We start from the raw sequence: 114473 nt of genomic DNA, 5'->3' as shown, positions 1-114473 counted from the left end.
ATCAGGGGCGGCCGAGCGCGTCCGCGGCGCCGTACCCGTTGGGCAGCACCGGTTCCGCACCGGCCGCGGGTGTGCGGTCGAGCTCTTCGAGCAGGTGCTTGCCTATCCGCTCGTCCTCCGGCAGCGGGATCGGGTACTCGCCGTCGAAGCACGCCGAGCACAGCCGGTTGCGCGGCTGCTCGGTAGCCGCGACCAGCCCGTCCAGCGACACGTGGCCGAGGGTGTCCGCGCCGATCGAGCGGCGCACCCCGTCCATGTCCAGGCCGTTGGCGATCAGCTCGGCGCGCGAGGCGAAGTCGATCCCGTAGAAGCACGGCCACTTCACCGGCGGCGAGGCGATCCGCACGTGCACCTCCACCGCACCGGCCTCGCGCAGCATGCGGACCAGGGCGCGCTGGGTGTTGCCGCGCACGATCGAGTCGTCCACCACCACCAGGCGCTTGCCGCGGATGACCTCGCGCAGCGGGTTGAGCTTGAGTCGGATGCCGAGCTGGCGGATGGTCTGCGAGGGCTGGATGAACGTCCGACCCACGTAGGCGTTCTTGACCAGGCCGTTCCCGTACGGGATGCCGGATCCCTGCGCGTAACCGATCGCCGCCGGCGTACCGGACTCGGGCACCGGGATGACCAGGTCCGCGTCCACCCCGTGCTCCTCGGCGAGCCTGCGCCCGATCTCCACGCGGGTGCTGTGCACCGAGCGCCCGGCGATCGCGGTGTCCGGCCGGGCGAGGTAGACGTACTCGAAGATGCAGCCCTTGGGCTCGGGGCTGGCGAAGTGCTGCGAGCGCAGACCCTCGTCGTCGATGGCCAGCAGCTCACCCGGCTCGACCTCGCGCACGAACGACGCGCCGACGATGTCCAGCGCCGCGGTCTCGCTGGCCACGACCCAGCCGCGCTCCAGCCTGCCCAGCACCAGCGGGCGCACCCCGTGCGGATCGCGGACCGCGTAGAGCGTCTTCTCATCGCTGAAGGTCATGGAGAACGCGCCGCGCAGCGTGGGGAACAGCTCCATCGCGGCCTGCTCCAGGCCCTTGTCCTCCGCGGCCGCGGCGAGCAGCCCGGTGACCAGGTCGGAGTCGCTGGTGGCGCGGTCGCAGCCGTTGGCGGGCGACGAGGCGTTCGCGGCGACGGTGTCCACCCCGCCGGACTCCACCCGCTCGCGCAGCTCGGCGGTGTTGACCAGGTTGCCGTTGTGCCCGAGGGCCAGACCGGTGCCCGCCGCGGTGGTGCGGAACGTCGGCTGGGCGTTCTCCCAGGTCCCGCCGCCGGTGGTGGAGTAGCGGCAGTGGCCGACACCGACCCGTCCCTGCAGCGAGGCCAGCGTCTGCTCGCCGAAGACCTGGCTGACCAGGCCGAGATCCTTGTACACCACCACGTGCGATCCGTCGCCCACCGCGATCCCGGCGGCTTCCTGGCCGCGGTGCTGCAGCGCGTAGAGCCCGTAGAAGGTCAGCTTCGCGACCTCTTCGCCCGGCGCCCACACGCCGAACACACCGCATTCCTCGTGGGGGACGTCCTGTTCGATCTCGTCGGCGGCGGCGGTGGGTGCCTCGAACGGATCCACCTGCGTTGTTGCCTTGCCCGGACGGTCGGTGACCACCGAAAACTCCCTGAGGGACGGAGTCGGACTTACACCTCAGTGTAAACAGCCGGACCGGGCCGGGGGACCATCAGTGCGGTGTCGGCCGTCTCACCGCCGGGGTGCCGACCGCGGAACGCGAGGTCAGAGCTTCAGCAGCGGCAGCCGGTCGGACACCTCGGCCGCCCGCGAGCCGGACGCCGCCAGCCGCCCCGCGCGCACGGCGGACTCCCAGTCGAGCTCCCCGGTCGCCAGCAGCAGCCAGGTGCGCGGATCGGTCTCCACCACGTTCGGCGGGGTTCCCCGGGTGTGCCGGGGCCCGGCCACGCACTGCACGGCCGCGTGCGGCGGGACCCGCACCTCCACGCTGCTGCCCGGCGCCACCTGCTCCAAGGTGCGCAGGCTCAGCCGCACGGCGGCGGCCAGCTCGGCGCGCGCGGGTTCCGCGGCGGAGCCGCTCAGCCAGGGCTGCACGGCCTCGACCGCGGTGCGGAGCTCAGCGGGGTCGACGCGGCGGCGGCTGGGCATGCGGGCAGCGTAGAACGTGCTCGCGCAGCGGCGGCAGCCGCTCGCGCGCGACCCGCGGCGGCTCACAGCCAGCCGAGCTTGACCGCCTGCATGCCCGCCTGGAATCGGGTCTCCACCCCGAGCCGCGCGATGAGCTCGCGGACCCTGCGGTGCGCGGTGCGCGCGCTGAAGCCCATCAACCTGCCGATCGTGTCGTCGGTGGCCCCGGAGGCCAGCAGGGACAGGATCCAGCGCTCCTCCTCGGTGGGCTGCAGCTCGTTGCCGTCCAGGTCCTGGTCGGCGGTGAACGGCGCGGCGAAGCGCCACAGGTCCTCGAAGATCCGGGCGATCGCGGCCAGCATCGCCGAGCTGCGGATCACCACCGCGCTCTCCACCGAGTGCTCGCTGGCGGTCAGCGGCAGCAGGCCGACCTCGCCGTCGACGACGATGAGCTTGGTCGGCGCCACGTGGATCACCCGAGCCTGCTCGCCCAGCGCGACGAGTTTCGTGGTGATGTCCAGCTGCGGCGGGCGCGCGAGAGCCGCGCGGTCGTAGAGCACCTGGTAGCGCACGCCTTCGGCGAGCTTGCGCGATTCCAGCGAATCCAGCGGCCCGGTGGTCACGTACGGCGGTTTCGCCACGCCCTGCACCAGGTGCGCAGCCGAGCGCTGCAGTTCGAACGCGGCCCATCCGACGCGCTTGGCACCGTGCACGACCTGCAGCACGCCGCCGCGGTCCGATCGGGCGCGGGCTGCTCGGGCGACGGACGCGACCGCCTCCCGGGCCTCGGCCTGCGCCTGCGCGGAGCGCTCGGCCGCCGATCGGGCGGCCGCGGTGTCCGCGTCCCGCTGTCCCGCGGGATCCGGCGGCTGTGTCAGTTCCTCGGTGTATCCGGGTAGCACAGCTGCACCCCTCCTCGACATGTCCGCGCCCCCTGCTGCGGTCGCAGCGCCGGGCTGCGGACATCGACACCCCCGATTCCGGCAAGGTATCCAGCGGCGGATGCCGCCGGAACCGTCTTTCGAAGGATGCTCCGAACCGGCCCCCGATTGACGCCGTTCGGCGGCACCCCGCAGCCACCCGTTCGCACCACCGGAACGCCCGCGGGCCCTCCCCGAGAACAGGAAGGGCCCGCGGCGCTGCGGTCGGTTGCGGTTACAGGTCGCCGATCTGCAGCAGGTCCGGCGTGGTGTCCTGCGGGGCGTCCTGGATGACGCCCGCTGCGGCCTTCTCCTGCAGACCGCTGATCACGTCGGCCGGGGCGGCTCCGGAGTTGGCCTCCAGGAACAGCGCGCCCACACCCGCGACGTGCGGGCTGGCCATCGAGGTGCCGCTCATGGCCTCGGTCCCGTCACCGGGCACCGTGGAGACGATGTCCTCGCCCGGCGCGTACCCGTCCACGAGGGGCCCGAAGTTGCTGAACTCGGAGTTGTTGTCCTGCTCGCCGGAAGCCGCGGTCGTGTACACGCCCTCGGCGCTGGCCGGCGAGACATTGGCCGCGTCCTGGCTCTCGTTGCCCGCCGCCACGGCGAGGAACACACCGCTGTCGACGAGCGAGGTGGCCGCCTCGTCCAGCGCCGGGTCCTTCGGGCCGCCCAGCGACATGTTGGCCACGGCGTTGTCCGGAGCGTTCTGCGCCACCCAGTCCATGCCCTGGATGATCTGCTCGGTGGTGCCGCTGCCCTGGTCGTCGAGCACCTTCACGCCGACCAGCTGCGCGCCCTTGGCCACGCCGTAGGTGTCGCTGCCGATGGTGCCGGCGACGTGCGTGCCGTGACCGTGGCCGTCCTCGCCGTTGCCGCCGGTGGCGTCGAACCCGGACTCGGCGCGCCCGCCGAAGTCCGCCACCGCCGGGTCGATGCCGGTGTCCAGGATGTACGCGGTGACGCCCTGGCCGCTGCCCGCCGGCTGGTAGGCGCCGTCCAGCGGCAGCTGGGGCTGGTCGAGGCGGTCCAGGCCCCAGGAGCCGACCTCCTTGCCGCTCGGCGGCTCGACCTGGATGGAGTAGCTCTGCGAGACGTTCTGCACCTTGCCGCTGGAGCGGACCTCGTGCAGCTGCTGCGGGTTCAGCTTGGCGGAGAAGCCGTTGATGGTGTCGGTGTAGACGTGCCGGGCCTGCACACCGAGCTCCTCGGCCATCCCTTCGGCGGCGATGCCGTCCTCCAGGTTGACGATGAACGTGTCGGCCTCAGCGGCCTTGGCGTGCCCCGGATGCATCGTCAGCGGGGCGAGTTCCCCGTCGGACTGCGCACCGGCCGGGGCGGCGGCGAAGACCAGAGCGGCGGTGGCGACGCCCGCTCCGGTGCCGTAGAGCAGCTTCCTCATGTGTCCCCTCCTTTTTCAACGCCCGGGTGGGGCCGGACGAAGGTGGTTCCGACCGGAACGTAACCAGGGAGAACACACGTCCGGGTGAGGTTGGCGATTTGTTGCCACACAATCGGACGGAGGGGTGAACACATTCCCATCTCTCGGCCGCCCAACGGCAATGACCAGGGAAAACCGGGATATCCGCGAACCGGCTGCCGAGGTGGGGAATTTTCCGACGCTCGGCGGCGCGGGGGTTATCGGCGCATTGCCGGACAACGCGGATTCGGTTCGGGCGGCGCGCGGGCGTCATCGATGCGGCGCCGGGACGGCGCGGCGGCGCTTCCTACTCGGCGCGGGCCGGGATCCAGCGCCGCAGCCGCAGTCGGACCTGCTCGACGTACTCGGGCTCGATCTCGGCGACCTCGTCCATCGACTCCGCCCCGTCCGGGGCGAGACCGTAGGCCATCCCGTAGTAGAGGTACAGGGCCTTCTCCTGCTCCAGCAGCAGATCCCCCTGCTCCAGGTCCACCCGCGGGGCCAGCCGGACGGCGTCCTTGCCCACGGCCACGGTCAGCGTGTCCCCGTCGAAGGCCGCGCCCTCCAGCGGGACGAAACTCTCGTTGGTCCCGAAGAGTCCGGTTTGGACGGTGATCCAGGCGGGCTGCTCGCTGGCCTCGTCCAGGAACAGCTGACCGACCATGCCGATCCGCTGCCCATCGGGGTCGAAGACCTCGCAGCCGAACATCCGCAACGCTTCCCGCTGACCGATCATCGCCGCCTCCCCACCCGACTCGCCCCCGCCAGTCTGCCCCTCCCCGGGCGCCGATAGCACCTCGGAACGGCTGGTTCCGCGGTGACCGTGCCATGAACCCGCCGTGCCGGCCTGGCACCCTGAACCGGACGCACCCGCCGACCGGGCCCGGTAGCCGCCGGGCCGCGACCGACCTCTGGAGCTCCGCGATGTCGCAGCCCGACGAGCAGTCCGCACCGCCGATCACCGAGCAGATGCGCGAGTACGCCCGGCAGAACCCGAACTCCTGGCTCTACATCGTCGACCCGGGCTACGAGCAGGAAGGCGAGGAAGTCCCGCCGGAAGGCGTGATCGGCGCGTACCGCATCGACGAGAACGGCGAGCTGGACGAGGATTTCCAGGCCAACGGCGGCTACCAGCCCTCCGAGCTGACCAGCAGCGCACCGGAACCGGTGAACGAGCTCGAACACGTGCTCAACCGGATCGCCGCCGGGGAGCAGTCCGAATCGGAGCTCCCCGGGGCCGTGCTGGACGCCGAGCTGCTGCTGTACTCCCCGAGCGAGGACGACGACACGGTCTACGCCGCGGAGATGTCCGACGGCAGCGAGCTCGTCCCCGCCTGCACATCCGCAGGCCGGGTGCCCACGGACTGGCCGGGTTACCGCGCCGTGCCCGGCCGCGACCTCCCCGGGCTGCTCGGCGGCTACGACCTGGGCATCAACCTCACCGACCCGGTGCAGGCGGTCATCCCGCACAGCGTGCTCGCCGAGGCCGCGGGCGGCGGCAGCAGCAGCTGACCGCCCGGCTGGCCGGTCCGGGGCCGCATCCCTAACCTCGGCGGGGTGAGCCGCGCCGAGCCTTCCGGCGGCCCCGGCCGCATCGAGGACTACGCCCTGCTGTCCGACCTGCGCACCGCCGCGCTGATCGGCACCGACGGGTCGGTCGACTGGCTGTGCCTGCCGCGGTTCGACGCGCCCTCCTGCTTCTGCCGGCTACTCGGGGACGAGCGGGACGGGCACTGGCGCATCGCTCCGGCCGGCCGGGTCGAATCGGTGCGCAGGCGCTACCGGGACGACTCGCTGGTGCTGGAGACCGACTTCCGCACCGCCACCGGCACGCTGCGCCTCATCGACCACCTGCCCCCGCGGGAGCGTCCCGGCGCCGCGGAACCGTGCCTGGTGCGGATCGCGGAGTGCCTGGACGGCACCGTCGACCTGCGGATGCGCTGGGTGATCCGCTTCGCCTACGCGGATGCGGTGCCCTGGGTGCGCCGGGTCCGGGACACCTCGCCGGTGCTCGACGAGTACCTGCTGGCCGTCGCCGGTCCGCACAGCGCGGTGCTGCGCGGCGACGTGCTGCCCCGGCCCGCCGCGGACGAGCGCGCGCACCTGCTCGACCACCCGATGCGGGCCGGGCAACGGCTGCGCTGGGTGATGCAGTGGTCACCGGACTCGCGGAACCTGCCCGGACCGGTGGATCCGGAGGGCGAGACCACCGCGAGCACCGAGTTCTGGCGGGACTGGGCGCAGCGGATCGACTGGGAGGGACCGCACCGGCACGCGGTCCGCCGGTCGCTGACCGTGCTCAAAGGACTCACCTACGCGCCCACCGGCGGGATCGTGGCCGCGCCGTCCTGCTCGCTGCCGGAGGCGCTGCCCGGCGACCGCAACTGGGACTACCGCTACTGCTGGCTGCGCGATGCGACCCTCGTGCTGCTGGCCATGGACAACTTCGGGTGCTCGCAGGAGGCCGCCGAGTGGCGCGACTGGCTGCTGCGCGCCGTGGCGGGCGATCCGGCCGACCTGCAGCCGATGTACGGCATCGGCGGCGAGCGGCACCTGGTCGAATGGGAGGCGGACTGGCTGCCCGGCTACCAGGGCGTGCGGCCGGTGCGCATCGGTAACGCCGCCTACCGCCAGCTGCAGATGGACGTGTTCGGCGAAGTGCTCGACGTGCTGCACCTGGCCCGGGAACGCGGTCTGCCGGAGAGCGAGGACGGCTGGGCGATGCAGCGCGGGATGCTCGCGCACCTGGAACGCATCCGGCACCGGCCGGACCGGGGGCTGTGGGAGGTGCGCGGGCCCGAGCAGTACTTCACCCACTCGCGGCTGATGGTCTGGGTGGCCTTCGACCGCGCGGTGCGCGCCGCCGAGGAGGACGGACTGCCCGGGCCGGTCGAGCGGTGGCGGGAGCTGCGCGACGAGATGCGCGCCGAGATCCTGGAGCACGGCTACGACCAGCGACTCGGCGCGTTCACCCAGTACTACGGGTCGTCGACGCTGGATGCCGCCGCGCTGCGCATCCCGCTGGTGGGGTTCCTGCCCGGGCACGACGAGCGGGTGCTGGGCACGATCCGCGCGGTGCAGCGGGACCTGCAGCACGACCGGGTGCTGGTGGACCGCTACTCGACCGGGGAGGGCAGCAGCGATCTGGACGGGCAGACCGGCGCCGAGGGATCCTTCCTGGCCTGCTCGTTCTGGATGGTCGACGCCCTGGCACTGGCCGGGCGGGCGGAGGAGGCCGAGCGGATGTTCGGCGAGCTCGTGGAGCTGACCAACGACGTGGGGCTGCTGGCCGAGGAATACGACGTGCGCTGCGGGCGGTTCACCGGCAACTTCCCGCAGGCGTTCAGCCACCTGGCGCTGGTCAACTCGGCGGCGGTGCTCTACGGCGGCCGCACCCGGTGGGAGCGCAGCCGCCGCTGACCCCTCAGCCGGGCACGCCGCCGATGATGAGCTCGTGCACCGCCTCCGGCGGCCCCGGTCGGGCGAACAGGTAGCCCTGCGCGGTCTCGCACCCGGTCTCGGCGATCCGCCGCGCCTGCGCGCGCGTTTCCACCCCTTCGGCCGTGACGGTGAGCCCCAGCGCGTGCGCCAGGTCGACCAGGGTGCGCACGATCCGCGCGTCCACCGGATCCTCCCGGTCGGCCTCACGCAGGCCCTCGACGAAGGACCCCGCGATCTTGAGCTCGTGCACCGGGAGGTGCCGCAGGTAGGCGAGGTTGGAGTACCCGGTGCCGAAGTCATCGATGGCGATGCGCACCCCCATCCGGGAGAGCTCGCGCAGCGATTCCAGCGGCTCGTCGGCGGTACCCATGATCGCGCTCTCGGTCAGCTCCAGCTGCAGCTTGGCCGGGTCGAGCCCGGTCTCGTCCAGGATCGCGGCCACATCGGACACCAGGTTCGGGTCGCGGGATTGGCGCACCGCCAGGTTCACGCTCACGAACGGGGCGTCCGCGCCGAGCTCGCGCGCCCACCGCCTGCCCTGCAGGCACGCCTGCCGCAGCACCCAACGGCCCAGCGGCACGATCAGCCCGGTCTCCTCGGCCAGACCGATGAACCGGTCCGGACCGAGCCGCCCCAGCTCGGGATGCGCCCAGCGGACCAGCGCCTCGACCCCGACGACGTCGTTCCTGCGCATGCCCACCAGCGGCTGGTAGTCGACGTAGAACTCGCCGCGTTCCAGCGCCGCGGGCAGCTGCGCGGACAGCCGGAGGCGGGCCACCTCGGTCGCGTTGCGGTCCGGGTCGAACATCGCCCAGCGGCGCTTGCCGTCGGCCTTGGCCCAGTACAGCGTCACGTCCGCATCGCGCATCAGCTCGCCGGCCGTCTGCCCGCGCACGGTGCGCTCCACGATGCCGATGCTGGCCGATACCGACAGCTCCTGGCCGCTGATCCGGATCGGCTGGTCCAGCGCGTCGAACACGGTCTCGGCGACCTCGGTGGCCTGCTGCACGCCCGCCGAGTTCTGCAGCAGGATGACGAACTCGTCGCCGCCCATCCGCGCCACCAGGCGGTCGTCGCCGTGCACCGCGACCGCGAGCCGCTTGGCCACGGTGACCAGCAGTTCGTCTCCCACGTGGTGGCCGAGGCTGTCGTTGATCACCTTGAACCCGTCCAGGTCCATGTAGCACAGCGCCACCCGCTCGTCCGGGGCGTGCCCGCGCAGCACCGAGGTCAGCCGCTCCAGGAACAGCGCCCGGTTCGGCAAGCCGGTCAGCGGGTCGTGCATGGCCTGGTGCCGCAGCCGCTCCTGCAGCATCCGCCGGTCGGTGACGTCCTCGATCATCACCGCCTGGTACAGGGGCAGCCCGTCCTCGCCGCGCACCAGGGACACGATCATCTCGGTCCAGACCGTGCCGCCGTCCGGCCTGCTGAACTGCTTCTCCACCCGGTACTGGTCGCGTTCCCCGCGCACCAGCTCCTGGTACATCCGCCAGAGCCCGTCGGTGTCCTCCGGGTGCATCAGATCGGGCACGCTCATCCGGCGCAGCTCGTCGGCGGGCCGGTCCAGGATCCGGCGCAGCGAATCGTTGACCTCCAGGATGCGCCCGTCCATCCCGGCGATGCCGATGCCGATCGCGGCCTCGGAGAAGATCGCGCGGAACCGCGCCTCGCTGGTGCGCAGCGCGTGCTCCACCGCATCCCGGGCGTCGAGCACCGCCTGCCGGATGGCTTCTTGCTCGTCGAGCGTGCGCTTGCGGGCGGCCTGGACGAATCCGGAGCACAGCGCGCCCTGCAGCGCCGCGACCCGGCGGCGCCAGACCGGCGTCTCGTCCAGTTCCAGCAGCCGGAGCAGTTCGGCGCCGATCAGGTCGGCGGTGCGCGCCAGGGACTCCGCGCTGGTGAAGTGCACCCCGACCAGATCAGCGCCCACCGCGCGGGCGGCCGCCGCGTCGAACGGGTCGCCGAGCAGCGCATCCACCAGCCGGTCGGTGTACCCGGACAGCCGGCCTTCGACTTCCGCACTGGTCATCGGCACGTAACTGGTGCCGAGCAGGGTCTGCGCCCACGCCGCGGCGAACCGGCGACGAGCGGCCCGGCTCACCTCGGCGGGCGCGTCGGGAGCGCTGGGCACCGGCGCTGTCCAGCCAGTCATCCCTGGGGCGCCCTCCACTCGTCGTCGGCTGGGCCTTCCGACCGGAGCATACGACCGCCGCAGTCCGGTGGTCGAACGGCGCGCGCCGAACGGCGAGCGGGTATCCCTGCTCCTCGATCCGGACGAACCGGCCCCGCGGCGATGATCATCCGGGCATGCTCGGGGCATGGGTGAACGCAAGCTCGGCCTGACCGTCACGATCACGATCGCCGTGCTGGTGCTGTTCGGGGTCAGCGCCGGCCTGCTGGCGCTGGACCCGCGGGTCACCGGCGCCGACGCGCTGCGCACCGGCGGGCTCGCGGCCGGATCCGTGGTGGCGCTGTACGCGCTGTGGCTCAACGACCGGCGCCGCCGGATCGACGAGCAGCGCCAGGAGGTCGAGCAGCTGCGCCAGGACCTGGAGACCCGCCGCACCGACCTGGACCGCGACCGGATCGCCGACGAGCGGTTCGCCCGCGCGGTGGAACTGCTCGGGTACGAGGCCGACCAGGTGCGGGTGGGCGCGCTGCACGCCCTGGCCGGGCTGGGGCGCAGCCATCCGGACCACACGCAGACCGTGCTCGACGTGCTCTGCTCCTACCTGCGCCGCCCGTTCCTGCACCCCCGGTACGCGGCCGATCCGACGGACGAGTCCTGGAGCAGGCGGGAGACGCACGAGGCCGAGCGCAAGCTGCAGGTGCGGCTCACCGCGCAGCGCCTGGTCGCCGACCTGCTGCCCGCCGCGGACGACGAGCGGGCTCCCGCCTACGACTTGGACCTGACCGGCGCGACCCTGGAGTACTTCGAGCTCACCGACCGCAAGGTCGGCGCGCTGACGCTGCGCTACGGCCGGCTGTTCAGCAGCACCAACGTCAGCCGCAGCCGGTTCACCGGCCCCGTTTGGCTGACCGGCACCACCGCGGGCAACGGGCGGATGCGCGGCAGGTTCCGCTGCGATGACGCGGTGTTCGAGGATCGCGGGTGGTTCAGCGGTTTCGAGGTCGTCGGCCGGACCAGCTTCGAGGGCACGCGGTTCCAGGGGCCGGTCAAGTTCGCCGGCGGGCGGTTCGGCGCCGAGTTCTTCGCGGTGCGGACCTCGTTCGGCGCGTGGACCGACTTCCGCTCGGCGGAGCTGACCACCGCCGACTTCACCGGTGCGACCTTCGGCGGGGAGGTGCTGCGCGCGGACCTGCGCGGCCCGGTGAACGGCGAGCTCCCGCCGGAGCTGGCCGGGACGCCGGCGCCGGGGGCGGACCGCGGATAGCGGCCCGCCCTCGCGGACCGGCTCAGCCGAACAGGGCGGGCAGCGTGCCCTCCCACGCCTCGCGCAGCTCGGTCAGCGGGATCTCGGCGACGTCCTGGATGTCCAGGCTCTGCGACCCCGCGTCGGCGACACCGACCTTCGTGCACGGCAGGCCGCGCGCCGAGCACATGTCGGTGAACCGCAGCTCCTCGGACCGCGGGACGGATACCAGCACCCGGCCCGCCGACTCGGCGAACAGCCACACGAACGGATCGGCGTCCTCGGGCAGCACCACCCGGGCGCCGCACTCGCCGATCAGCGCGGTCTCCACCAGGGCCTGCGCCAGCCCGCCCTCGGCCAGGTCGTGCGCGGCCGCGATCATCCCGTCCCGAGAACCGGCGACCAGCACCTCGGCGAGCTCCTTCTCCCGGGCCAGGTCCACCTGCGGCGGGGTGCCGCCGAGGTGGTCGTGCACCAGGCGGGCCCACTCGGAGCCGCCGAACTCCTCGCGCGTCTCGCCGAGCAGCAGCAGCGTCTCGCCGCCTTCCCCGCCGATGCCGGACGGGATGCGCCGGGTGACGTCGTCGATGGTGCCCAGCACGCCGACCACCGGGGTCGGCAGGATCGCCTTCGCGCCCGTGGAGTTGTAGAAGCTGACGTTGCCACCGGTGACCGGGATGCCCAGTTCACGGCAGCCGTCCGCCAGCCCGCGCACCGCCTGCTGGAACTGCCACATCACGCCGGGGTCCTCCGGCGAGCCGAAGTTCAGGCAGTTGGTGACCGCCGCCGGGGACGCCCCGGTGACCGCCACGTTCCGGTACGCCTCGGCCAGCGCCAGCTGCGCCCCGGTGTAGGGGTCCAGCCGGGTGTAGCGGGCGTTGCAGTCGGTGGACACGGCGATACCGCGGCCGGTCTCCTCGTCCACCCGCAGCATGCCGCCGTCGGCGGGCTGGGCCAGCACCGTGTTGCCCCGCACGTAGTGGTCGTACTGGCTGGTCACCCATTCCCGGGAGCACAGGTTCGGCGAGGCCGCCATGCGCAGCAGCGTGTCCCGCAGCTCGTCCGGGGAGTCCGGACGGGTCAGCGTGTTCGGGTTGTCCGCCGAGATCAGGTCCTGCTCGGCGGGGCGCTCCACCGGGCGCTGGTAGACGGGCCCCTCGTGCGCGACCGTGCGCGGAGGGACGTCGACCACCAGCTCGTCGTTCCAGCGGATCTCCAGGTTCTCGCCGTCGGTGACCTCACCGATGACCGTCGCGGTGACGTCCCACCGGCGGCACACCTCCATGAACGCGTCCACCCGGGACGGTTCGACCACCGCGCACATCCGCTCCTGCGACTCGCTGGACAGGATCTCGGCCGGATTCATCCCCTCGGCGCGCAGCGGGACCCGGTCCAGGTCGACCCGCATGCCGCCGTCCCCGGCCGACGCGAGCTCCGAGGTGGCGCAGGACAACCCGGCACCGCCCAGGTCCTGGATACCCACGACCAGACCGTCCCGGTACAGCTCCAGGCAGCACTCGATGAGCACCTTCTCGGCGAACGGGTCGCCGACCTGCACGCTGGGCAGCTTCTTGCGGCCCGCACCGGAATCCGCGTCCTCCGCGGAATCGAACGTCTCCGAGGCCAGCACGGACACCCCGCCGATGCCGTCCAACCCGGTGCGCGCGCCGAAGAGCACGATCTTGTTGCCCGCCCCGGAGGCATGCGCCAGGTGCAGGTCCTCGGACTTCAGCACGCCCACGCACATCGCGTTGACCAGCGGGTTGCCTGCGTAGGACTCGTCGAAGACGACCTCGCCGCCGATGTTGGGCAGGCCCAGGCAGTTCCCGTAGCCGCCGACCCCGGCGACGATCCCGGGCAGCACCCGGGCGGTGTCCGGGGCCTCGGCCGGACCGAACCGCAGCGGGTCGGCGACCGCGACCGGGCGCGCACCCATCGCCATGATGTCCCGGACGATCCCGCCCACACCGGTGGCCGCGCCCTGGTAGGGCTCCACGTAGGACGGATGGTTGTGGCTCTCCAGCTTGAAGGTGACCGCCCAGCCGTCGCCGATGTCCACGACGCCGGCGTTCTCGCCGATGCCGGCGAGCATCTTGGCGCGCATCTCGTCGCTGGTGGTCTCGCCGAAGTACTTCAGGTGCGCCTTCGACGACTTGTAGGAGCAGTGCTCGCTCCACATGACCGAGTACATGGCCAGCTCGGCCTCGGTGGGCCTGCGGCCGAGGATCTCCCGGATCCGCGCGTACTCGTCGTCCTTGAGCCCCAGCTCCCGGTGCGGCTGATCGATGTCCGGGGTGGACGCGGCGTGCTCGACGCTGTCCACTTTGTCCACGTTGCTCACGCTGCCACCAGTTCATCCAGGACGGACAGGAACAGGCCGAGACCGTCGTCGGTGGGACCGGTCAACGGGTCGATCGCGTGCTCGGGGTGCGGCATCATGCCCGCGACCCGCCCGCGCGCGTCGGTGATCCCGGCGATGTCGCGGCGGGATCCGTTCGGGTTGCCGCCGACGTAGCGCAGCAGCACCCGGCCCTCGCCCTCCAGCTCGTCGAGCACCGCGTCCTCGGCGACGTAGTTGCCCTCGCCGTGCTTGATCGGCACGAGCAGCTCGGCACCGGCGTCGTAGCGCGTCGTCCAGGCGCTGGTGTTGTTGTCCACCCGCAGCCACTGGTCGCGGCAGACGTAGTGCAGACCCTCGTTGCGGGTGAGCACCCCGGGCAGCAGACCGGCCTCGCAGAGCACCTGGAAGCCGTTGCACACGCCGAGCACCGGCATGCCCTTGCCCGCGGCGTCGACGACCTCGGCCATCACCGGGGCGAACTTGGCGATCGCGCCGCAGCGCAGGTAGTCGCCGTAGGAGAAGCCACCGGGCACGACGACCGCGTCGACCCCGCGCAGGTCGGCGTCCCCGTGCCACAGGGACACCGGTTCGGCCCCGGAGCGGCGCACCGCGCGCTGCGCGTCAACGTCATCGAGAGTGCCGGGGAAGGTGATGACCCCGATCCGGGCGCTCATGAGTCCACCCGGCGCACGGACCAGTCTTCGATGACCGGGTTGGCCAGCAGTGTCTGGGCGATCCTGGCGAGCTGCTCGTCGTCGACCGAGTCGTCGACCTCCAGCTCGAAGCGCTTGCCCTGCCGGACCTCGGCGATCCCCTCGAAACCGAGCCGCGGCAGCGCACCGGCCACCGCCTGCCCCTGCGGGTCGAGGATCTCCTGCTTGGGCATGACGTCGACTACAACTCGGGCCACGGGCGCTGCCCCCGGTTTCCGTGCAGATCCGCCGACCCGCGAAGGCCGAACGGATGGCCAGCAGTACTGCCAGAGCGTAACTGACCTGGGCGTTCACCCGTCCGTGCAGGGTCGGCGCGGTGCGGCGTAGCTCACGCCGCACCGGCAGGACGCGCACCCGCCGCAGCAGGTGCGCCTCTACGCTCGGCGCAGGCCCACCGAAGGAGGAGAACTGTGCAGCTGACCCATTTCGGGCACTCCTGCGTGCTCGTGGAGACCGGTTCGGCGCGACTGCTGCTCGACCCGGGCACCTTCGCGACCGGGTTCGAGGACGTACGCGAGCTGGACGCGGTGCTGATCACGCACCAGCACCCCGACCACCTCGACGTCGAGCGGCTGCCCGCGCTGCTGGCCGCCAACCCGGGCGCGCAGCTGATCACCGATCCCGGCTCGGCCGGCACGCTGGCCGGCACCGGACCGGAGCCCACCGTCGTCCGGCCCGGGGACGCGTTCGAGGTGGCCGGCGGGGCGGTCGACGTGGTCGGCGGGGCGCACGCGGTCATCCACCCGGACATCCCGGTCATCGACAACATCGGGTTCGTCATCGACGGCGGGGCGTTCTACCACCCCGGGGACTCGTTCTTCGTGCCCGAGCAGCGCATCGACGTGCTCGGCCTGCCCACCGGAGCGCCCTGGCTGAAGCTGTCCGAGGCGGTCGACTTCCTGCGTGCCGTGCACCCGCGCACCGCGGTGCCGATCCACGAGGCGGTGCTGGCGATCCCGCAGATGCACTATCGGATGTTCGAGCAGCTCGGCCCGCAGAACACCGGGATCGAGGTCCTCGCCCGGAGCACGCCGAGCACGCCCTGACCCCCGGCGGCGGCCCGCCGGGGAAACGCCGTCCCCGGCCGGTCCGCGGCAGCCCGGTCAGTCGTCCCAGCGGTCGTCGCCGTCGTTGCGGTCGTCGCCGTCGTTGCGGTCGTCGCCGGCGTTGCGGTCGTCGCCGTCGTTGCGGTCGTCGCCGGCGTTGCGGTCGTCGCCGTCGTTGCGGTCGTCGCCGTCGTTGCGGTCGTCGCGGTCATCGTCGTGCCGGTCATCGTCGTGCCGGTCATCGCGGTCGTCGTCGTGCCGGTCGTCCGCGCCGGCGGGCTTCGGGCTGCCGTCCGGCAGCAGCGGGCAGTCGTCGTCGTACCAATCCCGGTCATCGCCGTCCGGGTGGAACCAGTCGTCGTCCACACACCCGGGCTGCTGCAGCAGGGCTTCCGGCGGCTGCTGCGGGTACTCCCCGCTGCCCGCCCCTCCGGTCGCCGCGGCTGCCTGCCGCGGCTGCTCCTGCGGCGTTCCGATGTCGTTGGCCAGCGCCGCACCGGCACCGCCGACCGCGACCAGGCCGGCCACCGAGGCCGCCACGATCCAGAGCCGTCCGCCGTTCGACGTGATTCCCGTTCGCATGTCCCTCGCCTCTCGCCGTTTCCGCCGTTGCGAGAACCACTCTCCCGAGCGGCGCTGAGGCGGGCCTGAACCCCGGATGACAGGATCTTCACCTCGTCGGACCGCGGTGCGCGGGCCGGCCGGGCGGTGCCCCGGTCGGACTCACCCGCCGCGCGGGGCGATCCAGTCCGCGAAGCGCAGGCCGGTGATCCGCTCGTACGCCTCCACGTAGCGGTCCCGGGTGGCGCGCACGACGTGCTCGGGCAGGTCCGGCGGCGGCGCGTTCCCGGCGCGTTCCCAACCGGACTCGGCCGAGGTCAGCCAGTCGCGCACGTACTGCTTGTCGAACGAGGGCTGCACCTGGCCCGGGCGGTAGCCCTCCAGCGGCCAGAACCGGGACGAGTCCGGGGTCAGCACCTCGTCGCCCAGCACCGCGGTGCCGTCGGCGGTGGCGCCGAACTCCAGCTTGGTGTCGGCCAGGATCACGCCCCGCCCGCGGGCGTGCTCGGCGGCGCGCCGGTAGACCTGCAACGTCAGGTCGCGCAGTTCGGCGGCGCGCGCGGGACCCACTTCGCCCTCCACCTCGGCATAGCTGACGTTCTCGTCGTGCTCGCCGAGCTCGGCCTTGGTGGCCGGGGTGAAGATCGGCTCCGGGAGCTGGGACGCCTCCACCAGGCCGTCCGGCAGCCGCACCCCGCAGACCGCGCCGGTGCTCCGGTAATCGGCCAGGCCGGATCCGGTGAGGTAGCCGCGCGCCACGCACTCCACCGGCATCATGGCCAGCCGCCGGACCAGCAGCGCCCGGCCGCGGACCTCGTCCGGGATGCGCGGGTCGTCCGCGGCGACCAGGTGGTTGGGCACCAGATCGGCCAGCAGGTCGAACCAGTACACGCTCATCGCGGTCAGCACCCGCCCCTTGTCCGGGATGGGCGTGGCCAGCACGTGGTCGTAGGCGGAGATGCGGTCCGAGGCCACGAGCAGCAGGTGCTCGTCGTCGACCGCGTGCAGCTGGCGGACCTTGCCCGCAGCGATCCGGGGGTAATCGGCGAGTGCAACCACACCCGGATTCTGCTGCACGCCGGGTCGCGCGCCCGCACCTGGTCCACCCGGGTGGTATGACCGGGGGAGGCGTCCGGACGAGCACAGGAGACGATCGTGTCCGATACCTTCACCGACTGGCTGCGCAAGCGCAGCGAGCCCGACTGGACCGCGGCGACCAGCCACCCGTTCACCGATGCGCTGCTGGCCGGGCGGCTGCCCGCCGACGCGATGCGCGGCTACCTGGTGCAGGACTACCAGTTCGTCGACTCGTTCCTGGCACTGCTGGGCTCCGCGCTGGCCAAGGCGGACCGCTACGCGTCCCGGCTGGAGATCTCGAACAGCATCGCGGTGGTGACCAGCTCGGAGAACACCTACTTCCAGCGGGCTTTCGAGGCCCTTGAGGTGTCCGCGGCCGACCGCAAGCACCCGCGGTTGGACCCGTCCACAGTGGAGTTCCGTTCGCTGATGGACGACACCAACGCCAACGGCAGCTACCCGGACGTGCTGGCGGTGCTGGTCGTGGCCGAGTGGAGCTACCTGGAGTGGGCGATGGGCGCCCCGGAGCGGCTGCCCGAGGACTCCATCGCCGCGGAATGGATCACCCTGCACAACAACCCGCAGTTCCAGCGCTGGGTGGGTTGGCTGCGCGGCGAGCTGGACCGGGTCGGCGCCGAGCTCGACGAGCGCGACCAAGCGCGGTGCCTGCGGCTTTTCCAGCACGCCACCCGCTGCGAACGGGACTTCTTCGCCGCGCACTGGCCGGGCTGAACGGCCTGGTGCGGGGCGCTCGCGGCAGAGCGCCCCGCACGCGGGCACGCGTCCGGGCGGCGCGGTGGTGGGCCCGCTCGCGGCGGGCGCGCCCGGGTCCCGGACCGGTCCGGCTCGCGCCGGTGGTCAGAGGATGTCGCCGGGCCGGTACTCGGCGGCCCGCGGATAGCGGGCGGCGACCTCGTCGATACGAGCCACGACCGCGCGCACCTGGTCGGCGGCGGCCCCGGTGAACGAAAGCCGGTCGGCGAGCAGCTCGTCCAGCTCCGCGCGCCGCAGCGGCAGCCGCTCGTCGGCGGCGAGCCGGTCCAGCAGGTCGTTGCGCTCGGCGCCGCGCTCCCGCATGTCCAGCGCCACGGCGACCGCGTTCTCCTTGATCGCCTCGTGCGCGGTCTCCCGGCCGACGCCGGATCGCACCGCAGCCATGAGCACCTTGGTCGTGGCCAGGAACGGCAGGTAGCGGTCGAGCTCGCGGGCGACCACGGCGGGGAAGACGCCGAACTCGTCCAGCACGGTCAGCAGCGTCTCCAGCAGCCCGTCCAGCGCGAAGAACGCGTCCGGCAGCGCCACCCGGCGCACCACCGAGCAGGAGACATCGCCCTCGTTCCACTGGTCCCCGGCCAGCTCACCGGTCATCGACACGTAGCCGCGCAGCACGACGGCCAGCCCGTTGACCCGCTCGCAGGAGCGGGTGTTCATCTTGTGCGGCATCGCGCTGGACCCCACCTGACCGGGCTTGAAGCCCTCGGTGACCAGCTCGTTGCCCGCCATCAGCCGGATCGTGCGGGCCAGGTTGGACGGCGCCGAGGCCAGCTGGGCCAGCGCCGTGACCACCTCGAAGTCCAGCGACCGCGGGTAGACCTGGCCGACGCTGGTCAGCGCCTGCGCGAACCCCAGGTGCTCGGCCACCCGGCGCTCCAGTTCGGCGAGCTTGTCCGCGTCGCCGCCGAACAGGTCCAGTTCGTCCTGCGCAGTGCCGACCGGGCCCTTGATGCCGCGCAGCGGGTAGCGCTGCAACAGCTCCTCCACCCGGCGCACGGCGACCAGCAGTTCGTCGGCGGCGGTGGCGAACCGCTTGCCGAGCGTGGTGGCCTGGGCCGCGACATTGTGCGAGCGGCCTGCCATGACCAGCTCCGCGTTGTCCGCGGCGAGCCTGCCCAGCCGGGTCAGCACCGCCACGGCCCGGTCGCGCACCAGTTCCAGGCTGCGCCGCACCTGCAGCTGCTCGACGTTCTCGGTGAGATCGCGCGAGGTCATGCCCTTGTGGATCTGCTCGTGCCCGGCGAGCGCGTTGAACTCCTCGATGCGCGCCTTGACGTCGTGCCGGGTGGCGCGTTCCCGCTCCGCGATGGAGTCCAGGTCCACCCGCTCCAGCACCGCCTCGTAGTCGGCGAGCGCACGCTCGGGGACCTCGATGCCGAGGTCGGCCTGCGCGCGCAGCACCGCCAGCCAGAGCTTGCGCTCCAGGACGATCTTGTGCTGCGGCGACCAGAGCTCGACGAGTTCCGGGGAGGCGTACCGGCCTGCCAGGACGTTCGGAATGCTGGGCTTGGCGCTCACGAGTGCTCAGGATACGTCGGCCGCGCCTGCGCACCGCTGCGCGGGGGCGGGCTGGACCGGACCCGGCCGGGCGACCTACTGTTGATCCGCACCCGGCGGCGACCGGGCCCACGACTACGCGGAAGCGGGTAGCCGGACGGATGTTCCACGACGAAGACCTGTTCTGGATCGTCGGGCTCGGTACCGATCGCAGGCACGCCACCACCATCCGGCCGGGGGCGGTCTACGCGGGCCAGTGGGTGCCCGCGCTGTGCAGCGCGCAGTTGAAGATCCCGCAGCCCACGCCCAGCGGCCGCGAACCGGGCTCGACCTCGGTCCGGACGCTGTGCGAGGACTGCCTGCAGCAGGCGCAGAACGGCGACTACACCGAGGTCAGCTGGGACTTCTGAGCCGTTCGGCGTCGGAGGATTCGGGGCCGAGCTGGGCGCGCAGCATCCCGCGGGCGGCGCCGCGCGGATCCGGCCGGCTCTCGATGAGCGCGTTCACCACGGCCCCGTCGACCAGCGCGATCAGTTCCGCCAGCCGGTCGGCGGACACCGGGGCGCCGCTGCGGCTGAGGATCTCGGCCACCAGCCCGTGCGTCTCGCCCGCCAGGTCGCGCATCAGCGGCGCCAGGTACGGGCGGCGCGGTGAACCGACGAACCGCTCGTAGCGCAGCAGCACCGACTGCACGCCGCCGTCGCGCGAGCTCGGCCCGAGCAGCAGATCCAGGATCAGCTCGACGATCGCCTCCGTGCTGCGCACCTGGTCGGTGAGCTCGTCCAGCCGTGCGCGGGCCGCGGCCAGCTCACCCCGGGCTTCGTGCTCCACCGCCGCGGCGAGCAGGTCGTCCAGCGAGGAGAAGTAGTAGGTCGTGGAGGCCAGCGGCAGCCCCGCCCGCTCGGCGACCGCGCGGTGGCGCACGGCCTCGAACCCGCCCTCGGTCAGCAGCCCGGCGGCGGCCGCCACGAGTGCCTGCCTGCGCCGCTCGCCTTTGGGGGTGCTGGCCGTCGTCATGCCATCCGATCCTATTCGCCCGGTCCCGCCGGGGACGGGACCTCAGTGCCCGCCGGTGGCCAGGTTGAGCCCGATGACACCCGCGATGATCAGCGTGATGGACACGACCTTGGCCACGGAGACGCCATCCCCGAGCCACACCATCCCGATGACCGCGGTCAGCGCGGCCCCGATCCCGGTCCACACCGCGTAGGCGGGTCCCGCGGGCAGCTCGCGCATGGCCCAGGCCAGGCCGGCGAAGCTGAACGCCGCGAGCACCAGGAACCACAGCGTCGGCACGAGCCGGCTGAAGCCCTCGGAGAGCTTCAGCGATACGGCCCAGCCCGCTTCCAGCACGCCGGAGATCATCAGCACGATCCAGGCCATGGCGGCCCCCTTTCCCTCGGTCCGGATTTCTAGTACCAACGTACCAATTTTTTGGTACGGACGTACCGATCTGGTGCCGAAGAACACCGGGGGCACCGGAACGACCGGCGCGGCGGTTCAGTACCGGTCGGCCAACCCGCCCGCGATCGCGGCCAACCGAGCGCCGTACGGCGGGGCCGGCGAACCGGCGTCGGGGGCGCTGACCACGACCACCAGCTGCCCGCTGCGCGCCTCGCGCACCGCCTGCAGCGCACCGTCCGGCCGCTGCGACTCACCCGGCCCGGCCGGGTCGACGGCGCCCTCCGGCCCCACGATCACCGTCACATTGCCCGCCGAACGACCGTCCCGCAGCTCGAACGCGGCCGCCCGCGCCCCGGGCGAACAGCCCTCCCCGGCCGGAACCGGCCTCGTCCCCGCCGCCTCCGGCAGCTGATCGGCCACCGCATCGGCCAGGCCGCGATCCGGCCCGCAGCCACCGGACCGGGGCTCGGCCAGCACGCCCGGCTTCCCGGAGTCCGAACCACCGGAGTCCGAACCGAACGTGCCCGCTCCCGGCTCGTCCGGCTGCCCCCCGCGCGGCTCGGGACCGCTGCGCTCGTGCTGGGCGGGCGGCGGACCGGCCAGCTCGTCGGTCGGGCCGGTGAACCAGCCCCCGCTCACGGCGAGACCGCCCACGACCAGCACCGCAGCCGCCGCCGCACCACCGCCTACGGCCGCCGTCCGTCGCCGCGCGGTGATCCGCCGCGACGCGCGGGCCACGTCCCGCTCGTCGAACGACGCCGGCGGGACCGATCCGACGCTCCCGCGGAACAACTCCTGGAGCTCGCGCTCGTCCACCTGCTCACACCTCCCTCACGCCGACCGCAGATCCCCCAGCTCATCGCCCAGCGCCTCCCGGAGCGCGGTCAGCCCCCGGGCGCACTGGCTCTTCACCGTTCCCTCGCTGCACCGCATGACCTCGGCGACGCCGGTGACGTCCAGCCCCTCCAGGAAGCGCAGCACCAGGACGGCGCGCTGTTTGGGCGGCACCTGCTGCAGACCGTCCAGCAGCGTCTGCTTGACCGCGACCGCATCGTCCACCCGGCCCGCGCCGTCCGGCCGGTCCGGGAGCACCTCCGCGGCATGTTCGCGGCGCCACGGGCGGCGGGACTCGTCGATCACCGCCCTGGTGAGGGTGCGGCGCACATAGGCGTCCAGCGCACCCTTGTCCCGCACCTTGCGCCAGTGCCGGTGCAGCGCGATGAACGCGGTCTGCGCGAGGTCGTCGGCGCGGTGCCAGTCACCGCACATCGCGTACGCCATCCGACGCACCGCCTCCCGTCGGGCCGCGAAATACTCCGCGAACTCCTGCTCCTCGTGCTGGTCCACGCGGAACTCTCCGCTCGTTCGTGCTTGCCCAGGGGGGACGGGACTGCCGCGCCCCACGGTTGCACGCCGGGCGCGGATGCTCCACCCGTGATTGATACCTCAGTCGCGCCCGGCGTCCCGCCGCGGGCATTGCCCCGCCCCGGTGCCGGTGTGGTGTGATCGCATCGTGACCAAACCGGCACCCATCGATCTGCGCTCCGACACGGTCACGCGTCCCGACGAGCAGATGTCCGCGGCGATGGCGGCCGCCGACGTCGGCGACGACGTGCTGGACCACGACCCGACCACGCGTGCCCTCGAAGAACGGGTGGCCGCACTGCTGGGCACCCGGTCCGCGCTGTGGGTGCCCAGCGGCACGATGGGCAACCTGATCGCGCTGTGCCTGCACCTGCGCCGCGGGGACCGGTTCCTGGCCCCGCGCGGCGCGCACGTGCTCGCCCACGAGCTCGGTTCCGCGGCGTGGCTGGCCGGCGGCATGCCGGAACCGCTGGACTGGGACGCCGGGCCCGGTCGTCCGGTACCCGCGGCCGTGCGCGCGAACACCGAACCGGACACGCCGTACGACGCGCTGCGCACCACGCTGCTGTGCCTGGAGAACACGCACAACGAGGCCGGCGGCGCCGTCGTCCCCCCGCATGAGCACGCCCGGCTGGCCGCCGCCGCCCGGGACGCCGGGTTGCGCGTGCACCTGGACGGCGCGCGGTTGTGGAACGCCTCCGTGGCGCTGGGCGTGCCGCCCGCAGCGCTGACCGTCGGTGTGCACAGCGTCCAGGTCTGCCTGAGCAAGGGGCTCGGCGCACCGGTCGGTTCGGTCGTGGCGGGCGGCGAGGACTTCGTGCAGGAAGCCCGCCGGGTGCGCAAGATGCTCGGCGGCGGCGTCCGGCAAGGCGGGGTGCTGGCCGCGGCCGGACTGCGCGCGCTGGACCGGATCGACGCGCTGGCCGAGGACCACGAGACCGCGCGAGCGCTGGCCGACGGACTCACCGAGCTGGGCTGGGAGGTCGGCGCACCGCAGACGAACATGGTGCTGGCCTCGGTCCCGGACACCCGGCTGACGCTGCGCAGGCTGCGCGCCGCCGGAGTGCTCGCGGTGCCGATGGCCGGTGCCATCCGGTTCGTCACGCACCGCGACGTGGGCAAGGCCGATGTCGACACCGCGCTGCGCCGGATCCGCGGAGCCGGGCTGTGACCGGCCACCTGCGCTGGGTCGTCTTCGACTACGGCGAGGTCATCAGCCTCCCGACGACCGCGCTGGAGGAGATGGCGGCGATGCTCGGCGCGGGCCGGGACGCGTTCGCCGACGCCTACTACGCGGTGCGCCGCCGCCGCGGCGGCCCAGTCGGCCGCGGTGGCGGCCAGCGAGCACGCTGAGGACGATCAGGCGTTCGTCGACGCGGTCTCCGAATTCGGCCCCGACGAGCCCGACGACGGTACCGACGCGTGAGGCGCGGGGAGATCTACATCGCCGCGGCCCGCGGGGTCTACACGGGCAAACCGCGCCCGGTGGCGATCGTGCAAGATGACTCCTTCGCCGAGACCGCGTCGGTGACGGTGTGCCCGCTGACCACCGACCCGACCGCGGCGCCGCTGCTGCGCGTGCCGGCGCCAGCGGTCACCACCGGCTTGAGCAGCGACAGCAGCCTCATGGTCGACAAGCTCACCACGATGCGCCGCGAGCACCTGCGCGACCGGGTCGGCCAGCTCGACGACGCGACGCTGCTGGGGTCGGCCCGGGCCCTGGTCGTGTTCCTCGGCATCGCCACCTGAAGCCCGGCCGTCCGGTGCGGGGCGGGCGCTGGCGCCCTGAAGAACAACCCACGGAACCGCACAAAGCCCCATCAGCGGTGGGGTCTGAGGCTCGCGCGCAGCGGTCGAAGTGGCGCGCGGAGCATCGTCCGCGGCCCGGACCTACGGCGCCGAGGTGGTGCGGAGGTGGGGTGGCCGACCTCCTCGGCCACCCCACCCTGAAAAAGGGAATGCGCATGCTGGACCCGGAACTCAAGACGCGACTGGATGCCGCGGCCGACCCCATCGCCCGCGGGCAAGCCGAAGCCGGTGCCGGAGCAGACGAACGCGCCCAACTGCTGGCTACCGAAGCCGACCGGCGCGGCCGCGGGGGATCACCTCGCTGGCCGAGGACCTCGGCATCACCCAGCAAGCCGCCTCCGCCGCGGTCGCCCGCAGCCGCACGGTACCTGCACCGCCCGGACTACGACTGCCGGAAGACACCCTGTCCAGTGGGCTGGCCGCCGAGCGCGCGGAACTTGCGCCCCGGACCGGCCGGCAGTGGCAGCAGCTCGCGCACCTCGTGCGCGGGATCGTCATCGACGCAGTGTGGGTGACCGGCCAGCCTGGGCCGATGTTGGCCGCCGAAATCGCCCTCGCCGGTTCTGTCGGTAGTGCTCGAATAGCCGAGTGATCATCTGTGGTGCAGGTAGCCCCGGGCCCGGACGTGGGGACCCAGCGCCGAAACGTTCACCAAGTCAGCGATCATGGGCCAGTTCCGAAGTGTCTTCGGTATGCACGGTCAGAGCGACGACCAGTCCCGCGACCGCAGCGGCCACGGGCAGGGCGAAAACGGCCATGAGACCGACGCTTTGGACCGCACCGCTGGTTGCGGAGCCGAGCGAGTTACCGATGAGGGTGATCGTCACGACCCACGCGAAGGCCTCGGTTTTCGTCCCCTGGGGGGCTACCTCGCCGATGATCACGAAACCACAGGCCAGCACAGGAGAGAGGAAAATCCCGGCAATGCCCATGAGCACGATCATGATGGCTAGGGATGGCTGCGTCAGCAGGGGCAGGTAGCAGCAAGCCAGCCCGGCAAACAGTATTGGCAGCTGTGTTCCAGCGCTGGCTGGCCACGTCCGAGAGCCGTAGATGAGTCCGCCGATGAGCGCGCCTGCCGCATGTGCCCCCAAAAGCAGGCCCGACATGTCGCCGGAAGTCGAGTTTGCCTCAGCGAACATCACGGTGGCGAGGCTAAAGACCCCGAGAGCGAATCCGACCCCACCGAGGCTCAGCAAGGTCTTGCGGAGTTCCGAGGAGCGCAGCGGGCCTGCCCAAGACCGAGTTTCGTAATGACTGGGCTGCCACTGCCGCACAGGGCGTGCTCGTGCAAACAACAGTGTTCCCACGAGGGTGGCGCCGGCCACGCACCACACCGCGAGAGTGGGCGAGGTGGCCGCCGCAATCGCCACGACCAGCAATGGGCCGGTCACGTACACGATTTGCTGTAGCGAGGCGTCGAGTGAGTACGCAGCCGCCACGAGCCGCTGCTGCCCGAGCAGTTTCTCCCACAGGCTGCGCAGGCAGGGTTCGAGTGGTGGTGTCAATCCTCCGGCCAGGACGACAGCCACGGCTGCGAGCAACAGTGAGTCCGCACCGAGCGCCAGGAGTGCAAAGCCGACCGCGGATCCAAACGCCGAGGTGACCAACACCCGAGTCTGGCCGGTCTTGTCTACAAGGCGTCCGAGCAGAGGGCCGCCGATGGCAGTCGCTACTGCGAACAGCCCTACGAGCACGCCGACCTGCGCGTACGGCAACTGCTGACTGCGCAGCACCAGCGCGATCGACAGCGGCCCCATCCCGTTCTGGAGTCGCCCGAGCAAATTCGTTGTCAACAAATACTTGGTATAGGGCTGCGCGAAGCAGTCCCGGTAGGAATGTCCCATGAAGATGCGTCCTTCGAGCCGTGCTGTCCAGCTGTTCACCGGGCGAGCAGCGTCAGTGCCCGCCCGTGCAGCAGCGAGTTCGTGGACAGCGCATTGCCCCCAGTGATCGTGTCGGCGCCGGTGAGATCCGTGAACCGGCCGCCGGCTTCCTCCACAACGATCTTCAGTGGGGCCACGTCCCACGCATTGACAATCGGGTCGGCAGCCAGATCAAGCGCACCTTCAGCCACCAAGCAGTGCGACCAGAAGTCACCGTAGGCGCGGTCTTCCCAGCACGCGTCGACTAGCGAGAGGTAAGCATCCCGGTTGTGGAACTCCGGCCAGGTGCCCAGATGCGAACTCGACACGATGGCATCGTCCAACTGCGACACTGCCGATACAGCCATCTGGCGCGTCTCGCCGTCGAAACCACGCACATAGGCGCCGTGCCCCAGCCCGGCCCACCAGCGTCGACCGAGCGCAGGAGCACTCACCGCTCCAGCCACCGGCTGACCATCGACGAGCAGGGCGACCAGAGTCGCCCACACCGGCAGCCCGCGTAGGAACGCCTTCGTCCCATCGATCGGATCGATTACCCAGGTACGTCCCGAAGTGATGGCACCGCCGCCTTCCTCCCCGACGACGGTGTCGTCGGGGCGCTCCCGGGCCAGAACCGCTCGGACCTCGTCCTCGACGGCGGTGTCGGCATCACTGACCGGTGTCCGGTCAGGCTTGCGCTCAACACGGAGGTTGCTGCTGCCTACGCGAGAGGTCGTGATCGCGTCCGCAGTGTCGGCAAGTAGTTCCGCGAGTTTCACATCGGAGGAGTCGACATTCATGTTCGCTCACACTGCCATATCTACCACCACAGGTCATCCGGCAACCAATGAATTGAACACGAAGTGAACCAAAGGCGTCTTTCCCCTGCTTCCACAGTTTCTTCCACGCAAGAAGAATGCCGCCCTGAGCAATTACTCAGGGTGATAATTTTTTCACTGCTTTGTCACTCGATCAGAGTGTTGGGTGGGGTGCCGCACCCCGTTAGGTTGTTACCTGCAAGCTGCTGGGGTCGGGGTAAGACACTTCCCGTATCACTTTCGGGAAGCTATTGCCGGGGGACGTGTGGCAACTTCATCGGAACGCGCGAACGAAAAGCGTACGGTTCATTCTAAGATCACGAAAAAATTCAAGACAGAAAGCGGTCAACTCGTCTTTAGTAACGGACAAGGCGGGGAGGTACAGGCGACCGACGGAACAACGTACCTCGACTTTGTCATGGGATACGGTCCGGTTGTTCTTGGCCACAACACGGAATCGTTTACCCAGGCGGTAGCCGAATCGCTCACCAACGGTGTGATGATGCCGGGCTACACCTCTTTCCATGAGGAATACCTTGATCGTTTGTTGGTCGACCAGCCTGGCAGGCGCGGAGCGTTTTTCAAGACCGCCTCCGAGGCCGTCACGGCCGCGCTGCGTCTCGCGGCGATCGAGACGGGGCGTCGACGCTGCCGGAGTGAACAAAGGTGCAGCTCTACGCGCCGCGGCCGCCGACCGCGGCTATTGCCTCGAGCGGTGCGCTGCGATCGGGGACATGCCCAACGACATCACGATGCTGCAGACTGCGGGCGTGTCCCTGGCGATGGGCAACGCGCATCCTGCGGTCTTCGAGCATGCAACCTACGAGCTGCCGCACCAGGATGCTCACGGTGTCGCGATTGCCCTGCACGCGATCGTTCGAGGTGCCAAAGCACGTAGTGCGCTTAAGCCTGATCGTTAGGTTGGTCGACGGCGCCACAGTCGTCGCCGCACGGAAGAGCTGACCCGCTGGATGACCAGCTGGAGGAAACACCATGGCCACGATCTCGTCGAGGCTTACGCCTACTCGCGAGATCCTGACCACGCCGTCAGTGGCACGCCTGCTGTCAGCGTCGTTGGTAGGTCGGTTGCCCACGGGCATGGCCGCACTGGCAATTCTGCTGAGCGTGCGTGCGCACGACGGCAGTTACACCCTCGCTGGCGCCCTGTCGGCAATCTATGCCGCCAGCGCGGCCGTCGGTGGCCCACTGCTCGGGCGACTGATCGACCGCACCCGGCAGCCGCCCACGCTCATCATCTCCGGTCTGATCTCGGCGGCCGCTTTCATCGGTCTCGCAGCGGTTGATCCCACGACAACGCCCGTCACCGCGATGGGTTTGGCCGCCGCGGCCGGAGCGGCAACACCGCAGCTGGAACCCTGCCTGCGCGTGCTGTGGTCACCCGTGTTGCGTGACGAGCACGCCGTGCGGGTTGCCTATTCCCTCGATGCCGCCACCCAAGAACTGATTTTCGTCGTCGGTCCGCTCGTGGTTCTGGCTACCAGCGCGCTGGCTGACCCGGGGATCGGTTTGGTGACCGCGGGCGTTCTGGGAATCACCGGCAGCCTGTGGTTTGCCACCGCAGCCCCCGCTCGTCAATGGCGTGGTGCCCCCACCACTGCACACTGGGCAGGACCACTGCGCTCCGTGTCCCTCGTCAGGCTCCTAACAGCCCTGCTGTTCGTCGGCGCAACCATTGGAGCCTTCACCGTTGGGATCACCGCCTATGCTGAGCACAGCGCCGCACCCGCGGCCGCCGGCTGGCTGATCGCCGCCAACGCCGTCGGAGCCCTGGCAGGAGGTATCGCCTACACCATGCTCTCGGCGGCCGGGGACGAGCATCGACGGCTACAGCTCCTGTTGTGCGCGCTGGGGTTGGGGTACGCCCCACTGGTGATCCAGCTCGAGATACCAGCGATGGCGGTGCTGGCTATTCTCAGCGGTCTCGCACTCCCCCCTGTCCTGGCGTGCTCGTTCGCTCTCATCGGCCAACTCGCGCCTGAAGGAACCATCACCGAGGCTCACGCTTGGATGATCACAGCGTTCGGTGCCGGAAACGCCGCCGGATCCGCCCTGGCTGGCTTCGCCGCCGACACCGTCTCCAGCCGTCTTGCGCTTGCGGCCAGTGTTGCCATGGCGACGGTCGCACTGGTTGTCGCCGCACCGTCGTTCGTGCGCCCCAAGCCACGCACCAAGCAGCACGCGCAGTAGGGCAGATCCACGCATCCTCACAGGAGACCCTCCGCGCAGCACCACCAAGAAGAGGGCGAAACACCCCGTGGGGCTGGGTAGCGCTAGGTGTTGCGGGTCGGGGGCGTAGCCCACGAGTGAGGCCGAAGCTGGAGCATGATGGTCGTTCTGCGGTTCGGATTCAGGTTCCGAGTTGCCACGAGGTGAGATAGCTCTGTTGCCGGTTGGTGAGCTCGTCTAGGGTGATGTTGTAGGCAGCGAGTTTGCTGCTGGCGACTTCGTTTTCGATGGCCACCGGGATCGGGTGCACAGCGGGTTCGAGTTCGTCGGTGTTCTCGGCGAGGTAGCGCACTGCGAGTGCTTGAGTCGCGAATGTCATGTCCATGACTTCGGCCGGGTGGGCTTCAGCGGCGGCCTGTCCGAGCAGACGTCCTTCGGCCAGGAGCAGAATTCGGTGCCCTTCGGGCAGGGTGTATTCCACACAGTTCTCGCGCACGTAGCGCCGGCTGGTTGCCGTGGTCGTGAGTTCGTCGACGGTGATTTCCAGGTCGAAGTGTCCGGAATTGGCGATCACGGTCCCGTCCGGCATGGCGCGCATGTGCTCGACGGTGACCACGTCTCGGTTGCCTGTCGTAGTGATCACGACACTTGCCTGGGGTGCGGCTTGCCGCATGGGCAGCACGCGCATCCCATCGAGTTTGGCTTCCAGTGCCCGGACAGGGTTGACTTCGGTGACGATCACCTCGGCACCCATGCCGCGGGCGCGCGCGGCCACGCCGCGTCCACACCAGCCGTAGCCGGCGACCACGACTGTGGCTCCGGCCAGCAGCATGTTCGTGGCCCGTAGCAGCCCGTCGATGGTGTTCTGTCCGGTTCCGTAGCGGTTGTCGAACAAGTGCTTGGTCAATGCATCGTTGGTCGGCAACACCGGGTAGGCCAGGGCGGCATCGGCGGCCATATTCCGCATTCGTACCACCCCAGTGGAGGTAACCTCGGTTCCCCCGACGATCGCGGGCAGCAGATCGGGGCGGTGCTCGTGCACGGTGGCAGTCAGATCTGCTCCATCGTCGACGATCAGGGTTGGCTCGATGTCGAGCACCCCGGCCACCTGCTGGTAGTAAGTCTCTCGGTCGCAACCGTGGATAGCGAAGACCTCAGCGCCGATGTCGCGCTGAATCGCCGCCGCCACATCGTCCTTGGTGGATAGTGGGTTGGAGGCGCATAGAGCCATCTGCGCCCCGCCGGCCACCAGAGCGCGGCAGAGGTTGGCCGTCTCAGTGGTTACGTGCAGACATGCGGCGATGCGGTGGCCCCGCAGCGGCTTGTTCTCGGCCCACCGCGAGGTCAGCTCGGCCAGCACCGGCATGCGCGTGTAGGCAAACTCGATCTTGCGGGCACCCTCGTCGGCCAAAGCGGGATCACTCAATAGCGGCATCGGCTCGTCCTTCCTCCCGAATTGCAGAACCGCCCCGATTTCACCGGCCCGGCCCCGCCGGAGACCAGGGCAAAAACCCTGCATCAACCTCTCACCACCTGGCGCCCGGCAGGGCTGGCGAAGCATCGCCACTGGAACCGCCGTGCTCGCCCCCATTAACCTCACGGCACATGGTTCGTCCCTCGACACTGGCCGATACACGCCGCCGACATGGTCATACTCAAGAATCGCTCGCACGGCAGCTCGGTGTCGATGTCTCCAGCATCGCCCGCTGGGAACGGGGCACCTCACCACCATCACCACGCATGCGCGTTGCGCTCGCCCGTGAACTGGCGCTGTCGCTGGATCAGCTCGCGGATCTGCTACCCGCGTCGAAACACACGCGCGCCCGTCGCCGCACGCGACCGACTCGTCGCGCGGAGACCGCTGACGAGGTCCCCGAACTCATCAAAGACCGGTGGAGCTCGGCTGACTGCGCCAGACTTGCCTCCCAGCTCGGAACCAACCCCGTGAGGAAGGTGACTGGTGAGCACACTGCTCGGGTAGCGCACCAATGGTTAATCACCCCGGCTCCCGCCCTAGTCGAGGCTCGCGAACCTCACCAGCGAACCCGACGGATCGGGACAGACACCCTCAACCACTTGCAGGCTCGGCTGCGCTACCTGCACCACGCCGACGACTTCGTCGCCGGTGGCGACCTACACGCCACCATTCAAGACGAGCTCGCTGGCGCAGCTTCGCTGCTGCACACCAGCAGATTCACCGACACCACCGGACGTGCTTTGTTGCGAGTCCTCGCCGAACTCGCTGAACTCGCCGGCTGGTCCACCGCTGACGCTGGCTACACTCGCACCGCCGAGCATTACTATCTCCACGGCATCCAAGCCGCCCACGTGGCCAACGCCCAAGTCCTCGCCGCCCACCTCGTTTCGAGCCTCGGCTACCACCTTGCCGAAACCGGCACCGCCCCACACGAGGCAGTGCTGGTCACTCGCTCAGCATTGGCTCGCATCGACGAGCTCGCCGCTACCGACGACGCGGCCACCCCATCGGTCCGTGCCCTCCTGCATGCCCGGACCGCCTGGGCGCACACCGTCGCCTGCGAACCCAGTCACGCAGCCGAACAAATCCATCGCGCTGAGGATGCCTACGCCCACCGCTCCAGCGCTGACCCGGATCCCCCTGGGCCTACTGGCTGACCCCCGATGAAATGCAGATCATCCTTGGCCGCCTCGATACCCACCTCGGCCGACCACGTCAGGCGCAACAGCGCCTGCGCGCCGCCTACGACGGCGGCCAGCCACCCGCCGAATACTGGGCCGCGGTGGGCGCGCGGCTCGGCATCGCGGTGGACGACCCGCTGGCCGAGCGGCTCACCGCCGCCGACATCGCAGGCTGGCTGCACCCGGATCCGGCCGCGCTGGACCTGCTGGACGAACTGCGCAGCGCACCCGTGCAGCTGGCGCTGCTGTCCAACGCGCCCGCGGTGTTCGGCCGGGCCGCCGAGCGCCAGGACTGGACGCGGGGCTTCCAGCACCTGCTGTTCTCCGGGGACGTGCAGCTGATCAAGCCCGATCCGCGGATCTACCGGCTGCTGCTGGACCGGATCGGCGCCCGCGCCGCGGAGTGCCTGTTCTTCGACGACCGCCCGGACAACGTGCGCGCCGCCCAGGAGTGCGGGATGCGGGCCGAGCTGTGGCGCGGTGCGCCCGCCGCGCGCTCCGGCCTGCGCGAACGCGGCGCCATCACGCCCTGACGCCGGTCAGGACTTGATCTGCTTGCGGTCCTTCGCCCAGCCCACGGCCGCGGTCACCGCGAACAGCGCACCGCCGAGCACGGCGAGCCAGAACAGGCCCTTGATGAGCATGCCGGCAACCGTGGCCACGAGCCAGACCAGCAGCAGAGCGCCGATCACCTTCCACAACATCACAACGCACCTCAGTTCGACCGCACGGAGCCCAGAGCTCCAGCCTGCCAGAAGGACCGGGCACAACCGGCATCAGCTGGGCGATCTCCGGGACATCTCCGGGTCGCGAGCTCAGGGCCTGGGGCTGCGCGGCAGCCAATCGGCCATTCGCTGCAGGGCCTGCTCGATGTCCGCGGACGCGCCGGCGAACGACAGGCGCACGAACCGGTGGCCCGTCGCGGGGTCGAAATCGCCGCCGGGCACGACGGCCACGCCGGTGTCCTGCAGCAGGCGGCGGCAGAACCGGGCCGAATCGGTGTCCAGGTGCCCGATGTCCGCCCAGGTGTAGAACGCGCCGTCCGCCGGGGCCAGCCCGCCGATGCCCAGCTCGGTCAGCCCGCCGACCAGCAGCTCCCGGTTCCTGCGGTAGCGCTGCACGTGCCCGTCGACCTCCGCGTACGCCTCGGGCGTGAACGCGGCGACGGCGGCGCGCTGGGACAGCGCGGGCGGGCACAGGGTGAAGTTGCCGGTCAGCGCGTCGACCGCGCGGCGCAGTTCGGGCGGCACCAGCATCCAGCCGAGCCGCCAGCCGGTCATCGACCAGAACTTGGAGAACGAGTTCACCACGACCGCCGCGGGGGAGAACTCCCGCGCGCTGCGCGGATCGGTGCCGTAGGACAGCCCGTGGTAGATCTCGTCGCTGATCAGCCGCACGCCGCGCCGCTCGCACCAGTGCGCCAGCTCGGCGAGCTCGGCCGGGTCGAGCACGGTCCCGGTCGGGTTCGCCGGGCTGGCGACGACCAGGCCGTCCACCGGCCGGTCCAGTTCCTCCAGCATCCGCGCGGTCGGCTGGAACCGGGTGCCCGCGTCGCAGGGCAGCTCCACGACCTCGCAGCCCAGCGCGGTCAGGATGTTGCGGTACGCGGGATAGCCGGGCCGGGCCAGCGCCACCCGGTCGCCCGCCTCGAACGCGGACAGGAAGGCCAGCAAGAACGCGCCGGACGCGCCGGTGGTCACCACGACCTCGTCCGGGTCGACGGGCAGCGCCCACCGGGACCGGTAGTGCCCAGCGATGGCCTCGCGCAGCTCGACGAGGCCCAGCTGCTCGGTGTAGCCGAGCGGGTCGGACTCCAGCGCGCGCACCGCGGCCGCGCGCACCGCGTCCGGAGCGGGCGTGGACGGCTGGCCCGCGGCCAGCGAGAGCACGTCCCCGCGCTCGCGCTGCCGGGCTGCCGCCGCGGACAGCACCTCCATCACCTGGAACGGGGCGACGTCCGCGCGCGCAGCCGCCCGCAGCGCGCGATCTCCCGCGGCGGTCACCGTCAGCTCCGGACCGGTGCGCTGATCTCGCCGAGCGCGGCGCGCTGCGCGATGTCGGTGCGGTGGTGCGAGCCGGGCAGGTGCACCAGGTCGACCCGCTCGTAGACCTCGTCCCGCGCCGCGGCGAGATCCGCTCCGGTCCCGACCACGGACAGCACCCGGCCGCCCGCGGATAGCACGGCACCGTCCTCGCGGCGCCGGGTCCCGGAGTGCAGCACGCCGCGGGCGTCACCGCCCTGCACGACCTCGTCGATCCGCGGCCTGCCGGGGTAGCCCTCCGCCGCGATCACCACGGTCACCGCGGCGCCGGGCTCCCAGCGCAGCGGCGGCTGCTCGGCCAGTTCCCCGCGGGCCACGGCCCCGAGCGGACCGGACAGCGGGGTCTCCAGCAGCGCCAGCAGCGCCTGGGTCTCCGGGTCGCCGAACCGGCAGTTGAACTCGATCACCTGCGGCCCCTCCGAGGTCAGCGCGAGCCCGGCGTAGAGCAGGCCGGAGAACGACGCGCCGCGCCGGTCCAGTTCATCCACGACCGGCTGCACGATCGTGCGCACCACCTCGTCAGCCAGGCCCTCCGGCGCCCAGGGCAGCGGGGCGTAGGCACCCATGCCGCCGGTGTTCGTACCGGCGTCACCGTCCCCGACCCGCTTGAAATCCTGCGCGGGCAGCATCGGGACCACGGTGGTGCCGTCCACCAGGCAGAACAGCGAGGCCTCCGGACCGTCCAAGAACGACTCCAGCAGCACCGGGTGCCCGCCGTCGAGCAGGGTCAGCGCATGCGCCCGGGCCGCATCGAAGTCCGCGGTGACCAGCACGCCCTTGCCGCCGGCCAGCCCGTCGTCCTTGACCACCCAGGTGGGGCCGAACCCGGCCAGCGCGGCGTCCAGCTTGGCTGGGTTGTCCACCACTTCGCTGCGCGCGGTGGGCACCCCGGCCGCGGTCATCACGTCCTTGGCGAAGGCTTTCGAGCCCTCGATGCGGGCGGCTTCCCCGGAAGGCCCGAAACAGGCGATCCCAGCCGCGCGCACCGCATCGGCGGCACCGGCGACCAGCGGGGTCTCCGGCCCGAAGACCACCAGGTCCGCCTGCCAGCGCAGGGCCAGCTCGGCGATCTCGTCCGGTTTGGCCACGTCGACGCCGTAGGTCTCGGACAGCGCAGCGGTGCCCGCGTTTCCGGGTGCGCACGCCAGGGCGGTCACCGAGGGGTCGTGGGACAGCGCCAGCACGATCGCGTGCTCCCTGCCCCCGCCACCGATCACGAGAATTCGCACGAAGCGGAGCGTAACGTCGCTGCGGCTCGACCGAACGCCTCCCCCGGAGTTCACCCGGATGTCGGCTCCCGGACAGCTCGCCGCCCGGCCGGACCGGCACACTGCCGGACGACCGCGGGCGGCACGCGCCCGCCGCCGGCGAACCCGGGAGTCGCGATGTCGATGAAACTGCGCCTGCTGGCCGCGCTCACCGCGGGCAGCGCGGTGCTGGGGCCCGTACCGGTCACCGCCGCGGCCGCCGAACCGGAGGTGTACGGGCACCGCGGCGCGTCCGGGTACCTGCCCGAGCACACCCTGCCCGCCTACGAGCTGGCCGCGCGGATGGGCGCCGACTACATCGAGCCGGACCTGGTGCCCACCCGGGACGGGCAGCTCGTGGTGCGGCACGAGAACGAGATCGGCAGCACCACCGATGTGGCCGAGCGCCCCGAGTTCGGCGAGCGGCGCACCACGAAGACCGTGGACGGCGAACCGGTCACCGGCTGGTTCACCGAGGACTTCACGCTGGCCGAGCTGCGTTCGTTGCGCGCCACCGAACGCATTCCCGAGCTGCGCCCGGACAACGCCGCGCACGACGGCCGCTACCCGGTGCCGACGCTGCAGGACGTGCTGGATCTGCGGGAACGGCTCTCCGCCGAGCTGGGCCGGGAGATCGGGGTGGCACCGGAGACCAAGCACCCCGGCTACTTCGCCGCCGCGGGCGTTCCGGTCGAGCCGGAGCTCGTGCGCGCGCTCAACCGCAACGGGCTCAACCACCCGGACGCGAAGGTCGTGGTGCAGTCGTTCGAGACGGCCAACCTCAAACGGCTGGACGAGCAGCTGGCGGTTCCGCTGCTGCAGCTCATCGACAGCTCCGGGGCGCCGCAGGACCTCATCGACGCGGGCGATCCGCGCACCTACGCCGATCTGGTGCGGCCGGAGGGCCTGCGCGAGATCGCGCGCTACGCCGACCTGCTCGGCCCGGACACCGAGGTGGTGCTGCCGCGCGACGAGCAGGACCGGCTGACCGGCCCGACCCCGGTGGTGCGCGACGCGCACGCGGCCGGGCTGCAGGTCGTGCCGTACACGGTGCGCGCGGAGAACGACTTCCTGCCCGCGGAGTTCCGCTCCTCGGCGGACCCGGCGGCCCGCGGGGATGCGCTCGGCTTCTTCGAGGTGCTGTTCGCCCAGGGCGTCGACGGCATCTTCAGCGACCAGCCGGACCTGGCGGTGGCGGCCCGGGAGGACGCGCGGACCGAGCGCTGACCCACGTCGGGGTCGCGCGGTCCGGTGCGGGCGCCGCAGCGCACCTAACCTGTCCACGGTGGACGGAGGTGACGTGCGGTGGCCCAACTCCTTCTCGTGCTGATCGGCGCGCTGCTGGTCACCGCGTTCGCGCGCAGCAGGAACATCGCGGCCCCGCTGCTGCTGGTGCTGGTCGGCCTGCTCGTCTCGCTGATCCCGGGCCCGGTCGACGTGCGCGTCGACCCGGAACTGCTGCTGACCGTGGTGCTGCCGCCGCTGCTGTACTCGGCGGCGCTGCAGAGCTCGTACCTGAACTTCCGCGCCTACTTCGGCCCGATCGCGAACCACGGCGTGCTGCAGGTGATCGCGACTTCGCTGGTCATCGGCTGGGTGGCGCACCTGGTGTTCCCGCAGCTGCCGCCGAGCTCGGCGCTGGTGCTCGGGGCGGTCGTGTCCCCGCCGGACGCGGTCACCGCCTCGGCCATCGGGCGCCGGCTGCACCTGCCGCGCGGGATCACCACGGTGTTCGGCGGGGAGAGCCTGATCAACGACGCGGCGGCGCTGACCGTCTACCGGATGGCGGTGGCGGCCGTCGTGGGCAGCACTCCGACCGTGGCCGAAGGCGTGCAGGTGTTCGTGCTGGCCGTGCTGGTGGGGCTCGGCGTCGGCCTCGCGCTCGGCGTGCTCGCGCAGTCCGCGCGCACCCGCATCCCGGACGTCGGGGTGGCCACGGTGCTGAGCATCCTGGTGCCGTTCACGGCCTACCTGCTGGCCGAACAGCTGCAGGGTTCCGGCGTGCTGGCGGTGATCAGCGCCGGGCTCTACCTCGGGCACCACCAGCCGCGGGCCCGCGCGGCCGGGCGGCTGCAGGAGCAGACCGTGTGGAACGCGATCAACCTGCTGCTGGAGAGCCTGGTGTTCTCCCTGATCGGCTTGCAGCTGCACTCACTGATCCTGGGTATCCACGCCTCCGGCCGCGACCTCGGGCTGCTGCTGGGCGGCTGCTGCGCGGTGCTGCTGGCCGTGATGCTGGTGCGCGCGGGGTGGATGTTCGGGGCGAGCGTGCTGCCGGGGCTGTCCCGGCTGATCCACGGGCGGCGCGACCGGCGGCGGATCTGGCGGCGCACGCTCGTGCTGTCCTGGACCGGGATGCGCGGGGTGGTGACGCTGGCCGCGGCCGGGGCGATCCCCTACACGACCGAAACCGGGGCACCGTTCCCGGAACGGGAACTGATCCAGCTGGTCGCGTTCGTGGTCACCGTGGGCACCGTGCTGCTGCAGGGCACGACGCTGCCGTGGCTGATCCGCGTGCTCGGGGTCTCCGACCCGGAGCAGGCCGCCCGGGACGACCGCGCCGAGGCGCAGGCGCGCCGGACCGCGACGAACGCCGCGCTGGCGTACCTGGAGGAGCTCCGGCCGCAGGACCTGGGCATGCCGGAGAAGCGCTCGCGCGCGGTGATCGACCGGATGAAGGCGCTGGTCGAGCACCAGGGGATGGCGGCGTCCGAACAGGTCGGGCGCACCCCGGACGAGCGGGAGACCTCGGCCCGGGACACGTTCGTCGACCTGCGCCGCAAACTGCTGGAGGTGGAGCGGCGCACCATGGCCGACGAACGCGACGCCGGGCGCATCGACGACGAGGTGCTGCGCCGCGTGCTGCGCGAACTGGACCTGCAGGAAGCGGCGCTGGACAGCTCCTGGCGCAACCGCTGACCCGCCCGCCCCGCGGAGGCCCCGCGGGGGAGGGCGGCGGGATCAGGCCATGGAGTGCCGGACGATCGTCTGCTCGCGGCCGGGTCCGACGCCGATCGCGGAGACCCGCGCCTTGGACAGCTCCTCGATGCGCTGCACGTAGGCCTGCGCGTTGGCGGGCAGGTCCTTGAACGTCCGCGCCCCGCTGAGGTCCTCGGTCCAGCCGGGCATCTCCTCGTAGATCGGGACCGCGTGGTGCACGCCGGTCTGCGTCATCGGCATCTCGTCGGTGCGCTCGCCGTCCACGTCGTAGCCCACGCAGATCGGGATGGACTCCAGCCCGGACAGCACGTCGAGCTTGGTCAGGAAGTAGTCGGTGATGCCGTTGACCCGGGTCGCGTACCGGGCGAGCACCGCGTCGAACCAGCCGGTGCGCCGGGAGCGCCCGGTGGTGACGCCGAACTCGCCGCCCTGGCTGCGCAGGCTCTCGCCCGCCTCGTCGGTGAGCTCGGTCGGGAACGGCCCGGCGCCCACCCGCGTGGTGTAGGCCTTGAGGATGCCGATCACCGCGTTGATCCCGGCCGGTCCGATGCCGGAACCGGCGCAGGCCCCGCCGGACGTGGGGTTCGACGAGGTCACGAACGGGTAGGTGCCATGGTCGACGTCGAGCAGCGTGCCCTGCGAGCCCTCCAGCAGGATGGTCTCCCGGCGTTCCAGCGCCTGGCTGAGCAACAGCTTGGTGTCCGCGATGCGGTCGCGGAACCGCTCGGCCTGGCCGAGCACGGTGTCCACGACCTCCTCCGCGTCCAGGCCGCGCCGGTTGTAGACCTTGACCAGCAGCTGGTTCTTGTACTCCAGCGCCGCTTCGACCTTCTGCCGCAGGATCTTCTCGTCGAGCAGGTCCTGCACCCGCACGCCCACCCGAGCGACCTTGTCCTGGTAGCAGGGGCCGATGCCGCGGCCGGTGGTGCCGATCTGCTTCTTGCCCAGGTAGCGCTCGGTGACCCGGTCGATCGCCACGTGGTACGGCATGATCAGGTGCGCGTCCGCCGAGATGAGCAGCCGCGAGGTGTCCACCCCGCGCTCCTCCAGCCCGGACAGCTCCTCCAGCAGCACCGCGGGGTCGACGACGACCCCGTTGCCGATCACGTTGGTGACCCCGGGCGTGAGGATCCCGGAGGGGATCAGGTGCAGCGCGAAGTCCTGCCCGTCGGGCAGCACGACGGTGTGGCCGGCGTTGTTGCCGCCCTGGTAGCGGACGACCCACTGCGCCTGCTCGCCGAGCAGGTCGGTCGCCTTACCCTTGCCCTCGTCGCCCCACTGGGCGCCGATCAGCACGATCGCCGGCATGTGAAACTCCAACCTGGACTGGGTGGTCGCCAGCGCTGCGGCGCGCCTCGTCCGCTCCCACCACTGGATAGGCCGGTCGATCAGGGTAGACCAGGAGCGAAACGTGACTACCACCGCATTGTCCTGCGGAAACGTCGACCGCGCAGCGCGCCCGGATGCACACGGTGCGCGATGGACCGATGTCGGATCCCGGCCCGGCAGACAGGAGCTGGACCCGGTGCTGGCCGAGGCGACCGGGCGTGTCGTGGTGCACGGCACCGACGCCGATCTGGCCGCGGTGGTGCTGCGGCTGCTGCGCAAGGACCGGCTGGCCGGGCTGGAGGTGGGCTACGTCCCCGCGGAACCGTCGCCGGCCGCCCGGTTGTGGGGTGTGCGTCCCGGTGATGCCCGGCACGCGTTCACCGCGTCCGCCCGGCCCGCGCCGCTGATCCGGGACGACTCCGGCGGGGTGCTGCTCGGCACCGCTGCGATCGAGCCGATCACCGGCCAGGTGTACTGCGACGACGAGCGGGTGCTCAACGGTCCGGCGCCGCGCCTGGAGGTGTCACCGGACCCGGCCGCGACCCCGCTGCCCGCGGGGAGCGACCCGCCGGCGGACCCGGCCGCGGACGGGCTGCGGGTCGCGGTGCTGCGCCGGGGCCTGTTGCGCCGCAAGCGCGACACGACCGCGGGCCGCGCAGCGCAGGCGAGCTTCGATCCGACGACGGTCGTCCAGGACGGCGTCGCGCACCCCCGCCCCGCGGACAAGTGGGTCTGGTACCGGCACACGCAGGACCTGCTGCTGGTCCGCGGCAGCTGATCGCCGGAGCTGCGCCCGGAACTCCGCAGGCGGCACGATCGCTGGCGGTTTCACGTCATGTCATCGATCGGTCACGTACAGCTGTTGTCCCGGCCACTCCGCTGGGCAATGGTCGTTCCCGGACACCGACGGCCACGCGGAGGAAACCATGACATCCACCCGATCGCTGCGCGCCACCCTGCTGACCGCATCCGCTGCCGGCGCGCTGGTGCTCACCCTGGCGACCCCGGCCGCGGCCGAACCGCCGGGCATTCCCGATCCCGGCACCGCGGGCACCCAGCTGGAGGAGCTGACCGTGGCGCCGGAAGGCCCGATGGACGGCTACGACCGCGACCGGTTCCCGCACTGGAGCGAGGGCCCCGACAACTGCAACACGCGGGAGAGCGTGCTGGAGCGCGACGGCGAGGGCGTCGAGACCGGCGATGACTGCTACCCGACCTCGGGCACCTGGTTCTCGCCCTACGACGGGCAGACCTGGGAGAAGGCGTCCGATGTGGACATCGATCACGTGGTACCGCTGGCCGCGGCCTGGCGCTCCGGCGCCGCCGATTGGGACGACCAGCGCCGCGAGCAGTTCGCCAACGACCTGGACAGCCCGCAGCTGATCGCGGTCACCGACTCGGTCAACCAGGAGAAGGGCGACCAGACGCCGGATTCCTGGATGCCGCCGCAGGCCGACTACCAGTGCACCTACGCGTCGATGTGGATCGCCTCGAAGCACAAGTGGGGCCTGACCGTCACCGAAGCGGAGAAGGGCAGCCTCGCCGACGCACTCGGCTCCTGCTGATCCGGACCGGTCCGGGCCCGCCGCACCGGGCGGGTCCGGATCAGTCCTCGTCCTCGTCGGTCCCGCGGTGCTCCTCCGGGTGCAGCGCGGGCAGCGCCTCGTTGGCCTCGATGCGGCTGAGCCCGGTGGCCTGCAACAGGTCCACCGCGATCGACCGCACCTGCAGCACCACGACCTGCATGGAGAAGTCACCCTCGCTGAACATCTCCACCGTCGTCTTCTGCGCCACGGCGCGCGCCGCCTCGCGGGTCTGCACCGGATCCGCGCCGGAAGCCAGCTCATCGCGCAGCAGGGTGACCGCGCCGGCGAGCTCCTCCAACATCCCGGGCAGCGGCCGCGGAACCGGTTCGTGCTCGCGCAACGCGCTCAGCGCCCGGCGGGCGAGCACCCGGGTGTTGCGCAGTGCCCGGTCCACCGGATCGGCGGCGACCTCGTAGTGGTCCAGGTCGTGTCTGCGCCGCCAGCGGATCGGGGCGAACCGGGCGATCTCCCGCCCGGCTTCCAGCGCGGCGCGGAACTCCTCCACGGAGCGCTGGCTCTTGCGCGCCTTGGCCAGCACATCCACCGCCGCTTCGATGTCCTGCTTGGACACCGCGCCCGCGACACCGCGCAACGCGTCGGCCAGTTCGCCCAGCACCACCCGGCCGTTGCGGTGCGCCACGGACAGCGGGTTGGCGGGCAGCAGTGCGGCCACCACGAATCCGACCAGCCCGCCGATCGCCGCATCCAGCATCCGGGTGAGCCCGCCCGCGGTCGCCGGTGGCAGCAGCGTGGCCACCAGCACGGACGAGGACGCGGCCTGCAGCACGATCACGCTGCCGCTGTCCAACAGCACCGCGGTCCCCATCGCCAGCGCCACGACCAGCGCGATCTGCCAGGTCCCGGTGCCGATGAACGAGATGAGGATGTCCCCGATGCCGACGCCGACGCTGACGCCGACCACCAGCTCCAGGGTGCGCCGGGTGCGCTGGCCCAGGCCGACGCCCAGCGAGATGACCGCGGCGATGGGGGCGAAGAACGGCTGCGGGTGGCCGACGACGTACTTGGCGAGGTACCAGGCCAGCCCCGCGGCGATCGCGCACTGCAGGATCGGGACGCCGGTGCGGAACAGGCGTCGCAGCCGGCGGGTCAGCTCCTCGCGGAGTCGGTGCACGGGAGCATTGTCGACCAACCCGGCCCCGCGGGACGAATCCGCGTTCACGGCAGCACCCGGCGCACCGCCGCCTTCTGCGCCCCCGGTCGGCCGCGGCGGCGGATTCCGCCGGAACGGGCGATGTTTCGCACCTGCGGGTGGTCAGTCGAGTCCGGTGGCGCGCAGCGAGGCCGGGTCGCTGTCCTCCAGGAGCGCGCGGCAGCGCTCGAACTCGTCGTCCTCGCCGATCGCGCGGGCGGCCTTGGCCAGCGCCGCCACCGAGCGCAGCACGCCCTGGTTGGGCAGGTGCGCCCACGGAACCGGTCCGAACCCCTTCCACCCGGACTTGCGCAGCGCGTCCAGCCCGCGGTGGTACCCGGTCCGCGCGTACGCGTAGGAGGCGATGTGCCCGCCGGAGTCCGCAGCGCGCTCGGCCAGCGCGGCCCAGGCGGCGCTGAACGTCGGGTGGTGCGCGGCGACATCGGTGGGATCGGCGCCGGAGTCCAGTTCGGACTGCGCCGCTTCGTCGGCGGGCAGCAGGGTCTCCGGCGGTTCGAGCAGGTTCCGGTTCGTCATGGCCCCATCTTCGCAGACCGGGCGCGGCGCCGGTGGCCCCGCGCGCTGCGGGCCACCGGCGCGGCGGGTCGTCAGCGGGCCAGCATGCGCCCGGCGGACTTGAGGGTCTCGCAGCCCGCGGCCACCCGGGCGGCCATGTCCTGCTCGGCCACCTTGAGGTAGGTGCGCGGGTCGTAGCTCTTCTTGTTGCCGACCTCGCCGTCGACCTTGAGCACCCCGTCGTAGTTGCGGAACATGTGGTCGGCGATCGGCCGGGTGAACGCGTACTGGGTGTCGGTGTCGATGTTCATCTTCACCACGCCGTAGGAGACCGCCTCGTGGATCTCCTCCAGCAGCGATCCGGAACCGCCGTGGAAGACGAGGTCGAACGGCTTGGAACCGGCGGGCAGGCCCAGCTTCTCCGAGGCGACGTCCTGGCCCTGCTTGAGGATCTCCGGGCGCAGTTTGACGTTGCCCGGCTTGTAGACGCCGTGCACGTTGCCGAACGTGGCGGCCAGCATGTAGCGGCCCTTCTCGCCGCCGCCGAGGCTGGCCACGGTGCGCTCGTAGTCGCCCGGCGCGGTGTAGAGCTTCTCGTTGATGTCGTTGGAGACGCCGTCCTCCTCGCCGCCGACGACACCGACCTCCAGCTCCAGGATGATCTTGGCCTTGGCGGCCTCGGCCAGCAGTTCCTGGGCGATCTCCAGGTTCTCGGTCAGCTCGACGGCCGAACCGTCCCACATGTGCGACTGGAACAGCGGGTTCTCACCGCGGTTGACCCGCTCCTGGCTGATCCGGATCAGCGGGCGGACGAAACCGTCCAGCTTGTCCTTCGGGCAGTGGTCGGTGTGCAGCGCGATGTTGACCGGGTACTCGGCCGCGACGACGTGCGCGTACTCCGCGAGCGCGGTGGCACCGGTGACCATGTCCTTGACCTTCGAGCCGGAGGCGAACTCGGCGCCGCCGGTCGAGAACTGGATGATGCCGTCACTCTCGGCCTCGGCGAACCCGCGCAGCGCCGCGTTCAGCGTCTCCGACGAGGTCACGTTGATGGCCGGGTAGGCGAACTCCCCGCTCTTCGCCCGGTCCAGCATCTCCGCGTAAACCTCGGGGGTCGCGATGGGCATCGGTCATCCTCCTTGAGGTGGAGTCGGTCGTGGTGACGGGAGTTGCAGCATCCTACGAGGACCCCGGGCGCAGCCGGGGACGACATCACGGACAGCGCTGCATTTCGCCGTACAGTGCCCCAGTCGGAGCAGTTTTGGAAAGCCGGTGACAGGATTCAGAACTGCCCAGATCCGTGTGTACATCCTCACACGCAGCGCATTCGCTCCCCAGTCGGGAGAAGCGCTCAGCCGGCGGACGTCCAGGAACCGGTAACCGCGTGCCACTCGCGGACGTCGGTGCGCGCGAGGACGCCGGCCTCGGCGTAGGGGTCGGCGGCCAGCACCCGCTGCAGCTCGTCCGCGTCCGCGACCTCGTAGATCAGCATCGCCCCCGCCTCGTCGGCGTAGGGCCCGGCTGCGAGCAGCACACCCCGGTCGGCCAGGCCGCGGGAGTACTCCCGGTGCTGCGGGCGCACCTGGAGCCGCTGCTCCCGGTCGTCCCCGTACACCAGCTGGACCACGAATGTCGCCACCTCGACCTCCAGTTCGCCGTCGTTGATCGGGCACGACGCTACCCGGTCGGCGGACGCCGCCGAGTCCGCAGCCGGTATGTTGCAGACGTGTCCGGTGATCAGCAGCGCGCCGCGGAACGCAGTGTCCAGCAGACCCTCGGGCACCTGCGCGCGATCGACGGCGGCCCGGGCGAGGACCCGGACCGGCCGCTGACCCTGGAGGACGTCTACCGGCAGCAGCGGATGCGGATGGTGCGCCTGGCGATCCTGCTGGTGGACGAGCCGGCCACCGCCGAGGACGTGGTGCAGGAGGCGTTCACCGGGCTGTACCGCAACTGGTCGGGCCTGCGCGATTCCCGCGCGGCGATCGGCTACCTGCGCACCGCCGTGGTCAACGGCAGCCGCTCGGTGCTGCGCCGGCGCAAGACCGCGCGCGACTACCAGCCCCCGCACCAGACCGACGCCCGTTCGGCCGAGTCGCTGGCGATGCTCTCCGCCGAGCACCGGGCGGTGGTGGACGCGCTGTCCGGACTTCCGCGCAGGCAGCGGGAAGTGCTCGTGCTGCGCTACTACGGCGACCTGTCCGAGGTGGAGATCGCCGAGGCCACCGGAGTGTCCCGCGGGACGGTCAAGTCCACCGCCAGCCGGGCGCTGGACGCGCTGCAGAAGGCGATGGGCACCGGCTGAGCCGCACGATGGGTGCAGGACCGGAGGGAGGTGCCCGCGTGGCGGGTTCGGCGACGCTCACCGGCGCGAACGTGGTCACCCCGGAGGGCGTGCTGCAGCACGGCTGGGTGCAGGTGCGCGACGGGCTGATCGCCGGCACCGGTGCGGGCGCCGCGCCGGAGTCCGGCACGGACCTGGACGGCTGCTGGCTGGTCCCGGGCTTCGTCGACCTGCACTGCCACGGCGGGGGCGGGGACTCGTTCACCGCCGCGGATCCCGCGCAGGCCCGGCGGGCGGTCGCCGCGCACCGGGCGCACGGCACGACCACGACGCTGGCCAGCCTGGTCTCCGCACCTCCGCCGGAGCTCGCCACGCAGGTGCGGGTGCTGGCCGACCTCGTGGACGAGGGGCTGCTGGCGGGCGTGCACCTGGAGGGGCCGTTCCTGGCCGCGCGGCGCTGCGGAGCGCACGATCCCGCCCTGCTGCGCGCCCCGGACGCCGGGACCGCGCAGGACCTGCTGGACGCGGGCCGCGGCACGATCCGGATGGTCACCCTTGCGCCGGAGCTGCCGGGCGCGCTGGAGGCGGTGCGGCTGCTGACCGGGTCCGGAGTGCTCGCCGCGCTCGGGCACACCGACGCCGCGCACGACGACGTGCGGGCCGCGGTGGACGCCGGGGCGAGCGTGGCCACGCACCTGTTCAACGGGATGCCGCCGCTGCACCACCGCGAACCGGGCCCGGTGGGCGCGCTGCTGTCCGACGAGCGGGTCACCGCGGAGCTCATCTGCGACCTCGTGCACCTGCACCCCTCGGTGGTGCGGCTGGCCGCGGACGCCGCGGGGCCCGAGCGGATCGTCCTGGTCACCGACGCGATCAGCGCCGCTGCGGCCCCGGACGGGCAGTACCTGCTCGGCGATCGGCCGGTGACCGCCCGCGACGGCCAGGCGCGGCTCGCGGACGGTTCGCTGGCCGGCAGCACGCTGACCATGGACGCGGCGGTGCGCAACCTGGTCCGGGAGTGCGGGGCGACGATCACCGACGCGGTGGCCGCAGCCTCGGCGAACCCCGCCCGACTGCTGGGCTTGGACGACCGGATCGGGCGGATCGCCCCGGGAATGTCCGCCGATCTCGTGGTGCTGGACCGGGAGCTGGAGGTGGTCGGCGTGCTCGTCGGCGGCGAACCGGTTCCCGGCGCCGGAGCCGCTCAGTAGGGTCGCGGGGATGAGCTCGCCGGAAGCGGAGAACGTGCTGTCCGCGGCGCTGCGCGCCCAGGCCGGCGGCGGTGGTGGCGCCGTCCCGCCGCAGGCGCCCGTGCCCGGGAGGCCCCCGCGCCGGCGGCTCCCGGTCCGGGGTGTGCTGGTGTTCGCGCTGGTCCTCGGCCTCGCCGCCGGAGCCGTGGTCGCCGCCTGGACCGTGCTGCCGCTGCACCTCGGCTGATCGGCACCGCGCGGAACCCCGGTTCGCCGCGGTTCCCCGTTCCGGAGGAATCGACCCAACCGGACCCCGCGGGATCAATCACCCGGAGTAATCGGACAATTGCCTCGGCGTCACCGCCCGGGCGTCGCGTCCGGGCGACCGGGTTTACCGTGGAGCACCGTGACCACCGCATTCCCCGCGATCCTCGACGCCGCGAGCACGTCCTCCCTCGCGCTGCTGCCCTCCTGGCTGGACCCGGAGAACATCATCCGGTCACTCGGCGCATTCGCCGTGATCGGCGTGTGCCTGATCATCTTCGCCGAGTGCGGTCTGCTGATCGGCTTCTTCCTGCCGGGTGACTCCCTGCTGTTCGTCGCCGGGCTGTTCGTGGCCACCGGCGCGATCGCCACCCCGCTGTGGCTGGCCTGCCTGCTGTTCGGCGCGTGCGCGCTGGTCGGCAACATCACCGGCTACTGGATCGGACGCAAGCTCGGCCCGGCGATGTTCAACAAACCGGACTCCAAGCTGTTCAAGCGCGAGCACGTGGACAAGACGCACGAGTTCTTCGAGCGCTACGGCGCCCGCGCGATCATCCTCGCCCGGTTCGTGCCGATCGTGCGCACGTTCATCACCGCCGTGGCGGGGGTCGCGAAGATGGACCCGAAGAAGTTCTTCACCTACTCGGCCGTCGGCGCCGTGCTGTGGGCGATGGGCGTGACGGTGCTGGGCTACTTCCTCGGCAACATCCCGTGGATCAAGAACAACCTCGAAGCGATGGCCATCGTCATCGTGCTGGTCTCGGTGCTGCCGATCCTGCTGGAGTACGTCAAGGCACGGCGCGCCAAATCCCGCGCCGCGGTGGCCCACGACGATCCGGACCCGGTGAACTGACGCCGCGGCTCGGCTACCAGGCGGCATCCGGGTCGGCGTGCTCGCGGATCCAGCCGTGCATGACGATGCCTGCCGCCACGCCCGCGTTGACCGACCGGGTCGAGCCGAACTGCGCGATGGAGACCACCAGGTCGGCCTCGGCGCGCGATGCGTCGGACAGACCCGGTCCCTCCTGGCCGAACAGCAGCACGCAGCGCCGCGGCAGCGCGGTGCGCTCCACCGGCTGCGCGCCGGGGGAGTTGTCCACCGCGACGACCGCCAGGCCCCGCTCGGTGGCGAACGCGCGCAGGTCCGCAGGGGTCGGCTGGTGGTGCACGTGCTGGTACCGGTCGGTGACCATCGCGCCGCGCCGGTTCCACCGCCGCCGGCCGACGATGTGCACCGCCGCCGCCGCGAACGCGTTCGCGGTGCGCACCACGGTGCCGATGTTGTGGTCGTGCTGGAAGTTCTCGATGGCCACGTGGAACTCGTGCCTGCGCATGTCGAGATCGGCGACGATCGCGTCGCGGCGCCAGTAGCGGTAGTGGTCGACGACGTTGCGCCGGTCGCCGTGCTCCAGCAGCTCCGGATCCCAGTGCTCCCCCGCCGGCCACGGCCCGTCCCACGGTCCGACGCCGACCGACGTCCCCCACTCGGTGGGGCCGAGCTGCTCGGTCACGCCAAGCCCAGATCGGCGAGGCCGAGCAGCGAGCGGTACGGCAGGCCCGCGGCCTCGATCGCCTCGCGCGCCCCGGTGTCCCGGTCCACGACGGTGGCCACCCCGGCGATCGCAGCGTCCTCCGCGCGCAGCGCCTCCACCGCGGTGAGCACGCTGCCGCCGGTGGTGGACGTGTCCTCCACGGCCAGGACGCCGCGGCCGGTCACGTCCGGCCCCTCGATCCGGCGCTGCATCCCGTGCGCCTTGGCGTCCTTGCGCACCACGAACGCGTCCAGCGCGGCACCGGGGGCGTGCAGCATGGCCGCGGCCACCGGATCGGCACCCAGGGTGAGCCCGCCGACCGCGGCGAAGTCCCAGTCGGCGGTCAGCTCGCGCAGCAGCGACCCGATCAGCGGGGCCGCGCGGTGGTGCAGCGTGGCGCGGCGCAGATCGACGTAGTAGTCGGCCTCCTTGCCGGAGGACAACCGGACCTTCCCGTGGCGCACCGCGAGTTCGCGGACGAGCCCGGCGAGCTCGGTGCGCTGCTGTTCATCCACCTCGACCACGAGGTTCGAGCATACCGCCCGGTCGCACCGCGCCCGCCGACGGCGGGGCGTCAGGTGCGGCCGGGCACCGTGGCCGTGACGACCAGCCGCTGCAGCTTCTGCGGGATGAGGCGGCCGATCGCCACCAGCGCCTTGTACTGCGGGCTCGGGATGGACACCGCCTTGCCGGCGCGCAGGTCGGCGAGCGCCTCGTGCACCACCCGGTCGACCTGCAGCCAGAACACCTTCGGCAGCCTGCCCATCTCCAGCCCGGCGCGCTCGTGGAACTCGGTCCGGGTGAATCCCGGGCACAGCGCCAACACCCGCACCCCGCTTCCGGCCAGCGCGGTCGCCAGGCCCTGGGACAGCGTGGTGACGTAGGCCTTGGTCGCGCTGTAGGTCGACCCGGACACCGGGAAGAACCCGGACACGCTGGAGACGTTGACGATGTCGCCGCTACCGCGCTCGCGCATCGCCGACGCGGCCGCGCGGGTGAGGCCGAGCACCGCTCCCGCGTTGAGCTCCAGCTGGTCGTGCAGCTGCTCGCCGGGGATGTCCCAGAACATCCCGGACGTGCCGTACCCGGCGTTGTTGATGAGCACGTCGACGGGCCGCTGCGGGTCCGCCACCCGCCGCTCGACCGGCTCGCGCGCGGCCGGGTCGGCCAGGTCCGCGGCCAGCACCTCGACCTCGACCCCGTGCCGATCCGCCAGTCGTCCGGCGAGGTCGCGCAGGCGCTGCTCATCGCGCGCGACGAGGATCATGTCGTGGCCCTCGGCGGCGAGCCTGCGCGCGAACGCGCGGCCGATGCCGGAGGTCGCTCCGGTGACGAGTGCGGTAGGCATGCACCGAACCTATCGGACGGCTACCGGTGCCCGCGTTCGCTGCCGCAGCGGTCAGCTCTCGGCTTCCTGCTCGGCGGGCTCGTCGCCGGCGCGGCCCGAGCGCTCGTCCCGGTCCACCGAAGCGCCGACCCGGGCGTCGTCGCCCTCGGTTCCGGTGTCGTCCTGGCCCACCGGCTCGTCCTGGCCCACCGGTTCGTCCCGCGCATCCCGGTTGGGGGCGGTGTCGGTCGGGTCGACGACGTCGGCGAGATCGCCCAGCGCGCGCAGCAGCTGCTCCAGCCGGCCCGGATCGGCGTCGCCCGGATCCACGGCGGCCAGCACCCAGTCGCCTTCCAGCCACACGACCGGAACGTCCTGCCCGGCCCCCTCGACCGCGTCCACCAGGTCGGGGGAGATGAGCCTGCGCGCGGCGGCGACGTCGGTGACGAACGCGTACCGCGGGCCGACCGGGCCGAGCAGGTCGAGTTCGGAATCCTGCGGAACCGGGACCTCCGGCAGCCAGAACTCGGCGACGACCGGGGTTTCCCTGCGGCAGCGGATACCGGTCAGCACCGCGACCGGTTTGCCGGACACCTCCAGGTCGAGCACGGAGACCTGGCGGCGGCCGTCCCCGGTGAAGGTGGAGCCGGCCACGACGTCGCGCGCGACCGGGCCGCTGTGCTGGGCGAGCACGCCGTGTTCCCAGCGGGTCGGCAGGACCTGGTCGGTTTCGGCGAACTGCCATCCGCGCAACGCGGCCCAGCGGCGCCGCTCCCGGTTGTTCGGGGCGCGGTGCGTTCGGCCGACGAGCAGGACCACCACCCCGGCCAGGACGGCAACGGCGGCGACGACGAACCAGAGCCACGCAGGTATGCCCACAGGGGGCAGGGTAGTCGGCGGGGACGCGTTCGCGAAGATCACCTGGCCGATCGACCGCTGCGCACCGGAACCGGCCGACGTGACCAGCCCGGACGCACCCGCATCACCCGGCGGAGGGAGCACCGCGGCCGGTGCCGACGGTCAGGGCGCCGTTGTCGTCGGTCACGTCCACGACGACCTCGTCCCCGTCGCGCACCTCGCCGCCGAGCAGCTTGCGGGCCAGCTCGTCGCCGATCGCCGACTGCACCAGCCTGCGCAGCGGTCGGGCCCCGTAGACCGGGTCGAAACCGTTGAGCGCCAACCAGTCCCGAGCCGCGGGCTGCACGTCGAGGGTGAGCCTGCGATCCGCGAGCCGCCGGGCCAGCCGGTCGACCTGGATGTCGGCGATGGACGTGAGTTCCGCGGTGGTCAGCGCGCCGAACACCACCACGCCGTCCAGCCGGTTGAGGAACTCGGGCTTGAAGTGCCCGCGCACGACCGAATGCACCGCCTCCTTGCCGTCCTGTTCGGACAGGGCCGGGTCGGCGAGCGCCTGCGAGCCGAGGTTCGAGGTGAGCACGAGGATCGTGTTCCGGAAGTCGACGGTGCGGCCCTGCCCGTCGGTGAGCCTGCCGTCGTCGAGCACCTGCAGCAGCACGTCGAACACGTCCTGGTGCGCCTTCTCCACCTCGTCCAGCAGCACCACCGAGTACGGCCTGCGCCGCACCGCTTCGGTCAGCTGCCCGCCCTGGTCGTAGCCCACGTAACCCGGCGGAGCGCCGACGAGCCGGGCCACCGAGTGCTTCTCGGCGTACTCGCTCATGTCGATGCGCAGCAGCGAGCGCTCGTCGTCGAACAGGAACCCGGCCAGCGCGCGGGCGAGCTCGGTCTTGCCCACCCCGGTCGGCCCCAGGAACAGGAACGAACCGGTGGGCCGGTCCGGATCGGCGACCCCGGCACGGGCACGGCGCACCGCATCGGACACCGCGCGCACCGCCTCGGCCTGGCCGACCACCCGCGCGCCGAGCTCGTCCTCCATGCGCAGCAGCTTGGCCGTCTCGCCCTCCAGCAGCCTGCCCGCGGGTATCCCGGTCCAGGAGCTGATCACATCGGCGACGTCGTCCGGGGTGACCTCCTCCTGCAGCATCGCCTTGCGCTCGGCCTGCGCCGCGGCGGCCGAGTCCAGGTCCTTCTCCAGCCCGGGGATCCGCCCGTAGCGCAGCTCGGCCGCCCGGCCCAGATCGCCGTCGCGCTCGGCCCGGTCGGCCTCCCCGCGCAGCTGCTCCAGCTGGGTCTTGAGATCGCGGACCCGGTCGATCGACTCCTTCTCCTGCTGCCAGCGGGCGGTGAGCTCGGAGAGCTTCTCCCGCCGGTCGGCCAGTTCCCCGCGCAGCGCGGCCAGCCGGTCCAGCGAGGCCGGGTCCTCCTCCTTGGCCAGCGCCATCTCCTCGATCTCCAGCCTGCGCACCGCGCGCTCGACCTCGTCGACCTCCACCGGGCGCGAGTCGATCTCCATGCGCAGCCGGGACGCGGCCTCGTCCACGAGGTCGATGGCCTTGTCCGGCAGGAAGCGCGCCGGGATGTAGCGGTCGGACAGGCTCGCCGCGGCCACCAGCGCGCCGTCGGTGATCCGCACGCCGTGGTGCACCTCGTAGCGCTCCTTGAGCCCGCGCAGGATGGCCACCGCGTCCTCGGTGCCGGGCTCGCCGACCAGCACCTGCTGGAAGCGCCGTTCCAGCGCGGCGTCGGTCTCGATGTGCTCGCGGTACTCGTCCAGCGTGGTGGCGCCGACCATGCGCAGCTCACCGCGGGCCAGCATCGGCTTGATCATGTTGCCCGCGTCCATCGCACCCTCGCCGGTGGCCCCGGCACCGACGATGGTGTGCAGCTCGTCGATGAACGTGATCACCTGCCCGGCGGATTCGGTGATCTCCTTGAGTACCGCCTTGAGCCGCTCCTCGAACTCCCCGCGGTACTTCGCGCCGGCCACCATCGACCCGAGGTCCAGCGCCACGACGCGCTTGCCGCGCAGCGAATCGGGCACGTCGCCGGCGATGATGCGCTGCGCGAGACCTTCCACGATGGCGGTCTTGCCGACACCGGGTTCGCCGATGAGCACCGGGTTGTTCTTGGTGCGCCGGGACAGCACCTGCACCACGCGGCGGATCTCGGTGTCCCGGCCGATCACCGGGTCCAGGTCGCCGCTGCGGGCGCGCTCGGTGAGGTCCTGCCCGTACTTCTGCAGCGCCTGGTAGGTGCCTTCCGGGTCGGGGCTGGTGACCCGCGCCGACCCGCGCACCGCGGAGAACGCCTCGGTGAGCGACTCCGGCGTGGCGCCGTGCTTGCGCAGCAGGTCGGCGACGCGGCCGCCGTCGGCGGCCAGACCGACCAGCAGGTGCTCGGTGGACACGTACTCATCGCCGAGCTCGGTGGCCAGCCGCTGCCCGCGGGTCAGCGCAGCGACGGCTTCCCGGGACAGCTGCGGTGCGGAAACCGTCGCCCCGGTGGCCGCGGGGAGCGCGTTGACCAGCTGCTCCAGTTCGGTGCGCACCGCGGCCGGGTCGGCGCCGACCGCGGACAGCAGCGGCGCAGCGAGACCGTCGGCCTGGGCGAGCAGCGCACCGAGCACGTGCCCGGGCGCGACATCGGGGTTGCCCGCGACGGTCGCCGCCTGCACCGCGGACGAGATCGCCTGCTGGGTCTTGGTCGTCGGGTTGAACGCGTCCATTCCTCACCTTCCGCCGAGCGCGCGGGTCCGCGCAGGACCGACCACTGAATCAAGGATACAAGAAAGTTGAGCGCTGTGGACTCAACGAGCCGCGGCACGCAGATACCGATTTCATCCAAAACTCACCCGAAAAGCTTGTTGCGGTGACGCGGCAGTGCTGCACTGACCGGTCATGAGCCAGATCACAGACCTACCGGCGGGCGGACCACCGGCCGGACCGCACCAGGTACTCGCCCAGGGCGACGCCGTCTCCGGGATCGAGGACGCCATCAACCGGTGGTTCAACCCGATCTCCGAAGCCTTCTCGAACATCGTCTTCGGCGAGGTCCAGGTCTTCGGCGCCTCGGTGCCGTGGATCGTGGCCTGGCTGGCGATCGCCGCTCTGGTGTTCACGATCGTCTTCGGCGTCGTCCAGTTCCGCCTGTTCCCGCTCGCGGTGAACATGGTGCGCGGCAAGTACACCGACAAGAGCGAGCCCGGCGAGATCAACCACTTCCAGGCGCTGTCCTCGGCGGTGTCCGGCACCGTCGGCCTGGGCAACATCGCCGGCGTCGGCGTCGCGGTGACCGTCGGCGGGGCGGGCGCCACGTTCTGGATGATCGTGTGCGGCCTGCTCGGCATGGCCACCAAGTTCGTGGAGTGCACGCTGGGCGTGCGCTATCGGGAGATCGCCGCGGACGGCACCGTCTCCGGCGGGCCGATGCACTACCTGCGCAAGGGCATCGCCGAGCGCATTCCCAACAACCTCGGCGCCGCGCTGGGCCGGGTGCTGGCCGTGCTCGCCGCGGTGATGATCCTGTTCTTCGCGCTGGCCGGCGGCAACATGTTCCAGGCCAACCAGATGTTCGCGCAGCTGCGCGATGTCAGCGGCGGGGACGCCGGACCGCTCGGCTCGGACGGTGCGGCGCTGGGCGTCGGGATCGTGCTCGCCCTGGTCATCGGCGCGGTGATCATCGGCGGGATCAAGTCGATCGGCGCGGTGACCAGCAAGCTCGTCCCCGCCATGGCGGTCGTCTACGTGCTCGCCTGCCTGACCGTGATCGGGGTGAACATCACCTCGGTGCCCGCGGCCGCCGGCGAGATCATCAGCGGAGCGTTCAGCCCGGAGGCCGGGTTCGGCGGCGTGCTGGGCGTGCTGGTGGTCGGGTTCCAACGGGCCGCGTTCTCCAACGAGGCCGGAATCGGCTCGGCGCCGATCGCGCATTCCGCGGTGCGCACCAAGCACCCGGCCACCGAAGGCATCGTGGCGCTGCTGGAACCGTTCATCGACACGGTGATCATCTGCACGATGACCGCGCTGACCATCGTGATCGCGCAGCCGCAGTTCTGGATCGAGGGCCAGCAGACCGTGCTCGGCGGCGGCGACGAGCCGGACGGCGTGACCGTCACCTCGGAAGCGTTCGCCACCGTGCTGCCCTGGTTCCCGTACGTGCTGACCCTGGCGGTGGCGCTGTTCGCGATCTCCACGATCATCACGTGGGGCTACTACGGCCAGCGCGCCTGGGAGTACCTGTTCGGCAAGGGCAGGGCCCGGATGCAGGTCTACAACGTGCTGTTCTGCCTGGGCGTGGTGATCGGCTGCGTGCTCACGCTCAGCAGCGTGCTGGACTTCGCCGACGCGGTGCTGTTCGCGCTGGCGCTGTTCAACATCATCGGGCTCTACATCCTGATCCCGGTGGTCAAGGAGGAGCTGGCCAACTACCTGGGCAAGCTGCGCAGCGGCGAGATCACCCGTACCGACCGGGACGAGACCGCCCAGCGCTGATCCGGACCGCGCGGGGCGGGCGGCGTTCTCGCCCCGCGCGGTCGCGGCTCAGCCCTCGCGCACCGCCTGGATGTCGATCTCCACCCGCAGCGTCGTGCCGATGGCGGCGATCCCGGTCTGCAGCGCCTGGTTGAAGGTCATCGCGAAGTCCTCGCGGCGCAGTTGGGTGGTGGCCGAGGCGGAAGCGCGGGTGCCGCCCCACGGGTCCGGGCCCACACCGGCGAACCGGGTGTCCAGCCGGACCGGACGGGTCACCCCGCACAGCGTCAGTTCACCGTCCAGGTCCCACCGGTCGGTGCCGCGCCGGGTCAGCGCGGTGGAGCGGAACGCGATCTCCGGGTGGTTGGCCACGTCCAGGAAATCGGCGCCGCGCAGGTGGTCGTCCCGCATCGCGTTGGCCGTGTCCACACTGGACGCGGCGATGCTCACCTCGACCGCGGACCGCTCGACCGGATCGGCGACCAGCACCTGCCCGGAGAAGTCGGTGAACCGGCCGTGGATGCTGCTGATCCCCAGGTGGCGGGCGGTGGCCAGGATCGAGGAGTGCACCGGGTCGATCCGCCACCGGCCGGGTTCCGGCAGCTCGGCGCCCCCGGCCCGGCGCAGTTCCACGGCGCCGAGCTCGCCCGGACCGCCCGCGGTGACCAGGGTCGTGCGCGCCACCGGCTCGTGGCCGACCGCGGTGACGATGGCCGTGTAGGTGCCGGGCGCGACGTCCCGCACCACGACGGCCCCCTCCGCATCGCCCTGCACCCGCGCGACCTGGGCACCGGTCGCGTCGACGACGGTGAGCACGGCTTCCGGGATCGGCCAGCCGTCGGCGGCGCGGACGCTGCCCGTCACCGCGCCACCCGCGGGCTCACTGCCCGGCACGGCCTCGTGTCGGCCGTGGTCCATGTGCAACATCTCCCTCTTTCGACCCGGATCCCGGGTCGTGCCGGACCGCCCCCGTCCCGATGCGGGGGCCTGCGCTGGATGCCGGGTGCGGGCCGATCCCGGCCCGCACCCCGGCGGTCACTGCTCCTGCGGGTAGCCGAGTTCCACGTCGTGCGCTGTCTCCTCACCGGCCAACTGCAGCGAACCGGCCACCGGCGGATAACCCGAGGTGATCACCGTGTACTCGCCGTCCGGCAGGTCGGTGAACGCGTAGCGGCCCTCGATGTCGGTGGTCGCCGCGCCGACGACCCCGCCGCCGGAGTCCAGCAGCGTCACCCGCGCGTCCGGTACCGGGACGCCGAGGTTGGCCGAGCGCGCCACGCCGGACAGCCGGGTGCCGGCGCGCAGCGCGACGTCGATCACCGCCTGCTGCCCGTCGGTGACGTCGACCTGGTTGGCGATCGGCCGGAAGCCGGGTGCGGTGACGGTGAGCGCGTACGAGCCGCCGACGAGGTCGGTGAACGCGTAGCGGCCGTCCGGTCCGGTGGCCGTGCTGGCCACGACCTCGCCGCGCACATCGGTGAGCACCGCGGTAGCCCCGGCGACGCCGTGCTCCCCGCTGTGCACGACACCGGCGAGTCGCCCCGCGCCGACCATCTGCACGTCGTGCCGGACAGGCCGGTCGGCCACGACGACCATGGCCGCGGTCGGCTGGAAGCTCCCGCCGGAAGCGATGAGCACGTAGGTGCCGCCGTGGTCCACGTGCAGCCGGAACCGCCCGTCCTGATCGGCGCGCGCCCGCTCGACCTGCCTGCCGTTGGCGTCGGTCAGCGTCAACACCACCCCGGCGGCCAGCTCGCCGCTGGAGTCGAGCACCGTGCCGTGCACGAAGAGCCCACCCGGATCGGATGAACCGGGTCCACTCCCCGAGAGCGCCGCGTGCCCCGCGGAAGGCAGCGCTGACCAGCCACCGGAGCTTTCCTCCACAGAGTTGTCCACAGGCTCGCCCGGCATTCGGGAAATATCCCGGCCACCGCCCGCAACCTGCCCGGAACCGTTGGTGGCGTTACCATGCGCCGCCGAGTTGTCCACAAGCTCAGCGGGGTTGTCCACAGCACCGTGCCGTGCCGCTACCAATGCGTTGTCCCCTTCCTCGTGGGAATCGATCGTGGTCCGCAACGGCACCTCGCGGATGAACAGCACCGCCACCAGGGTGACGACCGAGATGCACGCGCTGATGAAGAAGATGTCGCCGAAGGCGTCGCCGTAGGAGGACCGCACGATCGTCTGGATCGGCTCCGGCAGCGACCAGACGTCCATCGACCCGGCGCCGTCGCCGCCGGCCGCCTGACCGGCGCCGGGGATCCCGGCCAACTGCTCGCTGATGTACTCGGACACCCGGGTGGCCAGCACCGCGCCCAGCACGGACACGCCCGCCGAGCCGCCGAGCGTGCGGAAGAAGGTCACCACCGAGGTGACCGACCCCATGTTCTGCGCGGTGGTGGCGTTCTGCACCGCCAGCACCAGGTTCTGCATCAGCATGCCGACGCCGAGCCCCATCAGCGCCAGGTAGCCACCGACCAGCGCCAGGTGCGTCTCGTGGTCGATGGTGCTCAGCAGCCCCATCGCGATGATCAGCAGCGTCGCGCCGGCGATGAGGAACGGCTTGATCTTGCCGGTCACCCGCGAGATGACCTGCCCGGACACCGTCGAGGACACGAACAGCCCGCCGACCATCGGCAGCGTCATCAGACCGGCCCCGGTCGGGCTGAACCCGCGGGAGATCTGGAAGTACTGGCTCAGGAACACCGCCCCGCCGAACATCGCGGTGCCGACCGCGACCGTGCCCAGCGTGGCCAGCGTGATCGTCGGGTTGCGGAACATGCCCAGCGGCACGATCGGTTCGCTGACCACCGATTCGATGATCACCGCCACCACCAGGGCCGCCAGTCCACCGCCGACGAACAGCGCGGTTTCCACCGACCACCAGTCGAACTGCTTGCCGGCCAGCGAGACCCAGATCAGCAGCAGGCTGACCCCGCCGACCAGGAACAGCGCACCGAACCAGTCGATCTTCACCGGCCGCTTGATCACCGGGAGCTTCAGCGTGCGGCCCAGCACGATGAACGCGATCACCGCGATCGGCACCGTCACCCAGAAGCACCAGCGCCAGCCGAGCCAGGACGTGTCCACGATCAACCCGCCGACCAGCGGGCCGCTGACCGTGGCCACCGCGAAGGTCGCGCCGATGTAGCCGGTGTAGCGCCCGCGGTCGCGCGGGGAGACCATCGCCGCGATCACGACCTGGACCAGTGCCTGCAGCCCGCCCATGCCGATGCCCTGCAGGGCGCGGAAGCCGATCAGCGCCTCCATCGACTGCGCGAAACCGCCCAGCACCGAACCGACCGTGAAGATCGTGATCGCCAGCTGGTAGAGCAGCTTCTTGCTGAACAGGTCGGAGAGCTTGCCCCAGATCGGGGTGGAGGCGGTGGAGGTCAGCAGCATCGCCGTGACCACCCAGGTGTACTGGCTCTGCGTGCCGTCGAGGTCCGCGATGATGCGGGGTAGCGCGTTCGACACGATCGTCGAGCTCAGGATCGCGACGAGCAGCGCCAGCATGAGGCCGGACATGGCCTCCAGCACCTGCCGGTGGGTCATCTGGCCGTTCCCGGTGTCGGGATCGGCCCCGCCGCCGGACGCGGGCTGCGCGTCCGACCGCTCACTGCTCACTGCAGTGCTGGTCATCGTTGTCCTTCCGTTGCAGCTGACCTGCGCAGTCCGCGTTGTCGACCGTGTACCGACGGATGTCGGACATGGCCGTGCCGAGCAGCTGCGCGAGGTTGCGCACCTCGTCGTCCTGCCAGCCGGACAGGGCCTCGCGCAGCCATTCGGCCTTGCGGTGCTCCAGTTCGGCGACCGCGTGCTCGCCGTCCGGGGTGGCGCGCAGCAGCGACACCCGCTTGTCGGCGGGATCCGGCCTGCGGGTGATCAGGCCGGCGTGTTCGAGCTGACCGACCTGCCTGCTCACCACGGACGCATCCACGATGCGGTGCTGGGCGAGGTCGGAGGAGCGGCATTCCCCGCGGAACACCAGCTCGGTGAGCAGACCGGCGGCCGCGTACGGGACGCGACCGGTGAACTGGCCTTGCTGGGTGGCGACCTGCTTCAGACCCATCAACGCTCGGAGCGGGCGGAGGAGCTCACCACAGGTCTCGATGTTCGGTCCCATAGCGCCCATTTCCTTAGTTGCTGCACGCAACTTTACTCGTTTAGTTGCGCCACACAACTTCATTGCCGGGCCGAGCGGAGCGATGTGCGTCGAATCACCAGCGAATTCGCCCAGGCAGCGACACCGCGGACGGATCAGGGCGCCGGGAACCGAACGGGCATCCGGCGCGTCAACGCCCCGCGTCCGGGCGGGTCACATCATCTCGTTGAGCCGGGACAGCAGCCGCGCCAACGTGGTCAGATCGTCGGTGCTCCACGCGGCGAACTCCCGGCGCAGGTGCTTGCTGCGCTCACCGCGCACCTGGGCCAGGCGCTCCCGCCCCAGCTCGGACAGCCGCACCCGGCGCGCCCTGCCGTCGTCCGGATCCGGGACCCGCTCCAGCAGGTCCAGCTGCACCAGCGTCGCGATCTGTCTGCTCACCGTCGACTTGTCCAGACCGATGCGCTCGGCGACGTCCATGCCGCGCATCGGGCCCATCTCATCGATCATCAGCAGCAGGCTGTACGAGGCCGGGTCGAGTTCCGGGTGCACGTGCGCGGCCACCGTCGTCGAGAGGTTGCGCGCCCGGCGGAACATCAGCACGAGCTCGCGCTCGACGTCCTCGGCCGCGCTGCGCCGCTCCGGCGCCTCCGGCGCCTCCGGCCCGGACTCGGCCGGCACGGCGCTGCGCGGATCGTGCCCGGCGCCGCCCGTCTGGTCCCGCTCGTCCAACGCTGTTCCCGCCTGCTGTTCCACTGGCTGCCGGAGGTTCTCCCGCGGCCCCGCACAGCCTTTCCCATCGCGCGGCGACCCCCGCGGGCGGGTCGGGTCACGTTGCCACGCCATCGGCTCCGACGAACAGGCGGAGTCGGCCGCGTCCCCCGACAGCGTCAAGGCAGTGTCGACGACTGGTAGTTATCTTGCACTCAAAAGTGCTATCAAGGCACACGTTCACCGCAGCACACGTTAGGGTCCGACGTGTCGGGGGACGTTTGCCAGCAGTGGTGTGCTCGACGCCCCAGCAGCGGTGCGGGCGACGAGCGGCACCGCCTACCCGGGAGATGACAGCACCCGAACGATGAGCGCGAACCCCGTACTCAACCCCGAGCCCCCACCGGAGCACGAGCCGACCTCCGGCGCCAGCCGCATGGTTCGGCTGATCCGGGAGAGCTGGGCCGTCGTCGAACCGCAGTCGGACGAGGTCGCGAAGTTCTTCTACGGGACGCTGTTCAGCATCGCCCCGGCGACCCGCGACCTGTTCGCGGTCAACATGGACGTGCAGCGCAGCCGGCTGCTGCGCGCGCTGGTGCACGTGATCCAGATGGTCGACAAGCCGGACCAGCTGCTGCCGTTCCTGCAGCAGCTCGGTCGGGACCACCGAAAGTTCGGCGTGGTCACCGGGCACTACGAGGCTGTCGGCACCGCGCTGCTGGCCGCGGTCAAGCGCTACGCGGGCGAGAGCTGGACCGGCGAGGTGGAGCGCGCCTGGGCCGAGTGCTACACGGTCATGGCCTCGGCGATGACCGAAGCGGCCGCGGCCGATGAGGGGCCGGCCTGGTACAACGGCGAGGTCGTCGGGCACGAGCGGCTCGAATCCGACCTGGCCGTCATCCGGGTGCGCCCGGACCACCCGGTGCCCTACTCGCCCGGCCAGTACGTCAGCGTCGAAGTCCCGCAGCGCCCCCGGCTGTGGCGCTACCTCACCCCGGCGAACTGCCCGGACGAGGACGGGGTGCTGGAGTTCCACGTGCGCGGGGTGGACCGCGGCTGGGTCAGCCGCGCCCTGGTGTGGCACGCGCGCCCCGGCGACCAGTGGCGGATCGGTTCGCCGATGGGCACGCTCGGCGTCGACCGGACCTCGGACACCAAGGTGCTGATGATCGCCGGCGGCACCGGGGTCACCCCCATGCGCGCGATCATCCAGGACCTCGCCCAGTACGGGACCAATCCGCACGTGCACCTGTTCTACGGCGGGCGCACCCGGGACGACATCTACGACCTGCCGAACCTGCAGCAGGTCGCGATGAGCAACCCGTGGTTCAGCATCACGCCGGTGCTCGATTCCGACCCGACGGTCGGCGGCGCCGAGCACGGCACGCTGGCCGACGTGGTCACCGAGTTCGGCGCGTGGCAGGACCGGGACATCCTGGTCAGCGGCTCCCCGGAAATGATCCGCGGGACCGTGTCCCGGCTGCTGGTCGCCGGAGCGCCGCTGGATCGCATCCACTACGACCCGTTCACCCTGGACTGACCGGGCGGGGTGCTCCCCGCGGAGGGCTCGCTCAGCGTCGGCGGCGGTCGGGTTTCCAGACCACGAGCGCCGTCTCCTGGCGCACCGGGACCAGGTCCCGGCGGTAGGAGGCGTGCACCTGCGCCGCCGCCTGCTCGGCCGCCGCGTAGGCCGCGGCCAGCTCCTCGGTCAGCTCCTGGACCTTGTCCCGCAGCGCATCGGCCTCGTTCTCCAGCTCGATGATCCGCTTGATGCCGGCGAGGTTCACGCCCTCCTCCTGGGAGAGCCGCTGCACCTCGCGGAGCAGCGCGATGTCGCGGGGGGAGTAGCGGCGTCCGCCCGCCGGGGTCCGCCCCGGCGACACCAGACCCAGCCGGTCGTAGCTGCGCAGCGTCTGGGCGTGCAGCCCGGCGAGCTCGGCGGCGACCGAGATGACGAACATCGGGGTGTCCTCGTTCGCGCCGGGGGGGAACCCCGCGGCGGAGAAGTCACCCGCACCCGAAGTGCGCCGACCGGCCATGACTACCTCCCGAGCAACTCGTTCAGGTCCTGGCGGGGATCGTCATCGGCGGTCGCCTCGGCGTACGCCGCCAGCGCCTCGGCCGCTTTTCCGTCCAGTTTGGACGGAACAGCGACCTGTAAGGTCACCAGCAGGTCGCCGGTGCTGCCGTCCTTCTTCGACGCGCCCTTGCCGCGCACCCGGAAAGTCCGGCCCGTTCCGGTGCCCGCGGGCACCTTCAGCGAGACCTTCCCGTCCAGGGTCGGCACGGTCAACGTAGTGCCCATCGCCGCTTCCGGGAAAGTGACCGGGACCGTGATGGTGAGATCATCACCGGAACGTCCGAACACCCGGTGCGGGCTGACGTGCACCACCACGTACAGGTCCCCGGCGACCGCGCCCTTGCGACCGGGCTCGCCCTGACCCGCCAGGCGGATGCGCTGCCCGTCGGTGACGCCGGCCGGGATGCGCACGGTCATCGTCCTGCTGCGCGAGCTCACCCCCGCACCGCGGCAGTCCGGGCACGGGTCGTCCACGATGCGCCCGTCGCCGCGACAGTCCGGGCAGGGCTCGCTGAACGCGAACGATCCCTGGTTGCGGGTGACCAGTCCGGTCCCCGCGCAGTTGCTGCAGGCCCGCGGCTGGGTACCGGGCTTCGCCCCGCTGCCGCGGCACTTGGTGCAGGTCGCCGGGCTGGACAGGCGCAGCGGGACCTTCGCACCGCGCACCGCCTCGGCGAAGTCGATGCGCACCTCGGTCTCCACGTCGGCGCCGCGCTGCGGGCGGTTCGCGGTGGTGCCGCCGGCGCGCCGGTTGCCGAACAACCCGCCGAACAGGTCGCCGAGCCCACCGCTGCCCTGCGCACCACCGCCGCCGAACAGGTCGCCGAACCCGCCGGGTCCCTGTCCGCCACCGCCGAACAGGTCACCGACGTCGAAACCGCCCTGGCCGCCGAAACCGCCTCCGCCGCCGGGCATCCCGCCGGAACCGAACAGCCTGCGCGCCTCGTCGTACTGCTTGCGCTTGTCCGGATCGGACAACACGCCGTACGCCTCGGAGACCGCCTTGAACTTGGCCTCCGCCTTGCTGTCGCCCGGATTGGCGTCCGGGTGGTTCTCCCTGGCCAGCTTCCGGTAAGCCTTCTTGATCTCATCAGCCGACGCGTCGGAGGAAACGCCCAGTTCGGCGTAGAAGTCCTTGTCGAGCCATTCCCTGGCACTCACCGGGAGCTCCTCCTTCGATGTCAGGCCTGCACTAGGAACTGTTGTACAAGGGCTTGCCGGGCGGTGCGGGTAGACCCGGCACGGCCCCGAACGGGCGGAACCCGTTCGGGGCCGTGCCCGCGGTCAGCTCTGCGCGGTCGGATCCGCGCCGTCCGAGCCCTCCGGCTCCTCGGGCGCGTGGTCGGTCACCGCGACCATCGCCGGTCGCAGCACCCGATCACCGAACTGGTAGCCGCGCCGGAGCACGGTCGTCACGGTCGGACCGGACACCTCGGCGGAGGTGTCGTGCTGCACCGCTTCGTGCACCGCCGGGTCGAACTCCTCGCCCTCGGCGCCGAACGGCTTGAGCCCGGCCGAATCCAGCGTGGCGATCAGCTTGTCCGCCACCGACTTGAACGCACCCGTGAGGTCGCCGTGCGCCTCGGCGCGCTCCACGTCGTCGAGCACGGTCAGCAGCTCGCCGGCCACCGACGCCTTGGCGGACTCGATCACCGACTCGCGGTCGCGTTCCACCCGCTTGCGGAAGTTCGCGTACTCGGCGGTGACCCGCTTGATGTCCGCGGTCAGCTCCTCCACCTGCTGGTGCAGGCCGGACTGCTCACCGGCGGGCTGCTCGGTCGGGGCACCCTCCGGCTGCCCGCCGCCCTGCTCGGCCGCGCGGGCCAGCTCGTCGTCGAGCGTGCCGGAAATGCTCTCTGGCACGTGCGCCTCATCTCCGTTCGAGGTCGCCGACCTCCGCCGACCCGTCTCCGGGTCGATCCTGCGGCGGTCCCGGACCACCACCGGTTCCTGCTCCTGCTCCTCGCCGGTCACGTCCGGCTTGTCGGCGTTCGCAGTCACTTCTTCTTCTCGTCCTCGTCATCGACGATCTCGGCGTCCACGACGTCGTCGGCACCACCGGACGTGGACGCGGAGTCCTCGTCAGCGCCCGCGCCCGCAGCACCGGCCGCTCCGGCACCCGCGGCACCGGCGGCGTCCGCACCACCGGCGTCGGCGTACAGCGCCTGGCCCAGCGCCTGGGACTCGGTGGCCAACTTCTCCATCGCGGACTTGATGGCCTCGGTGTCCTCGCCCTTGAGCGCCTCGTTGACCTCGTCGACCGCGCCCTGGACCTTCTCCTTGACGTCGGCCGGGAGCTGCTCGTCGTTGTCGGTGAGCACCTTCTGCGTCTGGTAGACGAGGGTCTCGGCCTGGTTGCGGGCCTCGGCCTCCTCGCGGCGCTTCTGGTCCTCCTCCGCGTGGGCCTCGGCGTCCTTGACCATGCGATCGATGTCGTCCTTCGGCAGCGCGGAGCCGCCGGTGATCGTCATCGACTGCTCCTTGCCGGTGCCCTGATCCTTGGCGGACACGTGCACGATGCCGTTGGCGTCGATGTCGAAGGTGACCTCGATCTGCGGCACACCGCGCGGGGACGGCGGCAGCCCGGTCAGCTCGAACATGCCGAGCTTCTTGTTGTGCGCGGCGATCTCGCGCTCGCCCTGGAAGACCTGGATCTGCACGGACGGCTGGTTGTCGTCGGCCGTGGTGAAGGTTTCCGAGCGCTTGGTCGGGATCGTGGTGTTGCGCTCGATCAGCTTCGTCATGATGCCGCCCTTGGTCTCGATGCCCAGGGACAGCGGGGTGACGTCGAGCAGCAGCACGTCCTTGACGTCGCCGCGCAGCACACCGGCCTGCAGGGCCGCACCGACCGAGACGACCTCGTCCGGGTTGACGCCCTTGTTCGGGTCCTGGCCGGCCTGCTCCTTGACCAGGTCGCTGACCGCCGGCATGCGGGTGGAGCCGCCGACCATCACCACGTGGTCGATGTCGCCGACCTTGATGCCCGCGTCACGCAGCACGGCCTCGAACGGCTTGCGGGTGCGCTCCAACAGGTCGGAGGTGATCCGCTGGAACTCGGCGCGGGACAGCGTCTCGTCCAGGAACAGCGGGTTCTTGTCCGCGTCGACCGTGATGTAGGGCAGGTTGATGCTGGCCTGCGAGGAGCTGGACAGCTCGATCTTGGCCTTCTCAGCGGCTTCCTTGATCCGCTGCAGCGCCATCTTGTCCTTGTTCAGGTCGATGCCGTTGGCGCTCTTGAACTTGTCGACCAGCCACTCGACGATGCGCTCGTCCCAGTCGTCACCACCGAGGTGGTTGTCACCGCTGGTGGCGCGGACCTCGACGACGCCCTCGCCGATCTCCAGCAGCGAGACGTCGAAGGTGCCGCCACCGAGGTCGAAGACCAGGATGGTCTGTTCCTTCTCGCCCTTGTCCAGGCCGTAGGCCAGCGCGGCAGCGGTCGGCTCGTTGACGATGCGCAGCACGTCGAGGCCGGCGATCTGACCGGCTTCCTTGGTGGCCTGGCGCTGGGCGTCCTCGAAGTAGGCCGGGACGGTGATGACGGCCTCGCTGACGTCCTCGCCCAGGTACGCCTCGGCGTCCCGCTTGAGCTTCATCAGCACGCGGGCGCTGATCTCCTGGGCGGTGTAGGACTTGTCATCGATGTCGACGTTCCAGTCGGTGCCCATGTGGCGCTTGACCGACCTGATGGTGCGGTCGACGTTCGTGACAGCCTGGTTCTTGGCGGGCTGACCCGTGAGGATCTCGCCGTTCTTCGCGAAGGCGACGATGGACGGGGTGGTCCGCGAGCCCTCGGAGTTGGCGATCACCGTCGACTCACCGCCCTCCAGGACGGAAACGACGGAGTTGGTCGTCCCCAGGTCGATACCGACCGCTCGCGACATGGGTATTCCTCCCGACTTGTTGGTCTGTTCGTGCGGGGCGCCCTGCGGGCCTCCCCGGGGGCGGCCGCAGCGGGCCGACTCCCCTTGAGTCCTTCTCACTCAAGTTCTACCGATCGCAACCGCGCGGCGTCAACTCGCGGTTGAGCGAGTCGCACTCAAGCTTGCTGCTGGGTCAACGGATGAGCAGGCCGAACAGTTCCCCGCCGAGCCGGCCGGTGAGCTGCGGAACAGACGAAGCCCCCGTCACCGCGGGTGACGGGGGCTTCGTGCCGGGAAGCGTCAGGACTCGTGCACCCGCACCGCACCACTACCGGTGGACAACCGCAGGTGCCGGTCGGCCGCGGGGTCCTGCGGCACGCCGACCTCGACCGCACCGCTGCCGGAGTCGGTGTCCACCCGGTATCCGCCGGTGCCGCGCGGCACCGCCACGTCCAGCGCGCCGCTGCCGGTGCCCACCACGACCCGGCGCGGATCCAGCAGGCCGAGCGAGACGGAACCGGACCCGGTGCGCACCACGAGGTCCGCGCCGCCGACCTGCTGCCCGTCGACCCCACCGCTGCTGGTCCGCACATCGACCCGCCCACCGACGTCGACCATCCGCACACCGCCGGAACCGGTGCGCGCGGTGAACCGCTCGCCGCGCAGGCCGGCGACCCGCACCTGACCGCTGCCGGTGCGCGCGTCGACGGTCCCGGACAGCTCCTGCAGCCGCACCGAGCCCGATCCGGTGCCCACGTCGACCGGGCCGGCGACCTCGCGCACGCCGATCGACCCGGACCCCACCTCGGCGGTCACCGATCGCATGCCCCGCACGTCCAGCCGCCCGGAACCGAGCCGGCCGCTCACCGGGACGTCCGCGGGCAGGTGCACCCGGTGGAGCACGTCGCAGCGGTCCCCGCAGTCGGTGTCCAGCACGAGGGTGCCGCCTTCGACCCGGTGGTGCGGCGGTTCGCCGTCCGCGCCCTGCCACGGCCAGCTCCACCGGGTGACCGACTGCTCGACGCCCGCGCGCCCCGGCTCGCGGACGATCTCGACGCTGCCGCGGCCCGGCTCCAGCCGCACGTCCGAGATGCCGTCCAGCGGCGCGGACCGCACGTCGACGTCCCCGGACAGCGCCTCGTGCGCCAGCACCCCCGTACCGGCCAGCACCAGCACCACGCCGCCGATCGCGAGTCCGATGCGCATCCTGCTCCCCCTGGCGTGCGGATCCCGGCAGCACCTCTGCCGAGCCGTGCACCGAGGCTATGGGCGCGGGGCGCACCACCCATCGGGGATTCCCCCGATGCGCCCCGGAATCCGCGCCCGCCGGACCCCGGAGCCGCCCAGGACCGGGATCGCGGTTCAGCCGAACACGTCCCGGTACGCGGATTCGAAGGCGCGCAGGGTCGGCTCGTCGAACAGCACGAACCGCACCTCGTCGAGGTCCACCGGGCTCTCGCGCACCGCGCGCAGCGCGATCCGGGCCGCCTCGTCCACCGGGTAGCGGTACACGCCGGTGGAGATGGCCGGGAAGGCGGCGCTGGTCGCACCCAGCTCCCCGGCCACCCGCAGCGATTCGGTGAACGCCGAGGCCAGCAGCCCGGAGCGGTCCGCGGACCGGCTGTAGGTGGGACCGACGGTGTGGATCACCCAGGTCGCCGGGAGGTTGCCCGCGGTGGTGGCCACCGCCTGGCCGGTGGGCAAGCCGTCCGGGTAGTCGGTCGCGCGCAGCTCGCGGCACGCGCGCAGGATCTCGGGTCCGCCTGCGCGGTGGATCGCGCCGTCCACTCCGCCGCCGCCCAGCAACGAGCTGTTCGCGGCATTGACCACCGCGTCCACCCGGCTCCCGGTGATGTCGCCCTGCTCCAGCTGCACGCGCACACCCGAAGTCTCGCCGCTCGCGCCGCGCGCCGCGACGGGGATCAGCCGCGCAACGGGGTCAGCAACCCGCGCAGCACCGGCTCCAGCTCCGCGACCGAGGGTGCCTCGTCGGCGATCAGCCCCTGCATGAGCAGCCCGTCCACCGCGGCCAGCAGCGCGCGCACCGCCGCGGGATCACCCCGGTCCGCGACGTAGCCGGACGCGACCTCGATCCACCGCCGCGCAGCCGGGCGCAGCGCGGGCCGGCGGGCCGCCAGCAGGTAGAGCTCGTACTCCGCGATGGTGCGCTCCCGGTGCTCGCCGACCATCCGGACCAGGGAACGCGCGACCGCGGCGGGCAGGGCGTCCGGCCCGGAGACCCGTTCGCGCAGCGATTCCAGCTCCACCACCAGCGTTTCCGCGCTCTCCAGCAGCGTGGCGACCAGCAGGTCGTCGATCCCGGAGAAGTAGTAGGCGATGGACGCGGGCGGCACACCGGCCTCGCGGGCCACGCTGCGGTGGCTGACGCCGGCCACCCCGTCCCGCGCGACCACGCGCAGCGCGGCGTCCACGATCGCGCGGCGACGGCGTTCGCCCTTGGCCTTGCGCCCATCGGTCCCAGGGCGCCCATCGGTTCCCGGACCGTCGGCGCCGGGGCCGGTCAATGCGCACCACCCAGTTCCAGTGCCAGCACGCCCCCGATGATCAGCGCAACGCCGCCGATCTGCACCGCGGTGATGGACTCGCCGAGGAACGCGGCGCCGATGAGCGCCACCAGCGCCACCCCGGCACCGGCCCAGATCGCGTAGGCCACGCCGACCGGCATCCCTTGCTTGAGCACACTGGCCAGCGCGGTGAACGCGGCCAGGTAACCGACCACGACGAGCACCGACGGCAGCGGTCTGCTGAAGCCCTCGGACAGCTTCAGCGAGATCGTGCCGAGCACCTCGGCCAGGATCGCCCCTGCCAGCAGCAGGTACGCCATGAGTCCTCCCCCGGGAAGCGCGGTCGGCACCGCAGCCCGCGTCGACTGATCGCAGAACGTTGACCGATCGCCGAAAGTTGAACGATCGCCCTAGTTTCTCTAGAGGCTACCCGATCCCGCGCCGGACCCGGGAACACCGATCAGCGCCACGACCTGGGGAAAACGAACACCTGCGGACGGCGGACGAGTGGCGAAAATCGCACTCCCCCGCGGACGCGGGCGGGCAGCGCGCGACGCGCACCGGCTCGCGGACGGGCGTGCGCGGCGATCATCGCTGCTCGACAGCTGCACGAGCCGGACGTCCCGGGCGCCCGCGAGGCCCGCTCCGGACACCGACCGGAGAGCGCGGTGCGGCCGAACGGACGAAAAGTTGTACGATCGCCCAACTAGTTTTTCGTCCAGCGGTCTCGCAGAATCACCCTCTGTTCCCGAAACACGAGCAGCGGCCCGCCTGGTTACCGACCAGTAACACCGCGTACGCTGCTCACATCACCACACCCGGAGGAAAGGCACCCGGTCATGGGCGCTGTACAGATCACGCTCGGCGGGATCGCTGTCGTGCTCGGCGTCGTCGCGTGGGGCATGTTCGCCGCGACGATCGTCAAGTTCGTGCAGATCATCCGCCTCGGGCAGCCGGACGGGTCCCGCAACGGTCCCGTGCTGGCCCGCCTGGCCACCATGGTCAAGGAGTTCGCGGCGCACACGCGGATGAACAAGTTCCGCAACGTCGGGATCTGGCACTGGCTGGTCATGTGGGGCTTCCTGCTCGGCTCGCTGGCCCTGTTCGAGGCGTACGGCGAGGTCTTCGTCCCGACCTGGGGCTGGCCGATCCTGCACGACCTGGCGATCTACAGCTTCCTGATGGAGCTGCTGGGTGTCGGCACGGTCGTCGGCATCCTGGTGCTGATCGTGGTCCGGCAGGTCAACCACCCGCGCCGCGCTGACCGCGTCTCCCGGTTCGCCGGTTCGAACTTCGCGTGGGCCTACTTCATCGAGGCCGTGGTGCTGATCGAGGGCGTGGGCATCCTCGGCGTGCGCGCCGCCAAGGCCGCGCTCGGCACGCACGAGGTCCCGCTGTGGGCCGGGTTCGCCTCCGAACCGCTGGGCATGCTGCTGCCCGCCAGTCCGGACCTGGTGTCGGTGTTCGCGTTCATCAAGCTGATGAGCGCCACGATCTGGCTGTTCGTGATCTCCCGGACCATGACGATGGGCATCGCGTGGCACCGGTTCAGCGCGTTCTTCAACATCTACTTCAAGCGCGAGGACGACGGCGGGGTCGCGCTGGGCGCGCTGCAGCCGATGAAGAGCGGCGGCAAGGAGCTGGACTTCGAGGAGGCCGACCCGGACACCGACATCTTCGGTGCCGGCAAGGTGGAGGACTTCTCCTGGAAGGGCTGGCTGGACTTCACCACCTGCACCGAGTGCGGCCGGTGCCAGTCGCAGTGCCCGGCGTGGAACACCGCCAAGCCGCTGTCGCCGAAGCTGCTGATCACCTCGCTGCGCGACCACGCCTACGCCAAGGCGCCGTACCTGATGGCCGGCGGCAGCAAGGACATGATGGGCGACGAGGTCGGCATCACCGGTGACGGTGCCGAGGAGAAGCTCGCCGGGATCGACGCGCTGGCGCTGGCCGAGTCGGAGCGGCCGCTGGTGGGCACGCCGGAGGAGGCCGGCGTCATCGACCCCGAGGTGCTGTGGGCCTGCACGAGCTGCGGTGCCTGCGTCGAGCAGTGCCCGGTGGACATCGAGCACGTCGATCACATCGTGGACATGCGCCGCTACCAGGTGATGATCGAGTCGAACTTCCCGACCGAGCTGGGCGGGATGTTCAAGAACCTGGAGAACAAGGGCAATCCGTGGGGCCAGAACGCCAAGGACCGGCTGGCCTGGACCGAGGACCTGGACTTCGAGGTCCCGGTGTTCGACGGGGAGCTCGAGGAGGACACCGAGTACCTGTTCTGGGTCGGCTGCGCCGGCGCGTTCGAGGACCGCGCGAAGAAGACCACCCGGGCGGTCGCGGAGCTGCTGCACATCGCCGGGGTCAAGTACAAGGTGCTCGGCCCGGAGGAGAGCTGCACCGGTGACCCGGCGCGGCGCGCGGGCAACGAGTTCGTGTTCCAGATGCTGGCGCAGCAGAACGTCGAGGTGCTCAACTCGGTCTTCGAGGGCCGTGAGCCGGGCAAGCGCAAGATCGTGGCCACCTGCGCGCACTGCTTCAACAGCCTGGCCAACGAGTACTCGCAGCTCGGCGGAGACTACGAGGTGGTGCACCACACCCAGCTGCTGAACAAGCTGGTGCGCGAGAAGCGGCTGACCCCGGTGGCGCCGGTGGCCGAGGACGTGACCTACCACGACCCGTGCTACATCGGCAGGCACAACAAGGTCTACGAGCCGCCGCGCGAGCTGGTCGGCGCCTCCGGCGCGAACTTCACCGAGATGCCGCGGCACGCGGACCGGGCCATGTGCTGCGGCGCCGGCGGTGCCCGCATGTGGATGGAGGAGCGCACCGGCAAGCGGATCAACGTGGAGCGGGTGGACGAGGCGCTGGGCACGGCGCCGTCGAAGATCGCCACCGGGTGCCCGTTCTGCCGCGTGATGCTCAACGACGGCCTGACGAGCAGGCAGTCCGACGGGCAGGCATCCGAGGACGTCGAGGTGGTCGACGTGGCGCAGCTGCTGCTGCAGTCGGTCAAGCGCGGCGGGCCGTCCGCGGACGGTTCCGGGGAGTCGGACGACGCGGTCTCCACCGCCTGACGGCGGGCTGATCGGACGGAGGGCGGGTCCTGCGGGGCCCGCCCTCCGCGCGTTCAGCGCCGGGTATCGATCCGGCTGAAGTTGAGGTGTGCGCGGGACGGCGTCGGCCCCCGCTGGCCCTGGTACCGCGAACCGGCCTGCTTGGACCCGTACGGGAAGTCGGCCGGGCTGGACAGCTGGAACAGGCACAGCTGCCCGATCTTCATGCCCGGCCACAACGTGATCGGCAGGTTCGCGACGTTGGACAGCTCCAGCGTGATGTGCCCGGTGAAACCGGGGTCGATGAACCCGGCGGTGGAATGCGTGAGCAGCCCCAGCCGGCCCAGCGAGGACTTGCCCTCCAGCCGACCCGCGAGGTCGTCCGGCAGCCGCACCCCCTCGAAGGTGGACCCGAGCACGAACTCGCCCGGATGCAGCACGAACGGGTCCGTGTCCGGGTTCTCCACCAACGAAGTCAGCTCGTCCTGCTGCTCCGCCGGATCGATGTGCGTGTAGCGGGAGTTGTCGAAGACGCGGAAGAACCGGTCCAGGCGGACGTCGATGCTCGACGGCTGGATCATGGTGGCGTCGAACGGGTCCAGTTCGAGCCGGCCTTCGTCGAGCGCTTTGCGCAGGTCCCGGTCACTCAGCAACACGGGGACAGCGTATCGGGCTCCCCCGTTCCGATCTTCGACGGTCGCCGTGCTAGGCTCGTGCACGCCGCGATGCGGCAGCGCGGATGTAGTTCAATGGCAGAACATCAGCTTCCCAAGCTGAGAACGCGGGTTCGATCCCCGTCATCCGCTCCACGAAGTTTTTGCAGCGCACAGGGCCTTTCTGAGCACTGCACAGGGCCTTTCCGAGCACTGCACGGGGTCTTTCCGAACACTGCACGGGGCTTCGCCGGTACTCCGGCGGAGCCCCGATCTGTTTCTGCCGCGCGAGAGCGGACGTGCGCGGGATGCGGTTTCCCCGGCTCTCCCGGCTGCGCGCCGGGCGCGGATATCGCGGCTGCCGGTAGGTTTTCGCTCGTGGCGGAGTTCCAGCGGGGCAGCTCCGCCTCCCCGGGTTCGCGCGTCACCGTTGCGATCGGTGCGCATCACCGCTTCAGCTCATCGCCACCGGGCTCGACTCAGAGGCTGCGGATCTCGCGGCAGGGGTTGCCCGCGGCGAAGACGCGGGGAGCTACGTCACGGGTCACCACGCTGCCCGCACCGATGACCGCGTCGTCGCCGATGGTGACGCCGGGGCACACGATGACGCCGCCGCCGAGCCAGACGTTGTCGCCGATGGCGATCGGGGCGGCGGATTCCCAGCGGTCGCGGCGCATCTCGTGGTCGGTCATCGGGTGCAGCGGGGTGAGCAGCTGGGCACGCGGGCCGATCGACACGTCATCGCCGATGGTGACCGGGGCGCAGTCCAGCACGATCGCGTCGTAGTTGACGAAGCTGTTCGCGCCGATCGTGGTCAGGTAGCCGTAATCGCACTGCAAGCGGGGCATGATCCACGATCCCTCGCCCAGACCGCCCAGCAGTTCGCCGAGGATCTCGCCGCGCAGGTCCTGCTGATCGGCCGACGTCGCGTTGAACCGGTCGAGCAGGTCCTGGCAGCGCCGCCGTTCGGCGATCAGCTCCGGATCGCTGTCCCGATACAGCTCGCCGCGCAGCATCCGTTCCTTGTGCTCACCCATGCCGTGCACGCTCGCAAGACGCGGGGCAACCGGCAAGCACGATCCGCTTCGTCGCCGCGCCGGCACCGCGTTTCGCGCACGACCACCCGCGGCCGCGCATCGAGTTCGCTGCAGAATGCGCTCACCGAGCAACGGGAGACGAAACTGGGTGCAGCCCGGCGAGCATGGTCACTGGCTGGCCGCGCACGACACCGAGGTGATCACGCCCTCGGCGCTGCTGCGCGTCGATCTGCACCGGGTGCTGTGCCGCATCAATGCCGAACGGTCCGCGCACGTCCCGGCTCGAACCGCGCTCGACGGGCTACGCCTCCGATCAGTTGATGCCGTGCTGCATCGGGCAGCAACACCCGACGACAACTCGTCCACGCCTGCGCAACCCGGTCGGTTCATCGAACGCGCACCGGCGACGGTCACCGCTCTCCCGGGATTGGGCGGACAAGTCCACTGTGGATTCCGGCGTGGGAACGCCGTGGCCGGGCCGGGTGCGCGTGCTCCCGACCCGGCCTGCGATCACCAGTCGCCGTTCTTGGCGATGGCCTGGTGAGCGGTCTTCACCGGGTACCACCCGTTCTTGGTGGTCTTGGACTTGCCGGTGTCGGCGTGCCAGTACTTCAGGTTGTACTTGCCCTTGTAGAAGCTGCGGATACCGGAGTGGTCGACCTTGTAGTCCCCACCCTTGCGGTACAGCAGCTTGTGGTCGGCGTGCCGGTCCTTGTCGATGGCCGAGTCACCGCTGACCGTCTCGTCGTCGTTGGACCCCACCAGCGTCCAGTCGGTGCTCTGCGCCCACTTCTCGTCCAGCCGGTTCTTCGGGGCGTCCAGCGTGTCCATGAACTCGGAGTCCGGGTCCATCGACTTCCACTGGGTGTTGCCGCTGCACTTCCCGTCGCACTTCACGCCCTGGTGCGGAGTGCCCAGCGTGACCACATCGCCGACCTTGAGCTTCTTCGGGAACCCGTCCCAGCCCTTCGCCGACCCGAGCAGCGCGACGCGGGTGATCAGTCCGCCCATCGAGTGGGCGACGACGTCCACCGACTCGCCCTTCTTCGTGTGGTGGTCGTAGAGGTAGTTCGCGAAGTCCTTGGCGATGTTCTTGATCCGCGTATCGGTGTCGGCGTCGCCGCCCCCGATGGTCACATCGCAGTTGGTGTCGCCGTCGTAGTAGCCGACCGTCTTCAGCGAACCGCCGTACTTCTCGTCCTTGAAGTGGTTGACCGCGTTCTTCCAGGTCTTCCCGCAGTCCTTCGCGTGTTCCTTGCCGTAGCCGTGCACGAAGTAGACCGGCGGGTCCGATTTCCCGTCCGCCGCTTCGGCATCCTGCGCGGTGGCGGCCAATCCGCCGAATCCGACCGCTGCGGCCATGGCCAGCGCGGTAGCCGCCCGGACCGCCTTCCCCAGTACCATGCACAATCCCCTCGACTCGTGCTCGATCGTCACGGATCCTACGACGCGCGGCGCGCGGTCCGGGTTCCGCCGCACGGCGAGATTTCGCGCGGCGGAACCCGAAAACCCGGTGATCCGGACGAATCCGCCGCTACCGGGCGGCGTTCGCTTCGATCGCCGCGTACACGTACTCGGCCAGCCCGGGCTCGATCTGCTCGTAGGTGCTGCGGAACCGCGCGTCGGCCACGTACATCTCGCCGAGCCCGCGGTGGATCTCGGACGTGCACTCGTAGCACCAGCGCGTGATGTGCTGCCGGTGCCGTTCGGCGAGATCCATCACTTCCGGGCTGTCCGGTGCGATCCCGGACCGCTTGGCCTCGGCCAGCTCGCGGTGGATGACGTCCTGCTCCGCCACGAACCGCTGCCAGTCCTGCTTGGTGTAGCGGGCCATCCGCCGCTGCGATTCGCGGTACGCGTCGCTACCGCCCCAGCGGCGCTCGGTCTCGGCCGCGTGCTCGTCCGGGTCGAAATCCCCGAACACCTCGAACTTCTCCTGCTGCGTGAGGTCGATGCCCATCGTCCTCGCCTCCAGTTCCCGGTCCACCGCCCGGCGCATCCGCTCCAGGCGGTCGATGCGCCCGGTCAGCAGGTCGCGCTGCCTGCGCAGGTGCGCATCGTCGGTTCCCGCGGACAGGATGTCCGCGATCTCGTCGAGGCCGAACCCGAGTTCGCGGTAGAACAGGATCCGCCGCAACCGGTCCAGATCGGACTCCGCGTAGCTGCGGTATCCCGCCGAGGTGCGCGCGGACGGGACCAGCAGGCCGATCTCGTCGTAGTGGTGCAGCGTCCGCACCGTGACCCCGGCCAGCTTCGCCACCTGACCCACCGCGTACATCGGGCTCACCTCCCCGACCACGACCCTGCAGCCGCACGCCACGTGAGGGTCAAGCCGCGGTCAGCGGCTGGCGACCCGCCGGTAGCGCGCCGCGGCCAACGGCATGAACACCGCCACGACCAGCAACGACGTCGCCGCCGAGTAGAGCACCGCGTGCTGCGCTGCCCAGGTATCCGGCGGCGGCATGCCGACCCGCACCGGGTTGCCGAACAGCTCGCGCAGTGCGTCGGCGGTCGCGGTGATCGGGTTCCATTCGGCCACCACGCGCATCGGGCCCGGCATGTTCTCCGCGGAGACGAACGCCGAGGACACGAAGGTCACCGGGAACAGCCACAGCAGCCCGGCGCTCTGCGCGACCTCGACGCTGCGCGCCACCAGCCCGACGTAGGCACCCACCCAGGACATGGCGAACGAGAACAGCAGCAGCAGGCCGAAACCGAGCAACGCCTCCAGCGGACCGGAGGAGATGCGCCAGCCGACCAGCAGTCCGCACAGCGACATGATGACCACGGTGAGCACGCTGACCGCCAGGTCGGAGCTGGTGCGCCCGAGCAGCACCGCGATCCGGGACATCGGCAGCGCGCGGAACCGGTCCACGATGCCCTTCTGCAGGTCGTTGGCCAGCCCGACGACGGTGAACGACGAGTTGAACGCGACGGTCTGCACGAAGATCCCGCCGATCAGGAACTCCCGGTACGCCTCGCCGCCGAGGCTGCCGCCGAACACGTAGGCGAACAGCAGCACGAACATGATCGGCTGCGCGGTCCCGGACAGCAGCAGGTCGGGGTTGCGCTTGATGTTGATCAGGTTGCGCCACGCGACCACCCCGCTATCGCGCACCGCCCCGGTCAGCGCGGTCACGGCTGGTCCTCCTCGGTCTCGGTGCGGCGCCCGGTCACCCGCAGGAACACGTCGTCCAGGGTCGGGCGGTGCAGGCCGACGTCGTGCACCGCGATCCCGGCGGCGTCCAACCTGCGCAGCGCCTCGATGAGTGCCTTGGGCCCGGTCTCCACGGACACCAGGACCTTGTGCAGCTGCTGCTGCACCTCGGGCTCGCCGGAGCCGACCCCGCTGAGCACGTCGGCCACGGTGGGCAGGTCGGCGGGATCGTGCGCGACGAGTTCCAGGCGCTCCCCGCCGATCCGGGACTTGAGCTGGTCAGCGGTGCCCTCGGCGATCACCGCGCCGCGGTCGATGACCGCGATCGTGTCCGCGAGCTGGTCGGCCTCTTCCAGGTACTGGGTGGTGAGCAGCACCGTCGTCCCGTCCTGCACCAGTTCGCCGATGACCTCCCAGGTGTCCATCCGCCCGCGCGGGTCCAGCCCGGTGGTGGGCTCGTCGAGCACGACCACCGGCGGGGCCGCGACGAGCGCGCCGGCCAGGTCCAGCCGGCGGCGCATCCCGCCCGAGTAGCCCTTGGACGGCCGGTCGGCGGCCTCGACCAGGCGGAAGCGGTCCAGCAGGTCGCGAGACCGGGCGGTGGCCGCCTTGCGGGAGAGCCCGTAGAGCCTGCCCACCATGTAGAGGTTCTCGTGGCCGGTGAGGTTCTCGTCCACCGCTGCGTACTGCCCGGACAGGCCGATGGACCGGCGCACCGCCTGCGGATCGGCGAACACGTCGTTCCCGGCCACGTGCGCCCGCCCGGAGTCGGGCTGCAGCAGCGTGGTCAGGATCCGCACGGCGGTCGTCTTGCCCGCACCGTTCGGCCCGAGCAGGCCGAGCACTTCGCCCGCGGGGATCTGCAGGTCGACGCCGTCCAGGGCGCGGTGCTTGCCGAAGGTCTTGACCAGACCTTCGGCTCGCACGGCTGGTGTGTCCATCCAACGCCTCCCCGGGTCGCACGGCCGGACCGGATGACCCTAGGTCGAACGGGCCGCGGTCCTCAGCCGATTTTCCCGCCCGACCTGGCGCTGCCCATTCGGGTGACATCCCGGCGGCGCGTTCCGCGGGGCTCCCTTGGCAGAAGTTACCGCCAAGTAATACCCTTCTTGTTACCGACCGGTAAGGGCTGGGGTTCCGGAGCTGGGCCACGCCCGCAGCAGCGCGCACGAGGGAGCTGGCCATGGGCCACTACAAGAGCAACGTACGAGACCTCGAATTCAACCTGTTCGAGCTGTTCAACGTGCAGGACGGGCTGGGCAAGGGCGCTTTCGAGCAGTCCGATGAAGACACCGTGCGCGGGGTGCTCACCGAGCTGAACGAGCTGGCCACCGGCCCGCTGGCCGAGTCCTTCGAAGAGGGCGACCGCACCCCGGCCCACTTCGACCCGGCGACCAACTCGGTCACCCTGCCGGAGGCGTTCAAGAAGTCCTACCAGCAGGTCGTCGACGGCGAGTGGTGGCGGCTGGGCCTGCCGGACGAGCTCGGCGGCTACGGCATCCCGCCGTCGGTGCAGTGGTCGGCCGCAGAGCTCATGCTCGGCGCGAACCCGGCGGTGTTCATGTACATGGCCGGCCCCAGCTTCGCCACCATCCTGTGGCGCAACGGCACCGAGGAGCAGCAGCACTGGGCCGAGCTGATGATCGAGCGCGGCTGGGGCGCCACCATGGTGCTGACCGAGCCGGACGCCGGATCCGACGTCGGCGCCGGGCGCACCAAGGCGCGGCTGCAGGACGACGGCAGCTGGCACCTGGACGGCGTGAAGCGGTTCATCACCTCCGCCGACCAGGACATGACCGAGAACATCATGCACCTGGTGCTGGCCCGCCCCGAAGGCCCCGGCATCGAGTCCAAGCCCGGCACCAAGGGCCTGAGCCTGTTCCTGGTGCCCAAGTTCCACTTCGACACCAAGACCGGCGAGTCCGGTGAGCGCAACGGCGCCTACGTCACCAACGTCGAGCACAAGATGGGGCTCAACGCCTCGTCCACCTGCGAGCTGACCTTCGGCCAGCACGACGTCCCGGCCAAGGGCTGGCTGCTCGGCGAGGTGCACGACGGCATCGCGCAGATGTTCCAGGTCATCGAGTACGCGCGGATGATGGTCGGCACCAAGGCCATCGGCACGCTGTCCACCGGCTACCGCAACGCGCTGGAGTACGCCAAGGAGCGCGTGCAGGGCGCCGACCTGACCCGGACCACCGACAAGACCGCGCCGCGGGTGACCACCACCAACCACCCCGACGTGCGGCGCATCCTGATGCTGCAGAAGGCCTACGCCGAGGGGCTGCGCTCCGTGTACCTCTACACCGCGCAGTACCAGGACGCGATCGCGCAGGGCAAGGCCGCCGGTTCGGACGTCACCACCGCGGAGCAGATCAACGACCTGCTGCTGCCGATCGTCAAGGGCGTCGGCTCCGAGCGCGCCTACGAGATGCTGACCCTGTCGCTGCAGACGCTCGGCGGCTCCGGGTACCTGCAGGACTACCCGATCGAGCAGTACATCCGGGACGCCAAGATCGACAGCCTGTACGAGGGCACCACCGCGATCCAGGCGCAGGACTTCTTCTTCCGCAAGATCGTGAAGAACAACGGCGCCGCGCTCGGCGAGGTGGCCGGGCAGATCCAGCAGACGCTGGAGGCCGCCGACGCCGACGACCGGCTCAAGGAGGAGCGCGAGCTCGTCGGCCGCGCGCTGCAGGACGCGCAGGGCATGCTCGGCACGCTCATCGAGCACCTGACCTCGGCGCAGGAGGACGTGTCCAACGTCTACAAGGTCGGCCAGCACGCGGTTTCGCTGCTGATGAGCATGGGTGACGTGCTGGTCGGCTGGCTGCTGCTGCGCCAGGCCGAGGTGGCGCTCACCGCGCTGGACGCGGGCGCCTCCGCCAAGGACCAGCCGTTCTACCAGGGCAAGGTCGCGGTGGTCCGCTTCTTCGCCAAGAACGTGCTGCCCGAGCTCACCGCTCGCCGCAAGATCATCGAGGCCGCGGACAACTCGCTGATGGAGGTCGACGAAGCCGCCTTCTGATCGGCCGCGCCCTGCGAAGCCCCGGTCCGCCACCCGGCGGGCCGGGGCTTCGTCGTGCGCGGGATCAGCGGAGTCCGGTCTGCCGCTCCGTCGGAACCGGGTCCGGGCGCCGCGAGTCGTCCGATGGCGAGTCGTCCGACGGGGGGTCGACCGCACTGCGGGCGTTGAGGAACGCGAGGAACAGCCCGGCCAGCAGCGCCGCCCGGCCCCACACGCCGATCATCAGCGCCTGGGCGGTGAACCCGTCGTGGATGCCGTTCGCCTCGCCGGTCATGTTCAAGTAGAACCAGCGGAAGATCCCGATGCCCATCGCCGCGTCGGCCAGCAGGTAGGCCGCGACCCACCCCCACGGCACCGAGACCAGCGCGAAGAACGGCAGCAGCCAGAGCGCGAACTGCGGCGAGTGCACCTTGTGCAGCAGCAGGAACCCGCACAGCATCGCCGCGCTGACCTGGATCCACGGGAACGTTCCGGTGCGCTGCAGCCGCCGCCAGCCGAGCAGGCAGGCCACCGCGAACGACAGCAGCACCAGCAGCGGGGAGACCACGTCCATCGTGGACTGGAATCCGTCGGAGTCGGTCCAGTCGCGGAATCCCCAGTACCAGACCGAGTTGGTGCTGATGTCCACCTGCCTGCGCGACTGGAAGTCGAACGAGGCCCACCAGCCCTGCGGCCCGAGCAGCGCGAACGGCAGGTTCGCCAGCACCGCCGTGCCCGCGGCCGCACCGGCCACCGCCAGGGCTCCGCGCACGTCGTAGCGCTTGCCCGCGGGCAGCTCGGCACCGCCCGGGCCGCCGGAAAGCACGTACAGCGCCAGCGGCAGCGCGAAGATCGCCGGGTAGAGCTTGAACGCGAAGCCCAGGCCGAGCACGACCGCCGCCGCCACCGCCCGGGTGCGCAACGGGGCCGATCGCCACCGGTGCACCAGGAACACCGCGCCCACCGCGCAGGCCACCACCGGCAGCTCCCAGTTGTGGAACGCGTAGAGCACCACCGGCGGACCCAGCGCCCACAGCAACGCCCGGCCCCCGGTGAGGCTGCCCAGCCAGTAGCCGGTCGCGATACCGAACGGCGCCATGATCAGCGCCGACGCGGCGAGGAATCCCGCGTCGGTGTCCGCGAACAGCGCACCCAGCCACATCAGCAGCCCGGACAGCACCGGGTACTCGACGACCCCGCCGAACAGCGTGCCGTCCGGCGTGATCCCGCCGTGCACGTACGGGAACACGTGCTGGTCGATGTCCCGGCCCAGCCACAGGTTCTGGATGTCCGAGTAGCACGCGTCGCCGTAGGAGCGCTCCTGGTAGTCCGGCTGCGAACGGCCCGACGCGTCGAAGTCCGGGCCGGTGCACCGGGCCTTGTTCGCGTAGCCGGCCGCCAGCGTCAGCGCGCTGAGCATGCCCACCGCGACCAGGCCGGAGATCGTCGACCGCCGCGGGCCCGTGCCCGGTTCCTGGGTGGTGCGGATGGCGGAAGCCTCCCGTTCGACTCGGTGCTCAGCCCAGCGCGGAACGCAGGAACTCGATGTCGGCGGCCTGCCCCTCGTCCGGGGTCTCCACCACGACCGGCGCCGCCGCCTCCGCGCACACCGCCACGAGCAGGTCCCGGTCGATGCGCCCGGTGCCGATGTTGGTGTGCCGGTCGCGCGCGGAACCGAACTCGTCGCGCGAGTCGTTGAGGTGCACCAGGTCGATCCGCCCGGTGATGGCGCGCACCCGCTGCACGATCCCGGCCAGCTCCTCGCCTGCGGCGTGCGCGTGGCAGGTGTCCAGGCAGAACCCGGCGCCGAACTCGCCGACCGCGTCCCACAGCCGGGCCAGCGAATCCAGCCAGCGGGCCATCGCGTTGCCGCCGCCCGCGGTGTTCTCGATGAGCACCGGGACGTCGAACCCGCCCTCATCGGCCTGCCGCTCGAACAGCTTGCGCCAGTTGGCCACGCCCTCGGCCGGATCGTCGTCCTTGGTGACGTGCCCGCCGTGCACGATCAGCCCGGACGCGCCGATGTCTGCCGCGGCCCGCGCCTGCTGCAGCACCGCCTTGCGGGACGGGATGCGGATGCGGTTGTTCAGCGAGGCCACGTTGATCACGTACGGGGCGTGCACGAACACCTCGACGTCCCCGCTGCGCAGCTGCTCGGCGCGCGGATGCGGTTTCGGCGCCTTCCAGCCCTGCGGGTCGGACAGGAAGAACTGCACCACCTCGGCACCGCGCTCACTGGCGGCGATGAGCGGTTCGTCGTCCCGGACGTGGGCCCCGATGCGCATACCGCAGAGTTTAGGACCGCTGTGCCGAAGCTTGCGGGTCGCCGACCCCGGGTTCGGCGTTCCCGGGTTCGGCGACTTCGGTAAGGCTGTGCACCAGCTGGGGCAGGGTGAGCATGATGTTCTCCCGCGCGGCGCGTTCGGTGTCCTCGACGCCGGCCAGGATCGCGTCCTCCATCGAAGTCTCGAACTGCTCGATGAGCATCCGGGTCAAGTGCACCGAGTCGACCACGAAGCGCAGCCCGACCTCGGCCAGCGCGGTGTCCACCATGGCGGCGAGCTCGCGGTGGAAGGCGCGGGTGCTGTCCAGGAACTGCGGGGCGATCTGCTGGTTGCGCATGGCCAGCAACCGGAACTCGCTGTTGAGCAGGCACCACTGCCGACCGGCCGGCTGGAACGCCAGGACGTCGGCGAGGACGTCCTCGATGACGTCCGGTCCGGGCTTGCCCGATGCGCGCCCGAGCGGGGCGAGGACATCGGCGAACCGCTCGCGCAGGGCTTCGAGCTGGGTCCGGTTCTCCCGCTCGGTGAGCGCGACGAACAGCTCCTCCTTGCTGGCGAAGTTGGAGTAGAAGGCGCCGCGGCTGAACCCGGCGTCGTCGGTGATCGCCTCGATGGAGGTGCCGTTGATCCCGTTGGCGCAGAACTGCCGGTACGCGGCGTCCAGCAGCCGCTCCCGGGTCTTGGCCCGGCGCGCCGTCTCCCGCTTGCCGCCACCGGGCGGGGACGTGACGGGCTCGCTGTTGCTCACGGGGCGTGTCCTCTCTGCAGCCGTTGCCACTCCCAGGCTCGCAGACCGCGAACCCCCTCGATGGAGTGACAAATCGTAGCGGATACGATCCTGTATCAGATACAGAGGTGTATCGGATACGTTTTCGTATTCTGCCCGTTCTCACCATCTCGGCCCCGGACCGGTGTGCCGTGGCGAAGGAGTTCGCGTGTCGTCACTGCTCTACTCGCTAGGTCGCAGAGCCTTCGACTTCCGCAAGACCGTGCTCGCCCTCTGGCTGGCGGCGCTGGCCGTCGCGGGCGGGGCCGCCGGCCTGCTGAACAACGGCATGGACAACACCGTCACCATTCCCGGCACCGAGGCGCAGGACGCCCTCGACCGGCTGTCGGTGACGTTCCCGGAGACCAGCGGTGCCCAGGGACAGGTCATCGTGGTCGCCCCGCCCGGTCAGGACGTGCACGACCCCGCCGTGCAGCGCGAGGTCGAGCAGACCGTCGACCGGCTCGGCGAGCTGGACCAGGCCGAACAGGCCGTCTCGCCCTACCAGACCGATCTCGGCGGGATGATCAGCGAGGACGGCCGGGCCGGACTCATCTCGGTGCAGATGTCCGGCGACGCCACCCAGATCACCGACTCCACCAAGGACTCCTTCGCCGAGATCGCCGGCTCGCTGCAGGACCGGCTGCCCGGCGGGACCGAGGTCTCGCACGGCGGGCAGCTGTTCGCCCAGGAGATGCCCGGGCTGAGCATCATCGAAGCGCTCGGCCTGCTCGTGGCGCTGATCGTGCTGGTGCTGACGCTGGGCTCCTTCGTCGCCGCAGGCATGCCGCTGATCAACGCGCTCATCGGCGTCGGCGTCTCGATGGCGCTGATCCTGCTGGCCACGGCCGTCACGCCGATCACCGCCACCGCCCCGCTGCTGGCACTGATGCTCGGACTGGCCGTCGGGATCGACTACGCGCTGTTCATCGTCTCCCGGCACCAGCAGGAACTGCGCAGCGGATCCAGCCCCCGCGAAGCCGCGGCCCGCGCGGTGGCCACCGCCGGATCGGCCGTCATCTTCGCCGGGCTGACCGTGATGATCGCCCTGGTCGGCCTCGGCGTCGCCGGGATCCCGTTCCTGACCGTGATGGGGCTGACCGCCGCGGTGACCGTCGGCCTCGCCGTGCTGGTCTCGCTCACCATGGTGCCCGCGCTGCTCGGCTTCGCCGGCGAGCGGCTGCGCCCGCGCAGCTCGAAGCGGCGCGGCAAGCGGCGCGGCGCGCAGCAGCAGTACGTGCAGCAGGGCACCGGCGACCGGCACGTCGACGGGCAGCAGCTCAACGGGCAGCACGTCGACGGGCAGCAGCCCGCCGAGAACGCGCACGGCAACCGGTTCTTCGGCGGCTGGGTGCGCGCGGTGACCCGCTTCCCGGTGGTGACCGTGCTCATCGTGGTCGGCGTGCTCGGCCTGGCGACCGCACCCGCCGCCGGCCTCCGCCTCGCGCTGCCCGATGCGGGCGCGCTGCCCGAGGGCGATCCGCCGCGGGTGACCTACGACCTGGTCTCCGAGCACTTCGGCGAAGGCGTCAACGGCCCGCTCGTCGTCACCGGCAACATCGTCACCAGCGATGATCCGCTCGGGCTGATGGAGGACCTGGAGCGGGAGATCTCCCAGCTGCCGGGCGTGGCCGACGTGCCGATGGCGGTGCCCAACCCGACCGCCGACACCGGGATCGTGCAGGTGGTCCCGGAAGGCTCCCCGGACTCCGAGCAGACCCGCCAGCTCGTCGACGAGCTCCGCGCGCTGAACGGGCACTTCCAGGCCGAGCACGGCATCGACCTCTCGGTCACCGGCTTCACCGCCGTCGGCATCGACGTCTCGGAGAAGCTCGGCGAAGCCCTGGTGCCGTTCGGCGTGGTCGTCGTGGGCCTGTCGCTGATCCTGCTGACCATGGTGTTCCGCTCGGTGGCCGTGCCGATCAAGGCGACCCTGGGCTACCTGCTCAGCATCGGGGCCTCGCTGGGCCTGGTGAAGCTGGTCTTCCAGGACGGCTGGCTGGCCGGGGTGTTCAACCTCGACTACACCGGCCCGGTCATCAGCTTCATGCCGATCGTGCTCATGGGCGTGCTGTTCGGGCTCGCCATGGACTACGAGGTCTTCCTCGTCACCCGGATGCGCGAGGACTACGTGCGCACCGGGGACGCTGCCCGCTCGGTGCGCAGCGGCTTCGTCGCCTCGGCCCCGGTGGTGACCGCCGCCGCGGTGATCATGTTCGCCGTGTTCGTGGCGTTCGTGCCCGAAGGCGACGCCAACCTCAAACCGATCGCGTTCGGCCTGGCCGTCGGGGTGTTCGTCGACGCGTTCATCGTGCGGATGACCCTGGTCCCCGCGGTGATGGCGCTGCTCGGCAGGCACGCCTGGTGGATGCCGCGCAGGTTGGGCCGCGCACTGCCGTCCTTCGACGTGGAGGGCGAGAACCTGCACGAGGAGCTGCGGCTGGCCGACTGGCCGGAACCCGGTTCGACCGACGCGGTCGCCTGCGAAGGGCTGCACCTGCGGGAACCCGCCTCCGGCCGGCCGATCTACCGCGGGGTCGGGTTCCGCGCACCGCGCGGCGGCACGCACGTGGTGCGCGGCACGGACGAGGCCGCGGTGAGCGCGCTGCTGCTCACGCTGTCCGGCCGGATGTCCGCCGACGGCGGCAAGCTCAAGGTCCTCGGCCACGTGCTGCCCGCGCGGGCCTCCGCGGTCCGCTCCCGGGTGGCCTGCGTGGACGCGGGCGACGGCGGTGCCGAATCGGTGCGCCGTGCGCTGCGCGACCGCCCGGAGGCCCTGGTGCTCGACCGCACCGACCGGGTCACCGACCCCGGTGAGCGGCACGAGATCCGCGATCTGCTCGCCGACGCGGACACGGCGGTGATCGCCGGCACGACCGGACTGGCCGACATGCGCGACCTGCTGCCGTCCACCGCTCGGGTCGAGGTCACCGACCTGCGCGAGCACGGCACGGCGCCGTACCGCCCCCTCTCGGACGCGACTCTGTAAGAAAGCCGAGGTAGCCGCTGTGCGCTCGATATCCCCAGGGCGGTCCCGCTTCCGCAGCGCGGTCCTGCCCGTCATCGGTCTCCTGCTGGTCCCGCTGGCCATCGCGGGCGTGCTCGTCTGGGCGCTGGGCGATCCGGACGAGCAGAGGGGCGGCGTCAAAGCCGCCATCGTGAACAACGACGAACCGGTCGAGGTCCAAGGCCAGCTCACCCCGCTCGGCAGGCAGCTGTCCGGCAAGCTCGCCGGCGACGAGATCGACAGCAACTACGAGTGGGAGTTCGCCAACCAGCAGACCGCCGCCGAAGGGCTGCAGGACGGCACCTACGCGGCGGTGGTGACGATCCCGGAGAACTTCTCCGCGGCCGCCACCTCGTTCTCCGGTGATCCCGCGCAGGCCCAGCAGGCCACGATCGACGTGACCACCGGTGAGCGCAGCAAGCTGGCCGATGAGGCCGTCAGCCGCGAGGTGACCTCCACGGCGACCGGCCTGCTCGGCAACGAGCTCACCACCACTTACCTGGACAACCTCTACGTCGGGTTCAACACGCTCGGCGACCAGCTCGGCGAAGCCTCGAACGGCGCGACCTCGCTGGCCGACGGCGCCGAGCAGCTGGCAGGCGGGACCGAGCAACTCGCCGCAGGCGGGGACGAGCTCGCCGGCGGGTCGCGGGCGCTGGCCGACGGGATCGGGCAGCTCGGCGGCGGTGCCGACCAGCTCGCCGAGGGGGCCAACGGGCTGGCCGCGGGCCTGGCGCAGATGCGCGAGCAGACCGCTGCGCTCCCGGAGCAGGCCGGCACCCTGGCCGACGTCTCCGCGCAGGAGAACGAGGGCGTCACGCAGATCCGCGGTGAGCTGCAGACCATGGCCGACGACCTCGGTGAGATGACCAAGACCTGCCCGCCGGGCACGCTCCCGGTGTGCACCAAGGTCGCCATCCAGGCGGCCAAGGCCGAAGCGCTCGCCGAAGGCGCCGGGCAGGTCCAGCTGGCCAGCGACGGGATCTCCGGTGGACTGGACGCGCTCGCCGGGCGCACGCCGGAGTCCGGCGGCGGCCTGGGCGCGCTGTCCGGCGGGGTCGACCAGCTCGCCGGCGGTGCCGACCAGTTGGCCGGCGGTGCCGACCAGCTGGCGGGCGGCCTGCAGCAGACCGGGGACGGGGCCAACGGCCTCGCCGACGGTGCGGATCAGCTCTCCGGCGGCATCCGCGAGCTGTCCAACGGGGCCAGCCAGCTCGGCGACGGCACCGGGGAGCTCTCCTCCGGGCTGGACCGGGCGGTGGAGGAACTGCCCACCTACTCGGAGGGCGAGCGGGACCAGCTCGCGCAGACCGTGGCCGACCCGATCAGCGCGGAGGAGGGGACCGGGCACGGCTTCGGTTCCTCCGGGCCGCCGCTGTACGCGGTGCTCGCGCTGTGGGCCGGCGCGCTGGCGACCTTCCTCGTGCTGCGCCCGGTGCCCGGGCACGCGCTGGAGTCCACCCGCTCCTCGCTGCGGCTGGTGTGGGACGGATTCCGGTTGCCCGCCGCGGTCGCCGCGGTGCAGGGCCTGCTGGTGTCCGCGGTCGTCGGCGCGGCCCAGGGGCTCGCCGCCGGTCCGTGGGCCGCGAGCGCGGGCCTGCTGGTGCTGATCGCGCTGGCGTTCACCGCGGTCAACCAGGCGCTGGGTGCCGTCGGCGGATTCGGCCGGTTCCTGTCCATGCTGGTCGGCCTGCTCGTGCTGGCTACCGGGTTCACCACGGCGGTGCCCGGAGTGCTGCAGCAGATCACCGGGGTGCTGCCGGTGGGTCCCGCGCTGGACGGGCTGCGCGCCGTGTTCGCCGCCACCGCACCGGGCGGCGGCGGGATCGCGGCGCTGGTCGTGTGGGCGCTGGCCGGGCTGGCGGTGAGCTACCTGGCCGTGGAACGCACCCGCACGGTCAAGGCCACCGGGATGGCCGTGGGCCACGGGCTGCAGCAGGTGGCGCGCGCCTGAACGCACCGGGGGTGACTGAGCGGGGCGCTCGGACGGGGGACGTCCGGGCGCCCCGCCGCATCGGCGGGGCAGGTGTGCCGTTCACCGCACTTGCCCGCCGGACGCGGCCGAATGGCGGAGTTCGCACCGAATTTCCCCACACACCGTTACCCGGAGCGGTGTCGGCGAGTTGTTCGTATCTGAGAGGCTAGGGCTCACACGTTCGTGGGGAGGCGCGCAATGGACGGTTCGCGGCGGGGACGCCCGCATCCGCTGATCAAGCCCGCGGTCCGGGTGACGGGCACCGGACTCGCCGGGCTCGTGCTCGCCGCGGGAGCCGCAGCCGGAGCGGGCACCGCGTCAGCCGAATCCGCATCCGCGGCCGAACCCGTCGTCGTCGACTCGGCGCTGGCCGTCGTCGACGCGCAGCCGGGCCAGCAGGTGGTGCTGGACCCGGCGGTGATGGACTTCAAGGTGCGCCAGGCCGTGCTGCTGGCCATGCCGCTGGCCTTCGGTCCGGCCGACGAGGCCACCGAGCAGTTCCGCGAGCTCGACCCGATCCCGCTGGGCACCGCCGAGGAAGGCAGCAACTTCTACTCCGGCGCGGACATCGCCGACGCCGCCGAATCCGAGCTGGCCGCGATCGGGTTGCCGGAGGACAAGGTCGAGGACGTGTCCTCCCACTTCCGCAACCTGGTCAGCATCGGCAACGGCGTCACCGTGCGCGCCGAGGTCCCGGAGGAGGACGAGGAGACCGGGCAGCCCGCGCCGCCGGAGCAGCCTCCCGCGAACGAACAGCCGCCTCCCGCCGAGCCGAGCAACCCCGCACCGCCGCCCGAGCAGCCGGGATCCGCGCAGCCGGGTGCGCCGACCGCGCCGCAGCGCTCGGCACCGGTGACCGCGGTTGACCCCGACGCGTCCCCCGCGGCGCTGAGCGTGCTGCCTCCCGAGCTGCGCGACCTGCCCGCTTCCGAACTTCCCTGGGAGCAGGGGCGTTTCGGTCGGCTGCCGCAGGAGTCCCCGCAGGGCGGGACACCGCCCCCGTCCGCGGAACAGCAGCAGCACTCCGCGGCGCAGCAGCAGACCCGCGAGCAGCGCGCGGAGGTCGAGGCCGCCGGCGAGGCGCGCCCGGTGGCCGCGGAGAGCAGCACCGACCGGATCGCGGCTCCCGTGCTGCTCGGCGCGGTGTCGCTCGCGCTGGTGACGGCCGCTCTGGTCCGCAGCTGGGTGCTGCGCAGGAGCTGACCCGGTCCGGAGCACTGCCGGAGGGGCTTGCTAGCCTTGACCGGTTCGTCGACGTGACGACCCTCCTGCCACGGAGAGCCCGTGGCCGCGAGTCCACAGGAGGTGAGTGGTCCTCATGCGTCATTACGAGCTCATGGTCATCCTCGACCCGAGCCAGGACGAGCGCAACGTCGCTTCGTCCTTGGAGAACTTCCTCAAAGTCGTGCGCAACGACGGCGGCACCATCGAGAAGCTCGATGTCTGGGGCCGCCGCCGGCTGTCGTACGAGATCAACAAGCAGGCCGAAGGCGTCTACGTCGTCCTCGACATCAACAGCGAGTCGGCGACGATCAAGGAGCTGGACCGCCAGCTGAACCTCAACGAGTCCATCCTGCGGACCAAGGTGCTGCGCAAGGTCGTCGAGCCCCGCAAGGCCGCTCGTTTCGCCAAGGCCAACGCCAAGGCGTCTGCCTGATCCGGCACTGACCGGCGAACCCGCTACGAGCAGACTGGAGTCCCCAGGTCATGGCTGGTGAAACGGTAATCACGGTGGTCGGCAACCTCACCGCCGACCCGGAACTGCGCTTCACCCCGTCCGGTGCCGCGGTCGCGAACTTCACGATCGCGTCCACCCCGCGGACCTTCGACCGCCAGAACGGCGAGTGGAAGGACGGCGACCCCCTCTTCATGCGGTGCAGCATCTGGCGCCAGGCCGCGGAGAACGTGGCCGAGTCGCTGACGCGCGGCATGCGCGTGCTCGCCCAGGGACGGCTGCGGCAGCGCTCCTTCGAGACGAAGGAAGGCGAGAAGCGCACGGTCGTCGAGCTCGATGTCGACGAGATCGGCCCGGCACTGCGCTACGCCACTGCCAAGGTCAACAAGGTCAGTCGCGGTGGCGGCGGCGGGTTCAGCGGTGGCGGCGGCGGTATGGCCGCCGCAGGTCAGGCCGACGACCCGTGGGGTTCGGCCCCGCCGGCGGGTTCGGGCGGCAACGGTTTCAGCGACGAGCCGCCGTTCTGACCGGCGCATCCCCAAGGCACGCTTCGAAGTTTTCGCTCAGGAGGAAGACCGATGGCCAAGGCGCCCGTGCGCAAGCCGAAGAAGAAGGTCTGCGTTTTCTGCAAGGACAAGCCGACGCAGATCGACTACAAGGACACGACGCTGCTGCGCAAGTACATCTCGGACCGCGGCAAGATCCGTGCCCGCCGGGTGACCGGCAACTGCAGCCAGCACCAGCGCGACATCGCCATCGCGGTGAAGAACGCGCGGGAGATGGCCCTGCTGCCGTACACCTCGACCGCCCGCTGATCGCCGGTTCCCATCCGCAGCGGCCGCGAGTCCGGCTCCGCCGCGGGGCCGGGGCTCGCGGGACATCTTGAAGGAGACACGTCGTGAAGATCATCCTCACTGCTGACGTGGCCGGTCTCGGCGATTCGGGTGACATCGTCGAGGTCCGGGACGGCTACGCCCGCAACTACCTGCTGCCGCGCAGCCTGGCGATCGTCGCCACCAAGGGCGCGGAGAAGCAGATCCAGACGATCCAGCGGGTCCAGGAGGCCCGCCGGGTGCGCAACCTGGAGCACGCCCAGGAGCTCAAGCAGCAGCTGCAGGACCTCGGCGCGGTCGAGCTGACCGCCAAGGTCTCGAAGCAGGGCAAGCTGTTCGGCTCGATCACCGCCGGCGACGTCGTCGCCGCGGTGCGCAAGGCCGGCGGTCCGAACCTGGACAAGCGTTCGGTCTCGCTGCGCCAGCACGTGAAGTCGCTGGGCAAGCACGTCGCCGACGTGCAGCTGCACCCCGACGTGCAGGCCAGCGTCAGCCTGAACGTCGCGGCGCAGCAGTAAGCGCCGCGACGGAAGCAGCACACCGGGGCGCGGCACCGCCCGATCCGGTCCGCCGGATGCGGACGGTGCCGCGCGGCGGTGTCCGTCCGCACCGGTGCCCACCTGCGGTTCGCGCGATCGATCCCGGCGGCGCCACTGCGCGACACGCCCACCGCGCGGACACGCCGTGGCACAGCCGCGGATTCTCTCCACAGCTGGAGAAAACCTTCTGACCTGGGGCGACGTGACGTCTGCCGCCGGTTGTCCCCAGGTTTTCCCCAGCGGCGGAGCTTGTTGTACACAGCTGTCCCCAACTGGGGCCGACTTGTCCACAAGTCGTCCCGACGTTCTTCCACATCACGAGTTGTCCGGCCCGGGCTGACGGCCTAGCTTCCGCGCGCGGGCATGCGTGCGCGATCGGTGCCGCGGGCGGTGCCGGAGGAGGTGACGGGGTCGATGGCCGTGTCCGACGAGCGGGAAGAAGACCCGTACATCGCCGAGAGCGGCGGTGCTGCCGGCGGGAACACCGCGTTCGACCGCCAGCCCCCGCAGGACCTCTCCGCCGAGCAATCGGTGCTCGGCGGGATGATGCTGAGCAAGGACGCCATCGCCGACGTCGTCGAGGTGCTCCGCCCGAACGACTTCTACCGTCCCGCGCACCAGGCCATCTACGAGTGCGTGCTGGACCTCTACGGCCGCGGTGAGCCCGCCGACGCGATCACCGTCTCGGCCGACCTGGAGCGCCGCCAGGAGCTGCTCAAGGTCGGCGGCGCACCGTACCTGCACACGCTGATCGCGACCGTGCCGACCGCGGCCAACGCCGGCTACTACGCCGAGATCGTCTCGGAGAAGGCCGTGCTGCGCCGCCTGGTCGAAGCGGGCACCCGGATCGTGCAGCTGGGCTACCACGGTTCCGAGGGCGCGGCGATCGAAGAGGTCGTGGACCGCGCGCAGGCATCCATCTACGACGTCACCGAGCGGCGTACCAGCGAGGACTACGCCGCGCTCGAAGACCTGCTGCAGCCGACGATGGACGAGATCGACGCCATCGCCTCGCGCGGCGGGGAGTCGCAGGGCCTGCCCACCGGGTTCGCCGATCTGGACGAGGTCACCAACGGCCTGCACTCCGGTCAGATGATCATCGTCGCGGCGCGTCCCGGTGTGGGCAAGGCGCTCGCGCTGGACACCCCGCTGCCCACGCCGGACGGGTGGACCACGATGGGCGGGGTGCGCACCGGCGACCGGCTGATCGGTGCGGACGGCAGGCCCACCGAGGTCCTCGCGGCCACGGACACCCTGCACGACCGCCCGTGCTTCGAGATCGGGTTCGCCGACGGCAGCGCGCTGATCGCCGATGCCGAGCACCAGTGGTTGATCGGCGAACAGGGCGCGGGCCGGGTGCGCACCACCGCGGAGCTCGCGGCCGACCCGCCGTCGGGCCCGGGGCATCCGATCGCCGCCGCCCCGGTCGGCCCGCCCGGGCGCGAGCCACGGGCCCCGCACCGGATCACGGCCGTGCGCCCGGTCGCCAGCGTGCCGGTGCGCTGCGTGCAGGTGGACGCGGCGGACAGCCTGTACCTGGCCGGTGCCTCGATGGTCCCCACGCACAACTCCACGCTGGGCCTGGACTTCGCGCGGGCGGCCTCGGTCAAGAACGGCCTGTCCAGCGTGATCTTCTCGCTGGAGATGGGGCGCACCGAGATCGTCATGCGGATGCTCTCCGCCGAGGCGCGCATCCGGCTGGGCGATATGCGCGGCGGGCGGATGACCGACGACGACTGGACGCGGCTGGCCCGCCGGATGAGCGAGATCAGCGAAGCGCCGGTGTTCATCGATGACTCGCCGAACCTGACCATGATGGAGATCCGGGCCAAGGCCCGGCGGCTCAAGCAGCGGCACGACATCCAGCTGATCGTCGTGGACTACATGCAGCTGATGACCTCGGGCAAGCGGGTCGAGTCGCGCCAGCAGGAGGTGTCGGAGTTCTCCCGGCAGCTCAAGCTGCTGGCCAAGGAACTCGAAGTGCCGGTGGTGGCGATCTCGCAGCTCAACCGCGGCCCGGAACAGAGAACGGACAAGAAGCCCCAACTGTCCGATCTACGCGAGTCCGGCTCCCTCGAACAGGATGCCGACATGGTGATCCTGATCCACCGGCCGGACGCGTTCGAACGGGACGATCCGCGGATGGGCGAGGCGGACCTGATCCTGGCCAAGCACCGCGCGGGCCCGACCAGCACGATCACCGTGGCGCACCAGCTGCACTACAGCCGCTTCGTGGACATGGCCCCGGAATAGCCGCGGCCGAGCGGTCCCGGCACGTTCCCGCTGGCCGCGGGCCCGGACGACACACCCGCGCGACCTGCTCCGCGAGGGGGCATCCCGGCGTCCCTATCCTCAGCATGGCCCGCACATCTACAGCGAAAGGCGCGAGTCATGCGTACCGCTTTCATCCACGGCGAGACCGAGCAGTTCGCCGCGGCGAAGGCCGAGCTGATCACCCGCTGCAGCGGTCACGCCGACGGCGAGGACATCGCGCCGCAGGCGTCCTGCCTGCTGGACGGGAAGTTCGCCCGGGACGGCCTGCTGACCTGGTGGAGCACCGAGGACGTGCAGCGCTACCTGCTGCGCTGGGCCCCCCGCGAGCTGCAGGTCCCGGACTTCTCCGCAGCCCCGCGGTTCCTGCACGTCTGGCTGGACTTCCTGCAGGAGGAGGGGCTGCTGGACACACCGGACACGGCCGACGAGCTGCACGAGGCGGTGGAGGAGCTCACCGCCGCGCACAAGGCCGCCATGGCCGATCCCGGCGAGTGGGGCGCGGACAAGTTCTGGTCGGCCACGATGCTGGAATTCGGCCTGGACACCGGAGATCCGGAGTCGGTGATCGGGTTCATGACCGGCGTGGAGTCCGGCGAGATCGATGTGGACACCGATCTCGCGGAGCAGATCGAGGAGCGGGACGACGCCGCCGAGCCGCCCGCGGTGTGGCTGCCGCCGGTCGTGTTGCCCGAGGACGATCCGCAGCAGGCGGAGGCCGAGCACACCGAGGCGCTGGCCCGGGCGAGCGCGGTCGTGGAGTGGATCGGTTCCGGGCGGGAGCTGGACAGCGATGTCAGCGAACTGGCCGAGAAGCTGGGCATCGACGGGTTCGAGACCGGGGTGCTGCTGGAGTGGGTCCGGCACGCGGGCCTGGTGCGCGTGGCCGGCGAGCGGCTCGTGCCGAGCGTGCTCGCACAGCCGCTGCTGGCCGAACCGGGGCTGCTCTGGGACGGATTGTGGCGCGGCGTGCAACAACTGGCCGATGTGCTCGCCGAGCCGCTGGACGAGCTGACCGATCCCGCCGAGGCGTTCTCCGACGTGCTGGGCTCGATGCTCACCGTGCTGTACGTGCGCGATGAGCCGGTCTCCGCGGAGGTGCTGACCGAAGCGGCAGCCGACCTGCTGGCCGCGGGCGCGGACGACGAGGAGGACGAGGCCGACGAGGACACCGACGAGGAGGCCCCGGAGGCCGGGGTCGACGAGGTGCGCGAGGTCGTGCGACCACTGCTGTCGCTGTGGTCGGCCCTGGGCGCGGTGCGGGCGATGCCGGATGCGGACGATCCGGCGGAGTCGGAGGTCTTCGAGCTGACCCCGCTGGGGCTCGGCGCCGCGCGGGCGTCGCTGCGCGAATCGGGCTACCGGGCACCGGTGGCCGAGGAGCTGATCCCGCACTCGGCCGAGGTCGTGGCGCTGGTGGCCGCGGACGCGGACGGCGATGCGCTGGGCGTGCTGGTACCGGGGTGGATCGAGTTCCGGGGTGCCGAGCAGGCCGCCGAACAGCTGGCCGGCCTGCTGCGCCGGGTGGACGACCCGGGAATCCGGATCACCGCGCTGTGGCTGCTGGAGCAGGTCGGTGCACCGGGGGTCGCCGCGGCGGCCGGGCTGGCCGAGGACCCGGTGGCCGGGCACGCGGTGCGCGTCTGGCTGCAGGGTAGGCAGGAAGGCCCCGAGGTGCGCCTGGAGGCCGATGACGAGCTGCTCTTCGTGCTGGACGGGATGACCGCGGTGGCCGGCGACAGCCCGGAGACCGTGCTGGAGGAGTTCCAGGAGTGGACGGTCGACCAGCAGTTGGCGGTGGTGGAGAAGCTGCCCTCCACCGGGCATGCGGGCGCGGGCCTGCTGCTGGGGGTGCTGGCCGAGCTGCACCCGGAGGAACGGGTGGCTCGGGCCGCGGATGCCGCGCTGTCCCGGGTCTCCGGCGCGGGGGTGGCCTGACGCCGGTCCGCTGCCGGATCCGGATGACTACGCCGCGGCCGGATCGCTGGTCAAGGCCTCGTCGGTGAGCTCACTCATGTTCGTTTGTCCGGCTAACGGGACACCGTTAGCCTTGCAAACGATATAGTTCCTGCTCTTCCGAGGAGTGGACCGATGAGCGCCGCCGGGCACGACGTTCGGCTATTCGACGTCTTCAAGGGCCAGCCGAAAGCCGTGTGGATCACTGCGTTCGCCGCGGTGATCGCTTTCATGGGCATCGGCCTGGTCGACCCGATCCTGCTGTCCATCGCCGAGGCGCTGGACGCCGGGCCCGAGCAGGTCACCCTGCTGTTCTCCTCCTACCTGGGAGTGCAGGTGGTGGCCATGCTGGTGACCGGTGCGTTCAGCGCCCGGTTCGGCCCGAAGCGCACCGTGGTGACCGGTCTGGCGCTGATCGTGCTGGCCACGCTGGCCTGCGCCGTCGCCGCCTCGATCGGCCAGCTCATCGCGCTGCGCGCCGTGTGGGGCCTGGGCAACGCGTTCTTCATCGCCACGGCGCTGTCCGTCATCGTCGGCGCGGCCAGCGGTGGGCAGCAGGCCGCGGTGCTGCTCTACGAGGCGGCGCTGGGCATCGGCCTGGCGACCGGACCGCTGCTGGGCGCGCTGCTCGGCGACCTGTCCTGGCGCGGGCCGTTCGCCGGCACGGCGGTGCTGATGGCCATCGCGCTGGTCCTGGCGGCGGGCTTCCTGCCCAAGGACGGGGAACGATCGCAGCGGCAGGCGATCCGGCTGCTGGACCCGCTGCGCGCTCTCCGGCACGGCGGCCTGCTGCGCACGTCCGTGGGCTCGGCGTTCTACACCGCGGCGTTCTTCATCGTGCTGTCCTGGTCGCCGTTCGTGCTGGAGTTCGGCGCGGTCGCGGTCGGCCTGGTGTTCTTCGGCTGGGGCATCTGCGTCGCGGTGGCCGGGGTGACGCTGGCGCCCAAGCTGGCCACTCGGTACGGCGAGGTCGGCGCCACGATCATCGCCGTGCTGGGCTACGCGGCGGTGCTCGCGATCATGTCGGTCGGCAGCAAGCCGGTGGTCGTCGTCGGCGTCATCGTCAGCGGCCTGGCCTCCGGCCTGCTCAACACGTTGTTCACCGGCTCGGCGATGAGCATCAGCAACGCGCCGCGCCCGGTGGCCAGCGCGGGCTACAACTTCAGCCGCTGGCTCGGCGGGGCGGTCGCCGCCACCCTCGTCGGCCACGTGGCCGAATGGCTCGGCTTCGACCAGGCGCCGTTCGCCGTCGGTGCGGCGCTGTGCGTGCTGGCCGCGGTGCTGCTGTCCGTGGAGCTGCGCGGCAAGGGCGACGCGCACCGGGTGCCCGCCGAGGCGGCGGCGGTCGGCGAGGAGTTCTGACCCCGGAGTTCCCGCTCCGGCGCGGCGGGAGCGGGCTCGGTACGCCCCCGCCGCGCTGCGCACTCCGCGTGACCATTCGGACGCGAATGGCCCGTGCGGACTAGCCGACGCGCCCGCTTTCCGCCGTCCGTTCGCATTCTGCGTGGCGAGTTCCCGCAGAGTTCACTCTTCGGTTCCGAGACCATCGCCTGACATGCCTAGCGTCCGGGTGTTCCCGTTCGAGCACCTGGAGGTCCGCTTGGCGTCCCGACCGGACAACGGCATCCCGCTGCCGCTGCTGTCCCACCACACGGCTGCCCGCGCGAGCACCACCTGCCGCTACCGGTGCGGCAACGCCTGCGCGCACGAACCGCCCAACCCGTCCGCCAACTCCTACTTCGGTGAGATCGCCGCACGCGCGCTCAGCCGGCGCGGCGCGCTGCGCGCCGGCGGCGTGCTCGCGCTGACCACGGCCGGAGCCGCCACCCTGGCCGGTGGTGCCACCGCGGCACCCGTCCGCGGCCGGGCCGGCGGACCGCCAGCGCCCGGCACCGACTTCACCCCGGTCCCGCCGAACCGCGAGGACCGGGTGGTGATCCCGGAGGGGTTCCGGCAGAACGTGGTGATCCGCTGGGGCGACCCGGTGCTACCCGGTGCCCCGGACTTCGACTTCCACGCGCAGACGGCCGAAGCCCAGCAGCGGCAGTTCGGCTTCAACAACGACTTCGCCGCCCTGCTGCCGCTACCGGGCAGTCCCACCGAGCACCTGCTCGTGGTCAACCACGAGTACACGACCGAAACGCACATGTTCCCCGACTACGACGAGGAGAACCCCACCGAGGAGCAGGTGCGCACCGCGTGGGCGGCGCACGGGCTGTCCGTGGTGCACGTGCGCGAGGAGGACTCCGGGCTGCACCCGGTCCCGGGCGGGAAGCACAACCGGCGGATCACGCTGGACACCGAGTTCGAGGTGCGCGGTCCGGCAGCGGGAAGCCGCTTCCTGCGCACCACGGCGGATCCGTCCGGCACGCGGGTCCGCGGCACGCAGAACAACTGCGCGGGCGGGGTCACCCCGTGGGGCACAGTGCTGTCCGGCGAGGAGAACATCCACCAGTACTTCGGCAACGCCGACCGGGTCACCGATCCGGACACCAAGCGGCGACTGGACCGGTACGGCTTCGCCGCCGGGCCCAGCGAGCGCAAGTGGGAGCGCTTCGACCGGCGGTGGGACGTCACCGCCGAACCGAACGAGCCCAACCGGTTCGGCTGGATCGTGGAGATCGACCCGTTCGACCCCGCGTCCACCCCGGTCAAGCACACCGCGCTCGGCCGGTTCAAGCACGAGGGCGCCACCATCAAGGTCGGCGCGGACGGCCGGGTCGCCGCCTACAGCGGGGACGACGAGCGGTTCGAGTACATCTACAAGTTCGTCTCGGACAAGCCGATGAAGCCCGGCGCGAGCGCGCACGCGCGCAGGCACAACATGCGGCTGCTCGACGAGGGGACGCTCTACGTCGCGCGGTTCAGCGGCAACAGTCCGGCCGAGGAGATCGACGGCAGCGGCAGGCTGCCCGCCGACGGGGCCTTCGACGGAACCGGCGAGTGGATCGCGCTGGCCACCGGGGACCGGTCGTTCGTGCCCGGGTTCACCGCCGAGGAGGTCTACGTCTTCACCCGCGAGGCCGCCGACCGCGCCGGTGCGACCAAGATGGACCGCCCCGAGGACGTCGAGCCGAACCCGGTCAACGGCCGGATCTACTGCGCGCTGACCAACAACTCCAACCGCGGGGCGCAGAGCAACGCCGGCCCGGACGAGGCGAACCCGCGCAGCGGCAACAAGCACGGCCACGTGTTGGAGATCGAGGACGACCCGCTCACCGCGCGGTTCGACTGGAACCTGCTGCTGGTCTGCGGCGATCCGGGCGACCCGGCCACCTACTTCGGCGGATTCGACAAGTCGCAGGTCAGCCCGATCTCCTGCCCGGACAACGTGGCCTTCGACCGGCACGGCAACCTGTGGATCTCCACCGACGGCAACGAGCTCGGGTCCCATGACGGGCTGTTCGCGGTGCCGGTGGACGGGCCGGAGCGCGGTCGGGTCAAGCAGTTCCTCACCGTGCCGGTGGGCGCGGAGACCTGCGGGCCGGTGATCGGCGATGCGCTGGTGACCGTCTGCGTACAACACCCCGGCGAGGTGGACGACGCCACCCCGGAGAACCCGGCCTCGCGCTGGCCGGACGGGCCGGGGTCCCAGCCACGCCCGGCCGTGGTGGCCGTGCGCCCGGCGCGGCCCTGACCCGCGAGCTCGGGCGTCCCACCGGCGGGACGCCCGAGCTCTCCGGTGTCAGGGATTCCCCGGGTGTCAGGGATCGCCGGGTGTCAGGGATTCCCGCGTGTCAGGGATTCGGCGGGCTGGTCCTCCCGGGGTGTGGCGCGGAGGTAGACGACGACCAGGGCGGCGGCGATCATCACCGCGCCGACGACCCACATGCCCGCGTTCTCCGTGCCGGTCAGGTCGGTCAGCACCCCGGTCACGTACGGGGCGGCGAACCCGCTGACGTTGCCCAGCGAGTTGATCAGCGCGATCCCGCCCGCGGCGGCCGCACCGGCCAGGAAGTTGCTCGGCAGCGCCCAGAACGTGGGCAGCGCCGCGCAGACCCCGATGGCGCACACGGTCACCGCGGCCATCGCCGCGTACGGATTGCCCAGGTACAGCGCGATCGGAATGCTCACGCCGCCGACGAGCATCGGCAGCGCCACGTGCCAGACCCGCTCGCCGCGGCGGTCGCCGTGCGCGGCCCAGAACACCATCACCACAGCGCCCACCACGTACGGGGCCGCGGTCACCAGTCCGGACTCCACAGTGGACATGCTGGTGCCGAACCGCTGCTCGAAACCGGCGACGATGGTCGGCAGGAAGAACCCGAGCGCGTAGAGCCCGTAGGAGATGCCGAAGTAGACGAACGCCAGCGCGAGGATGCGCGGGTGGGTGAGCGCCTTGCGCAGCGGCCAGCTGTGCTCGGACTCGGTGCGCGCCCGCTCCTGCTCCAGCTGTCCGGTCAGCCAGTCCCGCTCCTCGGCGGTCAACCACGTCGCCGCGGACGGCCGGTCGGTGAGGTAGAACCAGGTCACCACGCCCAGCAGCAGTGCGGGCAGCCCCTCGACCAGGAACATGAACCGCCAGCCGGACAGGCCGAACACGCCCTCGCCCGAGCTGATCAGCGCGCTGGAGACGGTGGCGCCGATCGCCGAGGAGATCGGGACGGCGGCCATGAACATCGCCACCGCCTTGGCCCGCTGCGCCGCGGGGAACCAGTAGGTCAGGTACAGGATGATTCCGGGGAAGAAGCCGGCCTCGGCCACGCCCAGCAGGAAGCGCAGCACGATGAGCGTGGTCGCGTTCGGCACGAACGCCATCACGGTGGCGACCACTCCCCAGCTGATCATGATCCTGGCCAGCCACCGGCGCGCCCCGAACCGGTGCAGCGCGAGGTTGCTCGGCACCTCCAGGACCAGGTAGCCGAGGAAGAAGATCCCCGACGCCAGGCCGAACACCGTGGCGGTCATGCCCAGTTCGTCGTTCATCCCGTTCGGACCGGCGAACCCGATGTTCACCCGGTCCAGGTAGTTGACGAAGTAGAGCAGGCACAGGAACGGCATCAGCCGGATCGCGACCTTGCGCAGGATCCGGTCTCCGGGATCGGCAGCAGCGGCTGCATCGACTCTGCTCACCCGGATGTCCTAAACCTGATCACTCGACAGGGTCAAGACCACGACCACGGACTGGGACGGGCTGCGCGCGGCCCGCCGTGCGCGCGCAGTTACCGTTGGAGCATGCCCGAACGACCGATTGCCCTGGTCACCGGTGCCTCACGAGGCATCGGTGCCGCTACCGCGCGCGCTCTCGCCGACACGCACGACCTGCTGCTCGGCGGCCGCGACGCATCCGCCCTGGAATCCCTTACCGCCGAACTCCCCGGCGCCCGCGCCTGGCCGGTCGACCTCACCGACGCGGACGCCGTGGCCGCCGCCACCGCGGACATCGACCGGCTGGACGTGCTGGTGCACAGCGCCGGGCTGATCGAGCTGGGGACGGTCGCCGACACCGGCAACGAGTCCTGGCGGCGCACCTTCGAGGTGAACCTGTTCGCGGTGACCGAGCTCACCCGGTTGCTGCTGCCCGCGCTGCGCGCGGCGAACGGGCACGTGGTGCTGGTCAACTCCGGCGCCGGACTGGCCGCCAAACCCAACTGGGGCGTCTACGCGGCCAGCAAGTTCGCGCTGCGCGCGTTCGGCGACGTGCTGCGCGCCGAGGAGAGCGACGTCCGGGTGACCTCGGTCTTCCCCGGGCGCACCGCCACCGACATGCAGCGCGACGTCCGCGCCCAGGAAGGTGCCGAGTACCAGCCGGACCACTACCTGCGGCCCGAATCCGTGGCCTCGTCGATCAGCTCGGCGGTGCACGCCGGTGCCGACGCGCACCTCACCGAGATCATCGTCCGCCCTGCGTAAACCCGGTCAGGCCCGCACGTGCCGCGCCGTGGTGCGTGCGGCCGCCTGCACCGACCGCCGGTCCACCCGGGTCGGCTCGCGGTCGCGCAACACCTGCGCACCGCCGACCCACGCATCGCGCACCGAGCGGGAACCCGCCGCCCAGACCACATTGGACAGTAGCTCGTCATCCGAGGCGTCCAGCCCGCACACGAACGCCGGGTTGTCCACTTCCAGGTGCACCAGATCCGCCCACCTGCCGGGCTCCAGGGCGCCGATGTCGTTGCGCTGCAGGGCTTCCGCCCCGCCGCGGGTGGCGGCCAGCAGCGCGGCGGGCGCGCTGAGCGCGGTGGCGTCCCCGGTGGTGGAGCGCGCGAACAACCCGGCCAGCTGGATCTCCTCCCACAGGTCCAGGTCATCGTTGCTGGACGGCCCGTCGGTGCCCAAACCGACCGGCACCCCGGCCCGCAGCAGGTCCACCAGCCGCGCCGTGCCGGACGCGAGCTTGGCGTTCGACCCCGGGCAGTGCGCCACCCCCACCCGGTTGCGCACCAACAGCTCGATGTCCGCATCGGACAGGTGCACGGCATGCGCGGCCAGCACCCGGCCGTCCAGCACGCCCAGCTCGTGCAGCAGCCTGGGCACCGAACCGAATTCCGCCCGCTGCGCCGCGTCCTCGTCGGCGGTCTCGGCCACGTGCATGTGCACCAGCGCCCCGCGCTGCTGCGCGTGCTCGCCGACCACCCGCAGCGCCTCCGGCGGCAGCGTGTAGGCCGAATGCGGTCCGTAGCCCAGCTCCACCCGGTCGGCCGGGCCGAACCGCACCCCGTCGGCGTCGATCCAGCGGCTGATCCCCTCGACCATGCCGCGCCAGCCGTCCGCACCGCTGAGCCCGGGCACCGAGATCACCGCCGGGGCCAACACCACCCGCGATCCGACCTGCAGCACGGCCTCGGCCACCGCCTCACCGGTGAAGTACATCTCCGCGCTGGTGGTGACCCCGGCGCGCAGCATCTCCACGCAGCCCAGCTGCATCCCCGCGCGGATGTCGGCCGGGCGCAGCCGCGCTTCGGCGGGCCAGATGACCTCCTGCAGCCAGCGCAGCAGCGGCAGGTCGGCACCCATCCCGCGCAGCGGCGTCATCGGGCTGTGCGCGTGCGCGTTGATCAGGCCGGGTAGCAGGATCCCGCTGCACTCCCGCACATTCGCGTCCGGGGAGCGTTCCGGTGCCGACGTGCGCGGACCGCAGTACAGGATCCGGCCGTCCGCATCGACGTCCACCACCGCGTCGCGGACCACCGAGCAGGCGGCATCGCAGGGCAGGACGACAGGTGCGTAGAGGCGGAGTGCGATCGGCATGCCCCGCATTCTGCCGCACGGTCATCCGGCACCCGCCCCGCCGAGGAGCAGTACCATCGCCGTCCCCGCGGCCGCGGCCGCGCACAGCAGCGCCGCCGCGACGGCGACGTCCTGCGTTCGTCGTGTCATGCCGGGATCCTCGCCCGGCGCGGGCGGTGCGCACCTCGGTCCGGCGGCCGGAGCGCGGTCGGCCGGAAGGCTCGCGGATCCGCCCGCGGATCAGCCGTCCAGCAGGCCGCTGCGCCAGGCCCAGGCTGCGGCCTCCACCCGGTTGCGCGCGCCGATCTTGGACTGCGCAGCGGCCAGGTGCGTTTTCACCGTGGACAGCGACATGTACAACTCCTGGCCGATCTCGCCGTTGGTCAGCCCGCGGGCCGTGGCGCGCACCACGTCGAGTTCGCGGTTGGTCAGCGCGGTCACCGGCGTCCCGGCGTCCCGGGACTCGGCCGCGGGCCGGGCGAAGTGCCGCAGCAGTCGGACGGTGATCTGCGGGGACACCAGTGCGTCCCCGCGCACCGCGGCGCGCACCGCTTCCAGCAGCAGCTGCGGTCCCGCGTCTTTGAGCAGGAATCCGCTGGCGCCGAGTTGCAGGGCGCGCTGCACGTACTCGTCGAGGTCGAAAGTGGTGACCACGACGACCTTCACCGGGTCGGCGACGTCCGGTCCGGCCAGCTGCTCGGTCGCCGCCAGTCCGTCCACGACCGGCATCCGGATGTCCATCAGGCACACGTCCGGGCGCTTCTCCCGGGCCAGCCGCACCGCTTCGCGCCCGTCGGCGACGTCAGCGACCACCTCGATGTCGTCCTGCGACTCCAGGATCATCCGGAACCCGGCGCGCACCAGGTCCTGGTCATCGGCGATCAGTACCCGGATCATCGCAGTCCTCTCCTCGGGGCAGCACGACCTCGACGCACCAGCCCGCACCGCCGGGTCCGGCGGCGAACCGACCGCCGAGCAGCTCGACGCGCTCGCGCATGCCGACCAGACCGTATCCCCCGGGTCCGCCGAGCGGTTGCGCGCGGGCGGGCCGGCCGTCGTCGGCGACCTGCACGACCAGGTCGCCGCCGTCGGTGCGCACCCGGATGCGCACCGAGGTCACCCCGACTCCGTGCCGCTCCACGTTCGTCAGCGCCTCCTGCACGATCCGCAGCGCGGAGCGGCCGATGTCCCCCGGGACCGGTCCGGGCAACCGCACGTCGAGCTGGAAATCGGGGTGCGGGCCGGATTTTCGCTGCTCCGCGTGCTGCACGAGCGAGCGCAGGTCGGCGCGCAGGTCGGTGGTGGCGTGTTCCGGACCCGTCTCCGCACCGCGCATGCCGCCCACCAGCCTGCGCATCGCGGCCAGCGCCTCGGACCCGCTGTCCGAGATGGCGCCGAGCGCCCCGGCGGCCGCCTGCGGGTTGTCCGCCGCGACGTGCTGCGCGGCCTGGGCCTGCACCACGATCCCGGTCACGTGGTGCGCGACCACGTCGTGCAGTTCGCGGGCCAGCGCCATCCGCTCCGCCTGCTGCGCGTCGGAGACCGCGGTGGCCACCGACCGCGCCCGTTCTGCGTCCCGCGCCCGCAGGTACCACCCGCCGCCGGCGGCGATGATCAGCAGCATCACCGCGAACGCCAGGTACATCACGTCGCCGAGCACCTGCCGGGGATTGGTGAGCGGCGTGATGCTCACCAGCCCGGACAGCACGACGGCCCCGGTCGCCCACGCCGCACGCTCGGGCCGCTCGTGCCGGATGACGTACCCGATCAGCAGCGCCCCGGACGCCGCGGTGGACAGCGGCGCGGTCTCCAGCAGGCCGTCCGAATCCCCGTCGAGCACCGCGATGCCGACCGTGGTCAGCACCGGCACCACCGCGCCCAGCAGCGCGGCCTGCACCGGGCGCCGCGGCGCGACCACGGCCAGCGCGGACATGAGCACGGTGCACACCAGCAGCAGCGGAACGGCGGTGAACGTCCGTCCGACGTAGTTCACGAAGTCCAGGAACAGCAGGATGCTCAGCCCGGCGGCCACCGGCCACTGCACGCGCAGCAGGGCCCGTCCGGGACCGAGTTCCCCGCCGGTCAGCCAGCCGCGCAGGTACAGCGCGGTACCGATCACCAGCACCAGCTGCAGCAGTCCGAATCCCGCGGTGATCGGCGCGTTCGCCCCGGGGAACGGGCCTTCCAGCACCCCGGCGCGCAGCACCGAGGTGAACACGCAGCCGAGCACCAACGCCGCGGTCGCCGACACGGCAGGCGCCAGGCGCAGCCCGCGGCACACGTGGAAGACCACCAGCAGGCCGACCAGGTTCTCCGTGGGGTGGATGCCCTCCAGACCGAGGTGGTCCACCTCCGTCCCGGTGACCGCCAGCGCCGCGGTCTGCAGCACCAGCACCGGCAGCACGCCCAGCGCAGCGGCCAGCGGCCGGTACGGGGCGAGCAGGGCCAGCAGCACCTGGAGCGCGAGCCCCGGCAGCACCAGCGGGCCACCGTCGCTCAACCCCCGCACACCGTCGCCGAACGCCGCCAGCGCGATGACCGGAACCGGCACCCACCGCACCAACCACGCGGCGGCTTGGAACGGCAGGCGCTGCGCCGGCGATTCCGGCGGTGGTGCTTCCCGGGGCTGCGCGAGGGGTGGTTCGGTCACACCGCGACCGTAGTGCGCCTACCGCCACATGCCCTCGGCCGATCGGCCGGGGCGGGGATGGCCGGCAGGCCACGGGAAGCGGGCCGAGCGGATGATCCGCGCGCCGGACCCGTCCGGCGATGCTGAGCGCAGCAATCGATCAGCGGGAGGTCCCAGACATGCTCACCACCATCGCCGGCACCGCGGGTGCCCTGCTCGCGGCCGCCATTCTGCTGCTCATGTCGCTGAGCTCACCGCTGCAGGAGGTCGAGCAGGCGCGCAGGCGGTCCCGGACATCCCCGGTGGCGCGGCCCGGGCGGGCCGGTGCTCCGCAAGCCGCGGCGCAGCAGGCCGCACCGCGGCCGACCGTCCCGATGGCGACCCGCCCGCGGCGCACCGGGACGACCTGCGTCGCGCGGACCAAGACCCCGCACCCGGTGCGCTGACGGCGGCCGCTCAGCGGTCCGCGGCGGGTTCCGGCTCGTCGGCGCGCTCGAAGATGAGGTCGTGCACCGCGCGCCCTTCCTCGTGCGCCCGGTTCTCGAACTTGGTGACCGGCCGCCACGGGGGTCGCGGAGCCCAACCGCCCGGCTCGGCCGAAAACCGGTTGCGCAGCAGCGGTTCCGCCGAGCAGACCTCCATCATCTGCTCGGCGTAGTCGGTCCAGTCGGTGGCCAGGTGCAGCACCCCGCCCGGGCGCAACCGGGTGGCGATCAGCTCGACGACCGGCGGCTGCACCAGCCTGCGCTTGTGGTGCCGCTTCTTCGGCCACGGGTCGGGGAAGTAGATGCGGACCTCGGACAGCGCACCCGGCTCGATGTGCTCGCGCAGCAGCACCGAGGCGTCGCCGCGCAGCACCCGCAGGTTCGACACCTCGGCGCCTTCCGCCCGCAGCAGCAGCTGCGCCAAGCCCGGCTTGTAGACCTCCACCGCGAGGTAGTTCACCTCCGGCTCGGCGGCCACCAGCTGCGCGGTGGTCTCGCCCATCCCGGAGCCGATCTCCAGCACCAGCGGAGCGCGCCTGCCGAACCACGAGTCGGCGGCGAGCGGCCCCTCGGGCAGCGCGGAGACGTCCGCCCCCAGCTCATCCCAGTGCCGATCCCAGGCGCGCTGCTGGCCGGCGGTCATCCGCTCGCCGCGCTGGACGTAGCTGACGACCGTCCGCCGATGGGGAACCTGCTGGTCAGAAGCGTTCACGAGCACCGATTGTCGCAAACCGGAACCGGCACACCGGCACCGGCCGCGACGTCACCAGGACTCGATGCGCGCGAGCTCCGCGGCCAGCCGCTCCGGACCGGCCACCGGGACCGGCCGCGGCGGGGCCTCGGCGTGCGCGGGCAGCGCGTTGAGCCAGCCGGGATGCTCGTCGGTCAGCACCACCGCGGTGGGCACCTGCACGGCCCCGCGATCGGACGGCGCGTACTCCCAGAACCCGGACTCGCCGACACCGACCCACGGCACGAACACCCAACCGGGCCTCCGCAACGTCGCGTGCACCGCGTCCTCGATCTCGAAAGCGGCCTGCCTGCCGGGCAGTTCACCGCGGTCCAGCGCGCGCAGCCACCACGGGGCGGGTAACCGCCGCGCCGATCCGTGCAGCTTGCGGAACAGCTCCAGCACCTGGGCTTCGGGAGCGGTATGCACCCAGCTGCGACGCAACGAGGCCGGGGATGCGCCGCTCAGCGACGGGGGATGCCCTTCGGCGGCCAGTGCCCACTCCAGCCGCGGCACCGGTTCCAGCCGCACGTCCTCCGCGGCCGGCGCGCTGCTGTGCTGCGGCTGGAACGCCGACCACCCGGTTGACTGCACCATCGGCCACACCCCGTCTGCTGTTGGAAACGGCGGGCCGTGCCCGCCCGGTTCAGCGCATGCCCTCCAAGCAGCACTGGTTCGAAGACATCCCCCTCATCCCTTACCACAGCCGATGTGCCGCAGGACACCGCCGAGTGTTTTGTGGTGCACATCACAGCTTTGCATCGCATCAGGTCGAGCTCGGCAGTTCGGCTCGACAGCACCCCGCCCGACCGCTGCAGTGGGGACGTGGCAGACGAGACGATCCAGCAAGTGCAGATCGACGGCGGCGTCGTGGTGGGCGTGGACGGTTCGGCCTCGTCGGTGCGCGCACTGCAGCTGGCCGACGAGGAGGCGCAGCGCCGCGACGCGCTGTTGCACGTGGTGCGCGCCTGGAGCATCCGCACCGCACCGCGCCCGACGGACTGCCCGCCGAACACCATCCCGAGCATGGACGCGTTCCACGAGACGGTCGCCGCGGACACCCGGCAGGTCGTGGCCGGGCAGCTCGCCGAGCAGCGCGCCGCGGCCGCGCACATCCACGCCGTGCACTCCCCGCCGCCGCAAGCGCTGCTGTCCGCGTCGAAGGGCGCCGACCTGCTCGTGGTGGGGCATCGCGGACGCGGCGGTTTCGCGGGGCTGATGCTGGGCTCGGTCGCCGAGCAGTGCGTGCGGCACGCGGCGTGCCCGGTGCTGGTCGTGCGCCCCTCGGTCTGAGGTCGGCGGAACTCCGCGCCCCGCAGCCGGATTCAGCTCCAGCGGAAACCGGGTCCGAACATGCACAGGGCCCGGGCCATCCCCCGAATGACAGCCCGGGCCCTCCCCCGTCCCGACCGCCGGCGCCCCCGAGCGCTGTTGCAGTCGGTCGTTTCGGTTGTGCACACGCACCGCGGAGCAGTGCGACTGCGTCCACTCCGGACCCCCGAAGTCCGGACCGGATCGCACCTACCGCGGCCCGATCTTGTCGACGATCCTATCGTTCGACGTGATCAGGCTCTCGGCCGGGCTCGGTAACGTTTTGCCATCCCGGGCCCAGCAGGGACTTCGCGATGTCGATCATGGTGCGTTCGTCCACCGCGCACTCCGCGGGAATCCGATGAGGACACCGGCCCCGGCGACGACCCGCCGCAACCGGGGAATCACCCCGGGTCCGCGGCTGTGGGCCGTCACGCGTCCCGGCGGCGCACCACCGCGATCCCCGCCGCGAGCACCGCGACCGCGATCGCCGCGAAGTAGGCCAGCGCGGCCCACGGCCCGAGCGGCATGTCCCCGGCGCCCTCCGCCGACAGGAAGTGTCGGGCCATGTTGAACGGCATCCAATTGCTCAGGTCCTCGCCGACCTGCGGGATGAGCAGTACGAGACTCTCCACCAGCAGTGGCCACAGCAGGAGCAGCGTGATCGCAGCGGCGCTCTGCCGCACCAGGGTGCCGACCCCGACCGCCAGCACCGCCCCGGCGGCGAACACCAGCCCGACGCCGGCGACCTGCCGCCACGCCACGGCGGAATCCAACGCCAGCTGCGGGTCGGTGGCCATCAGGTAACCCACCGCCCAGGCGCCGAACGCACCCAGCAGCCCGACGACCAGCGCGGTCAGCGCCGCGACCACCGCCTTGGCCACCAGCGGGGACACCCGGTTCGGCACCGCCAGGAACGTGGCCCGGATCGTGCCGAACCGGTACTCGGTGGTCACCGACAGCGCCGCAAGCACCATCACCACCATCAGCCCCAGGTCCGAACCGCCCTGCGTCTGCGGGATCAGCACCGGAGAACCGTCCTCCGTCAGCCCGACCACCAGCGCGGTCAGCGCCATCGGCAGGGCGATCGCCAAGAACGAACACCACCACGCCGAGCGGGTGGAGAACAGCTTCATCCGCTCCACGGCCAACTGCGTCATCGGGCCACCCCCGCCGCCGCCGGTGCCTCGCTGCCGAGCCCGGTCTGGTACTCCACCGCTTGGTTCGTCATCTGCATGAAGGCGTCTTCCAGCGATCCGCGCTGCGCGGTGAGCTCGTGCAGCACGATTCCGCGCTGTGCGGCGAGTTCACCGATCCGCTCCGTCGTGGTCTGCTCGGCCAGCAGCGAACCCGGTTCGCTGTCGCGGACGCCGATCCCGACCGCGGTGAGCGCCTCGCGCAGCTGCGCGATCTGCGGCGAGCGCACCAGCACCGCCCCGTCCCCGGCGCTGTCCACGAACTCCCGGGTGCTGCACTGCGCGATCAGCTGACCGCGGCCGATGACCACGAGTTCCTCGGCGGTCAGCGACATCTCGGACAGCAGATGGCTGGAGACCAGCACGGTGCGCCCCTCGGCGGCCAGCCCCTGCATGAACCGGCGGATCCAGTGGATGCCCTCCGGGTCGAGCCCGTTGACCGGTTCGTCGAACAGCAGCACGCCGGGATCGCCGAGCAGCGCGGCAGCCAGTCCCAGCCGCTGCGACATGCCCAGCGAGAAGCCGCCCGCATTGCGGTGCCCGACCTCATCCAGGCCGACCATGCCCAGCACCTCGTCCGCGCGGGCGGGCGAGAGCCGGTTGGACTTGGCCAACCAGCGCAGGTGGGTGCGCGCCGAGCGGTTCGGATGCACCCAGCGCGCGTCCAGCAGCGCCCCGACCGCGCGCAGCGGCTGCTTGAGCTCCGCGTAGCGCTTGCCGTCGATGCGGACCGTGCCGGAAGTGGGCTGGTCCAGGCCCAGCATCATCCGCATCGTGGTCGACTTGCCCGCGCCGTTGGGCCCCAGGAAGCCGGTGACCCGGCCCGGCCGGACCGTGAAACTCAGGTCCTGCACGGCGACCTTCGCCCCGTAGCGCTTGGTGAGGCCGTCAGCCTCGATCATTGGTTCACTCCTGCCCGCGAACGATGTTCGGTCCCCCTCGTGGCCCGCTGCCGCACGCGGAGCGAGCGGCGGCGGCCGGGCTGCGGTGCGCCGTCGGACCGCACTGCCCCAGACTGCCCGGCCGGGGCGGCGCCGAGCATCGAGCTTACGGCCAGGATCCGCATCGACCGTTCGGCGGACCCGGCCGCGCGGAGGAGTCCACGGCAGCACCGCTCCCGCGCGCATCGGGGATCCCCCGGATCTTCCCCGGCGCGCGGGTCAGCGGAACCAGCGGTCCAGCGCGGCCGCCGCACCGTCCGCGGTGACCGGGGCCACCACCTCGTCCGCGGCGGCGCGGACCACCGCGGGCGCCTGGCCCATGGCGACCCCGTGCGCGGCCCAGCGCAGCATCGGGAGGTCGTTGTCGCCGTCCCCGGCGGCGAACGTGTCCTGCGGGGCGATGCCGAACCCGGTGCGCAGCTTCTCCAGCGCGGAGGCCTTGGTGATCCCGGCGCCGACGACGGTGACCCACGGTTCGTAGTGGTCCAGCGTGCAGGTGCTGCCGGGCAGCTCGACCCCGGCCATCCGCTCAGTCAGTTCGGCGGGCGCGCGGCCGGACCAGTCGGCGATCAGCCGGGGAACCGGCTCGACGACCAGGTCCGCGTGCGGGACCACCAGCTGCGGACCGTGCAGCAGTTCCGCGGAGAACTCCGCGGTGACCAGGTTGCCGGCGCCGATCCGCTCGGCGGCGAACCGGGCACCGGGCAGCCGTTCCGCGAGGTCGGCGACGACCGGTGCGGGATCGAAGGTCTCAGCGGACTCGATCTCCCCGGTGGCCGCGTCGACCACCACGGCGCCGTTCGAGCACAGCAGGTACCCGCTGCTCAGCTGCAGTTCCTCGGCGACGGGCAGCGCGCCGAGGGCGCTGCGGCCGGTGGCCACCACCACCCGGCTGCCCGCATCGGCGGCGCGGCGGACCGCATCGCGCACCTCGGGAGCGATGCGGCGGGTGGCCGGGTCGAGCAGGGTTCCGTCGACGTCGAGCGCGACGAGGCGCGGGATCCAGCGGGTCACGGGCGACCACACTAGCGACCGCCCTGCGCGATGCGCACATATTCATCCACAGTGGACGGACTTTCCCGGTGGTCACCGGGCCCCGGGTGCGCGCGGGGCCGTGGCAGGATGTGACGCGGCCGACATCCCCTCGCGTTCCGGAAGGCCCCCGTGAGCACGGCATCCGACCAGCAGCAGTGGCCCGGACCGCTGTCGGCCGCCGTCGCCCGGATGTGCACCGATCTGCGCCCGCAGCTGGCCGAACCGACCGCGGACCGGTTCGACGACGTGCTGCGCAGGCTCGCCGCCCCGCTGCAGGTCGCCGTCGCAGGCCGGATCAAATCCGGGAAGTCCACGCTGGTCAACGCGCTGATCGGCCGCCGGGTCGCGCCCACCGACATCGGGGAGTGCACCCGGCTGGTGACCCGCTTCCAGTACGGGACCGTGGACCGGATCGAGGTGGTGCTCACCGATGGCACCCGGCAGGCGGTGCCGTTCGCCCCGGACGGCGGCATCCCCGCCGAGCTCGGCATGGAGCTGTCCGAGGTCTCGCACCTGGAGGCGTACCTGACCAACGCCGTCCTGCGCGAGCTCACCGTCATCGACACCCCCGGCCTGGGCTCGCTGGACGCGGACGCGGCGGGCCGAACCGCGGACCTGCTCGGCGAGATCGACCCGGTCTCCAGCAGCGCCCTGGCCGGTGCCGAAGCCGTGCTCTACGTGCTCACCCAGCAGGTGCGCGCCGACGACCGATCCGCGCTGAGCGCGTTCAGCGCCGCGACCGGCGGAAGCGAGGCGGGACCGGTGAACGCGATCGCGCTGCTGAACAAGGCCGACACCGTGCAGCCCGAGTCCGTGACCGGCGCCGGGTCCGATGTGTGGGCCGCGGCCGGCATCCTGGCGCAGCGCCAGGCCCGACTGCTGCAACCCCGCGTGGCCGACGTGCTCCCGGTCGTCGGCCTGCTCGCGGAGAGCGCGGAGACCGGCGCGTTCACCGCCGCCGATGCCGCCGCGCTGCGCGAACTATCCGGCCTGGACACCGCCACGCGGGAGACGCTGCTGCTGTCCGCGGACCTGTTCACCACCTGGGAATGCGGGGTGGACCCCGCGGTGCGCACCGGACTGCTGCACCGGCTGGACCTGCACGGGGTGCGCTGCGCCCTGGCGGCTATCGAGGAGGATCCGCAGGTCACCGACGGGGCGCTGCGGCGCGCGCTGCGCGATGCGTCCGGGTTGGCCGCGGTGCAGCAGCGGTTGCGCTCGGTGCTGCAGGCCCGGGTGGACGGGATCAAGGCCGCCGCGGCGCTGGCCTCGGTCACGGCGCTCGCCGAGGAACCCGGGGCTGCCGGAGATCCGGGTGCTGCCGATCAGCGGCAGCGGGTGCACGATGCCGTCGAGGCCCTGCTGGCGCGCCCGGAAGCCCACCGGCTGCGGGTGCTGGAAGCGCTGACCGCGATCGCCTCCGGTGCGGTGGAGCTGCCGGACGACCTCGCCGAGGAGGTGCTGCGGGTGGGCAGCGGCGGCGATGCGCGCGAGCAGCTCGGCATGCCGGACGGCGGCGATCAGGACATGGCCGGGTACGCGCTGGAGCGGGCCACCTGGTGGCGTTCCTTCTCCTCGCTGGGCGCGACGCCGGCGCAGAGTCGGATCGCGCACGTCGTGCACCGCGCGTACTTCCTGCTCTGGCAGCAGCTCGGAGCCAGCGCGTGATCCGGCGGTGGCGGCGCGGCGGTTCGGCGGACGGCGGAACCGCGCGCCCGGCCGCTGCGTCCGAAGAGCCGCACACCGACGACACCACCGAGCCGGGAGCCGCCATGACCTCCGCGTGCGCCGCAGATCCGTTCAGCAGGGCGATGGCCGACCGCGAAGCGCTGATCCGGCTGTGCCTGTACGCCCTGGACCGGGCGCGCAGCACCGGGGTGGCCGAGCGGCTCACCGAGGGGCTGGCCCAGGTGGGCGTGCAGGTGCTGCAGCCGGAGGGAGAGCGGTTCGACCCGTCCCGGCACGAGGCGGGCGGCACGGTGCCCGCCACCGACGGGGAGCTGGACGGGCTGGTCGCCGAGACCGAGGTGCCCGGGTTCACCGACGGGCGACAGGTGCTGCGTCCGCCGGTGGTCACCGTCTACCGCGCGGCGCGCGGCACGCCCGGGGGCGGCCCGGCCGGCGAGCGGGGACGGCCGTGACCTCCGGGCACTCGGCTCATCCGGGAGACGTCCCGGGCTCGGCGCTGCCGGTCACCGGTACGCTGCCGCAGCAGGTCAAGCGCGCCCGCGATCAGTTGCTGGCCGAGCTCGCCGAGTTCGATCCCGATGCGGCCGACCGGGTGCGCCGGGTCCGCGCCGCGCGCGGGACGACCCCCTCGGTGGTGGTGGTCGGCGAAACCAAGCGGGGGAAGAGTTCGCTGGTCAACGCGCTGCTGGATCGGCCAGGCCTGTCCCCGGTGGACGCGGACGCGGCCACCGCCTGCCATCTCGTGTTCGAGCACGGTCCGGAGTGGTCGGCCCGCGCCTGCTACCCGGACGGCTCGGAGACCGGCATCGACCCGAACCGACTGCGCGAGCGAGCGGTCGCCGACCCCGCACCGCCGGAGGATGCGGCGGCCGGGATCCCGGGTGCGCGCGAGCTGCGGATCCGCGCCCCGCTGGACCCGCTGGCACAGCTGTCCCTGGTGGACACCCCGGGCGCCGGCGGTCTGACCGAGCTGCACGGCGAGCTCGCGCTGGAGGCCGCCGCCTCGGCCACCGCCCTGCTGTTCGCGGTCGACGCATCGGCCCCGCTCACCCGCGGGGAGCTCGACTTCCTGCAGCGCGCGGGCGAGCGGGTGGAGACGGTGGTCATCGCGCTGACCAAGACCGATCTGCACCGCGGGTGGCGGGAGATCGCCGCGGAGAACCGCGAGCTGCTCACCGCGCACGCGCCGAGGTTCGCCGCGGCGCCGGTCTTCCCGGTGTCCGCACGGATGTTGGAACTCGCGGGCCGAGCACCGGGCCCGGCGGCGGCCGCCGCGGTCCGCGCCGAGTCGGGGATCACCGAACTCCGCGAACACCTGCTGGCCACGGTCGCCGACCGCAGCGCGATGCTGGGCGAGGCCAACACGATGCGGGCGCTGCGCTCCGCGCTGGTGGAGCTGGCCGCGCGATGGGCCGCGGACCGGCGCGCACTGACCGCGGGCGAGCAGGAGGCCGCGGCGCTGCGCAGCAGGCGCGCGGAGCTCACCGCGGCGCGGCGCTCGTCCACCCGGGGCTGGCAGGTGCGGCTGCGCGGGGAGATCCAGCGCACCCGGGTGGAGACCGGGCACGAGGTCACCCGGCAGGTGCGCGAGGTGCAGAGCTGGTTCCGCCGCGCGATCGACGGCGCCGACCGGGGGCAGCTGCAGCTGCTGCCGCAGCAAGTGGACGCGGCGCTGCAGCTGGCCTCCACCCGGGTGGCGAGCGGGCTGTCCGGCACGTTGTCCGCGGTCACCGAGCAGGCGCTGGCCGAACTGTTCTCCGCCGAGGAGCTGGACGTGATCCGCGCGCAGTTCGCCCGGGGCGGCAGGCAGCCGATCGCGCTGCGCCCGCCGGACCGCCGCCCGCCCACCGCGGAGGACAAGCTGCTGGTGTTCATGGGCGTGTCCGGCGGCCTGGGCATCGGCCGGGCGGCGGCGCTACCGCTGGCCGGCCTCGGGGTGGGTGGGCTGAGCCCGGTGGTGCTGCCGGTGACGATCGTGCTGGGCCTCGGCGCGGGTTGGTGGATGGCCCGCACCCGCAAGCACACCGCGGACAAGCAGCACCTCAAGCAGTGGCTCACCGAGGCGATCGCCGATGCCCGCTCCGCGCTGGACCAGCTGGTGGCCGAACAGCTCATCGAGGCGGAGCAGCAGCTCACCCTGGCACTGGACGACGCGCTGACCAGGCGCATCGACGCCATCGACACCGAGCTCCGCGAGGTGGACAAGGCGTTGCGCATGGACGCGGCCGAGCGGACCGGGCAGCTGCAGGAAGTGGACCGCCGGATCGCGGCGGTGACCGCGGGCCGCGAGCGGGCCGACCAGCTGCTCAGCAGCATCCGAGCCGTGCGGGACGGCCGCTGAGCAGCGGCTCCCCCGCGAACTTCACCCGTCCGGGTAGAATAGTTCGGACATTCCGCCCCAGCGCGGAACCCGGCGCGGCTACGCTGCGTCCCAACTCGGCAAGCTGATCCGCAGCCGTAAGGGGCCGCACCGTGTACATCGAGGAGACCGCCGCAGGCGGCGGGGACATCAAGGTCGTCGTCGACGGCGAGGAGTACACCGCGGAGGCCAACCACGACCTGGACGGGGACGGCATCGACGACACGGTGGCCGTGCTCACCGGGGACGGCCACCTCGCCTACGTCGACGAGGACGGCGACGGCAAGGCCGACCTCGTGCAGTCGGTCGATGCGCGCGGGGCGGTCGTGGAGCAGGCCCGCTACCGCGAGGAGACCGGCGACTGGGTGGGCGAGCAGCCGCACCAGCGGCCGGGTCCTGGCGACAACCCGGGTCCCGGCCACAACCCGGGTCCCGGCCACAACCCGGATCCCGGCGACAACCCGGGCCCTGGCGAGCACGGCGCCTCGTCGCTGATGCTGCCCACCGCGGACGGCGAGCACCGCATCGGGCCGCCGACCGAGGACACCGACGACGACGGCGTCCCGGACACCGCGATCATCAGCACCGCGGACGGCACCGCCCTGGTCACCGACGCCGACGGGGACGGGATCGCCGACCAGGTCGTGCGCATCTCGGACAGCGGGGACGTGCTGATCGACAAGCGCACCGCGGGCGGCACGTGGGAGCAGGTCGAGCGCGGCGGGCTCGGCCAGGACGGCGGCTACCTGTCCACCGCAGCACCCACCGACGACGCCTCGTGGACCTTCGGCGAGCCGGCGGGCGGCCCTCCCGAACCCGCCGACACCGATCCGCCCGCCGGAACACCCGGCCGCGGAGCGAAGGGCCTGACCTCCGGTGACGATTCCGGAGCCACCTCGACCTCGGACGACGCCTGGGCATGACCGGTCCGCGCCAGCGGACCCGTTCCGCGGCCCGCAGCAGCGCGGAAAACCGGACGAGACGGACGAGACGCACCGGCAACCGGGTGCCACCCCTGCGGCGCGCAGCCCGGTTCGCCGGAAACCGTGCGGTCCGCTCCGGGCCGCGGCGGCCGGATTCCGCCGGGAGACGCTCGCCGGAACGGATTCTGAATCGATCCCCTTATCGTTCCTGTGAGAGAACGAACAATGCTGATCTCCGTTGAGCGGCGCCTGCGCCGTTAGCCTCGGTGCATCCCTTTCCATTCACCCGGCCAACGCGGGTCGGGCGGATTTTCATTGCAGACGCCGGGGGAGCCTCCGGCGCAGGATCCGGGCTGTGGCGCCCAGTCAGGAGACAGACGAGATGACCGCGTTGACGATTCCCGGTCTTGA

105 protein-coding genes, 1 tRNA gene and 1 pseudogene are annotated in these 114473 nt (G+C 71.6%); 45 read left to right on the top strand and 62 right to left on the bottom strand.

The window, feature by feature from the left end:
- Position 1: 1 nt before the first annotated feature.
- From purF to IQ251_RS09970, 5 genes are all read right to left on the bottom strand, one after another.
- Positions 2-1564: an amidophosphoribosyltransferase gene (gene purF / locus IQ251_RS09990; protein WP_370591322.1), complete on the bottom strand. Its 1563-nt coding sequence runs from the start codon at positions 1562-1564 to the stop codon at positions 2-4.
- A 159-nt stretch (positions 1565-1723) separates the two neighbouring features.
- Positions 1724-2107: a sterol carrier family protein gene (locus IQ251_RS09985; protein ID WP_193928216.1), complete on the bottom strand. Its 384-nt coding sequence runs from the start codon at positions 2105-2107 to the stop codon at positions 1724-1726.
- 62 nt (positions 2108-2169) lie between these two features.
- On the bottom strand, positions 2170-2988 hold the full coding sequence (locus IQ251_RS09980; RefSeq protein ID WP_193928215.1) for a DNA-binding response regulator: 819 nt from the start codon (positions 2986-2988) through the stop codon (positions 2170-2172).
- 253 nt (positions 2989-3241) lie between these two features.
- On the bottom strand, positions 3242-4411 hold the full coding sequence (locus IQ251_RS09975; RefSeq protein WP_193928214.1) for a S8 family peptidase: 1170 nt from the start codon (positions 4409-4411) through the stop codon (positions 3242-3244).
- 325 nt (positions 4412-4736) lie between these two features.
- Complete coding sequence (locus IQ251_RS09970) at positions 4737-5165, bottom strand: PRC-barrel domain-containing protein (protein ID WP_193928213.1); 429 nt, start codon at positions 5163-5165, stop codon at positions 4737-4739.
- Between the two features lie 188 nt (positions 5166-5353).
- Between IQ251_RS09970 and IQ251_RS09965 the strand changes: the two genes are divergently transcribed.
- Both IQ251_RS09965 and IQ251_RS09960 read left to right on the top strand, forming a co-directional pair.
- Complete coding sequence (locus tag IQ251_RS09965) at positions 5354-5941, top strand: type VII secretion system-associated protein (protein WP_193928212.1); 588 nt, start codon at positions 5354-5356, stop codon at positions 5939-5941.
- Positions 5942-5986: 45 nt separating this feature from the next.
- Positions 5987-7849 (top strand): glycoside hydrolase family 15 protein, encoded by a 1863-nt coding sequence (locus IQ251_RS09960; RefSeq protein WP_193928211.1) that lies wholly within the window; start codon positions 5987-5989, stop codon positions 7847-7849.
- Between the two features lie 4 nt (positions 7850-7853).
- On the opposite strand, the gene IQ251_RS09955 is transcribed toward IQ251_RS09960, so the two are convergent.
- On the bottom strand, positions 7854-10022 hold the full coding sequence (locus IQ251_RS09955) for a putative bifunctional diguanylate cyclase/phosphodiesterase (RefSeq protein ID WP_193928210.1): 2169 nt from the start codon (positions 10020-10022) through the stop codon (positions 7854-7856).
- Positions 10023-10188: 166 nt separating this feature from the next.
- Between IQ251_RS09955 and IQ251_RS09950 the strand changes: the two genes are divergently transcribed.
- Complete coding sequence (locus tag IQ251_RS09950) at positions 10189-11265, top strand: pentapeptide repeat-containing protein (protein ID WP_228046489.1); 1077 nt, start codon at positions 10189-10191, stop codon at positions 11263-11265.
- A 22-nt stretch (positions 11266-11287) separates the two neighbouring features.
- On the opposite strand, the gene purL is transcribed toward IQ251_RS09950, so the two are convergent.
- From purL to purS, 3 genes are read right to left on the bottom strand one after another with little or no spacing between them, the layout of a single operon-like run.
- Positions 11288-13585, bottom strand: a complete 2298-nt coding sequence (gene purL / locus IQ251_RS09945; RefSeq protein ID WP_193928209.1) for a phosphoribosylformylglycinamidine synthase subunit PurL — start codon at positions 13583-13585, stop codon at positions 11288-11290.
- The gene (gene purQ, locus IQ251_RS09940) at positions 13582-14259 is read right to left on the bottom strand and encodes a phosphoribosylformylglycinamidine synthase subunit PurQ (RefSeq protein ID WP_193928208.1); all 678 of its coding nucleotides are present in this window, start codon (positions 14257-14259) and stop codon (positions 13582-13584) included. The genes purL and purQ overlap by 4 nt, the downstream gene beginning before the upstream one ends.
- Positions 14256-14495 (bottom strand): phosphoribosylformylglycinamidine synthase subunit PurS, encoded by a 240-nt coding sequence (purS, locus tag IQ251_RS09935; RefSeq protein ID WP_193928207.1) that lies wholly within the window; start codon positions 14493-14495, stop codon positions 14256-14258. The genes purQ and purS overlap by 4 nt, the downstream gene beginning before the upstream one ends.
- A gap of 213 nt (positions 14496-14708) precedes the next feature.
- Between purS and IQ251_RS09930 the strand changes: the two genes are divergently transcribed.
- Positions 14709-15344: an MBL fold metallo-hydrolase gene (locus IQ251_RS09930; RefSeq protein ID WP_193928206.1), complete on the top strand. Its 636-nt coding sequence runs from the start codon at positions 14709-14711 to the stop codon at positions 15342-15344.
- Positions 15345-15401: 57 nt separating this feature from the next.
- On the opposite strand, the gene IQ251_RS09925 is transcribed toward IQ251_RS09930, so the two are convergent.
- The gene (locus IQ251_RS09925) at positions 15402-15926 is read right to left on the bottom strand and encodes an ATPase (protein WP_193928205.1); all 525 of its coding nucleotides are present in this window, start codon (positions 15924-15926) and stop codon (positions 15402-15404) included.
- Between the two features lie 141 nt (positions 15927-16067).
- On the bottom strand, positions 16068-16964 hold the full coding sequence (locus tag IQ251_RS09920) for a phosphoribosylaminoimidazolesuccinocarboxamide synthase (RefSeq protein WP_193928204.1): 897 nt from the start codon (positions 16962-16964) through the stop codon (positions 16068-16070).
- Between the two features lie 96 nt (positions 16965-17060).
- Here IQ251_RS09920 and IQ251_RS09915 point away from each other — a divergent pair, with 96 nt between their 5' ends.
- Positions 17061-17714, top strand: coding sequence for a TenA family protein (locus IQ251_RS09915; RefSeq protein WP_193928203.1), 654 nt, complete (start codon positions 17061-17063; stop codon positions 17712-17714).
- Positions 17715-17840: 126 nt separating this feature from the next.
- Here IQ251_RS09915 and purB read toward each other — a convergent pair whose 3' ends face one another.
- Complete coding sequence (gene purB, locus IQ251_RS09910; RefSeq protein WP_193928202.1) at positions 17841-19274, bottom strand: adenylosuccinate lyase; 1434 nt, start codon at positions 19272-19274, stop codon at positions 17841-17843.
- Between the two features lie 140 nt (positions 19275-19414).
- Between purB and IQ251_RS09905 the strand changes: the two genes are divergently transcribed.
- Entirely contained in the window at positions 19415-19663 is a 249-nt protein-coding gene (locus IQ251_RS09905; protein WP_193928201.1) for a hypothetical protein, read from the top strand.
- Here the strand turns inward: IQ251_RS09905 and IQ251_RS09900 are convergent.
- The 4 genes from IQ251_RS09900 to IQ251_RS09885 form a co-directional block, all read right to left on the bottom strand.
- Positions 19647-20270, bottom strand: a complete 624-nt coding sequence (locus IQ251_RS09900; RefSeq protein ID WP_193928200.1) for a TetR/AcrR family transcriptional regulator — start codon at positions 20268-20270, stop codon at positions 19647-19649. The two genes, IQ251_RS09905 and IQ251_RS09900, sit on opposite strands and share 17 nt — an antisense overlap.
- Before the next feature lie 42 nt (positions 20271-20312).
- Positions 20313-20636, bottom strand: coding sequence for a DMT family transporter (locus IQ251_RS09895; RefSeq protein ID WP_193928199.1), 324 nt, complete (start codon positions 20634-20636; stop codon positions 20313-20315).
- 117 nt (positions 20637-20753) lie between these two features.
- Positions 20754-21473, bottom strand: coding sequence for a hypothetical protein (locus IQ251_RS09890; RefSeq protein WP_193928198.1), 720 nt, complete (start codon positions 21471-21473; stop codon positions 20754-20756).
- 15 nt (positions 21474-21488) lie between these two features.
- Positions 21489-22004: a SigE family RNA polymerase sigma factor gene (locus IQ251_RS09885; RefSeq protein WP_193928197.1), complete on the bottom strand. Its 516-nt coding sequence runs from the start codon at positions 22002-22004 to the stop codon at positions 21489-21491.
- A 166-nt stretch (positions 22005-22170) separates the two neighbouring features.
- Between IQ251_RS09885 and IQ251_RS09880 the strand changes: the two genes are divergently transcribed.
- The 3 genes from IQ251_RS09880 to IQ251_RS09870 all read left to right on the top strand — a co-directional run bounded on the left by IQ251_RS09880 (position 22171) and on the right by IQ251_RS09870 (position 23771).
- A complete protein-coding gene (locus IQ251_RS09880) occupies positions 22171-23193 on the top strand; it encodes a threonine aldolase family protein (RefSeq protein ID WP_193928196.1) in 1023 nt (340 codons plus the stop codon).
- The gene (locus IQ251_RS09875; protein WP_193928195.1) at positions 23190-23375 is read left to right on the top strand and encodes a hypothetical protein; all 186 of its coding nucleotides are present in this window, start codon (positions 23190-23192) and stop codon (positions 23373-23375) included. The genes IQ251_RS09880 and IQ251_RS09875 overlap by 4 nt, the downstream gene beginning before the upstream one ends.
- 69 nt (positions 23376-23444) lie before the next feature.
- Positions 23445-23771 (top strand): type II toxin-antitoxin system PemK/MazF family toxin, encoded by a 327-nt coding sequence (locus tag IQ251_RS09870; RefSeq protein WP_193928194.1) that lies wholly within the window; start codon positions 23445-23447, stop codon positions 23769-23771.
- 716 nt (positions 23772-24487) lie between these two features.
- On the opposite strand, the gene IQ251_RS09865 is transcribed toward IQ251_RS09870, so the two are convergent.
- Both IQ251_RS09865 and hisN read right to left on the bottom strand, forming a co-directional pair.
- Entirely contained in the window at positions 24488-25717 is a 1230-nt protein-coding gene (locus tag IQ251_RS09865; RefSeq protein WP_193928193.1) for an MFS transporter, read from the bottom strand.
- Positions 25714-26496 (bottom strand): histidinol-phosphatase, encoded by a 783-nt coding sequence (hisN, locus tag IQ251_RS09860; RefSeq protein WP_193928192.1) that lies wholly within the window; start codon positions 26494-26496, stop codon positions 25714-25716. The genes IQ251_RS09865 and hisN overlap by 4 nt, the downstream gene beginning before the upstream one ends.
- Positions 26497-26680: 184 nt before the next feature.
- Here hisN and IQ251_RS20265 point away from each other — a divergent pair.
- The 3 genes and pseudogenes from IQ251_RS20265 to IQ251_RS09845 form a co-directional block, all read left to right on the top strand.
- Positions 26681-27133 (top strand): annotated as a pseudogene (locus IQ251_RS20265) (aminotransferase class III-fold pyridoxal phosphate-dependent enzyme); the annotation flags it as partial.
- Positions 27039-27434, top strand: coding sequence for an HAD hydrolase family protein (locus tag IQ251_RS09850; protein ID WP_228046487.1), 396 nt, complete (start codon positions 27039-27041; stop codon positions 27432-27434). The pseudogene IQ251_RS20265 and the gene IQ251_RS09850, both read left to right, overlap by 95 nt.
- A 73-nt stretch (positions 27435-27507) precedes the next feature.
- Positions 27508-28722: an MFS transporter gene (locus tag IQ251_RS09845; RefSeq protein WP_193928190.1), complete on the top strand. Its 1215-nt coding sequence runs from the start codon at positions 27508-27510 to the stop codon at positions 28720-28722.
- A gap of 160 nt (positions 28723-28882) precedes the next feature.
- Here IQ251_RS09845 and ahcY read toward each other — a convergent pair whose 3' ends face one another.
- Positions 28883-30136 carry an adenosylhomocysteinase gene (gene ahcY, locus IQ251_RS09840; protein WP_193928189.1) on the bottom strand — a complete coding sequence of 418 codons (1254 nt, stop codon included), beginning with the start codon at positions 30134-30136 and terminating at the stop codon, positions 28883-28885.
- Between the two features lie 170 nt (positions 30137-30306).
- On the opposite strand from ahcY, the gene IQ251_RS20415 reads away from it, so the two are divergent.
- Complete coding sequence (locus tag IQ251_RS20415; protein WP_193928188.1) at positions 30307-31335, top strand: helix-turn-helix domain-containing protein; 1029 nt, start codon at positions 30307-30309, stop codon at positions 31333-31335.
- An 11-nt stretch (positions 31336-31346) separates the two neighbouring features.
- Positions 31347-31892 carry an HAD family hydrolase gene (locus IQ251_RS09830; protein ID WP_193928187.1) on the top strand — a complete coding sequence of 182 codons (546 nt, stop codon included), beginning with the start codon at positions 31347-31349 and terminating at the stop codon, positions 31890-31892.
- 6 nt (positions 31893-31898) lie between these two features.
- On the opposite strand, the gene IQ251_RS09825 is transcribed toward IQ251_RS09830, so the two are convergent.
- The 3 genes from IQ251_RS09825 to purD form a co-directional block, all read right to left on the bottom strand.
- Complete coding sequence (locus tag IQ251_RS09825; protein WP_193928186.1) at positions 31899-32063, bottom strand: hypothetical protein; 165 nt, start codon at positions 32061-32063, stop codon at positions 31899-31901.
- Between the two features lie 111 nt (positions 32064-32174).
- Entirely contained in the window at positions 32175-33296 is a 1122-nt protein-coding gene (locus tag IQ251_RS09820) for a pyridoxal phosphate-dependent aminotransferase (RefSeq protein ID WP_193928340.1), read from the bottom strand.
- Between the two features lie 68 nt (positions 33297-33364).
- On the bottom strand, positions 33365-34630 hold the full coding sequence (gene purD / locus IQ251_RS09815) for a phosphoribosylamine--glycine ligase (RefSeq protein WP_193928185.1): 1266 nt from the start codon (positions 34628-34630) through the stop codon (positions 33365-33367).
- Positions 34631-34786: 156 nt separating this feature from the next.
- Here purD and IQ251_RS09810 point away from each other — a divergent pair, with 156 nt between their 5' ends.
- On the top strand, positions 34787-35875 hold the full coding sequence (locus tag IQ251_RS09810; protein ID WP_193928184.1) for a glycerophosphodiester phosphodiesterase: 1089 nt from the start codon (positions 34787-34789) through the stop codon (positions 35873-35875).
- A 78-nt stretch (positions 35876-35953) separates the two neighbouring features.
- On the top strand, positions 35954-37567 hold the full coding sequence (locus tag IQ251_RS09805) for a Na+/H+ antiporter (protein WP_193928183.1): 1614 nt from the start codon (positions 35954-35956) through the stop codon (positions 37565-37567).
- A gap of 42 nt (positions 37568-37609) precedes the next feature.
- Here IQ251_RS09805 and IQ251_RS09800 read toward each other — a convergent pair whose 3' ends face one another.
- On the bottom strand, positions 37610-38896 hold the full coding sequence (locus tag IQ251_RS09800) for an adenylosuccinate synthase (protein WP_193928182.1): 1287 nt from the start codon (positions 38894-38896) through the stop codon (positions 37610-37612).
- 103 nt (positions 38897-38999) lie between these two features.
- Here IQ251_RS09800 and IQ251_RS09795 point away from each other — a divergent pair, with 103 nt between their 5' ends.
- A complete protein-coding gene (locus IQ251_RS09795; protein WP_193928181.1) occupies positions 39000-39695 on the top strand; it encodes a hypothetical protein in 696 nt (231 codons plus the stop codon).
- 148 nt (positions 39696-39843) lie between these two features.
- Complete coding sequence (locus IQ251_RS09790; protein ID WP_193928180.1) at positions 39844-40482, top strand: HNH endonuclease family protein; 639 nt, start codon at positions 39844-39846, stop codon at positions 40480-40482.
- Positions 40483-40522: 40 nt separating this feature from the next.
- Here the strand turns inward: IQ251_RS09790 and IQ251_RS09785 are convergent, their stop codons facing one another.
- From IQ251_RS09785 to IQ251_RS09770, 4 genes are all read right to left on the bottom strand, one after another.
- Positions 40523-41635, bottom strand: coding sequence for an FUSC family protein (locus IQ251_RS09785; RefSeq protein WP_370591308.1), 1113 nt, complete (start codon positions 41633-41635; stop codon positions 40523-40525).
- Positions 41636-41776: 141 nt separating this feature from the next.
- Positions 41777-42190 carry a DUF3151 domain-containing protein gene (locus IQ251_RS09780; protein ID WP_193928179.1) on the bottom strand — a complete coding sequence of 138 codons (414 nt, stop codon included), beginning with the start codon at positions 42188-42190 and terminating at the stop codon, positions 41777-41779.
- Between the two features lie 71 nt (positions 42191-42261).
- Positions 42262-43296: a class II fructose-bisphosphate aldolase gene (gene fbaA / locus IQ251_RS09775; protein WP_193928178.1), complete on the bottom strand. Its 1035-nt coding sequence runs from the start codon at positions 43294-43296 to the stop codon at positions 42262-42264.
- Between the two features lie 224 nt (positions 43297-43520).
- On the bottom strand, positions 43521-43808 hold the full coding sequence (locus IQ251_RS09770) for a YciI family protein (RefSeq protein WP_193928177.1): 288 nt from the start codon (positions 43806-43808) through the stop codon (positions 43521-43523).
- Between the two features lie 87 nt (positions 43809-43895).
- On the opposite strand from IQ251_RS09770, the gene IQ251_RS09765 reads away from it, so the two are divergent.
- The 4 genes from IQ251_RS09765 (at position 43896) to IQ251_RS09750 (ending at position 46760) form a co-directional block, all read left to right on the top strand.
- The gene (locus IQ251_RS09765) at positions 43896-44474 is read left to right on the top strand and encodes a SigE family RNA polymerase sigma factor (RefSeq protein WP_193928176.1); all 579 of its coding nucleotides are present in this window, start codon (positions 43896-43898) and stop codon (positions 44472-44474) included.
- Between the two features lie 38 nt (positions 44475-44512).
- Positions 44513-45664, top strand: a complete 1152-nt coding sequence (gene nagA, locus IQ251_RS09760; protein ID WP_370591307.1) for an N-acetylglucosamine-6-phosphate deacetylase — start codon at positions 44513-44515, stop codon at positions 45662-45664.
- A 10-nt stretch (positions 45665-45674) separates the two neighbouring features.
- On the top strand, positions 45675-45890 hold the full coding sequence (locus IQ251_RS09755) for a hypothetical protein (protein ID WP_193928174.1): 216 nt from the start codon (positions 45675-45677) through the stop codon (positions 45888-45890).
- A gap of 159 nt (positions 45891-46049) precedes the next feature.
- Entirely contained in the window at positions 46050-46760 is a 711-nt protein-coding gene (locus tag IQ251_RS09750; protein WP_193928173.1) for a DedA family protein, read from the top strand.
- A 13-nt stretch (positions 46761-46773) separates the two neighbouring features.
- Here IQ251_RS09750 and IQ251_RS09745 read toward each other — a convergent pair whose 3' ends face one another.
- From IQ251_RS09745 to clpB, 5 genes are all read right to left on the bottom strand, one after another.
- A complete protein-coding gene (locus tag IQ251_RS09745; protein ID WP_193928172.1) occupies positions 46774-47418 on the bottom strand; it encodes a TrmH family RNA methyltransferase in 645 nt (214 codons plus the stop codon).
- Positions 47415-47963: an orotate phosphoribosyltransferase gene (gene pyrE / locus IQ251_RS09740; protein WP_193928171.1), complete on the bottom strand. Its 549-nt coding sequence runs from the start codon at positions 47961-47963 to the stop codon at positions 47415-47417. The genes IQ251_RS09745 and pyrE overlap by 4 nt, the downstream gene beginning before the upstream one ends.
- A 50-nt stretch (positions 47964-48013) precedes the next feature.
- On the bottom strand, positions 48014-48787 hold the full coding sequence (locus IQ251_RS09735) for an SDR family NAD(P)-dependent oxidoreductase (RefSeq protein WP_193928170.1): 774 nt from the start codon (positions 48785-48787) through the stop codon (positions 48014-48016).
- A 51-nt stretch (positions 48788-48838) separates the two neighbouring features.
- Complete coding sequence (locus IQ251_RS09730) at positions 48839-49645, bottom strand: TtfA family protein (protein ID WP_370591306.1); 807 nt, start codon at positions 49643-49645, stop codon at positions 48839-48841.
- 103 nt (positions 49646-49748) lie between these two features.
- Positions 49749-52352 carry an ATP-dependent chaperone ClpB gene (gene clpB, locus IQ251_RS09725; RefSeq protein WP_193928169.1) on the bottom strand — a complete coding sequence of 868 codons (2604 nt, stop codon included), beginning with the start codon at positions 52350-52352 and terminating at the stop codon, positions 49749-49751.
- A gap of 172 nt (positions 52353-52524) precedes the next feature.
- Between clpB and IQ251_RS09720 the strand changes: the two genes are divergently transcribed.
- Positions 52525-54117, top strand: coding sequence for an alanine/glycine:cation symporter family protein (locus IQ251_RS09720; RefSeq protein ID WP_193928168.1), 1593 nt, complete (start codon positions 52525-52527; stop codon positions 54115-54117).
- A 48-nt stretch (positions 54118-54165) separates the two neighbouring features.
- On the opposite strand, the gene IQ251_RS09715 is transcribed toward IQ251_RS09720, so the two are convergent.
- The 4 genes from IQ251_RS09715 to IQ251_RS09700 all read right to left on the bottom strand — a co-directional run bounded on the left by IQ251_RS09715 (position 54166) and on the right by IQ251_RS09700 (position 58933).
- Entirely contained in the window at positions 54166-55023 is an 858-nt protein-coding gene (locus IQ251_RS09715; protein WP_370591305.1) for a YceI family protein, read from the bottom strand.
- A 108-nt stretch (positions 55024-55131) separates the two neighbouring features.
- Positions 55132-57651 (bottom strand): MFS transporter, encoded by a 2520-nt coding sequence (locus tag IQ251_RS09710; RefSeq protein WP_228046505.1) that lies wholly within the window; start codon positions 57649-57651, stop codon positions 55132-55134.
- A gap of 61 nt (positions 57652-57712) precedes the next feature.
- Positions 57713-58168, bottom strand: coding sequence for a MarR family winged helix-turn-helix transcriptional regulator (locus IQ251_RS09705; protein ID WP_228046486.1), 456 nt, complete (start codon positions 58166-58168; stop codon positions 57713-57715).
- Positions 58169-58414: 246 nt separating this feature from the next.
- Entirely contained in the window at positions 58415-58933 is a 519-nt protein-coding gene (locus tag IQ251_RS09700; RefSeq protein WP_228046485.1) for a MarR family winged helix-turn-helix transcriptional regulator, read from the bottom strand.
- A 415-nt stretch (positions 58934-59348) separates the two neighbouring features.
- Here IQ251_RS09700 and IQ251_RS09695 point away from each other — a divergent pair, with 415 nt between their 5' ends.
- On the top strand, positions 59349-60452 hold the full coding sequence (locus tag IQ251_RS09695) for a globin domain-containing protein (protein WP_193928337.1): 1104 nt from the start codon (positions 59349-59351) through the stop codon (positions 60450-60452).
- 31 nt (positions 60453-60483) lie between these two features.
- Here IQ251_RS09695 and IQ251_RS09690 read toward each other — a convergent pair whose 3' ends face one another.
- The 8 genes from IQ251_RS09690 to IQ251_RS09655 form a co-directional block, all read right to left on the bottom strand.
- On the bottom strand, positions 60484-60951 hold the full coding sequence (locus IQ251_RS09690; protein WP_304610915.1) for a heat shock protein transcriptional repressor HspR: 468 nt from the start codon (positions 60949-60951) through the stop codon (positions 60484-60486).
- A gap of 2 nt (positions 60952-60953) precedes the next feature.
- Positions 60954-62153 carry a molecular chaperone DnaJ gene (gene dnaJ, locus IQ251_RS09685; RefSeq protein ID WP_193928164.1) on the bottom strand — a complete coding sequence of 400 codons (1200 nt, stop codon included), beginning with the start codon at positions 62151-62153 and terminating at the stop codon, positions 60954-60956.
- Between the two features lie 123 nt (positions 62154-62276).
- Positions 62277-62993, bottom strand: a complete 717-nt coding sequence (gene grpE, locus IQ251_RS09680) for a nucleotide exchange factor GrpE (protein ID WP_370591304.1) — start codon at positions 62991-62993, stop codon at positions 62277-62279.
- The gene (gene dnaK / locus IQ251_RS09675; RefSeq protein ID WP_193928163.1) at positions 62990-64876 is read right to left on the bottom strand and encodes a molecular chaperone DnaK; all 1887 of its coding nucleotides are present in this window, start codon (positions 64874-64876) and stop codon (positions 62990-62992) included. Before dnaK ends, grpE begins: the two co-directional genes overlap by 4 nt.
- A 279-nt stretch (positions 64877-65155) precedes the next feature.
- Positions 65156-66061: a DUF4097 family beta strand repeat-containing protein gene (locus IQ251_RS09670; protein WP_193928162.1), complete on the bottom strand. Its 906-nt coding sequence runs from the start codon at positions 66059-66061 to the stop codon at positions 65156-65158.
- 156 nt (positions 66062-66217) lie between these two features.
- Complete coding sequence (locus IQ251_RS09665) at positions 66218-66736, bottom strand: O-acetyl-ADP-ribose deacetylase (RefSeq protein WP_193928161.1); 519 nt, start codon at positions 66734-66736, stop codon at positions 66218-66220.
- A 41-nt stretch (positions 66737-66777) separates the two neighbouring features.
- The gene (locus IQ251_RS09660) at positions 66778-67380 is read right to left on the bottom strand and encodes a TetR/AcrR family transcriptional regulator (RefSeq protein ID WP_193928160.1); all 603 of its coding nucleotides are present in this window, start codon (positions 67378-67380) and stop codon (positions 66778-66780) included.
- On the bottom strand, positions 67377-67700 hold the full coding sequence (locus tag IQ251_RS09655) for a DMT family transporter (RefSeq protein WP_193928159.1): 324 nt from the start codon (positions 67698-67700) through the stop codon (positions 67377-67379). The genes IQ251_RS09660 and IQ251_RS09655 overlap by 4 nt, the downstream gene beginning before the upstream one ends.
- Before the next feature lie 519 nt (positions 67701-68219).
- On the opposite strand from IQ251_RS09655, the gene IQ251_RS09650 reads away from it, so the two are divergent.
- Positions 68220-70454 (top strand): (Fe-S)-binding protein, encoded by a 2235-nt coding sequence (locus IQ251_RS09650; protein WP_193928158.1) that lies wholly within the window; start codon positions 68220-68222, stop codon positions 70452-70454.
- Positions 70455-70507: 53 nt separating this feature from the next.
- On the opposite strand, the gene dcd is transcribed toward IQ251_RS09650, so the two are convergent.
- Positions 70508-71089: a dCTP deaminase gene (dcd, locus tag IQ251_RS09645; RefSeq protein WP_193928157.1), complete on the bottom strand. Its 582-nt coding sequence runs from the start codon at positions 71087-71089 to the stop codon at positions 70508-70510.
- A 79-nt stretch (positions 71090-71168) separates the two neighbouring features.
- On the opposite strand from dcd, the gene IQ251_RS09640 reads away from it, so the two are divergent.
- A tRNA-Gly gene (locus tag IQ251_RS09640) sits at positions 71169-71242 on the top strand.
- Between the two features lie 323 nt (positions 71243-71565).
- Here IQ251_RS09640 and IQ251_RS09635 read toward each other — a convergent pair.
- From IQ251_RS09635 to IQ251_RS09615, 5 genes are all read right to left on the bottom strand, one after another.
- Positions 71566-72123, bottom strand: coding sequence for a sugar O-acetyltransferase (locus IQ251_RS09635; protein WP_193928156.1), 558 nt, complete (start codon positions 72121-72123; stop codon positions 71566-71568).
- A gap of 510 nt (positions 72124-72633) precedes the next feature.
- On the bottom strand, positions 72634-73527 hold the full coding sequence (locus tag IQ251_RS09630; protein ID WP_193928155.1) for an esterase/lipase family protein: 894 nt from the start codon (positions 73525-73527) through the stop codon (positions 72634-72636).
- Between the two features lie 130 nt (positions 73528-73657).
- Positions 73658-74401, bottom strand: a complete 744-nt coding sequence (locus IQ251_RS09625; protein WP_193928154.1) for a MerR family transcriptional regulator — start codon at positions 74399-74401, stop codon at positions 73658-73660.
- 60 nt (positions 74402-74461) lie between these two features.
- Positions 74462-75262: an ABC transporter permease gene (locus tag IQ251_RS09620; protein WP_193928153.1), complete on the bottom strand. Its 801-nt coding sequence runs from the start codon at positions 75260-75262 to the stop codon at positions 74462-74464.
- Positions 75259-76221, bottom strand: coding sequence for an ATP-binding cassette domain-containing protein (locus IQ251_RS09615; RefSeq protein WP_193928152.1), 963 nt, complete (start codon positions 76219-76221; stop codon positions 75259-75261). Before IQ251_RS09615 ends, IQ251_RS09620 begins: the two co-directional genes overlap by 4 nt.
- Positions 76222-76463: 242 nt before the next feature.
- Between IQ251_RS09615 and IQ251_RS09610 the strand changes: the two genes are divergently transcribed.
- A complete protein-coding gene (locus IQ251_RS09610) occupies positions 76464-78308 on the top strand; it encodes an acyl-CoA dehydrogenase (protein ID WP_193928151.1) in 1845 nt (614 codons plus the stop codon).
- Between the two features lie 64 nt (positions 78309-78372).
- On the opposite strand, the gene IQ251_RS09605 is transcribed toward IQ251_RS09610, so the two are convergent.
- The 3 genes from IQ251_RS09605 to IQ251_RS09595 form a co-directional block, all read right to left on the bottom strand.
- Positions 78373-79707 (bottom strand): glycosyltransferase family 87 protein, encoded by a 1335-nt coding sequence (locus IQ251_RS09605; RefSeq protein WP_193928334.1) that lies wholly within the window; start codon positions 79705-79707, stop codon positions 78373-78375.
- Between the two features lie 97 nt (positions 79708-79804).
- The gene (locus IQ251_RS09600; protein WP_193928150.1) at positions 79805-80572 is read right to left on the bottom strand and encodes a deoxyribonuclease IV; all 768 of its coding nucleotides are present in this window, start codon (positions 80570-80572) and stop codon (positions 79805-79807) included.
- A 10-nt stretch (positions 80573-80582) separates the two neighbouring features.
- Positions 80583-81320 carry a TetR/AcrR family transcriptional regulator gene (locus tag IQ251_RS09595; protein ID WP_193928149.1) on the bottom strand — a complete coding sequence of 246 codons (738 nt, stop codon included), beginning with the start codon at positions 81318-81320 and terminating at the stop codon, positions 80583-80585.
- Between the two features lie 187 nt (positions 81321-81507).
- Between IQ251_RS09595 and IQ251_RS09590 the strand changes: the two genes are divergently transcribed.
- The 11 genes from IQ251_RS09590 to IQ251_RS09540 all read left to right on the top strand — a co-directional run bounded on the left by IQ251_RS09590 (position 81508) and on the right by IQ251_RS09540 (position 97231).
- The gene (locus IQ251_RS09590) at positions 81508-84327 is read left to right on the top strand and encodes an MMPL family transporter (RefSeq protein ID WP_193928148.1); all 2820 of its coding nucleotides are present in this window, start codon (positions 81508-81510) and stop codon (positions 84325-84327) included.
- A 19-nt stretch (positions 84328-84346) separates the two neighbouring features.
- Positions 84347-86299 carry a YhgE/Pip family protein gene (locus tag IQ251_RS09585; protein ID WP_193928147.1) on the top strand — a complete coding sequence of 651 codons (1953 nt, stop codon included), beginning with the start codon at positions 84347-84349 and terminating at the stop codon, positions 86297-86299.
- A 219-nt stretch (positions 86300-86518) separates the two neighbouring features.
- Positions 86519-87523 (top strand): hypothetical protein, encoded by a 1005-nt coding sequence (locus IQ251_RS09580; protein ID WP_193928146.1) that lies wholly within the window; start codon positions 86519-86521, stop codon positions 87521-87523.
- Between the two features lie 115 nt (positions 87524-87638).
- Positions 87639-87977 carry a 30S ribosomal protein S6 gene (rpsF, locus tag IQ251_RS09575; protein ID WP_193928145.1) on the top strand — a complete coding sequence of 113 codons (339 nt, stop codon included), beginning with the start codon at positions 87639-87641 and terminating at the stop codon, positions 87975-87977.
- A gap of 50 nt (positions 87978-88027) precedes the next feature.
- Entirely contained in the window at positions 88028-88522 is a 495-nt protein-coding gene (locus tag IQ251_RS09570) for a single-stranded DNA-binding protein (protein ID WP_193928144.1), read from the top strand.
- 51 nt (positions 88523-88573) lie between these two features.
- On the top strand, positions 88574-88810 hold the full coding sequence (rpsR, locus tag IQ251_RS09565; RefSeq protein WP_193928143.1) for a 30S ribosomal protein S18: 237 nt from the start codon (positions 88574-88576) through the stop codon (positions 88808-88810).
- Between the two features lie 83 nt (positions 88811-88893).
- Positions 88894-89346, top strand: coding sequence for a 50S ribosomal protein L9 (rplI, locus tag IQ251_RS09560; RefSeq protein WP_193928142.1), 453 nt, complete (start codon positions 88894-88896; stop codon positions 89344-89346).
- Positions 89347-89781: 435 nt separating this feature from the next.
- Complete coding sequence (gene dnaB / locus IQ251_RS09555) at positions 89782-91620, top strand: replicative DNA helicase (RefSeq protein WP_193928141.1); 1839 nt, start codon at positions 89782-89784, stop codon at positions 91618-91620.
- Between the two features lie 138 nt (positions 91621-91758).
- Positions 91759-93576 (top strand): hypothetical protein, encoded by a 1818-nt coding sequence (locus tag IQ251_RS09550; protein WP_193928140.1) that lies wholly within the window; start codon positions 91759-91761, stop codon positions 93574-93576.
- Positions 93577-93729: 153 nt separating this feature from the next.
- A complete protein-coding gene (locus IQ251_RS09545; RefSeq protein WP_193928139.1) occupies positions 93730-94956 on the top strand; it encodes an MFS transporter in 1227 nt (408 codons plus the stop codon).
- 193 nt (positions 94957-95149) lie between these two features.
- Complete coding sequence (locus tag IQ251_RS09540) at positions 95150-97231, top strand: PhoX family protein (RefSeq protein WP_193928138.1); 2082 nt, start codon at positions 95150-95152, stop codon at positions 97229-97231.
- 83 nt (positions 97232-97314) lie between these two features.
- Here the strand turns inward: IQ251_RS09540 and IQ251_RS09535 are convergent, their stop codons facing one another.
- The gene (locus tag IQ251_RS09535) at positions 97315-98595 is read right to left on the bottom strand and encodes an MFS transporter (protein ID WP_193928333.1); all 1281 of its coding nucleotides are present in this window, start codon (positions 98593-98595) and stop codon (positions 97315-97317) included.
- 174 nt (positions 98596-98769) lie between these two features.
- On the opposite strand from IQ251_RS09535, the gene IQ251_RS09530 reads away from it, so the two are divergent.
- On the top strand, positions 98770-99447 hold the full coding sequence (locus IQ251_RS09530; protein WP_193928137.1) for an SDR family oxidoreductase: 678 nt from the start codon (positions 98770-98772) through the stop codon (positions 99445-99447).
- Between the two features lie 6 nt (positions 99448-99453).
- On the opposite strand, the gene IQ251_RS09525 is transcribed toward IQ251_RS09530, so the two are convergent.
- The 3 genes from IQ251_RS09525 to IQ251_RS20255 form a co-directional block, all read right to left on the bottom strand.
- Complete coding sequence (locus tag IQ251_RS09525; RefSeq protein ID WP_370591321.1) at positions 99454-100779, bottom strand: amidohydrolase family protein; 1326 nt, start codon at positions 100777-100779, stop codon at positions 99454-99456.
- A 225-nt stretch (positions 100780-101004) separates the two neighbouring features.
- Positions 101005-101661 (bottom strand): response regulator transcription factor, encoded by a 657-nt coding sequence (locus tag IQ251_RS09520; RefSeq protein WP_193928135.1) that lies wholly within the window; start codon positions 101659-101661, stop codon positions 101005-101007.
- Positions 101636-103414 (bottom strand): sensor histidine kinase, encoded by a 1779-nt coding sequence (locus IQ251_RS20255; RefSeq protein WP_193928134.1) that lies wholly within the window; start codon positions 103412-103414, stop codon positions 101636-101638. The genes IQ251_RS09520 and IQ251_RS20255 overlap by 26 nt, the downstream gene beginning before the upstream one ends.
- Before the next feature lie 158 nt (positions 103415-103572).
- Here IQ251_RS20255 and IQ251_RS09510 point away from each other — a divergent pair, with 158 nt between their 5' ends.
- Positions 103573-103839 carry a hypothetical protein gene (locus IQ251_RS09510; RefSeq protein WP_193928133.1) on the top strand — a complete coding sequence of 89 codons (267 nt, stop codon included), beginning with the start codon at positions 103573-103575 and terminating at the stop codon, positions 103837-103839.
- Between the two features lie 10 nt (positions 103840-103849).
- Here the strand turns inward: IQ251_RS09510 and trmB are convergent, their stop codons facing one another.
- Both trmB and IQ251_RS09500 read right to left on the bottom strand, forming a co-directional pair.
- A complete protein-coding gene (gene trmB / locus IQ251_RS09505; RefSeq protein ID WP_228046497.1) occupies positions 103850-104521 on the bottom strand; it encodes a tRNA (guanosine(46)-N7)-methyltransferase TrmB in 672 nt (223 codons plus the stop codon).
- A 120-nt stretch (positions 104522-104641) separates the two neighbouring features.
- Complete coding sequence (locus IQ251_RS09500) at positions 104642-105205, bottom strand: hypothetical protein (RefSeq protein WP_228046483.1); 564 nt, start codon at positions 105203-105205, stop codon at positions 104642-104644.
- A 228-nt stretch (positions 105206-105433) separates the two neighbouring features.
- Here IQ251_RS09500 and IQ251_RS09495 point away from each other — a divergent pair, with 228 nt between their 5' ends.
- The gene (locus tag IQ251_RS09495) at positions 105434-105901 is read left to right on the top strand and encodes a universal stress protein (RefSeq protein ID WP_370591303.1); all 468 of its coding nucleotides are present in this window, start codon (positions 105434-105436) and stop codon (positions 105899-105901) included.
- A gap of 449 nt (positions 105902-106350) precedes the next feature.
- On the opposite strand, the gene IQ251_RS09490 is transcribed toward IQ251_RS09495, so the two are convergent.
- From IQ251_RS09490 to IQ251_RS20250, 3 genes are all read right to left on the bottom strand, one after another.
- On the bottom strand, positions 106351-107079 hold the full coding sequence (locus tag IQ251_RS09490) for a hypothetical protein (protein WP_193928131.1): 729 nt from the start codon (positions 107077-107079) through the stop codon (positions 106351-106353).
- Positions 107076-108017, bottom strand: coding sequence for an ATP-binding cassette domain-containing protein (locus IQ251_RS09485; protein ID WP_193928130.1), 942 nt, complete (start codon positions 108015-108017; stop codon positions 107076-107078). The genes IQ251_RS09490 and IQ251_RS09485 overlap by 4 nt, the downstream gene beginning before the upstream one ends.
- Positions 108018-108275: 258 nt before the next feature.
- Positions 108276-109070: an HAD family hydrolase gene (locus IQ251_RS20250; RefSeq protein WP_193928129.1), complete on the bottom strand. Its 795-nt coding sequence runs from the start codon at positions 109068-109070 to the stop codon at positions 108276-108278.
- A 210-nt stretch (positions 109071-109280) separates the two neighbouring features.
- On the opposite strand from IQ251_RS20250, the gene IQ251_RS09475 reads away from it, so the two are divergent.
- The 4 genes from IQ251_RS09475 to IQ251_RS09460 all read left to right on the top strand — a co-directional run bounded on the left by IQ251_RS09475 (position 109281) and on the right by IQ251_RS09460 (position 114062).
- Positions 109281-110759, top strand: a complete 1479-nt coding sequence (locus IQ251_RS09475) for a dynamin family protein (protein WP_193928330.1) — start codon at positions 109281-109283, stop codon at positions 110757-110759.
- A 104-nt stretch (positions 110760-110863) separates the two neighbouring features.
- Positions 110864-111232, top strand: coding sequence for a nucleotide exchange factor GrpE (locus tag IQ251_RS09470; protein ID WP_193928329.1), 369 nt, complete (start codon positions 110864-110866; stop codon positions 111230-111232).
- Positions 111229-113121: a dynamin family protein gene (locus IQ251_RS09465; RefSeq protein WP_370591301.1), complete on the top strand. Its 1893-nt coding sequence runs from the start codon at positions 111229-111231 to the stop codon at positions 113119-113121. Before IQ251_RS09470 ends, IQ251_RS09465 begins: the two co-directional genes overlap by 4 nt.
- A gap of 131 nt (positions 113122-113252) precedes the next feature.
- Positions 113253-114062 (top strand): DUF6802 family protein, encoded by an 810-nt coding sequence (locus IQ251_RS09460; protein ID WP_193928128.1) that lies wholly within the window; start codon positions 113253-113255, stop codon positions 114060-114062.
- The last annotated feature ends 411 nt before the right edge of the window (positions 114063-114473 follow it).

Origin of the sequence: Saccharopolyspora montiporae (assembly GCF_015209505.1) — a bacterium.
Classification (GTDB): Bacteria; Actinomycetota; Actinomycetes; order Mycobacteriales; family Pseudonocardiaceae; genus Saccharopolyspora; species Saccharopolyspora montiporae.
Note: the sequence above shows the minus strand (reverse complement) of the source record. Positions and strands in the feature narration are given on the sequence as shown.

Coding starts and splice junctions, on each gene's coding strand:
- IQ251_RS09790 (WP_193928180.1), top strand. CDS start 39,844: ATGACATCCACCCGATCGCTGCGCGCCACCCTGCTGACCGCATCCGCT.
- IQ251_RS09625 (WP_193928154.1), bottom strand. CDS start 74,401: ATGTACGCGGTGGGTCAGGTGGCGAAGCTGGCCGGGGTCACGGTGCGG.
- IQ251_RS09965 (WP_193928212.1), top strand. CDS start 5,354: ATGTCGCAGCCCGACGAGCAGTCCGCACCGCCGATCACCGAGCAGATG.
- dnaK (WP_193928163.1), bottom strand. CDS start 64,876: ATGTCGCGAGCGGTCGGTATCGACCTGGGGACGACCAACTCCGTCGTT.
- clpB (WP_193928169.1), bottom strand. CDS start 52,352: ATGGACGCGTTCAACCCGACGACCAAGACCCAGCAGGCGATCTCGTCC.
- IQ251_RS09635 (WP_193928156.1), bottom strand. CDS start 72,123: ATGGGTGAGCACAAGGAACGGATGCTGCGCGGCGAGCTGTATCGGGAC.
- IQ251_RS09695 (WP_193928337.1), top strand. CDS start 59,349: ATGGTTCGGCTGATCCGGGAGAGCTGGGCCGTCGTCGAACCGCAGTCG.
- IQ251_RS09830 (WP_193928187.1), top strand. CDS start 31,347: ATGCAGATCATCCTTGGCCGCCTCGATACCCACCTCGGCCGACCACGT.
- IQ251_RS09845 (WP_193928190.1), top strand. CDS start 27,508: ATGGCCACGATCTCGTCGAGGCTTACGCCTACTCGCGAGATCCTGACC.
- hisN (WP_193928192.1), bottom strand. CDS start 26,496: ATGAATGTCGACTCCTCCGATGTGAAACTCGCGGAACTACTTGCCGAC.
- IQ251_RS09800 (WP_193928182.1), bottom strand. CDS start 38,896: ATGCCGGCGATCGTGCTGATCGGCGCCCAGTGGGGCGACGAGGGCAAG.
- IQ251_RS09475 (WP_193928330.1), top strand. CDS start 109,281: ATGTGCACCGATCTGCGCCCGCAGCTGGCCGAACCGACCGCGGACCGG.
- IQ251_RS09900 (WP_193928200.1), bottom strand. CDS start 20,270: ATGACGACGGCCAGCACCCCCAAAGGCGAGCGGCGCAGGCAGGCACTC.
- IQ251_RS09600 (WP_193928150.1), bottom strand. CDS start 80,572: ATGCGCATCGGGGCCCACGTCCGGGACGACGAACCGCTCATCGCCGCC.
- IQ251_RS20415 (WP_193928188.1), top strand. CDS start 30,307: ATGGTTCGTCCCTCGACACTGGCCGATACACGCCGCCGACATGGTCAT.
- IQ251_RS09535 (WP_193928333.1), bottom strand. CDS start 98,595: ATGCCGTTCCTGTGCCTGCTCTACTTCGTCAACTACCTGGACCGGGTG.
- IQ251_RS09820 (WP_193928340.1), bottom strand. CDS start 33,296: ATGGAGGTGCTGTCCGCGGCGGCAGCCCGGCAGCGCGAGCGCGGGGAC.
- IQ251_RS09985 (WP_193928216.1), bottom strand. CDS start 2,107: ATGCCCAGCCGCCGCCGCGTCGACCCCGCTGAGCTCCGCACCGCGGTC.
- rpsF (WP_193928145.1), top strand. CDS start 87,639: ATGCGTCATTACGAGCTCATGGTCATCCTCGACCCGAGCCAGGACGAG.
- IQ251_RS09955 (WP_193928210.1), bottom strand. CDS start 10,022: ATGACTGGCTGGACAGCGCCGGTGCCCAGCGCTCCCGACGCGCCCGCC.
- IQ251_RS09545 (WP_193928139.1), top strand. CDS start 93,730: ATGAGCGCCGCCGGGCACGACGTTCGGCTATTCGACGTCTTCAAGGGC.
- IQ251_RS09905 (WP_193928201.1), top strand. CDS start 19,415: ATGTTCCACGACGAAGACCTGTTCTGGATCGTCGGGCTCGGTACCGAT.
- IQ251_RS09715 (WP_370591305.1), bottom strand. CDS start 55,023: ATGTTGCACATGGACCACGGCCGACACGAGGCCGTGCCGGGCAGTGAG.
- fbaA (WP_193928178.1), bottom strand. CDS start 43,296: ATGCCCATCGCGACCCCCGAGGTTTACGCGGAGATGCTGGACCGGGCG.
- IQ251_RS09550 (WP_193928140.1), top strand. CDS start 91,759: ATGCGTACCGCTTTCATCCACGGCGAGACCGAGCAGTTCGCCGCGGCG.
- IQ251_RS09975 (WP_193928214.1), bottom strand. CDS start 4,411: ATGAGGAAGCTGCTCTACGGCACCGGAGCGGGCGTCGCCACCGCCGCT.
- IQ251_RS09705 (WP_228046486.1), bottom strand. CDS start 58,168: ATGGGTCTGAAGCAGGTCGCCACCCAGCAAGGCCAGTTCACCGGTCGC.
- IQ251_RS09470 (WP_193928329.1), top strand. CDS start 110,864: ATGACCTCCGCGTGCGCCGCAGATCCGTTCAGCAGGGCGATGGCCGAC.
- IQ251_RS09650 (WP_193928158.1), top strand. CDS start 68,220: ATGGGCGCTGTACAGATCACGCTCGGCGGGATCGCTGTCGTGCTCGGC.
- trmB (WP_228046497.1), bottom strand. CDS start 104,521: ATGACCGCCGGCCAGCAGCGCGCCTGGGATCGGCACTGGGATGAGCTG.
- dnaB (WP_193928141.1), top strand. CDS start 89,782: ATGGCCGTGTCCGACGAGCGGGAAGAAGACCCGTACATCGCCGAGAGC.
- IQ251_RS09950 (WP_228046489.1), top strand. CDS start 10,189: ATGGGTGAACGCAAGCTCGGCCTGACCGTCACGATCACGATCGCCGTG.
- IQ251_RS09755 (WP_193928174.1), top strand. CDS start 45,675: ATGAGCTCGCCGGAAGCGGAGAACGTGCTGTCCGCGGCGCTGCGCGCC.
- IQ251_RS09710 (WP_228046505.1), bottom strand. CDS start 57,651: ATGACCCACCGGCAGGTGCTGGAGGCCATGTCCGGCCTCATGCTGGCG.
- IQ251_RS09895 (WP_193928199.1), bottom strand. CDS start 20,636: ATGGCCTGGATCGTGCTGATGATCTCCGGCGTGCTGGAAGCGGGCTGG.
- IQ251_RS09580 (WP_193928146.1), top strand. CDS start 86,519: ATGGACGGTTCGCGGCGGGGACGCCCGCATCCGCTGATCAAGCCCGCG.
- IQ251_RS09735 (WP_193928170.1), bottom strand. CDS start 48,787: ATGCCTACCGCACTCGTCACCGGAGCGACCTCCGGCATCGGCCGCGCG.
- IQ251_RS09570 (WP_193928144.1), top strand. CDS start 88,028: ATGGCTGGTGAAACGGTAATCACGGTGGTCGGCAACCTCACCGCCGAC.
- IQ251_RS09615 (WP_193928152.1), bottom strand. CDS start 76,221: ATGGACACACCAGCCGTGCGAGCCGAAGGTCTGGTCAAGACCTTCGGC.
- IQ251_RS09485 (WP_193928130.1), bottom strand. CDS start 108,017: ATGATCGAGGCTGACGGCCTCACCAAGCGCTACGGGGCGAAGGTCGCC.
- IQ251_RS09630 (WP_193928155.1), bottom strand. CDS start 73,527: ATGGTACTGGGGAAGGCGGTCCGGGCGGCTACCGCGCTGGCCATGGCC.
- IQ251_RS09850 (WP_228046487.1), top strand. CDS start 27,039: ATGAGGAATACCTTGATCGTTTGTTGGTCGACCAGCCTGGCAGGCGCG.
- IQ251_RS09925 (WP_193928205.1), bottom strand. CDS start 15,926: ATGCGAACGGGAATCACGTCGAACGGCGGACGGCTCTGGATCGTGGCG.
- IQ251_RS09690 (WP_304610915.1), bottom strand. CDS start 60,951: ATGGCCGGTCGGCGCACTTCGGGTGCGGGTGACTTCTCCGCCGCGGGG.
- IQ251_RS09670 (WP_193928162.1), bottom strand. CDS start 66,061: ATGCGCATCGGACTCGCGATCGGCGGCGTGGTGCTGGTGCTGGCCGGT.
- rpsR (WP_193928143.1), top strand. CDS start 88,574: ATGGCCAAGGCGCCCGTGCGCAAGCCGAAGAAGAAGGTCTGCGTTTTC.
- IQ251_RS09780 (WP_193928179.1), bottom strand. CDS start 42,190: ATGACGAACCGGAACCTGCTCGAACCGCCGGAGACCCTGCTGCCCGCC.
- IQ251_RS09530 (WP_193928137.1), top strand. CDS start 98,770: ATGCCCGAACGACCGATTGCCCTGGTCACCGGTGCCTCACGAGGCATC.
- IQ251_RS09510 (WP_193928133.1), top strand. CDS start 103,573: ATGCTCACCACCATCGCCGGCACCGCGGGTGCCCTGCTCGCGGCCGCC.
- IQ251_RS09605 (WP_193928334.1), bottom strand. CDS start 79,707: ATGCTCAGCGCGCTGACGCTGGCGGCCGGCTACGCGAACAAGGCCCGG.
- IQ251_RS09720 (WP_193928168.1), top strand. CDS start 52,525: ATGAGCCAGATCACAGACCTACCGGCGGGCGGACCACCGGCCGGACCG.
- IQ251_RS09655 (WP_193928159.1), bottom strand. CDS start 67,700: ATGGCGTACCTGCTGCTGGCAGGGGCGATCCTGGCCGAGGTGCTCGGC.
- IQ251_RS09490 (WP_193928131.1), bottom strand. CDS start 107,079: ATGACGCAGTTGGCCGTGGAGCGGATGAAGCTGTTCTCCACCCGCTCG.
- purQ (WP_193928208.1), bottom strand. CDS start 14,259: ATGAGCGCCCGGATCGGGGTCATCACCTTCCCCGGCACTCTCGATGAC.
- ahcY (WP_193928189.1), bottom strand. CDS start 30,136: ATGCCGCTATTGAGTGATCCCGCTTTGGCCGACGAGGGTGCCCGCAAG.
- IQ251_RS09825 (WP_193928186.1), bottom strand. CDS start 32,063: ATGTTGTGGAAGGTGATCGGCGCTCTGCTGCTGGTCTGGCTCGTGGCC.
- IQ251_RS09810 (WP_193928184.1), top strand. CDS start 34,787: ATGTCGATGAAACTGCGCCTGCTGGCCGCGCTCACCGCGGGCAGCGCG.
- IQ251_RS09540 (WP_193928138.1), top strand. CDS start 95,150: ATGCCTAGCGTCCGGGTGTTCCCGTTCGAGCACCTGGAGGTCCGCTTG.
- IQ251_RS09500 (WP_228046483.1), bottom strand. CDS start 105,205: ATGGTGCAGTCAACCGGGTGGTCGGCGTTCCAGCCGCAGCACAGCAGC.
- IQ251_RS09610 (WP_193928151.1), top strand. CDS start 76,464: ATGGGCCACTACAAGAGCAACGTACGAGACCTCGAATTCAACCTGTTC.
- IQ251_RS09970 (WP_193928213.1), bottom strand. CDS start 5,165: ATGATCGGTCAGCGGGAAGCGTTGCGGATGTTCGGCTGCGAGGTCTTC.
- IQ251_RS09520 (WP_193928135.1), bottom strand. CDS start 101,661: ATGATCCGGGTACTGATCGCCGATGACCAGGACCTGGTGCGCGCCGGG.